Here is a 115,343-nt window from a genome sequence, read left to right as displayed (position 1 = left end):
GTTCCACCACCTGGCCGCGAACGGCGACCACGCGCTTTTCCCAGTCGGCCGGCAACTGCCGCGCCAGCACCATGCCGGCCACCAGTGCCAGCCAGCCGGCGCCGATCGCGAACGCCCCCAGCCAGCGCCAGCGCGGCGCCGCCACATACAGGGACGCCCCGGCGAGCAGGACCACCAAGGCCAGCGACCAGGGCGGCAGGCGCGGCAGCCACAGCGCGGCCAGCACGCCGGCGGCGAGGCTGGCGGCGACCGCGGGACCGAACGGCGTCACTGCCGGCCACCGCTTAGCGTCGGCGGCGGCGATGCCTCGACGCGGGACGTCCTCGGCAGACGGTTGCATGTGCTTGCCCTCCTTGGCATCGATGGGTCCGAAGCAGCGCCACGTCGCCGCGCTACGCATCGCGCAACACCATCGCGATCGCAAAGTCAGCGTCGCATCGCCTCTCGGCGCAGGCCATCGGTCTACGCCGGGACACCACGTCAGAATTTGCCTAACGCCCGAGCGCGCGCCGCGTCACAGTACGGCACAGTTCGCCGCGGCTTCATCGCCAGGCGCCTATGGTGCAGTGCCCAACGTCGTAAGGAGTGCGCGCATGCGCAAGGGCATCGCACTGATCGTCGGAGTCACTGGCATCTCCGGCTACAACCTCGCCAACGTGCTGGTCGCCGAGGGCTGGACGGTCTATGGGCTGGCGCGTCGCCCGGTGCCGCAGGACGGCGTGATCCCGGTGGCGGCCGATCTGCTCGACCGCGACGCCACCGTGGCCGCGCTGCGCGGGCTGCCGATCACCCACGTGTTCTTCTGCACCTGGACGCGACGCAACACCGAGAAGGAGAACGTTGCCGCCAACGGCGCGATGCTGCGGCACCTGTGCGAAGGCCTCGACGGCGCGGCGCTGCAGCACATGGCGCTGGTCACCGGTACCAAGCATTACCTGGGCTCGTTCGAACACTACGGCAGCGGCAAGGCGGAGACGCCGTTCCGCGAGAGCGAACCACGGCAACCGGGCGAGAATTTCTACTACACGCTGGAAGACCTGCTGTTCGACGCCGCCGCGCGCCACGGCTTCGGCTGGAGCGTGCATCGCTCGCACACCATGATCGGCCAGGCCAACGGCAGCAATGCGATGAACATGGGCGTGACCCTGGCGGTGTATGCGACGCTGTGCAAGCACAGCGGGCAGCCATTCGTGTTCCCGGGCTCGCGTGCGCAGTGGGACAGCCTCACCGACCTCACCGATGCCGGCCTGCTCGGCCGCCAGTTGGCCTGGGCCGCGACCAGTCCGGCCGCACGCAACCAGGCCTTCAACACAGTCAACGGCGACGTGTTCCGCTGGCGCTGGATGTGGGGCGAGATCGCCGCGTTCTTCGGCCTGGAACCTGCTCCCTATCCGGATGCGCCGATGCCGCTGCAGCCGCGCCTGCAGGACACCGCGCCGGCCCTGTGGCGCGAGATCGCCGAGCAGCATGGACTGGTCCAGGCGGATGTGAACCAGCTCGCGTCGTGGTGGCATACCGATGCCGATCTGGGCCGCGAGATCGAATGCGTCAACGACATGACCAAGAGCCGCGATCTGGGTTTCCTCGGCTACTACGACAGCCGCGCCTCGTTCCTGGAGCTGTTCACGCGGTTGCGCGCGCAACGGGTGATTCCCTGAGGAACCTTACCTGCCAGGGCCATCGCTGCAGCACGAAAGCGGCAATGCGGGAGGGTTGCCGCTGAGGGGCGTTGCGATGCGTTTGCAGGGTGGCGCCTTTGTTCGTCATGCTGCAGAAGGTTTTTCTGGTGCTGCGGGAGCAGCTTCGCTGCCGACAGCAACCCGAGGCGGCCATGTGTTCGGCTGCGTTGGTCGCGGCTGAAGCCGCTCCTACAGTGCAATCTCTCGCGGGAGCGGCTCAGCCGCGGCTTGCTTTCTCGGTGACGCCCCGTCGCGGCTGAAGCCGCTCCTGCGACAGATGGGGATGCACCGCTGGATGACGCGATCGTCATGCCTTTCCAAATGCAGCAACGCCGCGCCGCGCCACACCCTGTGGGAGGGGCTTGAGCCCCGACGCGTTGTTGTCTGAAGCGTCGGGACTGAAGTCCCTCCCACAACGATCCTGGTTGGCAGGATGGCAGTGCCAGCACGGTTCGCATCACTCGCGGACTGCGAATGCCGCGTTGTCGGCGAACCAGCGGGGCAGGAACGACGCAAGCCCCACTGTAGGAGCGGCTTCAGCCGCGACAGGCTCTACCGGGAATGCCCGTCGCGGCTGAGGCCGCTCCTACGAGGGTAACGGCATGTACGGCTGCGCCGCGGCAACGCGAATTAGCGTAGGTCCCTTCCGTCGCGAGGTCGACTGCATCGGTAGGCAGCACGGCCCTGTCGTCGCGATTGCAGGCGCTGCCCCAGGAAGCGTCGCTGCCGCGCCTGGACGCCGTCACACCTGGACTCCGCGCAACAGGCTTCAGCCACTCACGGCCGTTAGGCCGCGGCATGCCCGGCATCATGCGGTGCGGTGGCGCCGCGCTACGGCGGCGCCCACCGCCCGCGTTCAAACGTCCGCAGGCGCCAGTTCGCGCAGCTTGCCCTGGTGCAGTTCCAGCACGCGGTCGAGCTTGCGCGCCAGGCTGCGGTCGTGGGTGACCAGGACCAGGCTGGTGCGCTGCGCGCGGTTGAGCTCGAGCATCAGCGCGAACACATTGGCCGCGGTCTTGTCGTCGAGATTGCCGGTCGGCTCGTCGCCGAGCACACAAGCGGGACGATTGACCAGCGCACGCGCCACCGCGGCGCGCTGGCGCTCGCCGCCGGACAGTTCGCCCGGCTTGTGCTCCAGGCGATGGGCCAGGCCCACCGATTCCAGCAGCGCACGTGCGCGCGCATCGGCGTCCTGCATCGGCGCGCCGCCGAGCAGCACCGGCATCATCACGTTCTCCAGCGCGGTGAACTCGGGCAGCAGGTGATGGAACTGGTAGACGAACCCCAGCGAGCGGTTGCGCAACTGCCCGCGCGCCGCATCGGTCAACGCCGACATGCGCTGCCCGGCCACGTAGACCTCGCCGAAGGTCGGCACGTCGAGGCCGCCGAGCAGGTGCAGCAAGGTGCTCTTGCCGGCACCGGAGGCGCCGACGATGGCCACGGTCTCGCCCGCCGCCACGCTCAGCTCCAGGCCGTCGAACACCGGCGTGCGCATCTTGCCCTCGGCGTAGGTCTTGGCCAGGCCTTCGGCGCGGATCGCCGCCTGCTGCGTCGCTGCGTTCTGCACGTTCGATTCCCGCTTGCCGATTCCCAACTCCCTGCCCTCATTCATAGCGCAGCGCCTCCGCCGGCTGCGTGCGCGCCGCGCGCCAGGCCGGGTACAGCGTGGCCAGGAAGCTCATCAGCAAGGCCACGATGGTGATCACCATGACGTCGTGCGGCTGCATGTCGGTGGGCAGGCCGGTGATGTAGTAGACGTCCTCCGGCAGCAGCTTGATGTTGAACACCGCCTCGATGCCGGCCAGGATCCGCTCCAGGTTAAGCGTCAGCACGATGCCGCCGATCACGCCGGCGACGGTACCGATCACGCCGATCAGCGTGCCCTGCACCATGAACACCTGCATCACCCCGCCCGGGCTCAGCCCCAGCGTGCGCAGGATGGCGATGTCGGCCTGCTTGTCGGTCACCAGCATCACCTGCGAGGACACCAGGTTGAACGCGCCCATCGCGATGATCAGCGACAGCAGGATGCCCATCACCGTCTTTTCCATCTTCAGCGACTGATACAGGTTGGCGTTCTCGCGGGTCCAGTCGCTGACCATGTACGGGCCATGCAGGTTCAGCGCCAGGTCGCGCGCCACGTTCCAGGCTTGGTCCATGTCGTGCAGCCTCAGGCGCACGCCGGTGACGCCGTCGCCCATGCGCAGCACCCGCTGCAGGTCGGGCATGCTGGTCACCGCCAGGCCGCGGTCGATCTCGTTGTAGCCGGCCTCGAAGATGCCGCTGACGGTGAAGCGCTTGTAGCGCGGCACCATGCCCATCGGGCTGGCCTGCGGCTCGCCGAGCATCACCACGACCTTGTCGCCGACGCCCACGCCCAGCCACAGCGCCAGCTCCTGGCCGAGCAGGATGTTGTAGGAGCCCGGGGTCAGGCTGTCGACCGAGCCCTGCTTCATCTTCTGCGCCAGCACCGAGACCTTGGCTTCTTCCTTGGGCAGGATGCCGCGGACGATCGCCGGCTGGTTGCGCTGGCCGGTGAGCAGCGCCTCTTCCTCGACATAGGGCGCGGCGCCGGCAACGCGCTTGTCGCGCATGGCCACGTCCACCGCGTGCTGCCAGTCCTCCATCGGCGCGCCCTGCGCGCTGACCGTGGCGTGCGCGGCCATCTGCAGCAGGCGGTCGCGGATCTCCTTCTGGAAGCCGCTCATCACCGCCAGGGTGGTGATCAGCACGGTCACGCCCAGGGCGATGCCGAGGATCGAGGCCATGGAGATGAAGGAGATGAAATTGTTGCGGCGCTTGGCGCGCAGATAGCGCAGGCCGATGGCCACGGGTAAGGGTTTGAACATGCGCAGCCACCATCCAGGGAGCGCTATGGTGCCATTTGCGGCGGCGCAGACGAAGCGGCATGGGCCGAAGCGGCCAGACGCAGTTCACGTCGTGCCGCGGGCGGCAGCGTGTCCGGCCACCACGCCAGGCGCTGCGTGCGCCCCTGCGCGTCGCGCCAGCGCACGAACGCCAGCGGTCCGCGCCAGGCGACCTGCAGCTCGCTCGCCGCCGCGCCGTCGACGCTGGGCGCACCGGCGCCGGCGGGAAGCACCAGCGTGCGCGGCGCGCGCCTGGCCTCGCGGCGCAGCAGCCACGCCGCGTACAGCAGCGCCAGCAAGGCCGCTGGCCAGGCCAGGTGTGGCGGCAGGTCGGAACCGAGCAGCGACAGCGGCGCCAGCGCGCCGAGCAGGATCAGCGCGGCCAGCAGCCAGCGCGAGGGGCGCCAGTCAAGCCGGCATGGCGCGGATGGAGGCGATGAGATCGGCGGCGCGTGCATCGGGACAAGCCTCGTAGCCCATGAACCAGCGCCACAACTTATCGTCCTCGCAATCGAGCAGGTATAGGAAAACCCCGCGCTCGTCCTCGGAAGCCGCTCCCCAACGCCGGTCCAGGTAGCGGCCGAACAGTTGGTCCAGTTCGCGCATGCCGCGCCGGCAGCGCCAGCGCAGCTTCTTCAGTTCGGTGGTGTCGTCCATCGCATGCACCCTTTCCTGGGGGCGGCGCCGCACGGCAGCCGCCGAAAACGAACGCGGCACCGAACCCGAAAGCCGGTGCCGCGCGATCGGCAGGCAGGCCCGCCGCTTGGAACGTACGCCGCTGCGATCAGGCGCGGCGCGCCATCATCAGCTTCTTGATCTCGGCGATCGCCAGCGCCGGGTTCAGCCCCTTCGGGCAGGTCCGCGCGCAGTTCATGATGGTGTGGCAGCGGTACAGCTTGAACGGATCTTCCAGATCGTCCAGGCGCGCACCGGTGTCCTCGTCGCGCGAGTCGATGATCCAGCGGTAGGCCTGCAGCAGGATCGCCGGGCCCAGGTAACGCTCGCCGTTCCACCAGTAGCTCGGGCAACTGGTCGAGCAGCACGCGCACAGGATGCACTCGTACAGACCGTCGAGCTTCTTGCGGTCTTCCGGCGACTGCAGCCGCTCGCGGTCCGGCGGCGGCGGAGTCTGGGTGCGGATCCACGGCTTGATCGAGGCGTACTGCGCGTAGAAGTGGGTCAGGTCCGGCACCAGATCCTTGACCACGCTCATGTGCGGCAGCGGGTAGATCGGCACTTCCTTCTTGCCGCAATCGGCGATCGCCTTGGTGCAGGCCAGCGTGTTGGTGCCGTCGATGTTCATCGCGCACGACCCGCAGATGCCCTCGCGGCACGAACGGCGGAAGGTCAGGGTCGGGTCGATCTCGTTCTTGATCTTGATCAGCGCGTCCAGAACCATCGGACCGCACGCGTCCAGATCCACCTCGTAGGTGTCGGTCCGCGGGTTGCTGTCGTCGTCCGGATTCCACCGGTAGACCTTGAAGGTCCGCACGTTCTTCGCGCCCTTGGCGGGAAAGTGCTTGCCCTTGCCGATCTTGGAATTCTTGGGGAGGGTGAACTCTGCCATGGCTTTTAAATCCGGGATTGGGGATTAGGGATTGGAGATTTGGGCGAGAGCAGGAAACGAAGCGTTGTCGAATCCCGAATCACCACTCCCCAATCCCGGCTTTGGTCAGTAAACGCGCGGCTTCGGCGGCACCACGTCCACGTCCTTGCTGAGCGTGTACATGTGCACCGGGCGGTAGTCGAAGCTGCACTGGCCCTTGTCGTCGACGGTGACCAGCGTGTGCTTCTGCCAGTTGACGTCGTCGCGGTCGGGGAAATCCTCGTGGGCGTGCGCGCCGCGGCTTTCCTTGCGCTGCTCGGCCGAGTTGATCGTCGCCACCGCATTGAGCAACAGGTTGTTCAACTCGTAGGTCTCGATCAGGTCGGAATTCCACACCAGCGAGCGGTCGGACACCTTCACGTCCTCGAAGCTGGCGAAGATGTCGGCCATCTTGTCCACGCCTTCCTTCAGCGTCTTGCTGGTGCGGAACACCGCCGCGTCGGACTGCATGGTGCGCTGCATCTTGTCGCGGATCACCGAGGTCGGGGTGCCGCCGTTGGCGTTGCGCAGCTTGTCCAGCAGGCCCAGCGCCTTGTCGCAGGCGTCGCCCGGCAGGCCCTTGTGCGGGGCGCCGGTCTTGATCGTCTCGGCGCAGCGGTTGGCCACTGCGCGGCCGAACACCACCAGGTCGAGCAGCGAGTTGGAGCCCAGGCGGTTGGCGCCGTGCACCGACACGCAGGCGGCCTCGCCGATGGCGTACAGGCCCGGCACCACCGCATCGGGGTTGTCGCCGTCCTTGCGCACCACTTCGCCGTGGTAGTTGGTGGGGATGCCGCCCATGTTGTAGTGCACGGTCGGGATCACCGGGATCGGCTGCTTGTGCACGTCGACGCCGGCGAAGATGCGCGCGCTCTCGGCGATGCCGGGCAGCTTGTCGTCGATCACGCCCGGGCCGAGGTGGGTCAGGTCGAGCAGGATGTGGTCCTTGTGCTCGCCGACGCCGCGGCCTTCGCGGATCTCGATGGTCATCGAACGCGACACCACGTCGCGCGAGGCCAGGTCCTTGTAGTGCGGTGCGTAGCGCTCCATGAAGCGCTCGCCGCTGCTGTTGCGCAGGATGCCGCCTTCGCCGCGCACGCCCTCGGTGATCAGGCAGCCGGCGCCGTAGATGCCGGTCGGGTGGAACTGCACGAACTCCATGTCCTGCATCGGCAGGCCGGCGCGCATCACCAGGCCGCCGCCGTCGCCGGTGCAGGTGTGCGCCGAGGTGGCGCTGAAGTAGGCGCGGCCGTAGCCGCCGGTGGCCAGCACCACGCCGTGGGCGCGGAACAGGTGCAGCGAGCCTTCGGCCATGTCCAGGGCGAGCACGCCGCGGCAGGCGCCTTCCTCGTCGAAGATCAGGTCGAGCGCGAAGTACTCGATCATGAAGCGCGCGTTGTGCGCCAGCGACTGCTGGTACAGCGTGTGCAGCATGGCGTGGCCGGTGCGGTCGGCGGCGGCGCAGGTGCGCTGCGCGGACGGGCCTTCGCCGTACTTGGTGGTCATGCCGCCGAACGGACGCTGGTAGATCTTGCCGTCCTCGGTGCGGCTGAACGGTACGCCGTAGTGCTCCAGCTCGATGATCGCGGGGATCGCCTCGCGGCACATGTACTCGATGGCGTCCTGGTCGCCCAGCCAGTCCGAACCCTTGATGGTGTCGTAGAAGTGGTAGCGCCAGTCGTCCTCGCCCATGTTGCCGAGCGCGGCGGAGATGCCGCCCTGCGCGGCCACGGTGTGCGAACGAGTCGGGAAGACCTTGGTCAGGCAGACCGTCTGCAGGCCCTTCTGGGCCAGGCCGAAGGTCGCGCGCAGGCCGGCGCCGCCGGCGCCGATCACGACCATGTCGTACTTGTGTTCGGTGATCTTGTAAGCGGACATCGAAATGTGGTTCCTAGAGGGGGCGCCGTTGGATCAGGCGATGCCCAGCGCGATGCGCGCCACGGCGAAGATGCTGACGATGGCGCCGAGCACGGCGACGAAGCGCACGATGGTCTGCGCGGCCAGGGCCAGCAGCGAGGTGTGCACGTAGTCTTCCAGCACCACCTGCATGCCGAGCTGGGCGTGCCAGAACGCGGCGATCAGGAAGCCGACCAGCAGGATCGCGTTCCACGGCTTGGCCACGGCCTCGGTGGCAGCGACGTAGTCCGAACCGAGCAGGCTCAGCACGAAGATCAGGAACCAGATCGACAGCGGCACCAATGCGGTGGCGGTCAGCCGCTGCACCACGAAATGCTCGGTGCCGGTCTTGGCCGCGCCCAGGCCGCGGACGTTCTTCAACGGGGTGCGATAGCGGCTCATGCATTGGCTCCCAGCAGGACGTAGGCCCACACGGCGGCGGTCAGCACGAAGCTGAGCACGACCGACAGCCAGCCAATGGTGACGAAGGCGCGGACCGCGTAGCCCTGGCCGAAATCCTGCAGGATGTGGCGCAGGCCGCCGAACAGGTGGAAGGCGAAGCACCAGGTCCAGCCGAACAGGAACACCTGGCCGTACCAGGCCCCGGCGATGTCGCGGAAGCAGTTCCAGGAGGCGGGGCCGAGCATCAGTGCCAACAGGCCGGCGGCGATGATCAGGGCACCGATCGACAGCACGATGCCGGTGGCTCGATTCAGGATCGAGGTCACCATCTGGATCTGCCAGCGATAGACCTGCAGATGCGGGGAAAGAGGACGTTCGCGCGTAGCCATTCGCTGGGCTCGTTGTCTCGGCTGGGCGGCGTGCTTAAGGCCGCGTTGGCTCAAAGCTGCTCAAAAATCGATGCAGCGTCCGTTTTTCTCCCAGTCGCCGTAGCGCGTCGGCTCGAGGCCGCCGCGTCCGCCGATCTCCCGCGGCGCAGGCTCGGCCTGCGGAGGGGTGTCCTCGGCGGGCCGCTGCGTTTCGGGATCGGACTCGGGTGTGGGGGTTGGTTGGCCTATCATGCGGGTCTCACAACTCGTCAATTTTAGTCCTCCCCTCTCGTGCCTGACAACCTGAATCTGGAATCCGGCGGTTTTTCCGCCTTGCCACACCTGCAATACGTCGCCTTGCGCGGCCCGGATGCGGTGGCCTTCGCGCATGCGCAGTTCGCCAACGACGTGCAGGCGCTGGCCGTGGGCCAGTGGCAGTGGAACGCCTGGCTCACCGCCAAGGGCCGGGTGATCGCGGTGTTCGCGCTGCTGCGCCAGGCCGACGACGCCTTGCTGGCGCTGCTGCCCGACGGCGGCGCCGAGGACCTGGCGACGGCGCTGGGCCGCTTCGTGTTCCGGCGCAAGCTGCGCATCACCATCGAGGACACGCTGCTTGCCTTGGGTCGCATGAGCCTACCGGAGCAGGCACGGGGCGCGACGTCGGCGCACGATGAGGCCGGCGTGATCGAACTGGACATGGGCGGCGACGGCCTGCCGCGCACGCTGCGCCTGGTGCCGGCACCGCAGGCGGATGCGCCGGCGACCGACCCGGCGCTGGCGCAGGCCTGGCGCGCGACCGACCTGCGCCTGGGCCTGGCCCGGCTTGCGCCGAGCCAGCGCGAACAGTGGACGCCGCAGCAACTGGGCCTGGACCGGCTGCACGCCTTCAGCGTCAAGAAGGGCTGCTACCCCGGCCAGGAAATCGTCGCCCGCACGCACTTTCTGGGCAAGGCCAAGCGCGCCGTGCAGTTGCTGGAACTGGATACGACCGTCGCGATCGACGCACCGGTGCAGCGCGACGGCCAGCCGTTCGGCAGCGTGGTCAGCGTCGCTGGCACCCTGGCATTGGCGGTGCTGCCGCTGGACGAGACGCCACCGGCCGGGCTCAACGTCGACGGCCACCCCGCACGCTGGCAGCCATTGGTCGACGGCCTGGCACGCTGAGCGCGCCAACCGCCGCACTCGCCGTCGCTTACGGCTGTTGCGGGCCCCGGGACCCGGGCCCCGGGTCCCGGCTTTCCAGTCTCTCCCCGCTCTCGGCATCGAAGAAGTGCAGCGCGTCGCCGCGCACCGCCACCCGCAGGCGTTCGCCCAGGCCCGGCAGCGCGCGCGGCGCCACCCGCATCACCAGCGGCTGCGCGCCGTGGCTGAGATTGACGAAGATCTCGTTGCCGACCGGCTCGATCACCTCGATGGTGGCCTCGAAGCCGCCCTGCGCATCGTCGCTGGGCTGCAGGTGCTCCGGCCGCACGCCGATCGCCAGTTCCCGGCCCAGCCACTGCGGCGCGATCTGCGCCCCCGGCAGCGGCACCCGCCCGCCGTCCTGCAACTGCAGCTGCAGGCCGCCCTCTTCCACCAGCCGTCCGCGCAGCACGTTCATCGCCGGGCTGCCGAGGAAGCCGGCCACGAACAGGTTGGCCGGGCGGTCGTACAGCGCCATCGGCGTGTCGATCTGCTGGATCAGCCCATCCTTGAGCACGACGATGCGCTGGCCCAGGGTCATCGCCTCGACCTGGTCGTGGGTGACGTAGATCATGGTGGTGCCGAGCTTGCGGTGCAGTTGCGCGATCTCGGTGCGCACCGAATGGCGCAGCTTGGCGTCCAGGTTGGACAACGGCTCGTCGAGCAGGAACACCGCCGGCTCGCGCACCAGCGCGCGCCCCAGCGCCACGCGCTGGCGCTGGCCGCCGGACATGGCGCGCGGCAGCTTGTCCAGCATCGGGGTCAGGCCCAGGGTGTCGGCGGCGGCGGCCACGCGCTGGCGGATGACCTCCTTGCTCTCGCCGCGCAGCTTGAGCCCGAACGCCAGGTTCTCGGCGACGGTCATGTGCGGGTACAGCGCATAGCTCTGGAACACCATGGCGATGTCGCGATCCTTCGGCGCCACCTCGTTGACCACGCGCTCGCCGATGCGCAGCTCGCCGCCGCTGATCTCTTCCAGGCCGGCGATCATCCGCAGCAGCGTGGACTTGCCGCAGCCCGACGGCCCGACCAGCACCATCAGTTCGCCGTCGGCCACTTCGAAGCTGGCCCCGTGCACGGCGACCTGGCCGTTGTCGTAGACCTTGCGGATGTTGTCCAGTTGTACTTTCGCCATGGTGCGGTATCCGGTTTCCGGCAGGAGGAACGGGCTGCCGCCGGTCCCTCCCGAAGGCAGTGCATACGAATGCGGGTCGCATCGTGCCCGCGCGCAGGCAACAATGCATCGCGATGCGGTATTCTGCCATGTAACCGTTTTCACGGGGCAACATCGAGCCTGGGAGGGCACGCAATGCGATCCGCCAGCCGCCGATCCGGCGCGCCGTCGTCACCCTGCCGGATGAAGTCCGGCCTGCAGCATGAGGCATGGGAGAGGTATGCTCAGAGGTCTGGCAGTCGTATTCATCTCCTGGATCGTGCGTCTCCGCTTGGCGGCCCTCCCGCGTCACGCCTTCGCCCGAACCGGCCGGATACAGGCCGTTCCCGCCGTTCGCTTTCCCACGCCACGTCACTCCTAGCCCCCAGGTGATCGACACCATGTCACCCGAAACCGAAACCCGGTCGATGCACGATACCTTCCTGTTGTTCGGCGCCACCGGCGATCTGGCCCAGCGCTATCTGTTCCCCTCGGTGCTGCGCATGCTCGACGACGGCTTCCTGCCGGAAGACTTCCGCATCCGCGCGCTGGCACTGTCGCCGCACGACACCGCCAAGTTCCACGAGATCCTCAAGCCGCGCCTGCAGGCGGCGATGCCACAGATCGGCGAATCGATCGTGCAGGCGCTGCTGGCGCGCATCGACTACCGCTCGGTGGACCTGCGCGATGCCGAATCGGTGGCCGCCGCGGTGCGCGACCTGACCGCGCGCCGCTGCGTGAGCTACCTGGCGATCCCGCCGGGGCTGTACATCAGCACCTGCCAGGGCCTGGCCCTGGGCGGCGCATTGGCTGCGCCGCACCGGCTGATGCTGGAGAAGCCGATCGGCCACGACTCGGACAGCGCCCGCGAAATCGTGCAGGCGATCGGCGCGCTGATCGACGAGGACCGCGTGTTCCGCCTGGACCACTACCTGGGCAAGGCCGCGGTACAGAACCTGATCGCGCTGCGCTTCGGCAACACCCTGCTGGAAGCGGTGTGGAACCGCAACTACATCGAGTCGGTGGACATCCTGGTCGCCGAGAGCGAGGGCGTGGACGGCCGCGATGCCTACTACGCGCGCTCCGGCGCGCTGCGCGACATGGTGCAGAGCCATATCCTGCAGTTGCTGTGCCTGGTGGCGATGGAGCCGCCGGCGTCGCTGGAAGCCGACCGCATCCGCGACGAGAAGGTCAAGGTGCTGCGCGCGCTGCGGCCGCTGAGCGCAGAGCATGCCGCCCGCGACAGCGTGCGCGGGCGCTACACCGCCGGCACCATCAACGGCCAGCCGGCGCAGGCCTACCAGCCGCCGGAAGGCAGCGACGTGGAGACCTTCGCCGCGGTCACCGCCTACATCGACAACTGGCGCTGGGCCGGCGTGCCGTTCCGGCTGTGCACCGGCAAGCGCCTGGCCGAGCGCTCCACCCGCGTGGTGGTCACGCTCAAGCCGGTCACCCACTGGCTGTTCGAGCGCCCGGCGGCGCAGCAGGTGGCGCCGAACCGGCTGACCTTCCAGCTGCAGCCGCAGGAGAACATCGAACTGGGGCTGATGAGCAGCCTGGCCGGCCCGGAATGGGGTGCGCTGGAACTGCAGCCGCTGGAACTGGAACTGTCGGTGCCCACCGGCCTGCACCGGCGCATCGCCTACGAGCGGCTGATGCTCGACGCGCTCAACGGCAACCACGCGCTGTTCGTGCGCGACGACGAGGTGCGCGCCGCCTGGGCCTGGATCGACAGCGTCAGCGCCGCCTGGGCGCAGGCGCAACTGCCGCTGCAGCCCTACCCCGCCGGCAGCTGGGGGCCGGAGGAAGCGCAGGCTTACGTCTCCTGCGACCAGACCGGCGCCGCGCCGAAGGTCACGCCGTGAGCGCGCCGCAGCGCCCGGTACTGGTCGCCGACATCGGCGGCACCAATGCCCGTTTCGCCCTCGCCGATCTCGACGCCTCGGTGCCGCTGCTCGACGACAGCACCCAGACCTACTCGGTGGTGGAGTTCCCGTCGCTGGGCGACGCCGCCCGCCACTACCTGGAACAGACCGGGGTAGACGCGCGCAGCGGCACCTTCGCGGTCGCCGGCCGCGTCGACGGCGACGAGGCGCGCATCACCAACCATCCGTGGGTGATCTCGCGGGCGCGCACCCGCGCCATGCTCGGCTTCGACGAACTGCACCTGATCAACGACTTCGCTGCGCAGGCGATGGCGATCAGCCTGCTGCGGCCGCAGGACGTGGTCCAGGTCGGCGGCGCCAGTTGGACGCCGTCGCCGATCGAGGTGCCGCGCAACTACGGCGTGATCGGCCCCGGCACCGGCCTGGGCGTGGGCGGCCTGCTGATGCGCGGCGGGCGCTGCTTTCCGCTGGAGACCGAGGGCGGCCACGTCAGCTTCCCGCCGGGCACGCCGGAGGAGATCCGCATCCTGGAACTGCTGTCGCAGCAGTTCGGCCGCGTCTCCAACGAACGCCTGATCTGTGGCCCCGGCCTGGTCAACATCCACCGCGCGCTCAGCGAGATGGCCGGCGACGACCCGGGTCCGCTGCAGCCGGAGGACATCACCGCGCGCGCCGCGCAGGGCGACTATCGGGCGATGCGCACCGTGGACGTGTTCTGCGCCGTGTTCGGCGCCATCGCCGGCGACCTGGTGCTGATGCAGGGCGCCTGGGATGGCGTGTTCCTGACCGGCGGGCTGGTGCCGAAGATGCTCGACGCGATCCAGCATTCCGGGTTCCGCCAGCGCTTCGAGCACAAGGGCCGGTTTTCGTCGATCATGGCGCGGGTGCCGTCGCTGGCGGTGATCCATCCCCGTCCCGGCCTGCTCGGCGCCGCCGCCTACGCGGTGGACGCCGCGCGGCAATCCCCAGGAGCCATTGCATGAGCCCCACGCTGTCCGACCGTATCACGCTGATCCGCTACGACGATCCGGACGAATGGATCGACGCGGCGGCAGCCGAGATCGGCACCGCGCTGCGCGAGGAGATCCGGCGCCGCGGCGGCGCGCGCCTGCTGCTGTCCGGCGGCACCACCCCGGCGCCGGTGTACCAGGCGCTGGCCGAGCTGCCGCTGGACTGGTCCAAGCTGGAGGTCGGCCTGGTCGACGAGCGCTGGCTGTCGCCGCAGGACAGCGACAGCAACGCCTACCTGATCCGGCACAGCCTGCTCGACCGGACCGAGGATGCGCGCTTCGAGCCGCTGGTGCGCGTCGGCAAGCCGCTGCAGGACTGCGTGCACGCGGCCAACCTGCACGCGCAGCACGCCCCGGCCGCGTGCATGGCGGTGCTGGGCATGGGCGGCGACGGCCACACCGCCTCGCTGTTCCCCGGCGCCACCGATTTGAACAAGGCGCTGACCAACCCGCTGCCCTATGCCGCGCTCGACGCCACCGGCTGCCCCGGCGCCAACACCTGGCCGCTGCGCATCACCCTGACCCCGGCCGGCCTGGCGCCGATCGGCCAGCGCATGCTGCTGTTGCGCGGCAAGCAGAAGCTGGAGGTGCTGGAGCGCGCGCTGGCCGGCACCGACCAGCACGAGTACCCGATCCGCGTCGCCTTCGATACGCCTGGTGCGCGCCTGCGCGTGCATTGGTGCGAGTGAGGCCGGGACCCGGGACCCCGGGCCCGGGACCCGGAACAGCCGCACCGCCGCCTTTGCTTTTCCGGGTCCCCGGTCCCGGGCCCCGGGTCCCGCCCCCCACACTTCATAGCCATTTCCGCCAATGAGCCTGCATCCGACCCTCCACGCGATCACCGAACGCATCCGCCAGCGCAGTGCGCCGTCGCGGCGCGCCTATTTGGCCGGCATCGACGCCGCATTACGCGACGGCCCGTTCCGCAGCCGCCTGAGCTGCGGCAACCTCGCCCACGGCTTCGCCGCCTGCGGCCCCACCGACAAGAGCCGGCTGGAAGGCGGGATCACTCCCAACCTGGGCATCATCACCGCCTACAACGACATGCTCTCGGCGCACCAGCCGTTCGAGCACTACCCGGAGATCATCCGCAGCACCGCGCGCGCGCTCGGCGCCACCGCACAGGTGGCCGGCGGCGTGCCGGCGATGTGCGACGGCGTGACCCAGGGCCGGCCGGGCATGGAGTTGTCGCTGTTCTCGCGCGACGTGATCGCCCAGGCCACCGCCATCGGCCTGAGCCACGACATGTTCGACACCAGCCTGTACCTGGGCGTGTGCGACAAGATCGTGCCCGGCCTGCTGATCGGCGCGCTGGCCTTCGGCCATTTGCCGGCGGTGTTCGTGCCGGCCGGGCCGATGACCCCGGGCATCCCCAACAAGCAGAAGGCCGAGGTGCGCGAGCGCTACGCCGCCGGCCAGGCCACCCGCGAGGAACTGCTGGCCGCCGAATCGGCGTCCTATCACGCGCCCGGCACCTGCACCTTCTACGGCACCGCCAATTCCAACCAGGTGCTGCTGGAAGCGATGGGCGTGCAGTTGCCTGGCGCCTCCTTCGTCAATCCCGGCACCGCGCTGCGCGAGGCGCTGACCCAGCAGGCGACCGAGCGCGCGCTGCGCATCACCGCGCTGGGCAGCGACTTCCGCCCGCTCGGCCGCTTGATCGACGAGCGCGCCATCGTCAACGCCGTGGTCGCGCTGATGGCCACCGGCGGCTCCACCAACCACACCATCCACTGGCTGGCGGTGGCGCGCGCGGCCGGCATCGTGCTGACCTGGGACGACCTGGACGCGCTGTCGCAGTTGGTGCCGCTGCTGGCGCGGGTGTACCCGAACGGCGAGGCAGACGTGAACCACTTCGCTGCCGCCGGCGGCATCGGCTTCGTGTTCCGCGAACTGATGGACGCCGGGCTGATGCACGACGACCTGGCCACCATCGTGCCCGGCGGCATGCGCGCCTACGGCGACGAGCCGTGCGTGCAGGACGGCAAGCTGGCCTACGTGCCGAGTCCGGCCAAGAGCGCCGACGAGGCGGTGGTGCGCCCTGCATCCAACCCGTTCGAGGCGCAGGGCGGCCTGCGCCTGCTGCGCGGCAACCTCGGCCGCTCGCTGATCAAGCTGTCGGCGGTGAAGCCGCAGTTCCGCACCATCGAAGCGCCGGCCGTGGTGATCGACGCGCCGCAGGCGCTGAACAAGCTGCACGCCGCCGGCGCGCTGCCGCACGACTTCGTGGTGGTGCTGCGCTACCAGGGCCCGCAGGCCAACGGCATGCCGGAACTGCATTCGCTGGCGCCGCTGCTGGGCCTGCTGCAGAACCAGGGCCGGCGCGTGGCGCTGGTCACCGACGGGCGCCTGTCCGGCGCCTCCGGCAAGTTCCCCGCGGCCATCCACGTGACCCCGGAAGCGGCGCGCGGCGGCCCCCTGGCACGGGTGCGCGAAGGCGACATGGTGCGCCTGGACGGCGAGGCCGGCACCCTGGAAGTGCTGGTGGATGCCGCCGAATGGGCAGCGCGGCCGCTGGCGCCGAACACCGCGCCGGCCGCGCACGACATGGGCCGCAACCTGTTCGGACTCAACCGCCGCATGGTCGGCCCCGCTGACCAGGGCGCGCTGTCGATCTCCTGCGGCCCGCCGGCCGCCGATGGCGACCTGTGGAACTACGACGCCGAGTACGACCTGGGCCGCGATGCCGAGGCCGCCACCGCGCCGCACGAATCCAAGGACGCCTGACCGGCCGCGCTACCGCCACGCGCCTACCCTGCCCTGGCCGTGCGCGGCCCGGGCCTCGCCCCCTTCGCAACCGAGACGCTCATGACCATCGCCGAACACCAGACCAAGGCCGAACAACTGCTGCGCGCGGCCGGCATCCTGCCCGTCGTCACCGTCCACAGCCTGGAAGAGGCGCGCCGCGTGTCGGCGGCGCTGCTCGAAGGCGGCCTGCCGGCGATCGAACTGACCCTGCGCACGCCGGTGGCGATGGAAGCGCTGGCGATGCTCAAGCGCGAGTTGCCGGACATCGTGATCGGCGCCGGCACCGTGCTCAACGCCACCCAGTTGCAGCAGTCGATCGACGCCGGCGCCGACTTCATCGTCACCCCCGGCACCACCCCGACCTTGGCCGACGCACTGGCGCACGCGCCGCTGCCGGTGGTACCGGGCGCGGCCACCCCGAGCGAACTGTTGGCGCTGATGGAACGCGGCTTCCGCGTCTGCAAGCTGTTCCCCGCCTCCGCTGTCGGCGGCCTGGCGATGCTCAAGGGCCTGGGCGGCCCCCTGGCCGAGCTCAAGCTGTGCCCCACCGGCGGCATCGGCGAAAGCACCGCCGCCGAGTACCTGGCGCAACCGAATGTGGTCTGCATCGGCGGCTCGTGGATGGTGCCCAAGGACTGGCTGGCCAACGGCGAATGGGACAAGGTGCGGGAGAGTTCGGCGAAGGCGGCGGCGATAGTGGCCGGGATCCGGTAAAGCCGAAAAGCCTAGTAGCCGGGACCCGGGACCCGGGACCCGGGACTCGCAACAGCAAAAACAAAAAGCGCCGGCATGCCGGCGCTTTTTTCATTCCCGAACCGGATCACGGCTTCACGGCTTTCGCTCGGCTCTTGCTTTTCCGGGTCCCGGGTCCCGGGTCCCGGTCCCGGCTCTACCGCATTTCGATCTGCACATCCGCCGGCAACGCATGGATGCGCAGTTCGCCGTGCTCCCACTGCGCCGTTTCGCCGTTGACCAGGGTGCGGCCGGGTTCGCCCGGGTATGGCCACGCCAGCACCAGGCCGCCGCTGGGCATGCGCAGGCCCTCGGGGATGTTCAGCAGCAAGCGGTTCTTCTGCCGGCGCAGTTGGTAGCTCAGCGGCCCCTGCGGGGTGCGCAGTTGCTCGATCGCCACGCCCTTGCCGTCGAACCAGTCGGTGGGAAGGCCCGCTGCCAGCACCAGGCTGTCGTCGACGTCGCGGGCGTAGGCGAACATGTCCAGCACCGAGCGCACGAAATCCGAGGCGACCCAGGCATGCGGCAGGTCGCCGAGGAAGAACGGCTTGCGCGGCGTGCGCGAGACCACTTCGGCCCACTGGTTCCAGGGCTGCGGCGTGCGGTCCTTGAAGAAGAACTGCGTCGCCTCCCAGGCGCGCTCGCGCCAGCCCAGGCGCACGAACGCGGACACGTTGCGCCACTCGTACGGGGTGTAGTCCTTCCACTCGCGGGTGCCGTCGCGGCGGCCGACGAACTCGCCCCAGTAACGCTCGAAGGTGTTGTCGAGCAAGGCCTGCGGCAACCGGCCCTGCTCGCCGCCCGGCGCCAGTGCGATGGTGGTCGAGGTCGGATCGAAATCGCCCAGCTCCGCCGAGCCCGGCAGGAAGTCGATGTGGTGCTGCTGGGTGGCCGCGTCCAGCGAGGCGTACAGGTCCTGGCGGAACTGGTCGCGCGAGGTGGCGAAGCGCGCGGCATCGTCGATGCGGCCCAGCTCGGCGGCGATGCTCACCGCGTCCTTGTAGCCGCGCAGCGCCCAGAAGTTGTCCCAGTACGAGTGCATCGGCTTGGCCGAATAGCCCTCGTGGCTGATCGACACCGGCATCATCCCGTAGAAGGCCGCGTTGCGCGCCCGATTCTCCTCGGTGCGCTCGCTCAGCCGCAACTGCTCCATGTAGGTGTAGGCGCCGAGTACGTGCGGCCACATCTGCTCCAGGAACGCACGGTCGCCGCTGTAGCGGTAGTAGTCGGCGACGCTGTAGATCAACTCGCCGTGGCTGTCGTTCTCCGGCACCGGGTCGCTGCCGCGGTCGTCCACGCAGCACGGCACCATGCCATTGGCGAACTGGTACGGCGCGTACCACTCCACGTATTCGCGGACCACGTCGGCGCGGCCCAGCCGCAGCAGGCCTTCGGAGATCATCGCACCGTCACGGATCCAGCTGCGCGAGTACGAGCGCGTGCCGGGCTGCAGGCGCGGCCCGATCCGCGAGATCAGCATGTGCGCCAGCGCGGTGCGCAGCGTGTCGGTGACCGCCTTGCCTTGCGCCGGCACGTGCAACTGCACGCGGTCCAGCTTTTCGTGCCACTGCGCGGCGACCTGCTGCTGCGCACGCGCGGCGTCGAAGCCCGCCGGCAGCGCGGCGTTGCCGGTCTGCGGAATCACCAGCGCCACCTCGCGCACCTCGCCCGGGGCCAGACGCCCGCGGTACAGCAGCGCGCCGGAGGCCAGGCCGTCGGGATCCTGCGCCTGCTGCGGCAGGCCGCTGGCGTCGGGGCCGAGCCGTTCGACGTCGATGCCGGCGTCGAACGCGCTGGCATAGGCCGCATCCGGCTTCTGCACCGCGAACACCCGTGGCTGGCCATTGACCTGCACCTGCGTCCCGGCGAAGGCCAGCGAGCGGATCGGGCTGACCCCGCCAACGGTGTTGAGGAACTGGCTGGGCGGGTTGACCTGGAACGGACGCACCGCCAGCGCCAGGGTGTAGTCGTGCGGCTGCTTGCTCGGATTGCTGAGCCGGTAGCGCGCCACCAGTTGCGCCTGCTCCGGCTCGCCCTGCACGAACGCGGTGACGCGCAGCGCGGCGTTGTCGTGGGTCCAGTCCACGCTGGGAATCGGCAGGTAGTCGTCCTGCAGGCTCTGCGCGCTCTTGACGTCGGCCCAGCTCAGGCGCTTGCCGTCCAGCAGCAGGAACGGCTCGATGCTGAAGCCGCCCTTGCCCACCTCGATCGCGCCATCCTCGCCGACCAGGCCCTGCTCGCGGCCGCCGTCCAGGCCGACGATGGTCCAGTACGATTGCTCGCCGCTGAAGCCGCGCGGGAACCAGCCGCGGGTGGACTGCGCCGCCACCGACTTGATGAAGTCGTTCTGGGTCGCGGCGAAGGCCAGCGGCTGCAGCGCGATATCGGCGATACCGTAGCGGAAGCTGGGGCCGTCCTGCAGGTCGAAGCGCACATAGCGCGCCTCGGTCTCCGGCAGCGCCAGCCAGTCGGTGCCGCCGTTGCCGGCGGTCACTTGGCGCAACTCGCGCCAACTGCGCCCGTCGGCCGAGCCCTGCACGGTATAGCGCGAGGCGTACACCCCTGGCGCCCACTGCACCTTGGCGCCGCCGAACTCGCGCACCTTGCCCAGGTCCAGCATGATCGTCTGGTTCTTGGCGTTGCCGCTGTACCAGACCGTGTCCGGCTTGCCGTCGGCGATGCGCTGCTCCAGCGCCGGGGCGGTATCGGTGCTGACCTTCATCGTCAGCGGCGAGGTGTCCTGCGGCGGCAGCGGGGTCAGGGTCAGCTGGTCGAAGCATACCGTGCCGGCGCCGCCGACCTGGTTGTAGATGGTGAACTCGATCTGCGCGCTGCGGGTGAGTTCCTTCTCCGGACTGGGTCCCCAGGCCTTGTCGATCTGCCGCTTCTTGAAGGTGACCGTGCTCCACTGCTTCGGAAAATCGTAACGCGGGCGGTTGACCCACCACACGTTGTCGCCACTGGCGTCGACCAGCTTGAACTGCAGGTCGTTGCTCGGCGAATCGCCGCGCAGCTGGAACGCGAACTGGTAGTTGTCCGGATAGTCGATCGGCAGCGTGCGGCGGATCCCGGCATAGCCGGACACGCCATTGAAGTCGTAGTCCAGGCACAGCGCCTTGGCGCGGCCGCCGCTGGGCGCCTGCACCAGCCGGGTCGAGGCGGTGACCTGGTTGGAGACGACGATCTGCCACTTGTCCAGATCGTTGAAGCTGTCCAGCGTCACCGTGGAGGTCGGTGGCGCCGCAACGGCGTGTGCCGCCGCCAGTCCCAGCATCGCCAGCAGCGCGCGTGCGCACGTCGTCGCCATCCCGTCCCTCATCGTGTTCCCCGTTCGTTGCGTTGCGTGTCTGCTGTTTTCGGAGGGGCGGTCGGCCCCGATGCCATTTCTCGGTCTGCTGTCGCGGCTGAAGCCGCTCCTACACGTCCTGCCCGACCATCCATGGCCGGGCGTTCGGCGCAACGCGCGCCAGTGGCGCTCGGTGTTCCGCATCGCCGTTGCCATCCATGGCGCAAAAATCCCACACCAGAACGTCCTGCCCGGCCATCCATGGCCGGGCGTTCGGCGCAACGCGCGCCAGTGGCGCTCGGTGTTCCGCATCGCCGCTGCCATCCATGGCGCAAAAATCCCACACCAGATCGTCCGGCCTGGCCATCCATGGCCAGGCGTTCGCGAACGCGCGAGCCAGTGGCTCGCAAGCGCGTTCGCTCACCCCTTCACGCTGCCGAGCAGCAGGCCCTGGATGTAGTAGCGCTGCAACGCCAGGAACAGCGCCAGTACCGGGATGACGGTGACCACGGCGCCGGCCATCATCATCTCCACGTCCATGATGTGCTCGCGCGACAGCGCCGCCAGTGCCACCGGCAAGGTGTAGTGCTCCTGGTCGGTCAGCACGATCAGCGGCCACATGAAGTCGTTCCACGCCGCCATGAAGGTGAAGATGGTCAGCGTCACCAGCACCGGCTTGAGCATCGGCAGCACGATCTGGAAGAAGATCCGCAGTTCGCCGGCGCCGTCGATGCGGGCGGCCTCCAGCAGTTCATCCGGGATCGAACGCGCGTACTGGCGCACCAGGAAGATGCCGAACACCGTCGCCAACGCCGGCACGACCACGCCGCCGAAGTTGTTGACCAGATGCAGCTGCTTCATCAACAGGAACAGCGGCAGCATCGCCACCTGCGCCGGGATCACCAGCGCCGCCAGCAGGATCTGGAAGATCCGTTCCTTGCCGACGAAGCGCAGCTTGGCGAAGGCATAGCCGGCCATGGTGTTGATCAGCAGCGAGCCGAAGGTGATCGCGCAGGACACCAGCAGGCTGTTGGCGAAGTTGCGGGCCATGCCGGTGCGCGAGAACAGCTCGCCGTAATTGGCCAGGGTGGCCCCGGTGGGCAACATCGGCGGCGGGAAGCGGCTGGCCTGCCCCGCCGGCATGAACGACACCGACACCATCCACAACAGCGGCGCCAGGCTGATCACGGCGAGCAGCAGCAGCCCGCCGTTGACCAGCAGCGTGTTCCAGCGCGAGGCGCCGATCTCCCGGCTCATACCAGGTCCCTCTTGCGGCCGAAGCGCAGCATCACCGTCGTCACTCCCAGGATGATCAGGAACAGCAGGAACGCCACCGCCGAGGCGCGGCCGAGGTTCCACCACTTGAAGCCTTCCTCGAACATGTAATACAGCACGCTGACCGTGCTCTGCAGGGGGTCGCCGCGGGTCATCACATAGGGTTCGGCGAACAGTTGGAAATAGCCGGACACAGTGATCACCCCGACCACCAGCAACACCGGCCCCAGCATCGGCAAGGTGATGTGCAGGAACTGCCGCCACTTCGAGGCGCCGTCGATGCGCGCCGCCTCGTACAGGTCCTGCGGGATCGCCTGCAGGCCGGCGAGGAAGATCACCATGTTGTAGCCGAAGTTCTTCCACACCGCGAACAGCATGATGGTCGGCATCGCCCAGTGCGGGTCGCCCAGCCAGTCGATCGGGCCGATGCCCAAGTGCGCCAGGCCATAGTTGACCAGGCCGTAGCTGGTGTGGAACAGATAGCGCCAGATCACCGCCACCGCCACCAGGGTGGTCACCACCGGCGCGAACAGCGCGGTGCGGAACAGCGCCTTGAACCGCGCCACCGGCGCGTTCAGCAGCAGCGCCGCGCCCAGCGAGGCGCCGATGGACAGCGGCACGCCGACGATCACGAAGTACGTGGTGTTCCACAGCGACTTCCAGAACATCGGCGTCTGCAGCAACTCGAGGTAGTTGCCGAAGCCGACGAAGCGCAGGTTGTGGCGGTCGGCCAGCGAATACAGGTCGAAGTCGGTGACGCTCAGCGCCAGCGCCGACAGCACCGGCAGGCCGAAGAACACACCGATCACGATCAATGCCGGGCCGGCGAACAGCCAGCCGATCAGGGAACCGCGCTTCATGGCGCCGCTCCCGCGGCCGGCGCCGCCGTCCCTTCGCGATGCTGCTGATGGATCCAGCGGCGCTTCTCCAGGATCTCGTCGACCCGCTTGTCCAGTTCCCGCATCGCCTTCTCCTGCGGTTCGCCGCCGCGCACCACCCGCTCGGTGGCCAGCCGCATCTCCTGCACGATGCGCTCCCACTCCAGGACCTTCGGTGCCGGCTTGACCCGCTCCAACTGATCGCGGAACGCATGTGCCAGCGGATCGTCGGCCAGCGACGGATACGCCCAGGTGCTGCGCCGCGGCGGCATGTCGCCGATCAGCGCGTGGAAGCGCGCCTGGATCTGCGGCCGCGACAGGAACTCGATCAGCTTCCAGGCCGCATCCTTGTGCTCGGACTTGCGAAAGATCACCAGGCTGGTGCCGCCGGCGATGCCGGCACCGGGACCGTCCGGACCGGGCAGCGGCATGGTGCCCCATTGGTCCTTCAGTGCCGGCGGCTGCACTTTGCGGAACTCGCGGATGTTCCACGGGCCGGAGATGTAGAACGCATAGAAGCCATTGAAGAACTCGTCCCAGACGTTGGAGATCTGCGTCTCCGACATCTTCGGCGCCCAGCCCTGGTCGAACATGTTGGCGTAGAACGCCAGCGCCTTGCGGAAGCCGGGGCTTTCGAAGTTGCCGTAGTTGTCGTGGTCGCGCAGCAGCGGATCGGGCATCTGCAGGCCCAGCGACAGCTGCTGCTCGAACTCGTTGAGCGGCATCAGGATCGCGTAGCGCTTGGGCCCGACGTGCTTCTTCACCGCCGCCATCGCCTGCTCCCACTCGGCCCAGGTCTGCGGCAGCTTGGTCACCCCGGCGTCGCGCAGCATGTCCTTGCGGTAGAACAGCAGGCGCGTGTCCACGTACCAGGGGATGCCGTAGAGATGGCCATCGATGACGCTGGTGTCCCAGATGCCGGGGAAGTAGTCCTTCGGGTCGACCACCTTGGAGCGGTCGACATAGGGCTGCAGCGGCTGCAGCGTACCCAGTTCAGCGAATTCCGGAATCCAGGTGTTGCCCAGCTGGCACACGTCCGGCAGGCCGTCGGCGGCGAAGGCGGTGAGCAGCTTCTCGTGCGCGGCGGTCCACGGGATGTTCTGGATGTCCACGTGGATGCCGGGATTCTCCTTTTCGAACTGCGGGATCAGTTCGGCCACCACCTCGGCCTCGCGGCCCATCGCCCAGAACCGCACCACCTCGCCCTGCGGCGCGCGTGCGCAGCCGCACACCGCCACGACCAACAGGCCCAACGACAACCAACGACCGATCATGCGTGCTGTGCTCATTCCGGCTGCTGCGGCTGGCGCTGGGCGGGGTTGGGCTGCGCCTCGGCGGCGGCGGCGCGCGACTCGGCGATGCCCAGCGCACGCGCATTGGCCGCCTGCTCGTCCTTCTTCGGCAACGGCTGGGCCTCGCCCTCCGGGGTCAGCCAGCCGCCAGTGAAGCCGGCGCGCTCCAGCCCGGTGCGCAGGTACTTGTTCTTCTTCATCACGTTCCAGACGAACTCGTTGCGGTAGTTGGCGATCATGGTGACGATCGCACCCTGATCGATGCCGATGTAGTCACCGGCCACCCAGCCGCGGTTGGGGATCATGCGGCCGGTTTTGAGCGGAATATCGTAGTTGAAGCTGGGGTTGAACGAATCCAGGAAGCCGTAGCTCGAATACACGAAATCGCCGAAGCGCTTGTGCATTTCCTGGGTCGCCGGGATCACCACCTCCGGCGCGAACACGATCGAGGACACCGCCGCGGTCGGCGCGATGGTGCCGTCGTCGAAGGCCTCGAACAGGCCGGCGCCGCGCGTGCGGTAGTGGAAGAACTGGCGCTGCTCGCCGCGGTACTCCTGGGTGGTGTTCTGCGGACCGTCGCTGGCGGTCAGGCCCCACACGTTCTCGCCGTACTCCTTCCACTTCATCGGATTGTCGATGGCGTACTCGCGCTGCGCCAGCGTGGCGCGGCGGCTGTTGAGGAAGTAGTCGATGCCGTGCTCGCGCATGTACTGGTCCTGGATGTCGCGGAAGTCGATCCAGACGTGGTTGTACTGGTGCGCGAACAGCGGGCCGAACGCCAGGTATTCCTGGCCGTAGTACACGCCCCAGTCCTTGTTGTAGGTGCGCGTCCATTCCTGCCACGCGTCCGGCTCGATCGGATGCGTGGGCGAACCCAACGCCAGCAGATACACCATCATGCCTTCGTTGTAGCCCATCCAGTCGTGCTGGATGAAGCCGCGCTCGGGGTACCAGCCCATCGTGATCAGCGGCTTGCGCTGCTGCATCCACGGCCAGTCCACGCGCCGATACAGGGTATCGGCGATCTGGCGGATCTCCTTTTCGTCGGCGGTGTCGCCTTCGTAGTAGGACTGGGCGAACAGCACCCCCATCATCAACAGCGCGGTGTCGATGGTCGACAATTCCACCCACTGGTCGTAGCGCAGCCCCTTCTGCATGTCCAGAAAGTGGTAGTAGAAGCCCTTGTAGCCGGCGCGGCCGGTGCGCTGCGGGCCGACCGGCACGTCGCGCAGGAAGCGCAGCGTGGTCAGGGTGCGCTGCACCGCCTGCTCGCGGCTGATCCAGCCGTTTTCGTAACCGATCGGATAGACGGTAAGGGCGAAGCCGATCGAGGCGATGGACGCGAAGGGCCGCGACGGATAGCGGTCCACCGCCATGCCGTTCTGTTCGTTGGTGGTGTCCCAGAAGAACTGGAAGGTGCGGCGTTCGATGTCCTCGAACAGGGGCGGCAATTCCGGCTTCGACAGTTTCGGCGGCAACTCGGCCTCGACCAGGATCACCTTGACCGGCTTCTTCTCCACCGCCTTCGGCTCCTCGTCGGTCTTCTTGCACGCCGTCAGCAGCACCCCTGCCGCCATCACCATCAACGAAAACCTGATGAAACTGCCCTGCTTCTTCATCGTGCCCCCCGTGAAATCGTTTACATGCACGCAAAAAATAACCCACTTCCGCATCGCCGCGGCGCCCGGTGCACGGGCGCCGCAGCGGCCTTGCTTACCAGTTCAAGCCGAACGACAGCTTGAACGTCCGCATCGGCGAGGCGAGCACGCCGTTCGGCGTGCCGAACGCCGTGTTCAGGTCGGCGTAGGTGCCGGTCGCGGTGTTGTAGTCCGCATAGTTGGTCCAGTTGAACAGGTTGATGACATCGGCGCGCACGTTGAACTTGATGCCCGACCCGGTATCCCATTCCTTGTTCGCCGCCAGGCTGAATTCCTTGTAGCCCAGCGTGGAATCCGGCTTGTACTGAATGATATAGCACTGGTCGTTGCCCGCCAGGCAGTTGGTGCCGTAACGCGGGGTCTGGCTGGCCAGCGACAGCTTGGCCGACAGGGTGATGGCGTACGGCAGATCGTAGATGCCGGTGACCACCAGGCGGTTCTTCGGGATGCCGCCGGCCTCACGCCAGCCATAGCCGGCCATCGACGGCTGGTCCAGCGCGTAGTGCTCGCCGTACTGCCGGTTCTCCTTGGCATCGGAGAAGGTGTACGCCACGGTCAGGCCCCAGCCGGACTCCTTGTCGTAGGGCTTGTCCAGCTTCAGCGCCAGCTGGTTGTTGCGCGTCTTCAGGCCATTGGTGCCGAGCACGATCGCGCTGTAGCCGTTGGGCGAGTCGGTCGGCACGCCGGAGGTGGTGCCGGGCAGGAAGAACGAACCGTCGGCACGGCGATTGCCGCGCAGGAACACGAAGCCGTCCTCGCTGACGATGCGGCTCAGGGTCACGTCCGTGTACCAGTCGTTGCCCCAGAAATGCACCATGTTGCGCATGCCCAGGCTGAACTGGTCGGAGTACGGCACCTTGATGTTGTTGTCGATCAGGTAGACCTCGCGGCCACCGCCGGCGCCGCCGGTGTTGGACGCCGCCAGCCCGTTCAGGCCGGCCTGGGTCGCATAGTTCGGATCCCACGCGACGCACGGCTGGCCCAGGCACGGCGTGTTGGCGCTGCTGAAGTAGTAGCTGTAGGAGCGGAAGTTGTTGTTGAGCTGCTCCAGCGCCAGGTAGTCGAACAGGTTGCGGTCGTAGGCACGGCCGGCACCGCCGTAGATCACGTGCGCCTGGTCGCCGAACAGGTCGTAGGAGAAGCCCAGGCGCGGCTGCCAGGCGTCCTTGAACGCCTTGCGATTGTTGCCGGTGCTGATGTAGTTGGCGATGTCGTAGTTGGCGTTGTCCAGGTTGCGCCAGTTCAGCAGCGCGCTGGCGACGTCGGCCGGGGTGACGAAGTCGAGGAACGACGGGGTCTTCTCGTAGTCGTAGCGCACGCCCAGGTTCAGGGTCAGGTGCTCGTTGACCTCCCAGTCGTCCTGCAGGTAGATGCCGTACTGCTTGTTCTGCGATTGCACCGAACCGCCGTCGCCGGTGTCGCCGAAGCGCACCCGGTACGGCGTGCCGACATCGCTGAGGATGTTGTAGTAGTACTGCGGATTGGCCGGATTGATCTGGGTCGAATCGAGCTGGATGTCCTTGTACTTCACACCCATCTTGATGGTGTGGCTGCCGTGCCACTCGAGGCTGTTGAGGGTCAGGTCGTCCTGCAGGGTCCAGCCCTTCTGCCCCTTGTTCTGGAAGCTGCTGCCGGCGCCGGCGCTGAGGATGGTGGTCTCGTTGCCGGCCTGCGGCACGTAGGACAGCACATAGCCGCTGCCATCGGTGAGCGGGGTCTGGGTCCAGAACGCGCTCTCGTAGCTCAGGTTCAGATCGTTGAGGAAGGCCTCGCCGCTGTACTGCCAACGCAGGTTGGCGCGCTTTTCCTTCTGCCCGTTGCTGCTGCCGTGCTGGTAGGTGGTGGTGTCGCCGATGTCCGACAGCTCGTCTTCCTTGCGGTACTTGCCGGTCAGCTCGAACAGGTTGTTGTCGCCCAGGGTCCAGTCGATCTTGCCGAAGTACAGGTCTTCCTTGAACGGCGTGCTGTAGGTGGCCACCAGCGGCTGCAGCTGCGCCGGCAACTGGTCGACGCGGTCGGCGTAGATGCCGCCCGGGATCACCGTGTTCGGCGTAGTGTATTCCTTGGCCTCGTAGGCCACGAAGAAGTGCGCGCGGTCCTTGAGGATCGGGCCACTGAAGGTGGCGCCGTACTGGGTCTCTGAGAAGTCGTCGCGCTGGCCGGCCTTGCGCTCCAGCGGGCTTTCGGCGCGCCAGTCGTCGTTGGTCGTATCCCAGAAGAAGCTGCCGTGGAAATCGTTGGTGCCGGACTTGGTCGAGGCGACGATCGCCGCGCTGCTGACCTGGTCGAACTCGGCCTTGTAGTTGGAGGTGATGACCTTGTACTCGCCGATCGCCGACTGCGGGAACGGGTTGCCACGGCTGGAATCCTGGCCGCTGACGCCGCCGGTCAGCACATAGTTCTTCTGGCTGATACCGTCGATGTAGACATTGGTGCCGTTGGCCGAGGTCGCGCCGGAGCGCACCGTGGTGTTGCCCTTGGCGTCGCGCTGGAACTGCACGCTCGGCACGCTGTCGGCCAGCTCCAGGAAGTTGCGCGTGGCCTGCGGCAGCTTCTCGATCTGCACGTTGGAAATGTAGGTGGCGTTCTCCGAGGTGCGGGTTTCCACCAGCACCGGCGGCGCCTGCACCTGTACCGCGTCGAGCGTGGTCGCGCCCTGCCCGCTGGCGGTGGCCGCTTCGCCGCCCACACCCAGGTCCAGGGTCGCGGTCTGGCCGACCTGCACGGTGACGTTCTGCGAGGTGGTCTTGCCGTCGGCGTTGACGTCGATGCGGTAGGAACCCGGCGGCAAGCCGCCGACCGAATAGGTGCCGTTGCTGGTCTGCACGCTGCGGGTCAGACCGGTGGCCAGGTTGGTGGCGGTGACCTGCGCGGACGCGGCCGGCGCCGAATCGACCTTGACCTGGCCGCGAATGGTGGCGCCGGTGCTCTGCGCGAATGCCGGCGCGGCGCCCAGCAGCAGGCAACTGGCGAGAGCGCAGCTCAACAGCTTGCGCGTGGGCCGGGTGGAGTGCGGGGTGTGTTGCATGTGGGGTTTCCCTCCAGGAAAGACGTGGTGCTCGTTATGGGTGGTGCGTGGTGCTTCGATGGTCGAAGTGGAACAAGCGATGCGGCGCGAACGTTCGCGTCGCATCAGGAACGGGCCGTGCTGGAATCGCGCACGACCAACGTAGGAACCAGGGTCTGCCGCTGCCGGTCGTCCGCGTCGGGCCGATCGATCAGGTGCAGGAGGCGATGCATCGCCTGCTCACCAAGCCCGGCGATGCTGACGCGCATGGTGGTGAGGGATGGGTGAACGAAACGCGCCAGCGGAATGTCGTCGAAGCCGGCGAGCGCGACGTCGTCGGGCACGCGCACATCGCGTTGAGTGAAGGCGTACAGGCAACCGAGCGCGGTCATGTCGTTGGCGGCGAACACCGCATCGGGCAGCGCGCCGGCCTGCAGCATCGCCTGTCCGGCGCGATAGCCGGAAGCTTCGTCGAAGTCGCCCGGAAACTCCTCGCCGTACGCTTGCCCGGGATGGCGCGCGATGGCGTCGCGGAAGCCACGCAGCCGTTCGCGCGCGTCGAAGTTCAATTCCGGGCCGCCGATGAAGGCGATGCGGCGATGCCCCATCGCCAGCAGGTGCTCGGTCATCGCCATCGCGCCGGCATGGTCGTCGATGCTCAGCACCGGGTATTCGGTGCCCGGCAGATGGGTGTTGATCAACACCGTCGGCAGCGCCTGCGGCAGGTTGTCGGTGAGGAAGCCGGGGCGCTCGGCATACGGCGACAGCACCAGCAGGCCGTCGACGCGGCCGCGCATCGCCCGCAGCGCCCGTCCCTGCTCTTCCGGGTCGCCGTGGTAGCTGGACACCAGCAGGTGCTGGCGGCGCGCGCGGGCGGCGCCGTCGATGCCGCGGATCAGTTCGGAGAAGAATTCGCCGTACAGGTCCGGCAGCACCACGCCCAGAGTCTGGGTGCGGCGGCTGCTGAGGCTGCGCGCCGCCGCATGCGGGCTGTAGCGCAGGCGCTCGGCCACTTCCAGGACCAGGGTCCGCACCGGCGCGGCCACGTTCTCGTGGCCGTTGAGCGCACGCGACACGGTGGCCACGGAGACCCGGGCCTCGCGTGCGACGTCTTTGATGGTGACCGCGCTCTTCGCCATCGTGCCGCCCTCCGCGGCAGAGACCTTGAGAAACTGGCGCGGACTGTAATCGTTTTCAGCGCGAGGCAGAAGCCTTTTGTTATTTTTCCAATAAAAGTCTTGTTTTTCAGTCGCTTGAATAATGCGAAACCGGTCGGAATCGTACCGCAGCGCAACATAATTCAGGTGCGGATTCCGGTTTCCCGCGGGGTGCGCACCCCGTTTCCGGGCCAGCGGCACCCCTTCCTGCCGCAGGCATCAGCCGCCCGTGCCCGGCACCTCGGCGCGGATCGACAACGCATGGATGTCGGTCTGCATCATCTCGCCCAGCGCCGCGTAGACGGCGCGATGCCGGGCCAGCGGCGCCATCCCGGCGAAGGCCGCACTGACCACCCGGACATTGAAATGCCCGCGGCCATCGCGCGCGCCGGCGTGGCCGGCATGACGGTGGCTGTCGTCCTCCACCTCCAGCGCCTGCGGCGCGAACGCCGCTTCCAGCGCGGCGCGGATCCGCGCCACCCGCTCGGCGCCGACCTGGCTCATGGCAGCACCTTGCGGAACGGCCGCACCTCGACCCGGGCGTAGACGCCGGCGTCGACATAAGGGTCGGCCTCGGCCCAGGCCCGCGCCTCGGCCAGCGAGTCGAACGCGGCCACCACCAGGCTGCCGCTGAAGCCGGCCGGGCCCGGATCCTCGGCGTCGATCGCCGGGCACGGCCCGGCCAGCAACAGCCGTCCGGCCTCCTGCAACTGGGTCAGCCGCTGCAGATGCGCCGGCCGCGCCGCCGCCCGCCGCGGCAGCGCATCGGCCACGTCGTACCCCTCGATCACGTACCACATCGCGTCTTCGCCCTCATTGCTCATCTCTGGACATGTCATTGTAGGACCTGGCCCGGCGCGACGGCGCTGGACACCGACCCCGCCGGCGCATTACCCTTGGTTCCATTGCACGCGGCCGGATGCAGCGGCCCGTCGGTGATCGGCGACCCCAAGCCCCTTCCGACGACCGATTCGCTGCCTGACACCGCCCGCGCAGACGTCCTCCTCTGCAGTTCCCGCCGCCACGACACGCGTGGCGTGCGTCGTGTGTCTTGTTGAAGTACCGAGCGCGTTGCGGGGACGACGCGCCATTGAACCGCAGCACTGCCGGCAAGGAGCCGCGCCGGGTCGCGCCTGCCCGGCCCTTCGCTACCGCAACACCGATGTCCAACCGATGACCTCCGAACTCGCGCTCGACGCGAACCCGCCAATCCAGACGACCTCGCCACAGCAGCAGGAAATGCCGCTGGCGGTCGTGCATGGGCAGCCGGTGCTGCAGATCCCGCAGGATCTGTACATCCCGCCGGACGCGCTGGAAGTGATCCTGGACGCGTTCGAAGGCCCGCTGGACCTGCTGCTGTACCTGATCCGCCGGCAGAACCTGGACATCCTGGACATCCCCGTCGCCGAGATCACCCGGCAGTACGTGGACTACATCAACGTGATGCAGGAGCTGCGCTTCGAACTGGCGGCCGAATACCTGGTGATGGCCGCGATCCTGGCCGAGATCAAGTCGCGGATGCTGCTGCCGCGGCCGCCGGCCGAAGACGGCGAGGAAACGGACCCGCGCGCCGAACTGGTCCGCCGCTTGCAGGAGTACGAACGCTTCAAGCAGGCGGCCGAGGACATCGACGCGCTGCCGCGTCAGGACCGCGACACCACCCCGGTACACGCCCACGTGCCGGACCGTGCCGCGGTCAAGCTGCCGCCGCCGGTGGAGTTGAAGGAAATGCTGCTGGCGCTGTACGACGTGCTCAAGCGCGCCGAACTGTTCAGCGGCCACGCGATCAAGCGCGAGGCGCTGAGCGTGCGCCAGCGCATGGGCGACGTGCTGGGCCGTCTGGACGACGGCAAGTTCCACCGTTTCGAATCGCTGTTCAGTGCCGAGGAAGGCAAGCTCGGTGTGCTGGTCACCTTCCTGGCGCTGCTGGAACTGGCCAAGGAGCAGTTGCTGGACATCGTTCAGGAGCCGCTGGCGCACGTCCCCGCCGATGCCACCGACCGTCCACCGCTGCCGCCGATCTACGTCAAGTCGCTGGCATTGGGCAACACCAACGCGCCGCTGCAGTTCAACAGCGAATTCGACGACAGCGATGCCGCCGACGCCACCACCTGAGTCCACCGAGAACCCGCCCCCGCATGGATCAAGCGCTGATCAACCGCATCGTCGAGGCCGCCCTGCTCGCCGCCAACCAGCCGTTGCCGCTGGCGCAGTTGCACGGCCTGTTCCCGGAGGAGGAACCCGCGCCGCCGGGCAGCATCGAACGCGCGCTGGAACTGCTGCGCGAGGCCTGCGAGGGCCGCGGCGTGGAACTGGTCGAAGTCGCCTCCGGGTTCCGCTACCAGGTGCGCAGCGACGTGCACGCCTGGGTGGCGCGGCTGTGGACCGAGCGCAAGACCCGCTACACCCGCGCCACGCTGGAGACCCTGGCGCTGATCGCCTACCGGCAGCCGATCACCCGCGGCGAGATCGAGCAGGTACGCGGCGTGGCGGTCAGCAGCAACATCATCCAGGCGCTGGAAGAACGCGAATGGATCCGCGTGGTCGGACACCGCGACGTGCCGGGCAAGCCGGCGCTGTTCGGCACCACCAAGACCTTCCTGGACTATTTCGGGCTCAAGCGCCTGGACGAACTGCCGCCGCTGTCCGAACTCAAGGACATCGGCGAACTGGAACCGCAGCTGCCGCTGGAGCGCGACGCGCTGCCGGTCGGCGACATGGCCCAGGCCGACGCCGCCCCGGGTGATGACGCCGACCAGAGCAAGCAAGGCGCCCAGGGCGACACCATGGCGCAGGCCGCGGCCACCGACGAATCCGCCGAGCCCCGCGCGACGGCGCAGGCAGACGCGGCCGATGCCGCAGACGCCGATGCCGATGCCGATGCAGCAGACGCAAGCGACACCGCAGCACCGCACACCCCCGCGACCGACGACGCCGATGCGTCGACGGCCACGGATCCCACAACCGCCCCGACGGGCGAACCCGAAGCCGCGCCGGGAGAGCGCGCGGCGGATGCGAACGAAGCCGAAGACAACGCCGTCGCGACGACGACCGTGGCTGTTGACGATGCCGATTCCGAACCACAGGCCGACGCGCAACGCGCCGGCCGGAGCCAAGTAAATGAGTGACACCTCCCGCAAGCTGTCGTTGAACAAGCTCTCGCTCAAGCGCGACGCCGCTGCCGCCGAGCAGCCGAAACTGGAAGAACGCCTGCACAAGGTCCTGGCCCAGGCCGGGCTGGGGTCGCGCCGGGCGCTGGAACAGCGCATCGCCGACGGCCTGGTCAAGGTCAACGGCGAGGTCGCGAAGACCGGCATGTCGATCCGCAGCGGCGACAAGATCGAGCTGGACGGCCGCAGCTTCGTCGCCAGCGCGCTGACCGAGCCCTCGCGCGTGCTGATCTACAACAAGCCCGAAGGCGAAGTGACCACGCGCGAAGATCCCGAAGGCCGCCCGACCATCTTCGAGGCGCTGCCGGCGCTGAAGGGCGCGCGCTGGATCGCGATCGGCCGCCTGGATATCAACACCACCGGCCTGCTGCTGCTCACCACCGACGGCGAGCTTGCCAACGCGATGATGCACCCCTCCTACGAGATCGAGCGCGAGTACGTGGTGCGCGTGCGCGCCCCGGAAGGCGAAGAGACCGTGCCCGACAGCATGATCGAGCGGCTCTCGCGCGGCGTGCTACTGGAGGACGGCGGCGCCAAGTTCGACGAGATCGAACGCATCGGCGGCACCGACTCGCACGACTGGTTCCGGGTGGTGGTCAAGGAAGGCCGCAACCGCGAAGTGCGGCGCCTGTGGGAATCGCAGGGCTGCCAGGTCAGCCGGCTCAAGCGCACCCGCTACGGCAAGATCGCGCTGCCGCGCGAACTGCTGCGCGGGCACTCGATGGAACTGGCGCAGGACAAGGTCGAGGCGCTGCGCGCCGAGCTGAAGCTGGAGGAAGGCACCCCGTCGGCGCTGACCCTGCAGCCGGTGATCGGCCAGCGCAAGGCGGCCAAGGCCACCGTGCAGGTCGGCCGCGGCGGCAACGCCTACGTCAACGGCCACAACACCGCCGACGAAGGCCGCGAACTGCGTCGCTTCGACACGTTCCGCGAAGACCGTGGCCGCGGCCGCGGCGGCAAGAAGCCGCACGGCGGCCTGACCGTGAGCGGCGAAATGGCCGCCAAGCAGGCGCAGAAGCCGTTCAAGCAGCGCACGCCGAAGGGCCCCAAGCCGCTGCCGGACGGCAACCCCGCCGCGTTCCGCACCTGGTACGTGCCCGACGGTGTCAGCACCGGCCCGACCGGCCACCGCAACGCCGGTCCCGGCGGCCGCGGCCAGGGTCAAGGCCAGGGGCGTCCTTACGCCAAGCCGCGTCCGGCCGGTGCCGGCGCGGGTGCAGGTGCCGGCCAGGGCCGCGGTCCTGGCCAGGGCCAGGGCCAGGGGCAGCGCAAGGCGCACCCGTACGGACATCCGGCCAATGCGCCGAGCTTCCCGTCCGATCACGCCACCCCCGGCTTCAATCCCTACGGCGCCGCGCCGCGCGCAGCGCGCCCGGCCGGCGGCCAGAAGCGCGGCCCGGGTCCGGGCGGGCGCCCCGGCGGCGGCAACCGCCCGGCCGGCGGTCGTCCTCCGGGCGGCGGCGGCCGCCCCGGTGGCGGCGGCAACCGTGGCGGTTCGCGCGGCGGCTGAGTGACGGCGCCGACGCGGCGTGCGTCGGCCAGCCCCGCTCCCGACAAGGGCGTCTGCAAAAGCGGCGCCCTTTTTCGTGGGGCGCTACCGCCAGCGGGACTGCAACTGGCCGCTGGACGCCAGCGTCCGCGCCATGTACGTGAGGCGGTCCGCATCGCGGCCGCCCGCTCGCTCACGCATCGACAGGATCGTTCCTGCAGTCCGCAAACCCCGCGGGGATCTGCCTGGCGGTCCAGTTGCCATGGGAGGATTTCGCGACGAGCAGCGCCGAGGTTGCGTTGTAGCTCGGGGCGCTCGTGTCGCCGGGCCGGGCCAGCCCGCTGTCATGAAAACACAGGCGCACCGACGTGGGATCGGCGGACAGCACCTCGAAGCGCATCACCCAGCCCTTGTCGGCCTGGAGCAGGCGGGCGCCATCGGCGGTTCTCGTGACGTCCACGAAGCCATAGTCCGCGAACGTCGTCTTTCCCGGCATGCGACGGGGACCGACCGAGTTGGGGAACGAGGCCAGGTCCAGGTGCTGGATGACCGCATCCGTGACGCCTGCCTCGTGCGAGGCGGCCAGGGACGACGCACTCATGCCAAGCGCGACAAGGCCAACCAGCATTCCGGCATTCATGAGGACGATCTCGCGCGCAGTGGGAGGATCGCGATGATATGCAGCGCCAAGGTCCGCGCTCAATGGCGATGACCGTGGCGGCTGGCGCCCAAGCGGCGCCGGATGCGTCTGCGCTGTTGAACGACATGCGTGTGGCGACACCAGCGCGCCCGGCCCCGGCCGTTCGCCCTGAGCGGACGAAGCCGATATCCTGGCGTATCCGGCCGCCGCTGCTGGCGGTCGCCCTCACCGACCAGGAATCCCGATGACACGGAAGATGAAGATCGCCCTGCCGCTGCTGATCGCCGGCGTGCTGAGCCTCGGCGCCTGCCAGAAGGCGCAGCAGAAGGCCCAGGAAGAGATCGCCGCGGCGCAGAACCCCTACCCGGCCAGTTCGCCGCTGCATGCGCCGTTCGATCGCATGCTGCGCAAGCTGGCCAACGATCCGCGCTACGTGGCGCTGCTCAAGCAGAGCGGCCCGCAGGCGCAGCAGGCCGGCTTCCAACTGGCGCAGAACGGCATCGCGCGCCTGGACCACGCCACGCTGGAACAGCGCCTGCAGATCCTGTCGCAGGTCAGCGACAAGGTCGACGTGCCGCAGTGCGCCGTGCTGGCCCGTGGCGGCAATCCCAACGATGCGCAAGCGCTGAGCGCGGCGATGCTGTCGGGACTGGAAAAGCTGCCGCAGGCGCAGATCGACCGCTGGTTCGATGTCTCGCTGAAGGCCACCGACGCGGAATTGAACAAGACCCCGGCGCAGCCGGTGACCCATGAGCAGATCCAGGCAGCGATGGGCACCCTGGTCAAGTCGCTGCCCGCCGACCAGCAGCAACGCCTGATGCGGGTGTTGCCGCAGATCGCCACGGCCAACGACGAGGATGCCTGCTGGACCGCACGCACGCTGTACCGCCAGGCACTGGCGACCCCGGAGCCGGTGCGCGGCCAGTTGGCCTGGGTGTTCGCGCAGCAGTGATCGCGTTTGTGGCGCAGCAGGCGGCCTTCCGGCTGCTGCGCTGCGACGGATGCGTGCCACGCTGCCGACATGGCGCCCTGTCGCTAAGGCGTGTCCGGCCACGCCACACGTCGGTGTTCACCTGGCCGCATCACGTTCGAGTACCAGGCCGCGGGAAAGCTGTGCGTGGCTGCGGTCGTGCAGTCGTCGTCCTGCAACACCCGCGCGGCGCCCAGGTTCGCACCTCGGCCCAACAACGTGCGCGGTAGCGCCAGCAGCACGAAACGGCCGTCTTGCAGCACGCTCAGGACCAGGCCGTAGCGCTCCAGGTTGCCGCGAGCACCGGGAAGCTCATCGGCCAGGCGCAGGAAAGGGCCGCGTTGCCTCAGTTCTTTCTCGCTCAGCGTGCGCAGATAGTAGTGACGGCCGTGTAGCCAATAACCGTTCCAATGCGTATTCCACCGCGAGCCTGCCACCGCCAGTTGCTCACGGATGTCCCCGCGCAGGCAGGCGATGCGCAGGTGCAACTGATTCTGTGAACGCACCGTCTGCGCATCCACCACGATGGCCACCGCGCTATCCGGAACCGGCGCACCCAGCAAATCGGAGAGCACGCCACGGGCCTGCCACGCCAACCAGAAATAATTCGGTGTGTCGTGCCGCTGCAACGCGGGGCTGGCGGCTCCCGTAATGCGGCGCGTCGGTACCAGCCAGGCATGGGCTCGACCGCGCTTGTCCTGCACAAGGGCATAGCCCTGCACAAGGTTCAAGGCCCGGCACGGCATCGGCGGCTGGGAGCGCGACGCATTGACCTCGCAGTGTCGATGGACAAGATGCCACAAGGCAGTAGCGTGATGGCGATACATCACCAGGATGGCCGCCAGCCACATCAATGCGAACGCCACGATGCCGAAGGCACGGTATCCGGAACTGTTCATCTTCGACCTTACTCTCCCGGCCGCGTCCGCAGCCGACAACAAAAAAGCGCGCCCTTGGACGCGCTTGTGAAAGGGAGGCGCCGGCCAGCGACAAATGCCGCCGACCGGTGCCAGTACGGCTTACCAGACCATCCCCGCGCCCACCGCGACGCCGGCGTCGCCACGCGTGGTGGCACTGGCATTGACCTTGAACAGATAACGGCCGCTTTCGCTGATCGTCGACACGCCTAGAGCGATCGCCTGTTCGCCGCGGAAGGAGCTCAACGACACGCCAGCCGCACTCTGATCGGGCTGGTAGGCCTGCGGCAGGCTGGACATCGCCATCGCTGCCGCAACGCCCGCACTGGCGCGGCGATCCATCTGACCCACACGGCTATCGGTGTAGTTGCGCGACCAGTCCGCCACACCGTTCAAGCCATCGTTCAATTGCCCGAGGTTGACCGCGTCGGTGCGTTCCGTGCCCGCGGCGACATTGGTGATCTGGCGCTGGTTGCTCGCCGAACCGACCGAGACGCTGTTGGCACGGTCGGCGACCGAACCCTGACCCAAGGCCACGCTATTGGACTCGGTGGCCTTGGCGCCCTTGCCCACGGCCACGCTGCCGACACCGGACGCGACCGCATCTGCGCCCACCGCGGTCGCGTTCATGCCACTGGCCAGGGTGTTGTTGCCCACTGCCGTGGTGCTGGTATTGCTGGCCGACGCCGTCGGTCCGACTGCCACCGACGTGCCGTTGTTGCTGACGACCACCGGAACCGCCGGCGTGATCTGCGAGGCGCCGGACGTATCCCCGGAAACGTTGCCATTGCCGTTGCCATTGCCGTTGCTGCTGGGGCTGGGCGTTCCATGAATACCGCCGCTGACCGTCTGCTCCAACGTGGTCAGCGAGCTCTGCAGCGTGGAGATCGAGCCAGAGTTCTCCTGCACCTTCTGGTTGGTGGCGTGCAGCTGCGAGCCGTTCACCGCATCGGTACTGGTGGCGCTCAGACGGCCGGCAGCCACGTTCTGGATCTGCCGCTCCGCTCCCACCGCGCCGACGCTGAACGCACCGGCCGGCGTGCTGCCCGCGAAGGTATAGCTGGAGCCACCGAGCGTGGTGGACTCAACCGCTGTCGTCGCAGCGGTGCGCGTCCCCGCACCGATCGCCACGTCCTTCGCATTGCCAGCCACCGCGTCCGGCCCGATCGCGACACTATCGGTGCCGCTGGCGACGCTGTCGTCCCCGCTCGAGTTGACGCGCATGTACTTCACGCCGTCGCCGCCCTGAATGCCCTTCACCGCATCGTCGAGCTTGGTCAATTCGGTGTTGGTCGCGTGCAACTGCGAACCGTTGACCGCGTCGGTGCTGGTCTCGGACAGACGGCCTGCTGCGACGTTGGTGACAGTGCGCTCGCTGCCTTCGCTGCCGACACTGACGGTGCTGGTCGGCGCAGTACCGGCGAAGGAATAGCTGCGCCCATTCAACATGACGCCTTGGGTGGCGACAGCCGAACTGGTGGTGCTGCCGCTACCCAGGGCGACATCGCCGCTATAGCTGGCCACCGAGTCTCTGCCGATGGCAATCGCGTTCTTGGCCTCGGCGTTCGCGGTCTGGCCGATCGCGATCGAGGCCGCGCCACTGGCTTTCGCGGACGCACCCTGGGCAACGCTGTAGCCGCCAGACGCTGATGCATCGCTACCCTGCGCCACCGCCTGCAGACCCGACGCGGCGGCATTGTTGCCCTGCGCCACCGACTTGCCGCCGAGCGCACTGGCGCCATTGCCGATGGCCATCGCGCCGTCCCCGGCCGCATTGGCGGCCACGCCGATGGCGGTGCTGTCGGTGCCAGTCGCCACGCTGTCGGCACCGGTGGAGTTGGTGTTGATGTACTTCACGCCCTTGCCGTCCTTCAACTTCTCCACGACCTTGTTGATCTCGGTCACCTTGCCGCCGACCGAGGTCACTTCGGTGTTGGTCGCATACAGCTGCGAACCGTTCACCGCATCGGTGCTGGTCGCCGACACGCGGCCGGCCGCCACGTTGGTCACGGTGCGCTCGTTGCCGGCACTGCCTACGCTCACGGTGCTCACCGGCGCGGTGCCGGCGTAGGTGTAGGCGGTGTCGTTGATGGTGGCACCGGTGGTGGCCACCGCCGCGGCCGTGCTGCTGCCACTGCCCAACGCCACTGCGCCCGCCTGATCGGCCGCGGCGCCCGCGCCCAGCGCAAGGCTGTTGCCGCCAGTGGCCTTGGCCGCCTTGCCCAGCGCCACATCGTTGACGATGGTCGAGGCGTTGTCCGGCTTGTCGGTGGTATTGGCTTGGCCGGCGACCGCACTGTCGCCCAGCGCCAGGGCGCTCTTGCCGTAGGCCGTCGCAGACACACCCACCGCCGTGCTGTCCGTTCCGCTGGCCACGCTGTCGGCACCGGTGGAGTTGGTGTTGACGTACTTCACGCCCTTGCCGTCCTTCAGCTTCTCCACGACCTTGTTGATCTCGGTCACCTTGCCGCCGACCGAGGTCACTTCGGTGTTGGTCGCATACAGCTGCGAACCGTTCACCGCATCGGTGCTGGTCGCCGACACGCGGCCGGCCGCCACGTTGGTCACGGTGCGCTCGTTGCCGGCGCTGCCCACGCTCACGGTGCTCACCGGCGCGGTGCCGGCGTAGGTGTAGGCGGTGTCGTTGATGGTGGCACCGGTGGTGGCCACCGCCGCGGCCGTGCTGCTGCCGCTGCCCAACGCCACTGCGCCCGCCTGATCGGCCGCGGCGCCCGCGCCCAGCGCAAGGCTGTTGCCGCCAGTGGCCTTGGCCGCCTTGCCCAGCGCCACATCGTTGACGATGGTCGAGGCGTTGTCCGGCTTGTCGGTGGTATTGGCCTGGCCGGCGACCGCACTGTCGCCCAGCGCCAGGGCACTCTTGCCGTAGGCCGTCGCAGACACGCCCACCGCCGTGCTGTCCGTTCCGCTGGCCACGCTGTCGGCACCGGTGGAGTTGGTGTTGACGTACTTCACACCCTTGCCGTCCTTCAGCTTCTCCACGACCTTGTTGATCTCGGTCACCTTGCCGCCGACCGAGGTCACTTCGGTGTTGGTCGCGTACAGCTGCGAACCGTTCACCGCATCGGTGCTGGTCGCCGACACACGGCCGGCCGCCACGTTGGTCACGGTGCGTTCGTTGCCGGCGCTGCCCACGCTCACGGTGCTCACCGGCGCGGTGCCGGCGTAGGTGTAGGCGGTGTCGTTGATGGTGGCACCAGTGGTGGCCACCGCCGCGGCCGTGCTGCTGCCGCTGCCCAGCGCCACTGCACCCGCCTGATCGGCCGCGGCGCCCGCGCCCAGCGCAAGGCTGTTGCCGCCGGTGGCCTTGGCCGCCTTGCCCAGCGCCACATCGTTGACGATGGTCGAGGCGTTGTCCGGCTTGTCGGTGGTATTGGCCTGGCCGGCGACCGCACTGTCGCCCAGCGCCAGGGCGCTCTTGCCGTAGGCCGTCGCAGACACGCCCACCGCCGTGCTGTCCGTTCCGCTGGCCACGCTGTCGGCACCGGTGGAGTTGGTGTTGACGTACTTCACACCCTTGCCGTCCTTCAGCTTCTCCACGACCTTGTTGATCTCGGTCACCTTGCCGCCGACCGAGGTCACCTCGGTGTTGGTCGCATACAGCTGCGAACCGTTCACCGCATCGGTGCTGGTCGCCGACACACGGCCGGCCGCCACGTTGGTCACGGTGCGCTCGTTGCCCGTTGCGCCCACGCTCAGCGTGCTGCCCGGCGCGCTACCGGCATAGCTGTAGGTGGTGTCGTTGATCTTGCCGCCGCTGGTCGCCACCGCCGCCTGCACCTTGCTGTTGTTGCCCAGCGCCACCGATCCGGCCTGGTCGGCCGTCGCGCTGGAACCAATGGCGACACTGTAGTTGCCACTTGCTACCGCACTCACACCCTGCGCAAATGCACTAGTACCGGATGCCGTAGCCAGCGAACCCAGCGCCACGGCCGCTTGGCCGCTGCTGTTGGCCCCATTGCCCATGGAGATCGCATCTTGGCCGGAGGCCTTGTTGCTGGCATTCCAGCCGGAGCGGCTGCCGATCGCAATGGCGCCGACGCCACTGGCCTCAACCGAATCGCCGACGGCAATCGCGCCTTGCGCCTTCGCATTGGCATTGCTGCCGAGCGCGGTCGCCGACTGCGCCGACGCCGAAGCGCCGTAGCCTGTCGCCGTCGCGTAATCGCCAGACGCCAGCGACGCCTTGCCTACCGCGACCGACGAAGAGCCTGAAGCCGAGGCATTGTTGCCGAGCGCAGTGGAATACATCCCCGAAGCGGTCGCCCAAGGGCCGAACACCGACGACGCATAGCCGCTCGCCTTGGCACCGGAACCCACCGCAGTGGCAATTTCGGCCGATGCCTGCGACGCCTTGCCTACCGCCACCGACGAAGAGCCTGAAGCCGAGGCATTGTTGCCGAGCGCAGTGGAATACATCCCCGAAGCGGTCGCCCAAGGCCCGAACACCGACGACGCATAGCCGCTCGCGTTGGCACCGGAACCCACCGCAGTGGCAATTTCGGCCGATGCCTGCGACGCCTTGCCTACCGCCACCGATGAACTGCTTGAAGCCGACGCCTTCGAGCCTTGCGCGACTGCACCGTTACCGGAGGCCTTGGCACCGCTGCCCATGGCCACACTCTCGATGCCGCTGGCGACACTGGAGGTTCCCAGCGCGATCGCATCGGTGGACGACGCTTCGTTCTGGCCGCCCAACGCCAACGCACCTTGCCCCGAAGCCTGGGCGCCCTTGCCCTGCGCAATGGCACCGGCCCCAGAGGCCAGCGCGCCGTTGCCTACCGCGATCGAACTGGCGCCGCCTGCATTGGTGCTGCCCATGCCGATGGCGATGCCATCGGATCCGCTCGCGGCACCCGAACCCTGCGTACTGTTGACGGAGAAGTACGGCACCTTGACATCGCCGGTCAAGGTCAGGTTCTTGATCGTCGCGTTGGTGATCGTTGCATTGCTCAGATAGGCGGCGGTGTTGACGTAGAACTTGCCGCCGACCGTCATGTTGACGACACTGGAATTGTCGTTGTTCGCCCAGGCCAGAATACGGTTCTGCTGTGTCGCGGCATCGGCAGGAGAGCAGATATTTGCGATTCCGTTCCTTGCAAAATAACTATAGTCTTTACCGCCAGTAATTCCATTTCCATCAAACGCGGCATACGGCAGATTATTTTGCTGCCACACCCCGCCGCAGGCGGGACTAGAGCCTTGTGAGCCATACCCGAAGGTTTGCAGGATTCCTGTGTTGAATTCATGTGCCACATCTGCCTGGGATTGCGCATAAGCGCTGCCTGGCATTCCCATAAATGCACCAAGCAGAGCCAGCCCTGTGCTGGGGAGAGATGCCAGCCTGAGAAGGCCGCGGCTCGCGCCCTTCCCCTTGGCGGTGGCCAATTCGGAAACCACGACCCACGCCCCCATTGCGCGGTTCCACACGATCTTGAATGCCTTGTTCATTTCCATGCTCCCGTTGAAGATTGCATGGAAATGTAGATTTGCCTCGATATAACGACGATGGGGACGCACCCAATCAGGGCATGGGCGAACGCCTAAAATTCGTGAAGCGCACTACAGTTCCAGTCTAGAAAATGCACCATGTATCATCTCCTGGCATCCCCAGCGCTGAGCAACGGCGACCCTGCCGTATGCTTTTCTGGAAGCATGCGAGCGGCCACCTCCCACAGGATCAAACGATGGACAGGATCAGAGTCGGCATCGCCGACGACCACCCGATCGTGCTGCTCGGTGTGACCAGCGTGCTGAAAGACAATCCGGGTATCGAGGTCGTGTTCAGTTGCGACGCCATCGACCAGTTGCTGCGCGCACTCGCCGAGCAGCCGGTGGATGTCCTGTTGTGCGACTACGAATTCGAAAGCGATCCGCAGGCCGACGGACTGCATCTGCTGCAGCGATTGCGCCGGCTTGCCCCCGAGATGCGGCTCCTGGTGCTCAGCGCACACACCGCGCCCTCGATCGTCTCGGCCGTGCTGCAACTCGGCGCTTCCGGCTTCATCGGCAAGAGCCGTGCCGATTTCGGCAATCTGGCCGCGGCGGTGCATGACGTCGCCGCCGGCCGCCTCTATGTGCCTGGCTCGCTGTCGGCAGCGCTGCTGAGCACGCGCTACCGCAAGAGCGGCGCTATCGGGGTGGACGCGCTCTCCACAAAAGAAGCGGCAGTGGCGCGAATGACCGCCGATGGCCTGTCGTTGAGCGAAATCGCCGACAGGCTCAAGCGCAGTCCCAAGACCATCAGCAACCAGAAGATCGCGGCGATGAAGAAGCTCGGCGCCAAGAACGACGTCGAACTGGCTGCATTGCTGCGCGAACTCGACGACCACGGCGCTTAGCCGGCATCAGGCCGGCCGCACCGCTGGCCGTTTCAACCCAGTGATGCCTGCACGTGCAGCAACAACTGGCGGCAACGTTCGGCCAGCATCGTCCATTCCGCGCTCGGGTAAAGCTGTTGCAAGGCTTGCAGTTCCGCCACGAGATCGTCCGCGCCCAGCGCCATCAAGGCACCCTGCAAGCGGTGCACGCGCCGACGCAGCGACTCCAGATCCTGCACGGCCAATGCCTGTTCGATCAATTGCCGCTCCGACTCCCATTCGGACCGAAACGCCTGCCACAGCAAGGCGTCCAGTTCGTCAGAGCGCGGCTCCTGGGCGGCGGTTGGACCGGTGGAGGCGCTGCGCGCGAGAATGGCATTCCTCAAGACACGGCGCAGGTCGCTCAACAGCACCGGTTTTTGCAGAAGATCGGAAAATTGCTCGGCGTCGGCGCTGATCTCCGCCGCAGCCGAGGCGGAAGTCGCCACGACCCTCGCGTTCGGATCGAATTCACGCAACTTGCGCAGCAGACCAACGCCGTCCAGGTGCGGCATGCCCAGATCGGTGATGACCAGATCCGCGTGGTGCTCGAGCCACAGTTTCAGTGCCTCCATTCCATCGACGGCGACCCGTACACGGCGGCACCCCAAGGCCGCGAGCTGATGCTTGATCAGTGTCCGGTTCACCGCATCGTCTTCGGCCACCAGGATGTCAAGATCCTGCTCGATGGTCTCCACCGCATCGCCCCGATCGCGCCGTTCGGCGTGATGCGGCGTGGTGCCGGTCAAGAGGGTCATGGCATCCAGCAATCCTTCGTAGCTCAGTGAACTGACGTCGACCTGCTTTTCGTGGCGATGCGGCGTCAACGGCCCCTTGGCGGTCACGAACACCGTCCCCAGCGTCGGCACCGCACTCAGATCCGCCGCATCCCATGCCCGGCCATCGGCCTCCACGAGCACCCGAATGTGCAACGCCGCGGGCTGTGCGGCCGCGACGTGCAGGGTCGCGCCCCAGCGGCGCAACCGCTCGGCCAGCATGCTCCGCCATAGGGGCTGCGGGCAAACCAGATCCACCGAAACGCCCTCCAGCGGACGTGGGTCGGCGGGAAGCGCGCGTACGTTGCGTTTGAACGGCAGGTCGACCCGGAACACGCTGCCTTTCCCCGGTTCGCTGCTGACACTGATGCGCCCGCCCATCAGCCGCGAAAGATTGCGGCACAGAAACAAGCCCAGGCCGGTACCGCCGAAGCGGCGACTGATGCTGTCATCGGCTTGTGCCAGCGGGTTGAAGATCGCCGACTGCATCGAGGCGGGAATGCCAATGCCGGTATCTGCGACCTCGAAACGCGCCCATACCGTATCGCCTTGCTGCCTGAGACAGCGCGAGGAGATCATGATCGAGCCACGCTCGGTGAATTTGACCGCATTGCCGAGCAAGTTCTGCAGGATCTGCGCCAAGCGCTGATCGTCGCCCTCCACGACCGCGTCCAGCTCCGGATCGGTCATGCAGTAGAACGCGACGCCGCCCTGCAGGATCGACGCGCCGAAACTGCGCGCGCAGCGCTCCGCCACTTCGTTGGGCGACATCGGCATCGGGTTGATCTTCAAGGCGTTAGCCTCGAGCTTGGTCGAGTCGAGCAGATCGTTGACAAGGTTCAACAAGGCATCGAACGAGCGCCGGATCATGTCCACCCACTCCACCTGCTCGAATCCCAGCGGACTGCGTGACAGCAGTTCAAGGTGGCCCATCGCACCATGCAACGGCGTACGGATCTCATGGCTGACGATTGCCAGAAACATCGACTTGGCCCGATTCGCTTCGTCGGCGGTTTGCTTGGCTTGTATCAACAGCATTTCGTTGGCTTTGCGCTCATTGATGTCGACCAGCCCCAACAGCATCACCGGGCGCCCGCCGAACCGCGTTTGCGAAGACGCCACGCCGATGTAGCTGCTCTGCCCCTCGGCGATGTCCCATTGCACCTCGATGAACGAGTGGTGCGTGCCCGGGACCGCCTCGGCAGTGCGCTCGCGCATGACATGGCGATAGAAGTCCGCGCTGCCGTGGCCGTTGCAGAGCATGCGCTTGGCCACGCCGTTCTCCAACACCACCGACTCGGTCTCCGGAGCGTAGATCCCAATGCCGACCGGCAAGGTGTCGATGATGGCCTTACTGAAGTGTTCGGCCTCGATCAACTTCTCGGCGCTGTTGAGCAGCGGCTTGGTCACCCGCAGATCGAAATAGACGGCAGTTGCCCACATCAGGCTCAATGCGAGCAGACATACCAGCGCGCCGGTCACGAACTCGTGCTGCAGATTGCCCAGCACGTCGCCCCAACTATAGGCATAAACCGCGATCCAGTCCGGCCCGCTGATGCGCTGGACCACGAGAAAGATACCGTTGCGGTACAGGGTGACGGGTTCACTGCCGACCTGATCGAACTGCACCGCATACGCGCGTACCTTGGCCAGCAAGCCGGCTTCGTCGGCATCGCGTGGTGGATCGCCAAGATTTTCGCTTCCGTCCTGGCTGAGCAGGAAGAACCCGGGCCGCCGGGTTTCCTTGCGCAGGAAAAAGCGCATGAACTGACGATCGGGCAGTGACAGCGCAATGGTAAATATGCGCCTGTCGTCATGAAACATCGGCACGATGAGCTGCGAGATGGACGCCTGACCGTCGCTCACGTCGGCTGGGCGCCACAACAGCCGGTCCTTGCGCAGTGTCTGCGGCGGAATGGCCGCGATTAGGTGCTCCACCCCGGCGATGCGCTTGCGGATGAAGTTTTCCACGCCATGATCACGCGCCGCGCGCAGTGCGGCCATCCCCATGACCGGAGAGGCGGCCATGAAACTGCCATCAGGCGTATACAGGAATCCCTGCAGGGTCACCCCGGTCTTCCTGGCATCGATCGACGGTGCAGCAGAGATGTCGCGCACCACGCGCAGCGCCGTCGCCAGCCGCTCGGTGTCGACGGAACCACTCAACGAACTGGCCAGCGTGAAAGGCGTGGCGGTCAAGTCGTCCTCGGTGACGGTGACGCCCTGCCCTTCGGCCAACTTGCGCGCGTAACGCTGCACTGGCACCACATCGTTCTGCCGCAGATTCCACACGCCCTCGTAGACGTCGGCGAATTGAATCAGCCGCGCAGAGAGCTCGTCCACCTGCGTCTGCACTTCCTCGCTGTTCTTGACGAACTGTGCGACCTGCTTGTCGCGGTACTGATCGAGGATGCCGCTGCAGAACAGCACGGCAGCGGTGACGATAGACAGCGAGAGCGCAGCCGCCGACCCGTAGAGGATGCGCCGATAGTATCGCCCCGTTCTGGCAAGTAGTTTTTGCGGCATCTCGGTTCTCGGCAAACGCGCTGCGACGCCGCAGGCAAGCGAATAGCCGCAGGATAGCCCAGCGCCAACACGCTCGCCAGCGGAGCAAAAAGCCGGCTTCTTCGCGCTTCTCCGCTCGCACTCGGGCACCGCCGCACGCTCAGACACGCGCGCATGCCTTTGGGCGACCGCCCATCATCGATTGGGGCATGCGCCATCGCCGCAGCCGCGATCGATCGCCAAGCTGATCGCATCGGCAACGGCGGGATTCAGGCATTGCCGCCCGCGTGCCATCGGTGAGGCCATCATGAACAACAGCGCACATATCCCATTCGTCAACATCCAGAACGCCTTGATCGCGTACGACAGCGAACTGCAAAGTTCTTACGTCGGCAAGCTGCTGCAGCGCTTGGGCGTGCCCAACATCCACAGCGCAATCGACAGCGACCAGCTGCTCGAGCACATGCGCGCCATGCCGATCGACCTGGTCGTGACGTCGGCACGCTTGCAGGGCGCATCATCCCTGCAACTGATCGACACCCTGGCCAATAGCCATTACCGCGGGCATGTCATCGTCGGCGGCGTGACGGACATGCGCATCCAGAGCGCCATCCACGAATATGCGCAACAACGCGATGGCGGGCTCATGCAGTTGATCTTCGCTGGAGAACCGCTGCGGCTGTTCGATTTCACCGACATGCTGTACCGCGCCACCACGCCGGCGACCATCGACACCGATGGCCAGCTGATCGAGGATCTGACCCAACGCATCACCGCCGACGATGTCTATGCCGCCTATCGCGCTGGAGAAATTTCGGCATTCCTGCAACCGAGCTATTGCCTCACCACCGGCGCCATGGTGGGCGCGGAAGCGTTGGTGCGATGGCAGCACCCGACGCTGGGGGTGCTCGGCCCGGCCCACTTCCTCTCCCTGCTCGAGGGAGGTGAGTGCGATTTGGGTGAGGAACTGATCGACCAATTGGTCGACACCGTTGCCAGCGTCAGCCGCTCGCTGAGCACACCAGCACCGCTGAAGCTGTCGATCAACGTGTCCGCCAACCGGCTCGTCTCGGCGAGTTGGGCTGACGGCATCGTCCAACGCTTGATTCATTCAGGCGGCGCCACCCGTCATTTCGCCATCGAGGTGACCGAGGACGGAATGGACAACCGGGATGGCAATATCGCAGGCGCAGTGGCCCACTGGCGGCTCAATGGCATCGATTGTGCGATCGACGACTTCGGCACCGGCGCCTCGTCGATCAATCGCCTGTGCATGGCGCCTTTCAACATCTTGAAGATTGATCGCCAGATGGTCTGGCGCTCGCGGCTGACCACACATGTCTTCGAAATGCTGGAAGGCATCGTCCATCTGGCGCACGGCCTAGGCATGCGCGTGATCGCCGAGGGCATCGAGACCGAAGAAGATCTGCTGCGCATGCGCAGCATCAAGTGCGACGTTGGGCAAGGCTACTATTTCAGCCGGCCATTGCCGGTAGCGGAATTCCTGGCCCTGACATCCTCGCAGAACGTGTTCGGACGTCGCATCCAACGCGCGCCCGTTGCAGCCGCCTGACGCTTTTCCTCTCCTCTCCGACCGCGCTTTACTCGGCCCGAGACCCACCCAGCTTCCTACCGCAGGCCCCCCCACATGTCGCGCAAAAACCTCCTGCTGCTCACTCTCGCCCTGGTCAACCTCGCATCGATCGTCCTCGCTGCCTAGGCGGCTGCATGCCCCGCCCGCCGTTGCGCAGGCGGGGCGATCGAAGCCAGGCTAAACCAGGCCCACGGCGCCTGTGTCCGAAGGGTTCGCGGCAGGTCCGCCCTGACCTGCTAGACGCTTTCAGGCCGAAAAGCAACGCTTACTTGCGGCGCTCGATCACGAAATTGCCGACATTGACGCCCAGATCGACGCCCTCGCCGGTACCCGCCAGGGCCAGCGAGATGTCGCCCTTGGTGACCACCTGCGCGGTACTGGACTTCACCACGCCGGCGTGCGCTTCGGCCGCGGCATAGGTGCCGAACAGGTCGTTGAGGCTGTAGGCGCCAGTGAAGGTGCCGCGGCCGCCGACGATCTTGGACTTGCCGAGGGTCAGGCCACCGCCCTTGCTACTGATCTTGACCGGGATCACCGCGCCGTCGTTGCAGGTGATGGTGCCGGTGCCCTTGGCGGTCTTGTAGAACACCGACCAGCCGGACAGGTTGAAAGAGAGCTTGCAATCGATGTTGCCGGCGGCCTGGGCCTGCGGCGCCAGGGCGGCCGCGCCCAGCAGTGCGAGCAGAGAAAGCGACTTGATCATGTGGGTATTCCGGGTGGGTGGACAAGGCGCGAGGGTAGCAATGGGGTTGTCGCGGCCGCGACAAGGTTGCGGAGGCGTCGCGCGCGCGTTCAGCAGGCATTTCCACTTGCGGCGGGCTGGTCCCTGCCTGGCCGGGCACATGCAGTACGCGACGCCGGCGCCAAGCATCGCTGAAACGCGTTTTCGGCGGCTTGGCCTGACTGCTCGTTGCGTTTGCAGGAGTCAACTGTCATGCAGCGGCGACGCGCAAAGCGGCGTGCTTTCCGATGGCGCAATGCGTCGGGACTGAAGTCCCTCCCACAGTGCACCCGCCAAGCTCGCCGCACGATCCTGTGGAAGGGCTCTTGTTCCCTTGTCGGAATCAACCGCGACAGGTGTTAACGGGAAAGCCCGTCGCGGCTGAAGCCGCTCTTACAAGGGGAGCCCTCCGGACACAGAGTGAGCCTTCTGGATTAATGGGAGGCGCGGGCTAGTCGTCCAGGCTGAAGGCGTCCGCATCGAGCATGGCCGGGAAACGCGCGCGATGCGCAGTCAGCGCAGCGGCGGAGATGGTGGTGGTGGCCACCTGTTCGCGCTCGTGGATCTCCAACTGCGGCTGGCCGAGGAAATCGATCACCGCGCTGTCGCCGGCATAGTGCAATTCGTTGCCGTCCACGCCGACCCGGTTGACCGCGGCCACGAAGCACAGGTTCTCGATCGCGCGCGCGCGCAGTAGCGTGCGCCAGGCGTAGGCGCGTGCCGAGGGCCAGTTGGCGACGAACAGTTGCAGGTCGAAGTCCAACTGGCCGGGGCGCTCGACGTCGTAGCGGTTGCGGCAGAACACCGGGAAGCGCAGGTCGTAGCAGATCTGCGGATTGATCCGCCAGCCCTTCCACTCCACGCACAGGCGTTCTCGCCCGGCGGCGTAGCGCAGGTGTTCGTTGCCGTAGCGGAACAGGTGGCGCTTGTCGTAGTGCTGCAGCGCGCCGTCCGGCGTGGCCCACAGCAGGCGGTTGAACACCTTGGCCTCGCCATCGGCGCCCGGCACGCGCAACTGCACGCTGCCGGTCACCGCCGCACCCAGCCGCGCTGCCTGCTCGCGGATCCACGCTACCGTCGGCCCGTCCATGTCCTCGGCCTGCGCCAGCGCGTCGTTGGAGAAACCGCTGGTGAAGGTCTCCGGCAGGATCACCAGGTCGGTGACGCCGGCCAGCGGCGCCAGCAGTTCGGCGTAGTGCGCGCGGTTGCCGGCCGGATCGTGCCAGCGGGTATCGCCCTGGACCAATGAGATCCTCAGATCCTGTGCCACCTGTGTCATCCCCAACGTACTCCGATGCAGATCGTGCCGACCAGGCACAGCAGGCCCAGTGTAGGCGTTACCCATGGCAGATGGCGGACCAGGCGGTTGCCAGCGTGCCCCGCTCCTTCGGCGTCAGCAGGCCGAGATAGCGGTCCACGTAGGCCTGGCGCCGGAACGGCACCACGCTGAAATCCATCCCGACCCGCTGGCCGCGATCGGCCAATCCCGTCAGCACATGCCCGTAGAACAGCGCCCCGTCGACCACCGCGCAGACCGCGGCCAGCCCAAACGTAACGCCGAAATAGATCCCCCCGACCGACATGCCCGCCCCGCACCAGGAAACCCGCTTCTACCATTCCCCATTCCCGAATCCCCAATCCCGGCGTCTACGCGCGCTACAGCGCGCGTAGACGCTCGATCGCCGCATCCAGCGTCGCCTCGTTCTTGGCGAAGCACAGCCGCGCCAGGCGTTGACCCTGCGGCGGGTCCTGGTAGAACGGCGACAGCGGGATCGCCGCCACGCCCTTCTCGATGGTCAGCCACTTCACGAACTCGGTGTCGGGCAGGTCGCTCACCGCCGAATAATCCACCAACTGGAAATAGCCGCCCGGCACCGGCAGCGGCTTCAGTCGCGTGCCCAGCAACTGTTCGCGGAAGCGGTCGCGCTTGGCCTGATAGAACGCGCCGAGCTGCTCGTCGTGCTCGGGCTCCTCGCGGATCATCGCGGCGAAGGCGTGCTGGGCCGGGCCGAAGCTGGCGAAGGTGTTGTACTGGTGGACCTTGCGGAACTCGGCGCTGAGCGCCGGCGGCGCGATCGCGTAGCCGATCTTCCAGCCTGTGCAGTGGTAGGTCTTGCCGAAGCTGGAGACGACGAAGGCGCGCTCGCGCAACTCCGGCCAGCGCAGCACCGATTCGTGGCGGCGGCCGTCGAACACGATGTGTTCGTAGACCTCGTCGGAGATCAGGAAAATGTCGCTGCCGCGCAACAGCTCGGCCACGGCCTGCAGGTCGTCGGCGCCGAACATCGCCCCGGACGGGTTGTGCGGGCTGTTGAGCATCAGCAGGCGGGTGCGCGGGGTGATCGCCGCACGCACGCGCTCCCAGTCCACCGCGAACGTGTGCGGGTCCAGCGGCACGTGCACCGCACGCGCGCCGGCCAGGTCGATCGCCGGCTCGTAGCTGTCGTAGGCCGGATCCAGCACGATCACTTCCTCGCCCGGGCGCACCACGGCGTGGATGGCGTTGAACAGCGCCTCGGTGGCGCCGCTGGTGACGGTGACCTCGGTGTCGGCATCGACCTGGGCGCCATAGCAGCGCAGCGCCTTCTCGGCGATCGCCTGGCGCAGCGCCGGCACGCCGGTCATCGGCGGGTACTGGTTGTGGCCGTCGCGCATGGCGCGGTCCAGCGCCTCGATCAGCCGCGGCGGCACCGGGAAGTCGGGAAAGCCCTGACCCAGGTTGACCGCGCCGTGCTCGGCGGCCAGTTGCGACATCACGGTAAAGATGGTGGTGCCCACCTTGGGCAGCTTGGTCTGCGGATGCATGCGGGGGATCTGCGGGCAGCGGGAAAACGCCGAGTGTACGCAAAGCCGCTTGCCGGCGATGCGCCATAGCGCCGCCGCTCCGCTGGCGCAGCGCCGCGTGTGGCCGCCGCCGGCATCCGCCGGACGCCCGCATGCCGATACAATGCGCGCCTTCCCTTGCCGCCCGCCGCCGCGCCATCCGCCGCGGCCTTCGCCGATGACCGATCCGCTGTACACCCCGCCGCCGCTGCTGGCCGCGCACGGGCTCACGTTCGCCCGCGACGACGCCGCGGTGTTCGGTCCACTGGACTTCCACCTGGATGCCGGCGAAGCGCTGCTGGTGCAGGGCGACAACGGCGCCGGCAAGACCACCCTGCTGCGGGTGCTGGTCGGCCTGCTGCGCGCCGAGGCCGGGCGCATCGAGATCGACGGCCACCCGGTGCGTCGCGGCGACCGCGCCCGCTTCATGGCCTACCTGGGCCACCTGGGCGCGCTGAAGGCCGACCTGAGCACCCTGGAGAACCTGCACTACCTGTGCGGCCTGCAGGGGCGCCGCGCCAAGCAGATGCCCGGCAGCGCGCTGGCCATCGTCGGCCTGGCCGGCTACGAGGACACCCTGGTGCGGCAGTTGTCGGCCGGGCAGAAGAAGCGCCTGGCGCTGGCGCGGATGTGGCTGTCGCCGGCGCCGCTGTGGCTGCTTGACGAGCCCTACGCCAACCTCGACCTGGACGGCATCACCCTGGTCAACCGGATGATCGCCGCGCACCTGCGCAGCGGCGGCGCGGCCCTGGTCACCACCCATGGCGCCTATGCCGCGCCACCGGTGCGCACCCGCATGCTGACCTTGAGCGGAGTCGCCGCATGAGCCTGGCCACGCCCGTTCCTTCCCTCTGGCAAGCCACCCGCGCACTGCTGGTGCGCGACCTGCGCCTGCTGTGGCGGCGTCGCGGCGACGCGCTGCAGCCGGCGCTGTTCGCCCTGCTGATCGTGGCCCTGTTCGCGCTGGCGCTGGGCAACCAGCCGCGCCTGCTCGGCGAGGTGGCCGGCGCCGCGCTGTGGCTGGCGGTGCTGCTGGCCGGCCTGCTGGCGCTGGACAGCCTGTTCCGCAGCGACGCCGAGGACGGCTCGCTGGAGCAATGGCTGCTGGCGCCGGTGCCGCTGGCCTGGCTGGTCCTGGTGCGGGTGCTGCTGCACTGGGTCACCACCGCGTTGCCGCTGATCGTGGCCGCGCCGCTGCTCGGCGAATTGCTGCACCTGCCGCATGACCGCATGCCGGTGCTGCTGGCATCGTTGGCGCTGGGGACGCCGCTGCTGAGCCTGCTCGGCGCGGTGGTCGCGGCGCTGACGGTGGGCATGAAGCGCGCCGGCATCCTGGTCGCGCTGCTGGCCTTGCCGCTGTACGTACCGGTGCTGGTGTTCGGCGCGGGCAGCGTGGCGGCGGCGGCACAGGGCCTGGATCCGGCCGGCGGCCTGCTGTTGCTGGCCGCCGGCCTGGTCGCGGGCCTGGTGCTGGCGCCGTTGGCGGCGGCCGCGGCGATCCGCATCTCGCTGAGCTGAGCCTTTGGCGCAGCACCGGCGCGGCGGCGGCCGTACCATGCAAGCGCAGTGCTCCATCGCCGTTCCGTCGTTGTCGCATCGAATGTTGTCGCATCGAAGCCCGCCTCCCGCCAGCTAGAATCGTCCGCATGGCCTCTCTCGTCCGCTGGTTCCACCAACTCGGTTCGCCGCCGACCTTCGACCGCTTCGCGGCGCGCTGGACGCCGTGGTGCTACCTGGCCGCGTTGCTGCTGGCCGGCGTGGGCATCTGGCAGGCGCTGTTCGTGGTGCCGGCCGACCGCCTGCAGAGCGATGCCTTCCGCATCCTCTACATCCATGTGCCCAGTGCCTGGATGAGCCTGTTCGTGTTCGGCCTGATGGCCGTGTACGCGGCCATCGCCCAGGTGTGGCGGATCAAGCTGTGCGAGATCCTGGCAATGGCCTGCGCGCCGATCGGCGCCGCCTTCACCCTGATCACCCTGCTGACCGGCAGCATCTGGGGCAAGCCGATGTGGGGCGCCTGGTGGGACTGGGACCCGCGCCTGACCACCGAACTGATCCTGCTGTTCCTGTACATCGGCGTGATGGGCCTGTACCTGGCCATCGAGGACCGGCGCACCGCGGCGCGCGCGGCCGGGCTGCTGGCCATCGTCGGCGTGGTGCTGCTGCCGGTGATCCGCTATTCGGTGGTGTGGTGGAACTCGCTGCACCAGGGCCAGACCATCCGCCTGTTCGGCCAGTCCAGCATGGACCCGAGCATGTTGCCGCCGCTGTGGCTGATGGTGGCCGCGACCAAGTTCTGGTTCGCCGGCTCGCTGCTGGCGCGCGCGCGCGCCGACAACCTGCGCCGCGAGGCCGGCAAGGACTGGGTGACGCAGCTGGCGGAGGCGCGCGGATGAACTACCTGCCGTATGTGGTCGGCGCCTATGCGGTGTTCGCCGGCGTGCTGCTGGCCGATTTCGTGCTGGCGCGGCTGCAGGTGCGCGCTGCGCTGCGGGCGGCGCGGCTGCGCGCGCAACGCAAGCGCCAGGCCAAGGCCGAACCGGCGCCGCCGCTGGAGCTGAGCCGATGAATCCGCAGCGCAAGCGCCGCCTGCTGTGGCTGATGCTGCTGGTGCTGGCCGCCGGCCTGACCACCACCCTGGTGGCGATGGCCCTGCAGCGCAATACCGCCTACCTGTACACCCCGGCCGAGGTGCTGGCCGGCAAGACCGGCGCGCACGCGCGCTTCCGCCTCGGCGGCATGGTCGAGAAGGGCTCGTTCCAGCGCGCCCCTGGCGCGCTGCAGTCGCACTTCCGGGTCACCGACGGCGATGCGCAGCTCACCGTGCAGTACGACCGGATCCTGCCCGACCTGTTTCGCGAGGGCCAGGCGGTGGTGGCCACCGGCCGCATGCGCGACGGCGTGTTCGTCGCCGAGGACGTGCTAGCCAAGCACGACGAGACCTACATGCCGAAGGAACTGGCGGACAAGATGGGCAGCGCGCATCGCAAGCATGATGTGGGGGTGGCGCAGTGATGGCACGGACGGCGCGGGACCCGAACAGCCGGGACTCGGGACCCGGGGCCCGGGACCTGGAAAAGCGGTTGCACCGCGTCTGCGACGTTGTTGCGCATCCACTCATCGGAACTGGCACCGTCCGTTCTTGCTTCGCACGTATCCCGTCGCACCGCTCCCCGACCAACCAACAGACCTCGCATCTACGCTCTTCCGGGTCCCGGGTCCCGGGTCCCGGGTCCCGGCCGTATGCTTCCTGAGGTCGGCCAACTCCTGCTGATCCTCGCCCTGCTGACCGCCGTGCTGCAGGCGCTGCTGCCGCTCGCCGGCGCGCAGCGCGGCGATGCGCGCTGGATGGGCGTGGCGCGGCCGGCCGCGTTCGCGCAACTGGCCTTGGTGGCCGGCGCCTTCGCGATCCTCACCCATGCGTTCGTGACCCAGGACTTCTCGGTGGCCTACGTGGCCGAGAACTCCAATTCGCTGCTGCCGCTGATATACCGCTACTCGGCGGTGTGGGGCGCGCACGAGGGCTCGCTGCTGCTGTGGACGCTGATCCTGGCGCTGTGGACCGGCGCGGTCGCGCTGTACTCGCGGCGCCTGCCGGCCCCAGTGGTGGCGCGGGTGATCGGCACCCTGGCGCTGGTCAGCATCGGCTTCCTGGCGTTCCTGCTGTTCACCTCCAACCCGTTCGCGCGGCTGCTGCCGGCGCCGCTGGAAGGGCGCGATCTCAACCCGCTGCTGCAGGATCCCGGCCTGGTGATCCATCCGCCGCTGCTGTACGCCGGCTACGTCGGCTTCGCGGTGCCGTTCGCGTTCGCCATTGCCGCGCTGCTGGACGGCCAGGTGGACGCGCGCTGGCTGCGCTGGACGCGGCCGTGGACCAATGTGGCCTGGGGCTTCCTGACCATCGGTATCGCCCTCGGCAGCTGGTGGGCGTACTACGAACTGGGCTGGGGCGGCTGGTGGTTCTGGGACCCGGTGGAAAACGCCAGCTTCATGCCGTGGCTGGCCGGCGCGGCGCTGCTGCATTCGCAGGCGGTCACCGAGAAGCGCGGCAGCTTCGGCGCCTGGACCCTGTTGCTGGCGATCGCCGCATTCTCGTTGTCGCTGCTGGGCACCTTCCTGGTGCGCTCGGGCGTGCTGACCAGCGTGCACTCGTTCGCCGCCGATCCCGCCCGCGGCCTGTTCATCCTGGTGTTCCTGAGCCTGCTGTGCGGCGGCGCGCTGCTGCTGTACGCGCTGCGCGGCGGCCGCGTGGCGGCGGCGGCCGACGAGGCGCGGCAACGCTTCGCGCCGGCGTCGCGCGAGACCCTGCTGCTGGCCAACAACCTGCTGCTGACCTGCGCCTGCGCGATGGTGCTGCTGGGCACGTTGTATCCGCTGCTGGCCGATGCGCTGGACCTGGGCAAGCTGTCGGTGGGGCCGCCCTACTTCGGCACCTTGTTCATCGTGCTGATGGCGCCGCTGGTGGCGCTGCTGCCGTTCGGGCCGCTGACCCGCTGGCAGCGCGAACAGGCATCGCGGCCGCTGGCGCTGCTGGCGCCGTGGGCCGGCCTGGCGCTGCTGGCCGGCGCGATCGGCTTCTTCCTGGCACCGCAGGGCGCATGGAAGACCGCCGCCGGCGTCGCTGCCGCAACCTGGGTACTGCTGGGCACCGCGCGTTTCGTATGGAGCCGGCGCCGGCTCAAGGGCAGCCGCTTCACCGCCGAGATGCTGGGCATGACCCTGGCCCACACCGGCATCGCGGTGTTCCTGGCCGGTGCGCTGCTGGTCGAGGCCCTGGAGCAGCAGCGCGAAGTGGCGCTGGCGCCCGGACAGCACCTGGACCTGGGCCGCTACCGCTTCGAGCTGCAGGGGCTGGACCAGCGCAAGGGTCCCAACTACGTGGCCGAGCGTGCGCACGTGCAGGTGCTGCGCGACGATCGCCCGCTGGCGCTACTGCACCCGGAAAAGCGCCTGTACGCCAGCGGCGGCCAGAACATGACCGAGGCCGGCATCCACCCCGGCCTGTTCGGCGATGTCTACGTCGCCCTCGGCGAGCCGCTGGGCGGCAATGCCTGGGCGATGCGCGTCCACGTCAAACCCTTCGTGCGCTGGATCTGGCTTGGCGCGGCGCTGATGGCGCTGGGCGGTTTCGTCACCGCCGCCGACCGGCGCTTCCGTCGTTCCCCGGAGACCCCCTGATGTCCGCTCCCGCTCCACGTCGCCTGCCGCTGCCCGCCATCCTGCTGGGCGCCCTGTTCTTCCTCGGCCTGCTGGCGTTGATGGTGTATGCGGTGCAGCGCTCCGGCAGCGTCGATCGCGACGCGCTGCCCTCGGCACTGATCGGCAAGCCGGCGCCGGCGTTCGAACTGCCGCTGCTGCACGACGCCTCGATCCGCGTGCGCAGCAGCGAGTTGCTGGGCGCGCCGTACGTGCTCAACGTGTGGGGCAGCTGGTGCCCGGCCTGCCGCGAGGAACACCCGGTGCTGACCCGCTTCGCGCTGAGCAAGCGTGTGCGGGTGATCGGCTACGACTGGAAGGACAGCCGCGAGGACGCACTGCGCTGGCTGGAACAGCTCGGCAATCCGTTCCTGGCGGTGCTGTTCGATCCCGACGGGCGCACCGCGATCGACTGGGGCGTGGCCGCGGCGCCGGAGACCTTCCTGGTCGATGCGCGCGGCGTGGTGCGCTGGAAGCATGCCGGCCCGCTGACCGACCAGATCATCCGCGACGAACTGCTGCCGGCCTTGCAGCAGGCCGAGCGCGACGCCCCGCCGACCCGGGCGCAAGGCAAGGCCACGCCATGAGCCACGGCCGGCGTGCGCTGCGGCTGGGCCTGCTGGCGTTGCTGGCGTGGCCCACGCTGGCCGGTGCCGAACCGGTGTCCGATCCGACGCCGCTGGCCTACCGCTCCGCCGCCGAGGAAGCGCGCTTCCATGCGCTGACCGCCGAACTGCGCTGCGTGCAATGCCAGAACCAGTCGCTGGCCGATTCGCACGCGCAGATCGCCATGGACCTGCGCCGCGAAGTGCTGGAGCTCATACACCAGGGCAAGTCGGATGCGCAGATCAAGCAGTTCCTGGTCGATCGCTACGGCGAGTTCGTGCTGTACCGGCCGCAGCTGGAAGCACGGACCTGGCTGCTGTGGTTCGGCCCCTTGCTGCTGTTGGCCGGTGGCGCGGTGGTACTGATCCGGATGGTGCGCCAGCGCGCGCCAGCGACGACCGCGCTGCCGCTGCAGGACGAACAGGAATGGTGAGGCGATGCTGAGTTGGGGCATGTCGGCCGCGGCGGTGGCGCTGGCGGCGCTGGTCTTCGCGGTGGTGCTGTGGCCGCTGCGCGGCGGCGGGCGCAAGGGCGCGGTGCTGGCGGTGGCGGTACTGGCGCTGGGCGTGGCGACCGCAGCGCTGTACGCCCTGGTCGGCACGCCGCGTGCCTTGCAGGCGCAGAACCGCGAGGCGCCGCGCTCGCTGGAAGACGGCGTCAAGCAACTGCAGGCGGCACTGGCCAAGGATCCGAACCGGGCCGACGGCTGGGCCCTGCTCGGCCGCAGCCAGCTGTCGTTGGGGCACGCCAGCGAGGCCGCGGCCGCGTTCGAGCGTGCAGTGCGCCTGGCGCCGGAACAGGCGCCGTTGCTGATCGAAGCGGCCGAGGCGCGTGCGCTGGCCAACCCGCAACGGCAGTTCGACGACCAGGCGCTGGCGTGGCTGCAGCACGCCCTGCAACTGGCACCGGGCAGCGAACGCGGCGCCTGGTTCCTGGGCATCGCCCAGCGCCAGCGCGGCCAGGACGCGGCCGCGGCCGCCACCTGGGAAGCCCTGTTGCCACGCGTGGACACGGCCACCGCCGCGGCGCTGCGGCCGCAGATCGACGCGGCGCGCAGCGCGGCCGGCCTGCCCGCGCTGCCCGCTACCGGCACCGCGGCCGCCACGGCGCAGCCTGACAAGGCGCCGGCGAGCGCCGGCCTGACCGTGGCGGTGTCGCTGGATCCGGCGTTCGCCGCACGCGTACGCCTGCGCGGCGACGCCAGCGTGTTCGTGATCGCGCGCGTGCCGGGCGGCCCACCGATGCCGGTGGCGGTGCAGAAACATCCGCTGCAGGCACTGCCGCTGCGGGTGACGCTGAGCGATGCGGACAGCCCGATGCCGACGCAGAAACTCTCGCAGCTCCAGCAAGTGCAGGTCGTGGCGCGGCTGTCGGCCAGCGGCAACGCGATGCGCCAGGAGGGCGACCTGGAATCGGCGCCGGTGACGGTGACCCTGCCGGCGACCGCGCCGGTGGAGCTGGTGATCGGCAAGCCTTAGTCGCTCCGACATGAGTGCAGGAGGGGCGCTTGTCTTTGAGCCTTGCCGCGCGAGCCCGGTCTCGGGCAGAGCGGGCCTGTGACAACGACGAGAGGCCTACGCGTAGAAGCGGCTCTTGTCTCCTTCGGAATCAGCATGAGCTGAAATGCCGGTCGCGACTGAAGGGCACTTCTAATCCCTAGGAGAGCCCCAGCTTCAGCCGCGACAGGTATTGCCGGTAAAGCCCGTCGCGGCTGAAGCCGCTCCTACGAGGCGACACCTTATCGAGCGTGACCTTATCGCGCGTGGTCATGGCGAACGCGGATGATGAGAGCCGGCACTGCGCAGCTGGCGGATTCCATCGCCATCGACACGCTGCATCTCGCACCACGCATACGCGGATGCGCAATGGCGCGGCTAGAATCGGCGCATGACCGAATTCATCCCGCCCGGCAGCCGCTTCCTCGCCCTGCCCTCGCCGTTCCCGATGAAGCGCGGCGGCCAGCTGCATGGCGCGCGGGTCGCCTACGAAACCTGGGGCATGCTGTCGGCCGCACGCGACAATGCGATCCTGATCGTCACCGGGCTGTCGCCCGATGCGCATGCCGCGGCCAACGCCGACGATCCCACGCCCGGCTGGTGGGAAGGCATGCTCGGCCCGGGCAAGCCGATCGACACGCAGCGCTGGTTCGTGATCTGCGTGAACTCGCTGGGCAGTTGCAAGGGCTCGACGGGGCCCGCCTCGCCGCACCCGGACGACGGCCAACCGTATCGCCTGCACTTCCCCGAGCTGTCAATCGAGGATGGCGCCGATGCCGCTGCGCAGGTGGTGCGGGCATTGGGCATCGCGCAGTTGGCCTGCGTGATCGGCAACTCCATGGGCGGCATGACCGCGCTGGCGCTGCTGCACCGGCATCCCGGCCTGGCGGGCAGCCACATCAACATTTCCGGCAGCGCGCAGGCACTGCCGTTCTCGATCGCGATCCGCTCGCTGCAGCGCGAGGCGATCCGGCTGGACCCGAACTGGAACGGTGGCGACTACGACGAAGCGACCTATCCCGAGTCGGGCATGCGCATGGCGCGCAAGCTCGGCGTGATCACCTATCGCTCGGCGCTGGAATGGGACGGCCGCTTCGGCCGCGTCCGCCTGGATTCGGACCAGACCGACGACGATCCGTTCGGCCTGGAGTTCCAGGTCGAAAGCTACCTGGAAGGCCACGCCCGCCGCTTCGTGCGCCGTTTCGACCCGAACTGCTATCTGTACCTGAGCCGCTCGATGGACTGGTTCGACCTGGCCGAGCCCGCCGGCGGCGACGTGCTCGCCGGTCTCGCCACGATCCGCGTCGAGCGCGCGCTCGCGATCGGCGCCAACACCGACATCCTGTTTCCGGTGCAGCAGCAGCAACAGATCGCCGACGGCCTGCGCGCTGGTGGCGCACAGGCGCAGTTCCTGGGTCTGGATTCGCCACAAGGGCACGACGCGTTCCTGGTCGATTTCGCGCGGTTCGGGCCGGCGGTGCGGGAGTTTCTGGACGCGTTGTGAGTGGTACGGCGTGCTGGCCGCACCACCCCCTCATGCGGTGCCTTGCGATGCCGTCATCGTCATCGGTCGAGATGGGCCTACCCGGAGACGCATCCCATTCGGTGAGTTGAGCTCATTCCGAACACCATCCCAACTTGCAGATCGCTCGCGAGTAGGCAATACCGCGGCCGTACGCGCTGACCATCCGAATGCCGGCGACAGACGAGCTGCCACCGGCAAGAGCGGGAGCACGGCAAATTCTTTGCCGTGCTCCCGCCGATCGTTGCAGCAGAACGCCGGCAACGACGAATCAGTTGAACCTTGCCATGTCTGCCAACGCCGTGTTCTGAATCAGCGTCTCGCCATCGAACTCGAAGTAGCGGCCATAGGCGGTGATCACCTCATGCCGGTTGTTCTTGAGCTCGCGGGTGTCGAACTTGCATGCCTCGCCTGCCGGCCCGTACCAGCAGATCTGCTGGTAGCGCGCCACGCTCTGCAACGGGCCTGAAGCAAGCAGCTTGCCGTTCGCATCCCACATCCAGTACTGCCCGTAGGCGTTTACCGACTCGACCAGCCCGCCCCACTCCGGAAACACGACCAAGGAACGGGTGTCGAACACGCAGAGATTCTTCCCCTTGCAGGGGCCAGCAGCATACCGTGGGACGTCTTTCAGCTCACCGCCCTGCGGACCGAATGGCTGTCCGTTGGCATCGAAATTCCAATAGCGGCCGTAAGCGGTGATTGACTCCAGATAACCAACGCCCGGGTAATTGACCTCAGTGCGGGTTTCGAATTTACACACATCCTGAATATTAACAAATTCCGTACAAGGACCGGCTGCAGCGACATAACGCGGCACGCTGCTCAATGGCGTTGGCCTGGCCGCGAGTTGCCCCTGTGCGTCGAACTTCCACAGATTACCGTAGGCAGTGACGGACACGGCACCATCGGGTGCTTCAGCCATGCTGTCCAACGTACATTCCGTGATTTGGAGCGAATCGCCACCAAAATTGTATAAGCACGGGCCAGGAACTTTGCCACTGCCTACTATCGAACGCGCCCAATTGACTGCAGCCTCCGCGTTAAGCAGACCTGCCCCACATCGATTGCCTTCGCACACCATTGGCGTCGCAGTGCGCTGCAGAATGTCCCTGATCTGATCGGGCGTCAGACTAGGATTCACAGACAGCATCAGTCCGATCACTCCACTGACGTGTGGTGCCGACATGGACGTACCCGAAAGATAACGATAACACGAAGTCAATCCATTGCCATTATTCATCGCCCAAGCAGAAAGCACACCAACTCTCGTTGTGCTGTTTCCCTGCGAAATCCGATTAACTATTACTGGACAATCCCCCACCCCAGCGCCATAGACCCCTTCATCACGGGTAGCGCCACCACCGGGCGCCATCAACGTCAAGGAAACCCCGCCATTCGTGTAAGGAGCCTCAAGATTCATCTGGTCGGTTGCGCCGACAGAGATAACTCCAGGACAAGAGGCTGGCCGCACTTTGTCTACATCCACCCAGGAGGCGGAAGCACCTTGGTCGTAAGTTATTCCTGGCGCGTTATGGTTGCCAGCCGACGCAACAATCGAGACGCCTGCAGCATGTGCTTGGGCAATGGCGAGATTGGTATAATTATAGTTACCACAGGTCATGTTAGCTTCCGCCAGACTTAGATTGATGACTCTGGCACCGGACTGGACAGCTTGTTTGATTGCAGCAGCGAGAGCATCGTCCGATAAGGGCGAATTGACTTTTCTAGACAGGATTTCGCATTGCGGGCATACCCCAGCAATTCCTTGGCCATTCTGCGTTTTTGCAGCAATGATGCCCGCAACATGAGAGCCGTGTGAGAACTCCCCATCCTCTCTCCCTTGGTTCCTATCACTGGACCAAGAAAAGTACAGATCCTTTCCATTCCCGTCCTTGGCCCAATTGATATCCTGATGTCCCGAGTACCCAGAATCGATCACAGCGACGCGAATCCTCTGGCCATTCGCCGGTGCCAATGCCCAGGCTTGCGGTGCGCGAATCGCGGACAGATTCCACTGCTGCGCAGAAAGCGGATCGTTGGTGGGCGCCTGTGCATGCACTGCACCACTCAATATCAGCCCTGCCATCACCCCCAAGCGCACCAGGGCCGACAGACATTTGTTTACGAACATTGTTCCAGGCATAAGTGAAACTCCTTTTCTCCGATGGGCAACCCCCTGTCGCCCGGCAATCCGGAAAAACTGACAACCGCTTCGTGGTGTTCGTTCCGCATCACCGACCGTCGCGGAATTCTAGAGCGGCGACGTCTCACAGGCCGACACTGACGGCGCGTTGTATACCATCAGAGAATCTCGTCTCAGTTGCCATCGTTCTGCAACACATATGCTTGAGGATTGCCGCCATGCGTGGCAGGTGTGCGCCGCGCTTCACCAGTCACGCTGCGCGTGTCTCACACCGTGTCATCGCCCGACACCTCGACGCTGCGCACGAGCCGCCCCTCCTGCAACCGATAGCGCACATGCACCACGCCGGCGGGCAGCGCATCGTGGCTGATCAGCAGCAGGCTGCGCTGGCCCAATGTCTGGGCTAGGTCGCGCAGCAGCGCCTGCGCGGTGTCCACGTCCAGGCCTTCGGTGGGTTCGTCCAGCACCAGCAGCGGCGCCTCGCGCAACAGGGCGCGAGCCAGGGCCAGGCGCCGCGCCTGGCCGGCGGACATGGTGGCGCCGTTCTCGCCGAGCCAGGCGTCGAGGCCGCCGACTTCGTGCAGCCAGACGTCGAGCCGCACGTCGGCCAACACGCGCTGTAGCCGCGCATCGTCGGCCGTGGGATCGCCCAGGCGCAGGTTGTCGCGCACACTGCCGGCGAACACCGGGGCGCCCTGCGGCAACCAGGCGATGCGACGGTGCCACTGTGGCTCGGCGACCTCGCGCAGGTCCACGCCGGCATAGCGGACGCTGCCCTGTTGCGGATCCCACAGCCGCAGCAGCAACGCCGACAAGGTGGTCTTGCCGCTGCCGCTGTCGCCGGAGATGGCGATGCGCTCGCCCGGGGCGATGCGCAGGGTCGCGCCATCGAGCACGCGCCGGGTCTCGCCCGGCCAGGCGAACACCACGTTGTCGAACTGCACCTCACCCGTGGCCGGCAGCGCCTGCGGTTGCGCCGGATCGAGCACCGGCGGGGCCTGCCCGGCGATCGCCTGCAAGCGCCGCGCGGCGACGCGGCCGGACTGCAGCGCCTGCCAGGCCAGGCCGGCCCCGGCCCACACCTCGAGCAGGGCCACGGTCAGAAATACCAGGCCGGCGGCCTGTTCGGCGCCGATCGCGTCGGTGCGGGCCGCACCCAGCGCCACCCACAGCATCGCCAGCAGGCCCAGCGCCGCGCACAGCGCGTGCAAGGCGTTGCCGCCGATCAGCCGCTGCCGCTGGCGCCGGTCCTCGGCGCGCAGTGCCTGTGCGCTGGCGTCCACGCGCGCGATCCAGGCGGCCTGCGCCTCGAGCGCGGCCAGGTCGGCGGCGCCCTCCAGGCCTTCGTAGGCCAGCGTGCGCAAGGCTTCGCGCTGCTGCGCGCGTGCGTGTTCGCGCGCTTCGCCGCCGCGCGCCACTACCCACGGCACGCCAAGCCCGATCGCCAAGGCCAGCGCGGCCAGCACCAGCGCTGCAGGCCAGTGGATCGCGGCGGCCGCGGCGATGCCGATCGCGCCGACCCCGAGCAGGGCCGCCAGTGGCGCCAGCGCACGCACCACTAGGCCATCGACCTCGCCGATGTCCGACATCAGCCGCGCCAGCAATTCGCCGGTGCGGCTGGCGCCGAGCCGTGCCGGCGCCAGCGGCAGCGCGCGGCGGAAGAACCACACGCGCAGGTCGCGGGCGATGCGCAGGGTGGCGTCGTGCCCCACCAGCTTTTCGCCGTAGCGCGAGGCGATGCGCGCGAAGGTCAGTGCGCGGATGCCGGCCGACGGCGAGAAGAAGTTGAAACCGCTGCCCATGCCGACCGCGCCGGCCAGCGCCGCGGCGGTGAGGAAGCCGCCGGAGAGGCCGAGCAGCCCGACCCCGGCCAGCATCGTGCACAGCACCAGCAGCGCGGTCAGCAGCAACCGGCCGAGATGGCGGCCGAACACGCCGCGCAAGGTATTGCGCTTGGTACCGCTCATGACCGCGCTCCCTGCGCCGTGGTGGATGCGTCGCGTGCCGGCAGCCGCAGCACGGTGTCGGCCCAGCGCATCGCCGCCTCGCTGTGGGTGGCGACGATCACGCTGCGGCCGTGGGCGAAGACCGCCAGGGTGCGCAGCAATTCCGCTTCGGTTTCCGCATCCAGGAACGCAGTCGGCTCGTCCAGCAACAGCAGCTCGGGATCGCGCAGCAGTAGCCGCGCCAGGCCGATGCGCCGCGCCTCGCCGCCGGACAGGCCGAAGCCGCGCTCGCCGATCGGCGTATCCAGTCCCTGTGGCAGGCGTGCGGCGAAACGCAGCACCTGCGCCGCCTCGGCCGCCGCGCGCACCTGCGCATCGCTGGCCTGCGGATTGGCCAGGCGCAGGTTGTCGGCGATGCTGCCGTGGAACAGATACGGGCGCTGCCCGGCGTAGCCGATGCGCAGGCCCGCGCGCACCTGCAGGCTGCCGGCACGCGGCGGCAGCCACCCGGCCAAGGCTTCCAGCAGGGTGCTCTTGCCGCTGCCGCTGGGCCCGACCAGGGCCAGGCGCTGGCCGGCATGCAGCTCGAAATGCAGTTCCTGCACCGCATCGCAGCGCGCACCCAGCGGCCGCAGGTGCAGCGCGCGCGCCTGCAGCAGTGGTGCCGCGCGCGACGGGACGACGGCGGGCGCGGCATCGATAGCGGCATCAGCATGGTTCGACGTGGCGGCGTCCTCCGCACGCGCTACCGGCGCATCCGTGGCCTGCGGCAGGCCTTCCAGCAGGCGCTCCACCTCCGCCGCCGCGGCCAGCGCATTGGCGCGGTCGTGGTAATGCGCGGCCAGGCGCCGCAGCGGCGCGTAGAACTCCGGCGCCAGCAGCAGGCAGAACACGCCGGTGCCCAGGGTCGGCACGCTGCCGTGCAGGGCGATCATGCCGAGATAGCTCAGGCCCAGGTACAGCGCGACGATGGCGACACTGACCGAGGCGAAGAACTCCAGCACGGTGGACGACAGGAACGCGATGCGCAGCACTTTCAGCGTGCGCTCGCGCACACCCTCGGCGGCAGCGGCGATCCCGCGCAGTTCGTCGTCGCCGCGCCCGTACAGGCGCAACAGGCCCAGGCCCTTGAGCCGATCGGCGAAGTGCCCGCCCATCCGCGCCAGCTCGCGCAACTGACGGCGGCCGGCGGCTTCGGCGCCCCAGCCCACCAGCATCATGAAGATCGGCACCAACGGCGCGGTGAACAGCAGGATCAGGCCGACCACCCAGTCGCTCCACGCCACCGCCATCACGATCAACAGCGGCACCACGCTCACTTCCCAGCGGGCCGGCCGGTAGCCGGCGTAGTAGCCGTCCAGCGCATCGCCATGCGCCAGCAGCAGCTCGCCCAGTTCGCCGTTGCGCTGCCCGCGCAACCACAGCGCCCCGCGCTGCAGCAGCTGCCGGTACACGCGCCGGCGCAGCTCGAGTTTCGCCGCATCGGCGACGTCGCCGGCGGCGCGCTGCGCTGCGGCGCCGAGCCCGGCGCGCAGCGCCAACACCAGCGCCAGCAGGCCGAAGGCCGGTAGCGCCTGCACCAGTTCGCGGCGATCCACCAGCAGCGCCTGCACCAGCCAGGCGATGGCGCCGGCCTGCACGATCAGCAGCGCGCCGGACACGCTGATGGCCGCCGCGGCCAGGCGCTGGCGGCCGCGCGCCGCCGCGGCCAGGGCATCCAGCCAACGCATGCGCTGCTGCCGCTGTTGCGGCGTGTCGGCGGGCGGTGCGGCGGACGGCTCGGCGGCGGTCAAAACGGGCTCGGCACGGCGAACGAAGCCGCCAGTTTAGCGGGGAAGGCGCTTCCGGGCTGGAACCGCCGTGGCCGCCACGATGCCGGGCACCCCGGTTCCGCACATTGATCTGAATCAAGGTCGAGCGCGCCGGCGCGGCGGAAGATCGCCTCCAATCTCCCGCCCACTCGGCCACCCAGATGCACATCTTCCATGAGGTAGCACAGCCATGATCGACACCACTGTCGTAGAGCTGTCGCGGCTGCAGTTCGCCATGACCGCGATGTACCATTTCCTGTTCGTCCCGCTCACCCTGGGCCTGTCCTTCATGATCGCGATCATGGAGAGCGTGTACGTCATGACCCGCAAGGACGTATGGCGGCGCATGACCCTGTTCTGGGGCGTGCTGTTCGGCATCAACTTCGCGATGGGCGTGGCCACCGGCATCGTCATGGAGTTCCAGTTCGGCATGAACTGGTCCTACTACAGCCACTACGTCGGCGACATCTTCGGTGCGCCGCTGGCGATCGAAGGGCTGATGGCGTTCTTCCTGGAAGCGACCTTCATCGGCCTGTTCTTCTTCGGCTGGAGCAAGCTCACGCCGGTCAAGCACCTGATGGTGACCTGGCTGATGGCGCTGGGCACCAACCTGTCGGCGGTGTGGATCCTGATCGCCAACGGCTGGATGCAGAACCCGACCGGCGCGGTGTTCAACCCGGACACCATGCGCATGGAAGTGGTCGACTTCATGGCGGTGGTGTTCAACCCGGTAGCGCAGGCCAAGTTCGTGCACACGGTCAGCGCCGGCTACGTGACCGGCGCGGTGTTCGTGATGTCGATCAGCGCGCTGTACCTGCTGCGCGGCAAACACCGCGACATCGCCCGGCGCTCGTTCGCGGTGGCCGCCGCGTTCGGTCTGGCCTCCTCGCTGTCGGTGGTGGTGCTGGGCGACGAGAGCGGCTACGCCGCCAACGAACACCAGAAGATGAAGCTGGCGGCGATCGAAGCGATGTGGGAGACCGAGCAGGCGCCGGCCGACTTCACCGCCTTCGGCATCCCCAACCAGGCTACCGGCAGGAACGACTACGCGATCAAGGTGCCGTACCTGATGGGCCTGATCGCCACGCGCTCGTTGAACACGCCGGTGCCGGGCATCCTGGAGCTGGTCAAGCGCGCCGAGCATCGCGTGCGCGGCGGACAAATCGCCTATGGCGCGCTGCAGCGGCTCAAGGCCAACCGCAACGACGCCGAGGCGCGGGCGGTGTTCGACAAGCACTGGCAGGACCTGGGCCACGGCCTGCTGCTCAAGCGCTACCGCGAGGACATCCTCAACGCCACGCCAGAAGAGATCGCCAAGGCCGCGCTGGACACGGTGCCGCGGGTGCTGCCGCTGTTCTGGACGTTCCGGGTGATGGCCGGGCTGGGCTTCTACCTGATCGCCTTCTTCGCCGCCGCGCTGTGGTTCTCGTGCAAGCACAACTTCGAGGACAAGCACTGGTTCCTGAGGCTGGCGGTGTGGACCCTGCCGGCGCCGTGGATCGCGATCGAATGCGGCTGGTTCGTCGCCGAGTACGGCCGCCAGCCGTGGGCGGTGGAAGGCGTGCTGCCGACCTTCTATGCCGCCTCCGGCCTGGCCCTGCACGACATCCTGATCACCCTTGGCGGCTTCGTGGCGATCTACACCACGCTGCTGATCATCGAGATCAAGCTGATGCTCAAGACGATCCGCAAGGGACCGGACGCCCCGCCCGCCCTGCTGCAGCCCACCCCGCGTCCCGTTACCCCGATCGCCGCACCTGCGGCCGCCGGCCACCTCTGACCCCGGCAGGAGACACACCATGGACTTCATTGCATTGGACTACACCACGCTGCGCGTGATCTGGTGGCTGCTGCTGGGCATCCTGCTGATCGGCTTCGCAGTGATGGACGGATTCGACCTGGGCGTCGGCGCGCTGCTGCCGTTCGTGGCCAGGAGCGACGCCGAACGCCGACTGGTGGTGAACACCATCGGCCCGGTCTGGGAAGGCAACCAGGTCTGGCTGGTGCTCGGCGGCGGCGCGATCTTCGCCGCCTGGCCGCCGCTGTACGCGGTCAGCTTCTCCGGCTTCTACCTGGCCATGTTCGTGATCCTGTTCGCGCTGATCCTGCGTCCGGTCGGGTTCAAGTTCCGCGGCAAGCTGCCCAGCCAGCGCTGGCGCACCAGTTGGGATTGGGCGCTGTTCGTCGGCGGCTTCATCCCGGCGCTGATCATGGGCGTGGCGGTGGGCAACGTCGTGCTGGGCGTGCCGTTCCACTTCGACGACACCCTGCGGGTGTTCTACACCGGCAGCTTCTTCGGCCTGCTGATGCCGTTCGCCCTGCTCGCCGGCCTGCTCAGCGTGAGCATGCTGGTGGCGCACGGCGCGGCGATGCTGGTGCTGAAGACCGACGGCCCGGTGGCCGAGCGCGCGGCGCGCTACGGCAGCGTCGCCGCCCTAGTGGCCTGTGCGCTGTTCGCCGGCGCCGGGGTGTGGGTGGCCACCGGCCTGCCCGGCTACGCGGTCACCTCGCAGGTAGTCACCGACGGCGCCACCAACCCGCTGCTGAAGACCGCCGTGCTGGGCGAGGTCGGCGGCTGGATGCACAACTACCAAAGCATGCCCCTGACTGCCCTGGCCCCGGCCGCCGGCCTGCTCGGCCTGCTGCTCAGCGCAGTGCTGCTGCGCAAGCGCCGCGGCGGCCTGGCGTTCATCGCCTCCGGTGCGGCCATCGCCGGCATCATCCTGACCGTGGGCTTTGCGCTCTTCCCGTTCCTGCTGCCGTCCTCCAGCCAACCGGGCTCCAGCTTGACCGTGTGGGACGCCTCCAGCAGCCACCTGACCCTGTGGATCATGCTGCTGGCCACCGTGGTGTTCCTGCCGATCATCCTCGGCTACACCACCTGGGTATACCGCGTGCTGAAGGGCAAGGTCACCGCCGCTTCCCTGGACGACAACCCCAACGCGTACTGACGCGCCCGCAAGGAGAAACGATCATGTGGTACTTCGCCTGGATTCTCGGTGTCGGCCTGGCCTCCACCGCCGCCATCCTCAACGGCATGTGGTTCGAGGCCCGCGAGCGCAACGCCGCGGATGCCGCCACCGACGCGGCCGACGCAACGGACTGAAATTTTTTTGCAAAGGCGCTTGCCGAATGCGGAAGACCTCCGTATCATGTGCGGCTCCTTCGGGGTGTAGCTCAGTCTGGTAGAGCGCTACGTTCGGGACGTAGAGGTCGCAGGTTCGAATCCTGTCTCCCCGACCAGTTTCAAGGTCACAAGAAGCCTGGAAAACCACAGTTTTCCGGGTTTTTTTGTGCCTGCGATCCGGCACCGGCCACGCGACGCGGCAACTGCCGCTCGCCGCCCCCTCTTGGGCAGCAGACCTTGACGACCGGGCCTGGCGTCTCGCCACAATGGCCACGGGGAACCGGCGCATTCATCACGACCTGCGTCTTCGGCGACGTGCCGAGCCGAGGCCGCGGGCATGTCCGTTTCGACACTCACGACTCGGACAAACGGACACAAGACACCATGAAACTGCACGCGGCACTCTGCCTCTCACTGATCGCTTTTTACTGCGCGCCGGCGGCCGCGGTGACCGAAACCGACAAGCTGGTGGATCGGATCGGCGTTCAAGGCAGCACCGTCTACTTCAGCCTCAAGGACGCGCTGTCGGTCAGCTGCAAGTTCGACATCGTCTCTCAGCCTCAGCGACGATTTCGGCAAAGCCGCCTATGCAAACATCCTGGCTGCACAGACCGCGGGCAAGAAGCTTTCGCGCCTGGAATACGCGCAATCCGCCCCGGGCGAAGTCTGCACGCTCTCGCTGGTGGAATCGCGCAGCTGACCTGTGCCGACCGCGGCCGCGCTCAGCGCAGCCGCGCCTTCAGCAGCGGCCGCAACAGGTAGTTGAGCACGCTGCGTTTGCCGGTGAGGATGTCGACCTCGGCGACCATGCCGGGGATGATCGGCAGCGCTTCGCCGCCGCGCTGCAACTGACTGCCGTCGGTCCGGATCAGCACCTGGTAGAACGATTCCTTGCCTTGCGGCGTCTGCTCCTCGATGGTGTCGGCGCTGATCTGCTCGACCGTGCCGCTGAGCTCGCCGTAGATGGTGTAGTCGTAGGCAGTGATCTTGACCCGCGCGTTCATGCCCGGCACCAGGAAGGCCACGTCGCGCGGCTTGATCCTGGCCTCCACCAACAACCGCTCCTCCACCGGAATGATCTCCATGATCGGTTCGCCCGGCGGGATCACGCCGCCGCGGGTATTGATCAGCACGGTGTTCACCCGCCCACGCACCGGCGACAGGATCTCGGTCCGGCGCAACTGGTCGTGGCGCTGGCGCACGATCGGCTCCAGTGCGCTCAGATCGGCCTTGCGCTGCGCCAGTTCGGTGTAGGCCTCCTGGAAATAGGTGTTGCGCAACTCGCCGAGGCGGCCCTGCAAGGTAGCGATGTCCTGGCTGAGCTTGAGCGCTTCGACTTGGCTGACCGCGCCGCGGGCCACCAGCGGCCGCACGATGTTCAACTGGTCCTGGGCCAGGCGGATCTGCCGCTGGATCGCCTGGCTGCCTTCGGCCAGCTTGCTGCGGCGCGACTCGAACAGGTCGCGCTCGGAACGCTGCAAGGCCTAATTGTCGGCGACCTGCGCCGGAAACGCGATGCTGGGCTTACCCAGCACCTCGGCTTCCAGTCGCGCGATCGCCGCATGCAGCACCTGCTCCTGGTTGACCGACTCCTGGTAGTTGGACAGGAAGTGGGTGCGCTCCAGCCGCACGAGCGGCTGTCCCGGCTTGACCAGTTCGCCCTCCTGCACCAGCAAGCGATCCAGGATCCCGCCTTCCAGGCTCTGGATCTTCTGCATGCGGCTGTAGGGCACCACGCGGCCGTCGCCGCGGGTGACTTCATCCAGTTCGGCCCAGGCCGCCCATCCCAGGAAGATGGCCACCGTGGCCAGCACGGTCCACAACAAGGGCCGATACAGCGGATGGGTGGAGGCCAGCAGCGGATCGGACAGGCGCCGCCGCAGTGCGATCGAGCTGCGCTCAGCCATGGCCGCCCGCCAATGCCGTTGCCGGCGCATGGACCCGGTTGCCCTGCAGCACCTGCTCCACCGGCCCGTCCACCACCACCCGCCCCTGCCGCAACACCACCGCGCGCTGGGTCAGTTCGAGCATGCTGCGCTTGTGCGTGCTCAGCACCAGCGTGCGCGTGCCGAGCCAGCGCTGCAGGTAGGCGATGACCAGTTGCTCGCTGTGCTGGTCGAAGGCCGCGGTGGGTTCGTCGAGCAGCACTACGCTGGGGTCCTGCAGCAGCAACCGCGCCAGGCCCAGCGCCTGCCGCTGTCCGCCGGAAAGACTGGTGTTGCCCTGGATCGGCAGGTCCAGGCCGAACGGATGCGCGCGCACGAACGTGCCCAGCCCCACCCCGTCCAGCGCCGCGTACAGTTCCTCGTCGCCCAGCGCCGCGCCGTGCAGGTTGAGGTTGTCGCGCAGGCTGCCGTGGAACAGTGCCACGTCCTGCGGCAGGTAGCCGATGTTGCGCATGCGGTCGGCCGGGTCGATCTGCGCGATCGCCACGTCATCGAGCAGCAGCCGGCCTGATTGCGCATCGAGCAGGCCGGCCAGCAGCCGCAACAGGGTGGACTTGCCGGCGCCGTTGCCGCCGAGCACAGCCACGCGCTCGCCGGCGCCGATCCGCAGTGCCTGTACCTCCAGCGCCGGCGGTTGCTCGCCATGGCGCAGCGTCACCGCGTCCAACCGGTAGTCGCCCTGCAGCCGCAGCTTGTGCACGAAGCGCTTGCCGGGCGGACGCTCCTGCGCCGCACCCAGCAACTGGTCCAGGCCTTCCATCGCCACGCGGGTGTGCTGCCAGCGCCCAAGCACTGCGGCCGCCTGCCCCAGCGGCGCGATCGCGCGTGCGGCCAGCAGCGAGCAGGCCACCAGGGCGCCGACAGTCATCTGCCCCTGCTGGATGCGATAGACGCCGAACACCACCACGCCGACGTAGGCCAGTTGCTGCACCACCGAAGCGGCGTAGCTGAGCGCGGTGGTCAGCGAATGGGTCTTCATCGCCGAGGCCGCCAGTTGCGCGGTCAGGCCTTCCCACAAGCCCTGGCAGCGGCCCTCCGCACGCGCGGCCTTGATCGACTCCAGATGTTCGAACGCCTCCAGCAACAGGCCGTTCTTCATCGCGCCCTCGCGCAGGTTCTGCCGCGACAGCTCGCCAAGCAGGCGCTGCGCCAGCAGCCCGGGCAGCACCATCAGCACGCAGGCGACCAGGGGCACCCACACCACGTGGCCGCCGATCAAGGCGATGATGGCCAGGAAGATCGCCACGAACGGCAGGTCGCTGATCAGCGCCGCGCTGGAAGTGGTGTAGAACTCGCGCACCGACTCGAACTCGCGCACCTGGGTGCTGAACGCGCCCATCGACCCCGGCTTGGCCGCCATGCGCATGGCCAGCACGCGCGAGAACAGCAGCGTGGACAACTGCAGGTCCAGGCGTTTGCCCAGCACCGCCAGCAACTGCCCGCGCAGGGTGCGCAACATGCCTTCCAGCACGATCGCCAGGACCACGCCGCTGGCCAGGATCCACAAGGTGTCGAAGGCCGCGTTGGGCACCACGCGGTCGTACACCTGCATCGCGAACAGGGCCGTGGCGATCGCCAGCAGGTTGGCGACCATCGCCGCCGTCGCCACTTCGGCATAGGAGCGCCACAGTTTCTTCAGCGGACCGTAGAACCAGTGTTCCGAGCCACTGCCGGCGTAGCCGCCGATGCGTCCATCGTCGCGAAAGCGCGGTTTGGCGAACACGGCAGAGCCGCTATACAGCCGCTCCAGTTCGGACAGCGGCATGGCCTGCTCGCCACCACTGGCATGCGGCAGCAGCACCCGCGCCTGCTCCGACGCGATCGCCTCCAGCAGCAAGGTGCGGCCATCGTGCAGCAACAGTAGCGCCGGCAACAGATAGCCGTCCATGCCCGATAGTGGGTAGTCCAGCACGTCGGCATTGAGATCGGCCCGGCGCAAGGCGCGGGGGACCAGATGCAGCGGCAGCCGTCCCTGCTCCAACGCAATGCCGTCCACCAGTTCGGCATCGGTCAATGGCCGTCCCAGGCGTTGGCACAACAACACCAATCCGGGCCGCAACCCGTCCACCGCCGCAGCCGCGTGCGGCGCCCCGATGGGCACCACCGAATCGCCGTCAGCCTGCATGCGCACCCTCCCGAAACATGGCCCGCAATGCGCCCACCTGCGCCGCGGCGCGGAAGCGCAGGCGCTTGCGCTCGATCCGCAGCGCGATCAACTGACGTTCGGCCTCCAGGCGCTCGCGCTGCACGTTGAGCAGTTCGATCACCTCGCGCCGGCCCACGCTCAACTGTTCGCGGTACAGCTCGGCCACCTCCACCGCCTGTTGCGCCTGTTGCAGCAGCGCCTGCTCGCGTCCGTGCAGCGCCTCGCCGGCATCGGCCAGGGTCTGCACCATCCGAAGGACCTCGCGGCGTGCGGCATCCAGGTTCCACTGCGCCGCTTCCAGGCGCTGCCGCGCGGCCTGCGGGCGCAGGAACGTGGACATCCCCTGGAACACGTCCATGCTCAGGCGCAACGAAATCGTCGAATCGTTCTGCAGTCGCCCGCCGACGTCGCGGCGCAGCGCCCCGGCTTCCAGATTCAATTGCGGTTTCAACGCCGCGCGTGCCTCGCGCACCTCCGCCTCGGCGGCACGGACTTGCTCGTTGGCCTTGCGCAGCAGCGGCGAGGCGTCCACCGTGCGCGGCAACTGCGCCGGTGCCAGTTGCGGCAGCTCCGGCAGTTCCGGTTCGAGCAGATCCTCGGCCTCGGTGCCGACCAGCAGACGGAACTGGTTCCGCACCTCCTGCAGCGTGCCCTGCTCGGACGCCAACTGGTCCTGGCCGCGCGCCAGCTCCAGGCGCGTGCGTTCCAGTTCGCTGCGATCGGCGTAGCCGCCGCTGCGCGCTTCGCTGAGTTCGGCGATGGCCTGCAGGCGGTGCAGGTGCTCCTGCACCGCCTGCAACCGCCGCTGCGCCAGCAGCACATCCAGATACACCTCCACGATCGCCAGCGCGGCATCGTCGGCAGCGACCTCCACCGCCGCGTCCTCTCCATGCTGGCGCGCGCGCGCCGCCGCCACCCGGCTCGACACCCGCCCCCAGTCGTACAGCATCTGCGAGAGACTGACGTCGTAGACCACCTCGCTCGGATCCATCGCCTTGGGTCCGGCGCCCACCGACAACGCCGGGTAGTAGCCGCTGCGCGCGATGCGCACGTCGGTGGCCGCGCGTGCCGCCTCAGCCATCGCCGCGCGCAGTTGCGGCTCGCTGCTCAACCCCTGCTGCACCGCCTGGGTCAGCGACATGGCCCAGGCGCCGGGCGACAACGCAAGCAGCAGCCAGGCGCCGACGATCGCCATCCGGCGTGGCCGGCGCATGCGCCGGCCGTGCGTGCAGGACTCCGCCATCAGGCCGTCACCACCGCGAGCGTGTTGTCCTCCACCAGCAACGTGGCGGTGCCGAAGCTGTAGACGTGGTAGCTGATGCCGTCGATCGCCTGGGTGGTGCCGCTGTCGATGGCACCGAAGATGTTGAGCACATCCGCGCTGTCGCCGGTGATCTGCAGCGTGTCGTTGCTGTCGGTGATCGCCAACACCTCCGACGCGGTCAGTGTCAGGGTGCTGCCGGAATCGCCCTTGCCCAGATCGATGCGCTCGATGTTGGAGAGCGTGCCCACGCCCGCCGCGTTGTAGTCCAGGTCGATGCCGTTGGCGAACAGCACGGTATCGAACCCGGCGCCACCGTCGATGCTGGCGAAGTTGGTCGCGGTGATCTGGATGGTGTCGTCGCCATTGCCGGCCAGCACCTGATCGCCACTGCCGACGTTGAAGATCAGGTCGCTGCCGTCGCCGGCGAGGATGCGTTCGCTGCTGCCGTCGGCGCCGGACAGAATATCGATGCCGCCGGTGCCGTTCACGCTGATCGTGCCGATGCCCAGGGCCACGCCACTACCGGACAGGCTGATGCCATAGCGCGCACTGTCGTTGCCGAGCGTGTCGGTGGCGACCACTTCGAAGGCGACCTGCGCGCCGAGGTTGAGCAGGCCCGTGGCGGTGAGACCGAGCTGGCTCAACACGTTGGGGGCGAGCAGGTTCAAGGCGAAGTCGCCGTTGGCATCGGCCTGGATCGGCAGCAGTTCGACGTTGAGCGCCGGCGTGATGACACGGATCGCCAGGCTGGCGTTGGGGTCGGTATTGCCGCTGAGGCCGAAGGTGGCCGGCAGCAGCGCGAAGTCCAGGCCGAAGTCACCCAGGGTCAGCGGCTGCGCGATGTTGGCGCCGACGCCCAGCGAGGCGACCGAACTGGTGTTGCCGGCCGGATCGGCGCCGACCACCGAGACCTGCGCGCTCAACAACTGCGACCAGCTCAGGCCGATATCCAGACCGGTGAGCAGGTCCAGCGAGGCCAGGCCGCTGTTGTCGGCGTTCAGCGTGGCCGTGGCCTGTACCCCGCCGACGTTGACGTTGACCGTCAACGCGGTGCCCGGCTCGCTGGAAATCGTCAACAGGTTGCCGACCAGCGACAACACCGGCGTGGCCGGCGGGATCGTGTCGATGGTGAAGCCGACCGCGGACGAGGCCGGGCCGCCGTTGAGATCGGCGGTGACCGTCGCTGCGCCCTGCGGCAACGCGGCGCCGCCACTGGGCGGCAGCACCGATACGATCACATTGCCGGCCGCGAGGTCGGCGCTGGTGAGCGTGTGCGGGACATCCACGACGTAGCCGTTCTGGCCGGCGAAGTGCACGGTGACCACCTGCCCGACCAGCATGTTCGGCCGCAGTTGCACCACCACCTGGATGCCGTCGCCGATTTCCGCAGCATTGATCCAGGTATCGCCTGCCTCGGGCACGCTGAGAAGCGGCGGCGACAGGTCCGGGGCGGTGAGCAGTGCGGGCGGGCTGACGTTGCCGGCGGCATCCACCGCCACCACCGACAACGCCTGCCCGATCACCAGCGCCGGCACCAGCGGCAGGCTGAAGGCGCCGTTGCCATCGGCCTGGACCAGCAGCGGGTTGGCGGTATCGCCGTTCACGACCACGCGCAGTTGCGCGTTGGCTTCGGCGGTACCGGTGAGCAGGCTGCCATCCAGGCTGATCGTGACCAGCGGCGCTGCCGGCGCCGAAGCATCCACCGTGGTGGTCGCCGGCGGACTGACGTTGCCGGCCGCATCGGTGGCCACGGCGTTGACCACGGTGCCGTCCGGCAGCGCGGCGCCTGGCGTCACGCTCCAGTTGCCCGCGCCATCGGCAGTGGTTTGTCCGATCAGGGTGCCGTTGCCGTCGGTCACCGTCACCGTCGCACCCGCTTCCGCGGTGCCGACGATCGCCGTGCCATTGCTCGGCTGCAGCACCGGCGCCGCCGGTGCCAGCGCGTCCACCGTGGTGGAGGCCGGCGGGCTGGCATTGCCGGCCGCATCGGTGGCCACGGCGTTCACCACCGTGCCGTTCGGCAACGCGGTACCCGGCGTCACGCTCCAGTTGCCCGCGCCATCGGCGGTGGCCTGGCCGATCAGCGTGCCATTGCCATCGGTGACCGTGACCGTCGTGCCCGCTTCTGCAGTGCCGACGATGGCCGTGCCGTTGCTCGGCTGCAGCACCGGCGCCGACGGTGCCAATGCGTCGACCGTGGTGGACGCCGGCGGGCTGGCATTGCCCGCCGCATCGGTCGCCACCGCGTTGACGACGGTGCCGTTCGGCAACGCGGTGCCCGGGGTCACGCTCCAGTTGCCCGCGCCATCGGCACTGGTCTGGCCGATCAGCGTGCCATTGCCGTCGGTGACGGTGACCGTCGCTCCCGCCTCGGCGGTCCCGACGATCGCCGTGCCGTTGCTCGGCTGCAGCACTGGCGCTGCCGGTGCCAGCGCGTCGACCGTGGTGGACGCCGGCGGGCTGGCATTGCCGGCCGCATCGGTGGCCACGGCGTTGACCACGGTGCCGTCCGGCAGGGCGGCGCCCGGGGTCACGCTCCAGTTGCCCGCACCATCGGCGGTGGTCTGCCCGATCAGCGTGCCGTTGCCATCCGTCACCGTCACCGTCGCGCCTGCTTCCGCGGTACCGACGATCGCCGTGCCGTTGCTCGGCTGCAGCACCGGCGCCGCCGGTGCCAGCGCGTCGACCGTGGTGGAGGCCGGCGGGCTGGCATTGCCGGCCGCATCGGTGGCGATCGCGTTGATGACGGTGCCGTCCGGCAACGCGGCACCCGGGGTCACGCTCCAGTTGCCGGCACCATCGGCGGTGGTCTGCCCGATCAGCGTGCCGTTGCCGTCGGTGACGGTGACCGTCGCACCCGCTTCGGCGGTCCCGACGATGGCCGTGCCATTACTCGGCTGCAGGACTGGCGCCGCCGGTGCCAGGGCATCCACGGTGAGCGATGCGGGCGGGCTGACGTTGCCGGCTGCGTCGGTGGCAACGGCATTCACGACGGTGCCGTCCGGCAACGCCGCGCCTGGGGTCACGCTCCAGTTGCCCGCGCCATCGGCGACGGTCTGACCGATCAGCGTGCCGTTGCCGTCGGTGACCGTCACCGTCGCACCCGCTTCGGCGGTCCCGAGGATCGCCGTGCCGTTGCTCGGCTGCAGCACCGGCGCCGCCGGTGCCAGCGCATCCACGGTGAGCGACGCGGGCGGGCTGACGTTGCCGGCCGCGTCGGTGGCCACAGCGTTCACGACCGTGCCGTCCGGCAACGCCGCGCCCGGGGTCACGCTCCAGTTGCCCGCGCCATCGGCGGTGGTCTGGCCGATCACCGTGCCGTTGCCGTCGGTGACGGTGACGGTCGCGCCGGCCTCCGCCGTGCCGACGATCGCGCTGCCATCGCTCGGCTGCAGGACTGGCGCGGCCGGGGCCAGCGCATCCACGGTGGTCGTCGCCGGCGGGCTGGCGTTGCCGGCGGCGTCGGTGGTGACGGCGGTGATGAGCGTACCGTCGGGCAGCGGACTGGCGGGAACGAGGCTCCAGTTGCCGGACGCATCGACCGCGGCCTGCCCGATCACGGCGCCATTGCCGTCGGTGACGGTCACCGTCGCCCCGGCTTCGGCCGTGCCACTGATCTCACTGCCGTTGCTCGGCTGCAGCACCGGCGCCGCCGGCGCCACCGCATCCACCGTGGTGGTGGCCGGCGGACTGACCGTGCCGGCCGCATTGCTGGCCACCGCCGTGATCACCGTGCCATCCGGCAACGGCGTGGCCGGGGTGAAGCTCCAGTTGCCGGATGCATCGACGGTGGTCTGCCCGATCGGCGCGCCGTTGCCATCGGTCAGGGTGATGGTGGCACCCGCTTCCGAGGTACCGGCGATGACACTGCCGTTGCTGGCGTCGATGACCGGCGCCGCCAGCAGATCCGGCGCCTGCACGCTGGCCGGCGGACTGGTGTTGCCGCCCGGATCGGTCACCACCACGGTCAGCGTCTCGCCATCGGTCAGCGGCGGCTGCAAGGGCACGGTGAAGGTGCCATCGCTACCCACCACCGCCGTGAAATCGGGCACGCCATCGCCGTTGGTATCCACGCCCACCGTCGCGCCCGCCTCAGCGGTGCCGCTGAGGCTGCCGCCATCGGCCGACACCTGCAGATTGTCCGCGGCGGCCGGCGGCGTGGTGTCGGGCGCGTTGACGCTGGCGCCGGGGCCGGTGTTCCCGGCGGTATCGGTCACCACCACGGTGACGGTCTCGCCGTTGGTCAGCGGCGGCTGCAAAGGCACGGTGAATGTGCCGTCGCTGCCGACCACGGCGGTCACGTCCGGCACCCCATCGCCATTGGTGTCCACGCCCACGGTTGCGCCCGCCTCCGCGGTGCCGGTGAGGGTGCCGCCGTCGGGCGACACCTGCAGGTTGCCGGCCGCACCGGGCGGGGTGACGTCCGGCGCCTGCACCATCGCCGGTGGGCTGTTGGCGCCCACCTGGTCGATCACCACCACCGCCACCGTTTCGCCATCGAGTAGCGGAGCCGGCATCGTCACGGTGAAGCTACCGTCGTTGCCGACCATCACCACGTGCTCTGCCTGGCCGTCGCCATTGGCATCCACATGCACCCAGGCACCGGGCTGGGCGTTGCCGGAGAGTTGCATGCCGTCCTCGGAAATCTGCAGATTGCTCGCCGCCGCGGGCGGTGCAGACGCCGTGGGTGGCGACGAGGCCGGTGGCGGCACGATCAGGCTGCTGTCATCCCCTTTGCCCATGCTGCCAAGCGCAGCGGCGCCCGCGGCCACGCCGCCGCCCAGCAGCAGCGGCCCGAGCAGACCGCCTGAGGAGGCACCCATGCCGGCCGCGGTCAAGGATTCGAACCCGGCCTCGCCCGCCGCCGGCACATAGCTGGCCAGCAACGCGCCCTCGTCGCTGGTGCTCGCGAACTGCACCGCCACCAAACGCTCGTCCTGGGTCAGGAACAACTGGCTCGGCTCCGACGCGGCATCGAAGAAGTGCGCGATGCGAACCGTCTCGCCGTTCTTCATCCGCACCAGCAGATCGTCGCCCTCACGCGTGTAGCCGGCGACGTTGTCCGGCGTCACGTCCAGCACCACCTGGCTGGCCTGGGCGAGGTTCACCACGCCGTCCACCGGCAGCGGCTGGGCCTTGGCACGTGCGGGATCGGCGCCTTGCGGGACAACCTTGACCTGAATATTCATGACGAACACTCCTTTCGCGAGATTGGGCGGAAACCTGCGGGCGCGAGCCGAGGGCATGCGGCGGTCGGCGCGGCTGGACGCCGTGTCGGCCGGTGCGCAGGCAATACCTCACCTGCGCGGCCCTGTTGGTCCACGACACGCATTGGATCGGTGATCGAACAACGCAGCGCGCAAACGCCGCGCGCCGCGTCCTGGTGAACGCAGCTACGGCTGGCGTCGGTGTCGTTGCAAAGGGGGAACCCAGGGGTGAGGCGGGCGGCGGCGATGCGCAGCGTGGCTGGGCGAACGAGGCGAACGGGCGGTGTCCAATGACATCACGGGCACTCCTGATGAAAGCTGAAACAGGTCGAACGGCAAGACGGCAAAACCATGTGCAGATGACGCTGCGCCGACATGCCTCGCCTGCCTCGCGAGGTGCCCACCCTCAGGTCCGGATCGATCGTGCCGCGTATTCGCCAATGAACTGGCACTACGCGGTCCCCCCTTTCCGTTTGCACGCGCCGATATTTGCCAACAACGACACACAGAGGCAATAAATCGGCACAAATGCGTAACGCAATTGTGTTTCGCACCACACTACAGCGACGCTTTTTTCACAAAGCCCGCTGCGGGTTTTTCCAGGGTGTTGCGCAACGCAATAAAAAAATGACGCTCACCTGCACGAGTGTGGAGCGCGAGGCGGCCGCGGATGTCGAAGCGCTCCCATGCACGGTTGCCTCTTCGGTTACGGACCACGCGGTTGCGGCGAACGCATCGCTGCCGCCCCGCCTGCTCATGGCGATCGGCTCTTCGAACCTGGACGGTCGGCAGCGTGGCGCTTGCAGCGTCGCAGTGCCGGGGCGCGACGCTGCCTGGCTCAGTACACCGGCAGGCTGATGAAGCTGGCCTGCTGCGGCGTGTGCCAGATCCGCTGCGTCGCCTTCTGGTAATCGCCGGGCTTGGCGAAGTAGATGTTGGGCACGTAGGTCTGCGGATTGCGGTCGTACAGCGGGAACAGGCTCGACTGCACCTGCACCATCACCCGGTGGCCGCGCTCGAAGGTGTGGTTGGCCGTCGGCAGGCCGAAGCGGTAGGCCAGCGGCTGGTTCGGGGTCAGCGGCGCCGGATGCTCGAAGCTCTCGCGGTAGCGGCCGCGGAAGATCGCCAGCGACACCGGCAGCTCGTAGCCGCCCAGCTTCGGATCGGACGCCATCTGGTCCGGGTACACGTCGATCAGCTTCACCACCCAGTCGCTGTCGCTGCCGCTGGTGGAGGCCTGCAGGTTCACCTGCGGCGCGCCGGCGATGCGCAGCGGCGCCTGCAGCGGTTCGCTGACGAACGTCAGCACGTCCGGGCGGCCATCGACGAAGCGCTGGTCGTGCACCAGCCAGGTGGTCCACATGTCGCGGTCGCCGAACACCACCGGACGCGGCACGAACGGCACCGGCTTGGCCGGGTCGGACACGTACTCGGTGTACTCGCCCTGCCCGGCCTTGGGCGCCTCGAACGAGACGCGGCCACCGGCCTCCAGGTACAGCGGCTTGCTTTGCGCCGGGCAGCCCTGCGCGCAACTCAGCGGCCAGCGTTGCAGGCGGTCCCAGTGGTTGGCGCCGGTGTCGTAGATCAACACCGGCGGCGTGTCGGCCTTGGGCGCGCCATCGACCAGGTACTGGTCGAAGAACGGCTTCAGCACGTCGCGGCGGAACTGCAGCGCGGTGTCGCCGTCGAACTGCAGCGCACCCAGCGAGGCGCCCTCGTAGTTGACCTGGCTGTGCCGCCACGGCCCCATCACCAGGTAGTTCTTGTCGTTGCCGGTGTCGCGCGGCTCCATCGCCTCGTAGCTGTGGATCGCGCCCCACATGTCTTCCTGGTCCCACAGGCCCTGCAGCCACATCGTCGGCACCTTCAGCGGGGTGCGCGCCATCACCTTGTCCAGCGCCTGCTCCTGCCAGAACGCATCGTAGGCCGGGTGCTCGGTGAGCTTGCGCCACCACGGCAACTGCTCCAGCCCGGCGGCCTTGGCGTAGTCGCCGGCCGAGCCGGCGCGCAGGAAGTTGCTGTAGTCGTCGTAGCCCTGGCGCGGGATGCCCTCGCCCTTGCCGCGCCGGGTCATCTGCCCGGTGAAGTAGTCCAGGTTGACCTGGCGGAAGGCGCCGTAGTTGAGCCAGTCGTCGCCCATCCAGCCGTCGATCATCGGGCTTTCCGGCGCGGCCACCTTCAGCGCCGGATGCGGATCGGCCAGCGCCATCACCACGGTGAAGCCCTCGTAGGACGAACCGATCATGCCGACCTTGCCGTTGGATTCGGGCACGTGCTTGACCAGCCAGTCGATGGTGTCCCAGGCGTCGGTGGCGTGATCGACCTTGGTCGGGTTGAGCGGCCCGCGTAGCGGCCGGGTCACCACGTAGTCGCCCTCGGAGCCGTACTTGCCGCGGATGTCCTGGAACACACGGATGTAGCCGCCGTCGACGAACACTTCGTCCCCCTGCGGCAGCAGATCGCGCATGTGCGGCGAGGCCAGCCGGCTGGCGCGACCGCTGGCGTCGTAGGGCGTGCGGGTCAGCAGGATCGGCGCGCCGTGCGCGCCCTTGGGCAGCACGATCACCGTGTGCAGCTTGACCCCGTCGCGCATCGGAATCATCACCTCGCGCTTGACGTAGTCGTTGGCCGCGGTCGGCACGACGAACGGCTTGCCGGTGATGTCCGGGGTCATCGGCGCGGTCTGGGCGAACGCGGTGCCGGCGGTGGCGAGGGCGACGGCAGCGGCGAGCAGGCAGGGAGCGAGGCGGCGCATGGGCGTTGGATCCCGAGAGGAGGCGAATCCGCGACGCTAGGCGACGGCGCCTCGCTCGGCAAGTGACAAAGGCTGGGTCGCCGGCCGCGCTGGACCGCCGCCGCGACATGCAGGGCGCCGCGCGCCTCGGCCCAGGCCGATCAACCCAGGCCGGTGCCTGGTCCCATCACCGCCACGAACAGGACGCTGGCCACAACCCCAGCCACGCACCACGCATGCCCCAGTTGCAGGCGCCTCGGAGCAGCCGCGGGCGCCGCCGGCACCGCGACGCGCAGCATGCCCGCCATCGCCAGAAAGCCGGTCGCCACGCCCGAGGCCAGTACCAGCATCCACCCAACCGGATTGGACACGGCGCCGAGGACCAGTACGCCGGCGAATCCGAGATACGACAGACGGCAGGCACGCAGCGCAGCCTGGTCATCCAGCAGGCCATCGGCGCACAGCGTCGCCAGCGTGGCGTCGACCGCGTGCACGGCGGCCATATACCCCATCGCGCCGATGAGTCCCAAGGGCACGCGCCAGGCCGCGACCGAGGGAACGCCGGCGAACACCGTCGCCCAGTCGCCGCTTCTCAACACCGCCGAATACACCGGAGACGCAAGCGCGTCGAACAGGTTGAAACTGCCGAACACCCACGCGAAATACCGCCATGCCGGCGACAGCGCGCGCCAGCGTGCGGCCACCAGCGTCAGGGCCGCGCACAGATTGAACGCAGGGCCGGCCAGGGCGATCCATGGCGAGCTGCCGAGCGTGCTCAAGCCGACCGTCGACAGCCGCAGCAGCTTCACCCCAGGTGTGACGGCGGCGACAGCCGTATGCGCCAGTTCGTGCCCGACGTCGCCGAGCACCGCCGCCAGTGCCGCCACCGCCAGCAGCGTCACGCCGCTGCTGGCCTCGCGACCACCCGCCATGTCAATGCCGCACTTGGCCTTCGCCGCGCACCACGAAGCGCTCCACGGTCAGCGCTTCCAGGCCCATCGGGCCGTAGGCGTGCAGGCGCGTGGTGGAGATGCCGATCTCCGCGCCCAGGCCGAGTTCACCGCCGTCGGAGAAGCGCGAGGACGCATTGACCATCACCACCGCCGCGCGCAGCGCCTGCACGAACGCTTCGGCATTGGCCGCGTCCGCGGTGGCGATGACCTCGGTATGGTCCGAGCCGTAGCGGCGGATGTGCGCGATCGCCGCATCCAGGTCCGGCACCACCGCGATCGCCAGGATCAGATCCAGGTATTCGGCGGCGTAGTCGTCATCGCTGGCGCTGTCGATGTCCGGCAACAGGGCGCGGGTGGCGGCGTCGCCGCGCAGGGCGACGCCGCGCTCGTGCAACGCCTGCGCCGCCAGCGGCAGGAAGCGTGCGGCGACGTCGACATGCACCAGCAGCGTCTCCAGGGAATTGCAGGCGGCCGGTCGCGTGGTCTTGCCGTCGACCAGCAGTTTCACCGCTAGGTCCAGGTCCGCCGAGGCATCGACGAACAGATGGCAAACGCCCTTGTAGTGCTTGATCACCGGCACCCGCGCGTGTTCGGCGACGAAGCGGATCAGCCCCTCGCCGCCGCGCGGGATCGCCAGGTCGACGATGTCGTGGAGCTGCAGCAGCTCCAGCATGGTCTCGCGGCGCAGATCCTCGACCAGGGTCAGCGCGGCCTCGCCGATGCCGGCCTCGCGCAGCGCCCGGCGCAGCGCCGCAGCGATGGCGGTGTTGGAGTGGATCGCCTCGGAACCGCCGCGCAGGATCACGCCGTTGCCGGCCTTGATGCAAAGGGCCGCAGCGTCGGCGGTGACGTTGGGCCGCGCCTCGTAGATCATTGCCACCACGCCCAGCGGCACGCGGATCTTCTGCACGCGGATGCCGTTGGGGCGCACGTCGTCGCGGGTGACCTGCCCCACCGGATCGGGCAGGGCCGCCACCTCGCGCAGCGCCGCGGCGATGCCGTCCAGGCGCTTGCGGTCCAGCGCCAGCCGATCGAGCATCGCGCTGCCGACGTCCTTGGCCCGCGCCGCGTCCAGATCGCGCGCATTGGCGGCGAGGATCGCCTCGGCATCCGCTTCCAGCGCTGCCGCCATCGCCTCCAGCAGCGCCTGTTTGGCCGGCGGCGACAACTGCGCCAGCGCTTGCGCGGCATCGCGGCATTGCAGGGCCTGGGTGCGGATGGAGGTCGTCATGGGGTGAGTTCCAAGTAAGTGGGTGGTTTTGGGACGGGACCCGGGACCCGGGACCCGGGACCCGGGACCCGTAAGGCTGGGCGTCTGCCGAATGCCGTCAAGCCAACGCGTCGCAAAAAGCAAGCCAGCGCGACAACAGCGCCCTGCCGCTATGCCGCCGTCCCGGGTCCCGGGTCCCGGGCCCCGAGTCCCGGCTTCTCCAGCACCACCAGATCGTCCCGATGGATCACGTTCTCGCCGTAGTTGTAGCCCAGGATCGCCTCGATGTCGCGCGAGTGGCGGCCGGCGATACGGCGGATGTCCACCGCCGCGTACTGGCTGACCCCGCGCGCCAGGCAGCGCTCGCCGGCTGCGTCGCGCAAGCGCACCTCGACCATGTCGCCGCGGCGGAACTCGCCCACGGCGCCGGCCACGCCGCCCGGCAACAGCGAGGCGCCCTTGTCGAGCAGCGCCGTTGCGGCACCGGCGTCGACCAGGATCGCCCCAGGCTCCACCGGCACGTGGTGCAGCCAGTACTTGCGTGCGGCGATGCGGGTGCGTGCGGCATGGATGCGGGTGCCGCGCAGGCGGTCCTGGGCCAGGCCGCGCACCACCTCGGCGCTGCGGCCGTTGAACAGATAGGTTTCGATGCCGGCGGCGCCGGCCTTGGCCGCGGCCTCCAGCTTGGTACGCATGCCGCCGGTGCCCACGCCGCTGCCACTGCCGCCGGCCATGGCCAGCACCGCCGCGCTCAGCTCCTGCACTTCGTGCAGCGGCTGTGCCTGCGGATCCCGGCGCGGGTCGGCGGTGTACAGACCATCGATGTCCGTAGCGATGAACAGCGCATCGGCGTCGACCAGCGCGGCGACGATCGCGGCGAGGTTGTCGTTGTCGCCGAGCTTGAGTTCGTCCACCGACACAGTGTCGTTCTCGTTGACCACCGGCAGTGCGCCCAGCCGCAACAACTCGCCCAGGGTGGCGCGTGCGTTGAGGTAGCGGCGTCGGTTGCGCAGGTCATCGTGGGTCAACAGCACCTGCGCCACCGGCCGTTCGAAGAAGCGCTGCCACAGCGCGATCAACTGCGCCTGGCCGAGCGCGGCCAGCGCCTGTCGTGCCGCCAGCGCCGCACCGGCCTCGGCAGCCTTGGGCACGATGGCGCGGCCAGCGGCCACCGCGCCGGAGGAGACGATCACCAGTTCGCGGCCGGCCGCCAGATTGGCCGAGACGAACTGCGCCAGGCCCAGCGCGAAGCGCGGGGTCAGCCCGCCGCCGTCGGCGGCCAACAGGCTGCTGCCGACCTTGAGCACCGCGCGCCGCCAGGACGGCAGCGGTTGCTCGGGGAACGGCGACGCAGCGGTGGCGACGTGCGGAGTCATCCAGGCGGCCTCAGCGGACGTTCCATTCGTGCACGGTCAGGTCGGACACCTGCATCGTCACCAACGGATCGGTGGCAACGATGGCCTGTGCCTCGGCCAGGCTCGCGACGTTGCACAGCAGGTAGGCGCCGCCGCTGCCGTCGGCGAATCCGCCGGTCAGCTGCAGCCGGCCCTGCGCGCGCAGCGCATCGAGGAAGGCAAGATGCGGCTGCACTGCGGCAGCGTCAAAATCGGGCCGGCGCATCGCCAGCACCAGGTAGAGCGTGGTCATTGCGAAGCCTCCAACGCAGCGGGTTCCCGGTCGCCGTGGCTGTGCGGTGCCGACACCACCAGGAAGCGGACATCGGCGTTCGAGGCATTGCGCATCCGGTGCGTAGCGCCCGGCGGCACGTGCAGGCCGTCGCCGGCATGCAGCACGTGCACGACGCCTTCCAGCTCCAGCGCCGCCTCGCCGTCCAGCACCCGGAAGAACTGGCGCGCGCGCAGGTGGCGGTGGCGCACCTCGGCCGAGCCGGGCGGCATGCGCTCTTCGAGCACGCTCAGGTCCGGCACGTCCAGCAGATGCCAGCCATCGCAGCTGCCGCCCCAGGTGTAGTGACGGGCCGAGGCGATGTTGACCGCGCTCATCCGGCCAGCGCCTGCCAGCGCGCGCGCAGCTCGTCCAGGCGCAGATCGGCGGCGGCGCCGGGCGAGACCCGCGCCGCCAGGCTGCCTTCCGGCGTACGCCCCTGCCCCGCGCTGTCGGCGGACGCCGCGGCGGCCTGGTAGGCCTCGCGGAACGGCACGCCGGCCACCGCGGCTTCCACCGCCACGTCGGTGGCGTACATGCCCGAATCGATCGCCGCGCGCAGCCTGTCCTCACGCCACTCCAGGTTGGCCAGCAGCGCCGGCAGCAGCTCCAGCGCCGCCAGGCCGCGGCCGAAGCCATGGAAGATCGCGCCCTTGCTGCTCTGCAGGTCGCGGTGATAGCCCGACGGCAGCGACAGCAACTGTTCGATCTCGGTGCGCGCGGCGGCCACGCTGGCGTGGGTGGCGCGCATCAGTTCGATCACGTCGGGGTTGCGCTTGTTGGGCATGATCGAACTGCCGGTGGTGTACTGCGCCGGCAGCGCCACGAAACCGAATTCGCCGCTGGTGAACAGCGACAGGTCCCAGGCCAGGCGGCGCAGATCCAGGGTGGCGCTGCCCAGCGCTTCCAGCGCGGCCATCTCGAACTTGCCGCGCGAGAGCTGCGCGTAGATCGGGCTGACCTGCAGCCGCGCGAAGCCCAGCGCGGCGGTGGTGTGGGCGCGGTCCAGCGGCAGGTTGACGCCGTAGCCGGCGGCGGTGCCGAGCGGATTGCAGTCGACCAGGCGCAGGGTGTCGCGGGCGCGGATCGCGTCGTCGATGAAGGCCTCGGCCCAGCCCGCCCACCACATGCCGGCCGAGGACACCACGGCGCGCTGGATGTGGGTGTAGCCGGGCACCGGCAGATCGCGCTCGGCCTGCGCGCGGTCCAGGGCCACCTTGGCGATCTCCGCGCTCAGTTGCGCCAGGCGCGCCAGCTTGTCCTTCAGCCACAGCCGGGTGGCGACCAGGATCTGGTCGTTGCGGCTGCGCCCGGTGTGGATCTTGCGCCCGGCATCGCCCAGGCGCTCGGTCAGCCGCGCCTCAATTGCCGAGTGGCCGTCCTCGAAGCGCGCATCCAGCACGAACGCGCCGCTGCGAAAATCCTCGGCCAGCACCGCCAGTTCGCGCCGCAGCCCGGCCAGTTCGTCGGCGGACAGGATGCCGATGCGCTGCAGGCCTTCGGCGTGCGCGCCGCTGGCGGCGATGTCGTGCAGGAAGAACTCGCGGTCCAGGAGCACGTCGTCGCCGGCCAGGAACGCCTGGATCTGCGTGTCGACGGCGACGCCGGGTTTTTGCCAAAGCAGATTGGTCATTTGGGGTCCTTTTTTTTCCGGGACCCGGGACCCGGGACTCGGGACCCGGAAAAGCAAAAGCATCGGCTCTTGCTTCTCCGGGTCCCGGGTCCCCGGTCCCGGGTCCCGACGATTTCAAACGGGAATCGACGTCAGCTCGTCCACGCCCAGCGCCAGGTTGAGGTTCTGCATCGCCTGCGTCGCGGCGCCCTTGAGCAGGTTGTCCAGGGTCGCCACCAGCACCAGCCGCTTGTTGCCCGGGGCCAGGGTGAAGCCGCCGAGCTGCACGCCGTGGCGGCCGGCGATACGGCTGACCCACGGCGCCTCGTCGATCACCTCGATCAGCGGCTCGCCGGCATAACGGGCGCGATACAGCTGCTGCACCGCCTCCAGCTTCAACGGCTGCTGCAGCCATAGGTTCACGGTCATGGTGATGCCGCGGAAATGCGGCGCCACGTGCGGCATGAACTCCACCGGCAGGCCGAGCTGCGCGGACACCTCGCGCTCGTGCATGTGGTCGGTCAGCGCGTACGGCATCAGGTTGTCGTGCAGCAGCGCCGGGTTGTTCTTGTCCGACGGGGTGGTGCCGGCACCGGAATAGCCCGACACGCCGAAACACTGCGGCGGGCCGGCGAGCTGCTCGCGCAGCGGCGCGATCGCCAGCTGCATCGCGGTGGCGTAGCAGCCCGGGTTGCTGATGCGGCGCTGCCCGGCATAGCGCGTGCGGGTCAGTTCCGGCAGGCCGTAGTACCAGGCCGGGTCGAAGCGGTAGTCGGCGGACAGATCGACCACGATTGGATCGGCCGCACCGGCGGCGACCGCCGCGTCCAGCGCCGCCACGTAGGGCGCGGCCTTGCCGTTGGGCAGCGCCAGCACCACCACGTCGGCGCGCTTGGCGACCACCGCCTCGGGATCGAGGTTCTCGTAGCGCAGCTCGCCTTGGTAGGTGGCGTGGTGCGCATCGACGCGCTGCCCGTCCAGTTCGCGCGAGGACAGGAACGCCAGGCGCAACTGCGGGTGCGCGCAGATCAGGCGAATCAGTTCGGCGCCGGTGTGGCCGCGGGCGCCGACGATGCCGATGGAATGGATGGGTGACGTGCTCATGCGTGCGAATCCAGGCGGAACTGCAGGTGGCGTTTCACCCCGGCCCATTCCGTATCGATGATGGAGAAGATGACGGTGTCGCGCGGGGTGCCGTCGGCGTGGCGCTTGTGGTTGCGCAGCACGCCGTCCTGCTTGGCTCCCAGCCGCGCGATCGCGGTGCGCGAGGCGTGGTTGAACCAACTGGTCTCGAACACCACGCTGAGGCAGCCAAGGGTGTCGAAGGCGTGGCCGAGCAACAGCAGCTTGGCCTCGGTGTTCAGGCCGCTGCGCTGCACCCGTGGCGCATACCAGGTGTAGCCGATCGACAGCGTCGGCACCTGCGGATCCAGGCCGTAGAAGCGCGTGCTGCCGACGATCTCGCCCTGCGCATCGCGCACCACGAACGGCAGCACCCGGCCCAGCGCCTGCACCTCCAGCGCCGCGGCGACATAAGCCTCCACCCGTTCCGGCGCCGGCACATTGGTATACCACAGCGCGTCCAGGCCGCTGCCGCGCACGGCATCACGCAAACCCTCGGCATGCGCCGCCTGCAGCGGTTCCAGGCTGACGTGGCGCCCGCGCAGCGTCGGCACGTGGCGCCAAGCCTCGGGAAGGACGGGATCGATGCTGGAGATGGGGACGGTCATGATGGCGGTGCCGCTCAGCCCTGCAGGGTCGGCGTGCGCGTGGCGCAATGCGCCACGCAGTGCTGGATCTGCTCGAAGCTCTCCAGCCCGTACCAGAACACCTTCCACTTCTCCTGCTTGAAGCAGCCGTCGGACTCGGCGTAGTAGAAGATATTGACCTGATTGTTGTGGCGCGAGCGCCAGAACAGCTGCGGCGTCTCCTCGCGCATCACGTTCCACACCGCGCGCCCCAGGCCCTCGCCCTGCGCATCGTCGAGCACGGCGAACTTGTCCAGGTAGGTGTAGCCGCCCTCGTCGGTGAGGATCACCGCGGTGCGGTAGTTCTCGCTGACGTAGGCGCGCAGCAGCGTGGTGGTATCGAAATAGTCCGGCACCAGGGTGCGGCCGAAGCTGGATTCGATCAGGGTCTTCAGCCGCGGCAGGTCCAGCTCACCCCACGTCGTGGCGCGCAGTACCTTCTCGCCACGCCGCACCAGGGTACCCGAGCCCTTGTGGGTGAACAGCTCCTTGGCCAGGTCGGCCGGGCGCGTGATCGACACCGACGACTCCAGCGGCAGCCGGTCCAGCAGGTCCTTGATCTGTTCGATCTTCACCTTCATGCCGCCATGGATCCACGGCTGCGCGATCAGGTGGTCGTACTCGGTGGACAGGTTGATCGAATCGATCACCGTGCCGTGCTCGTCGAGCAGGCCGCCGGTGCCGGTGAGGAAGATGATCTTGTACGGCTGCAGTTCCTGCACCAGTTCGTTGGCGGCGAAATCAGCGTTGATGTTGAGGATCTGCCCGCTGGGGGTCTCGCCCAGGCTGGTGATGACCGGGATCGAACCGGCCTGCAGGCTGGCCTCGATCGGCGCCAGGTTCACCGCGGTGACCTCGCCGACCAGTCCGTAGATGTCGCGGTCCAGGTACTGCGCCTCGAACACGCCGCCGGTGATCGAAGTGGCGCGCGCACCGTTCTGCTGCAGCGCCTCGACCAGCTTGAGGTTGGAGGCCTGGAACACCCGGCGCACGATCGCCAGCGCTTCCGGCGAGGTCACCCGCAGGCCATTGACGGTCCGCTTGTCGATGCCGGCGGCGGACAGTTCTGCATCCAACTGCGGACCGGCGCCGTGCAGCACGATCGGGGTCAAGCCCACTTCCTGCAGGAACGACAGCGAGGAGGTCAGCGCCTCCAGGTCATCGCGCAACACCGCGCCGCCGACCTTGACCACAGCGAAGCGCTTGGCGTCCAGTTGCGAGAAGCGCTTGAGGTACTGGCTGATCTCCTTGGCGCTGGCCATGCTCGAGAGCAGGCGCACGATGGTCTGGCGGGTTTGGCGGTTGGCGTGCATGGCGTGGGGCGATGTCCGAAGGAATCCAGGGTGGAGCCGATCGCGGGATCGGTCCGGGGGGAGTGGGAAGGCGTGCGGCTCAGTGCGCGCCGTTGATGATGCGGTGCACCGCGTCGGCGTAGCGCTGCAGTTGCTCCAGCGTCACGAACTCATCGGCGGTGTGCGCCTGGGCGATGTCGCCCGGGCCGTAGACCAGCGCGGTGTAGCCGCCGGCGGAGAACAGCGAGGCTTCGGTCCAGAAGTCCACCGCGTTGCCGATCGGCAGCTCCAGCGCATCGGCGACGTCGCGCGCGGCCAGGCGCTTGTCCTCGGCGCGCGCGATGTCGCCAGAGGGCAGGCTCGGCCCGCGGAAGGTCTCCTCGAAGTGCGCCGCGGCCGGCTCGGCGAAGCCGGCGAAGGTCGCCAGCAAGGCGTCCACGTCCATCGACGGCAGCGGCCGGAAGCCGAAGCGCAGCTCCGCCGCCGGCGCGATCATGTTGGCCTTGATCCCGCCCTCGACCCGGCCGATGTTGAAACGCAGCCCGGTCAGCCCGCCGAAGCGCGCGTGCGCCAGCGACTCCACGTGGTCCAACGCACGGCCGCCCCAGCGCATCGCCTGGTGCAGCGCGCTGGCCGCGGCGTCCTGCTTGCCCGAGGCATGCCCGGCATGACCGGCGAAGCGCATCAGCACCGAACTGATGCCGCGGTGCGCCAGCACCGCCTCGCTCATGGTCGGCTCTGCCACCAGCACCGCCTCGTAGGCGATGCCGCGGGCCAGGAAGGCGGCGATGCAGCGCGGGTCGTTGGCTTCCTCGTCGCTGGAGAACAGGAACGCGGCATCGCCGTCGCCGGCATTGGCCGCGGCCAGCAGCGCCGCCGCCGCGCCCTTGATGTCGCACACGCCCAGGCCGACCACGCGATCGTCCAGGCACCGCATCGTGTGCGGATCGGCGCTCCAGTGCGGCGAATCTGGCACCGTGTCCAGGTGCACGTTGAACAGGTACCTGGGCGTGCCGCGTACCGCGTACAGGCTGACCGCGCCGGCGCCATGATCGATCACCTCCACCGCGAAGCCGGGCAGCTGCGCGCGGAGGTAGTCGAAGATGCCATCGGTGCCGATCGCCCGCGGCGGATTGCGGGTGTCGAAGGACACCAGCTGCTGCAGGTGATCGAGCGTGGAGGTGAGCAGATCGGTCATGGTCAGTCGGGCAGCCGTGGTGCGTCAGATGAATCCTTCTCCCTTCGGGAGAAGGTGCCCCCGAAGGGGGCGGATGAGGGTCCGAGCGAAGCCTCGTGCAGAGAAATATCGCGCGCGCTTCGCGCCCGTACCCTCACCCCAACCCCTCTCCCGACGGGAGAGGGGCTTTGCTCTTTCAGCGATTCACCTGCGCGTACAGCGTCGAACTCATCCCGAACAGCTTGATGAAGCCCTCGGCTTCGGCCACGCCCCAGTCCGCCGACTGCGCGTACGTCGCGCCCTTGGCGTTGAGCAGGTGCGGCGACTTCACCGCCACCGCGTCGACGCGGCCGCCGCGGGTTTCCAGCGTCACTTCGCCGTTGACCATCGCCTGCGACGACTTCAGGAAGGCTTCCAGGTCGGTCTTTAGCGGATCGTGGTAGAAGCCTTCGTAGACCAGCTCCACCCACTTGCGCGACACGTCCGGCTTGAAGCGGTTCTGCTGCTTGGTCAGCACCGCGTCCTCCAGCGCGCGATGCGCGGCCAGCAGCGCCACCAGGCCCGGCGCCTCGAACACGATGCGGCCCTTCAGGCCGATCACGGTGTCGCCGGTATACACGCCGCGGCCCACGCCGTAGGGCGCGAACAGCTTGTTGAGCTTGGCCAGGATCTGTTCGCCCGGCAGCGCCTTGCCGTCGAGCTCGACCGCCTCGCCCTGCACGAACTTCAGCTTCACCGTCAGCGGCTCGCTCGGCCACGCGCTGCGCGGCGCGCACCAGCCGCGGGCGCCCTCGCCCGGCGCTTCCCAGCGGTCGATCTCGCCGCCGGACATGGTCAGGCCGAGCAGGTTCTCGTTGATGGTGTAGGCCTGCTGCTTGGCGCGCACGCCGAAGCCGCGCTCTTCCAGGTATTTCTGCTCGTAGGCGCGGGTCTGGGTGTGTTCCTTCTGGATTTCGCGGATCGGCGCGACGATCTCGTAGTCCCCCAGCGCCTTGACCGCCAGGTCGAAGCGCACCTGGTCGTTGCCCATGCCGGTGCAGCCGTGGGCGATGACCTTGGTGCCCAGCTCCTCGGCGCGCTTGAGCGCGGCATCGACGATCAGGTAACGGTCGGAAACCAGCAGCGGGTACTGGCCCTGGTAGCCCTCGCCGGCCCACACGAACGGCTTGACGAAGCCGGCCCAGATCGCCGGGCCGCCGTCGACGGTGACGTGGCTGGCCGCGCCCAGTTCCGCGGCGCGCTTCTCGATGAAGTCGCGCTCCTCGGCATCCACGCCGCCGGTATCGGCGAACACGGTGTGCACGGCATAGCCCTTGGCCTGCAGGTAGGGAATGCAGAAGCTGGTGTCGAGGCCGCCGGAGAAGGCGAGGACGATGTCCTTGAGGCCGGGATTCGGGAGTGGGGAGTCGGGATTCGTGGAAGCGGTTTGCTGCGACATGGGGGCGTCTCTCTGCGGTTGACTAAGTTAGGAGCGGAAGGGCAGTCGCTGCTGCGACTCCCCAATCCCGAATCACGAATCCCGGCGGCCCTGGCCGGCAAGCGCCGCCATGATCGCCTTCTGCACATGCAGGCGGTTCTCGGCCTCGTCGATGGCGATGCAGTTGGGCGAATCCATCACCGCGTCGGTGGCCTTGACGTTGCGGCGCAGCGGCAGGCAGTGCGAGAACACGCCGTTGTTGGTCAGCGCCATCTTGCGTTCGTCGACGATGAAGTGCTGGTACTGGTCGCGGATCGGCTTCTCCGGGCCCCAGTTGCCGAAGAACGGCAGCGCGCCCCAGCTCTTGGCGTAGACCACGTCGGCGCCGGCGTAGGCGCTGTCGATGTCGTGGCTGACGGTCAGCGAGCCGCCGCTCTCCTGCACGTTCTGTGCGGCCCAGCCCATGTAGCGCTCGTCGAGCACGTAGTCCGGGGTCGGGCACAGCAGGGTCACGTCCATGCCCAGGCGGGTGGCGATGGTCAGTGCGGAATTGGCCACCGCGGTGTTCAACGGCTTGGGATGGTAGGTCCAGGTCAGCACGTACTTCTTGCCGCGCAGGTCGCGGGTGCCGAAGTGCTCCTGCAGCGCCAGCGCATGCGCCAGCTCCTGGCACGGATGGGTGATGGTCTCCATGTTGATCACCGGCACCGGCGAGTACTTGGCGAAGCTCTTCAGCACCAGGTCCTCGCGGTCCTTGGCCCAGTCGACGAACTTCGGGAAGGCGCGCACGCCGATCAGGTCGACGTAGCGGCCCAGCACTCGCGCCACCTCGGCGATGTGCTCTTCGGTGTCGCCGTCCATCACCGTGCCCAGGTCGAACTCGATCGGCCACGCGTCCTTGCCCGGCTGCAGCACCACCGCGTGGCCGCCGAGTTGGAACGCGCCCAGCTCGAAGCTGGTGCGGGTGCGCATGGACGGGTTGAAGAACACCAGTGCGATCGACTTGCCCTTCAGCTCGCTGCCGAGGCGGTTGCGCTTGAACAGCGCCGCCTGGGTCAGCAGCGCGTCGAGCTCGGCGCGGCTCCAGTCCTGGGTGTTCAAGAAGTGCTTCAGAGACATCGATCGATCCTTTGCAGCGGTGGGGACGCGGGACGCGCGGGAGGTTCCATGCGTTGTTCTTTACGGGTGAAACTTTTCCGGCCGATGAAAACGAAAAAACCCAGCCTCGGGCTGGGTTTTCAGAACGAACGGCACGACGCTCCGGTTACCCAGCGAGAATGTGGGATTCCGGTCGACGCGCGCGCGACGTCATGCCCGAGGCCATGCGTGCGGCGCTGAGATCGTGCTGGGGCAGGTTCGCTTTCATCGGCGCGCATCCTCGCACGCGCACGCCACAGGCGCAAGCGCGCGCGGCGCTCAGCGCGGCGGCACCACGACCGCGTCGGGCACGTACGGCGCCACCGAGACGCGGATGCGCAGCCGGTTGCCCGGATCCTCGGGCAGCCGCGAGCGGTACTTGGTGCCCTTGTAGACATAGTCCACGTCATAGGCGATGGGCCGGCGGAATTCGCGGCCGACTTCGACCATCCGGCAGTTGCGCCCGCCCGCCGGTGCCGCGGCCGGCGCGGCCGCCTGCTGTGCCGGCTCCTCGTGGCGGCGACTGAAAATGTCCTTCACCGAATCCATCAGCCGGTTGAAGCGGCTGTCGTCCTCGGCCGGCTTGGGCGCCGGCGCGGCCGGTGCAGGCGCAGGGGCCGGATCGCATTGCTGCTCGGTGCGGGTGGCGCGCAAGGTCTGGTAGACCGGCTCCACGTTCAGCACCTGGGCGTAGTCCAGCTTGACGTTCTCGATCACCACCACCCGGTTGCGCGCCTCGGAGTCCTGCGCCCAGGCCGGCGCGACGGCGCAGGCAAGGATGCCGACCAGCGGCAACAACGGGATCGGACGCATCGGCAGCAGGCTTCGCAAGGGCGGACCAGTGAGTGTAGGCATGGCGGCTTGCGTCGGGCTGAACGCGAGCCGACGGCCGCGCTCCTCGCCGGCACAGGGCGTGCCCTCCATCCCCGCGTACGCCGCGCCGGCCAGGCCCAACCCGAAGGGCCACGGGTGTGTGCGCCCGCCGCTGCGTCATCCAAATCCTCGCTCTTCCTTGCCATAGGCACGCGCAACTGCGGCGCGGCACGCGCGGGGACCGATGACCCGCCCCGGGGCCGCTGCCGGTAGAATCGGGCGGTTTCCCCACCGCCGATGCCGATGAGCCTGCGCCTGCACAACAACCTGACCCGCCGGGTCGACGTCTTCGAACCGCTCGATCCGGTGGCCGGCCCGACGCTCTACGTCTGCGGCCCCACCGTCTACAACTTCGCGCACATCGGCAACGCCCGCGGCCCGGTGGTGTTCGACGTGCTGGCGGCGCTGCTGCGGCGCCGCTACGGCAAGCTGCGCTACGCCCGCAACATCACCGACGTGGACGACAAGATCAACGCCGCCGCGCAGGCGCAGGGCGTGCCGATCTCCACCATCACCGACCGCTTCGCCGCCATCTACCGCCAGGACATGGCCGCGCTGGGCGTGACCCCGCCGGACATCGAGCCGGCAGCCACCGCGCACATTCCGCACATCGTGGCGATGATCGAGCGGCTGATCGCCGGCGGCCATGCCTATGCCGCCGAGGGCCACGTGCTGTTCGCGGTGGCCAGCTTCGCCGGCTACGGCAAGCTGTCGCGGCGCGACCCGGAGGAGATGCTGGCCGGCGCCCGCGTCGAGGTGGCCCCGTACAAGCGCGACCCGGGCGACTTCGTGCTGTGGAAACCCTCCAGCGACGACCTGCCGGGCTGGGACTCGCCATGGGGCTGCGGCCGTCCCGGCTGGCACATCGAGTGCTCGGCGATGGCCGCCGCGCACCTGGGCGAGACCATCGACATCCACGCCGGCGGCGTCGACCTGCAGTTCCCGCACCACGAGAACGAGATCGCACAGAGCGAATGCGCCCACGGCGGCGCCACGTTCGCCCGCGTGTGGCTGCACAACGGCATGCTGACCTTCAGCGGCGCCAAGATGAGCAAGTCGCTGGGCAACATCGAGACGGTGCACGACCTGATCGCCCGGCACCGGCCCGAAGCGCTGCGCTGCGCCCTGCTGAGCGCGCACTACCGGCAGCCGCTGGACTGGTCCGACGCCCTGATCCAGGCCCAGGTCGCCCGGCTCGACGGCCTGTACGGGACGCTGCGCGACCTGCAGGCCATCGACGCCGAGGCGGTCATTCCGGCCGAGATCGAGCAGGCCCTCGACGACGACCTCAATACGCCGCTGGCGCTGTCGGTGCTGTCGAGCCTGGCGACACGGGCGCGGCAGGCGCTGCGCGAGGCGGCGCCGGCCGGCGGCCCCGATCCCGCCGATGGCGAGCAACGTGCGGACGCGCTGCGCCAGGCCAAGGGCCGCCTGCTCGGCGCCGGCCTGGCCCTGGGCCTGCTGCAGCAGGACCCCGAGGTCTGGTTCCAGGGCGCCGGCAGCGACGACGACGCCCGCATCCAGTCGCTGATCGACGCCCGCAGCGACGCCAAGAAGGCCCGCGACTTCGCCCGCGCCGACGCCATCCGCCAGGAACTGGCCGAGGCCGGCATTGTCCTGGAGGACACGCCGCAGGGCGTACGCTGGAAGCGCGGGTAGAAACATCCCTTTTGTAAAGGAAGGCAAGGCTGTTCCCTTCTCCCACCGGGAGAAGGTGCCCCGCAGGGGCGGATGAGGGTACGGTGCGAAGCGACTCGCATAGACAATTCGCGAGGCTGCGCCCGTCCCCTCACCCCAACCCCTCTCCCGGAGGGAGAGGGGCTTACAAGGCGCCCCTCAGGGGCCGGATGGGGGTACGGCGCGAAGCGACTCGCATAGACAGTCCGCGAGGCTGCGCCCGAACCCTCACCCCAACCCCTCTCCCGGGGGGAGAGGGGCTTTATACCGCTTGATCTTGGATTCCCGATGACCGACACCGACTTTCCGCTCGAACCCACGCCCGCCGACGCGCAGGCCGCCATCGCCGAGGAATTCGGCTTCTTCGGCGACTGGTCCGAGCGCTACCAGTACCTGATCGACCTGGGCCGCAAGCTGCCCGCCTTTCCCGAGCACTGGAAGACCGAGGAGCATCGCCTGCACGGCTGCCAGTCGATGGTGTGGATCGTGCCCGAGGGCAATGCCGAGCGCCTGGTGTTCCATGCGATCAGCGACTCGGCGATCGTCTCCGGCCTGATCTACCTGGCCCTGCGGGTCTATTCCGGGCGCAGCGCCGCGGACATCCTCGCCACCGCGCCGGACTTCGTCGCGGCCATTGGCCTGGGCAAGCATCTGTCGCCGACCCGCAGCAACGGCCTGGCCGCGCTACTGGCCTTCATCCAGGACACCGCGCGCGCCCAGCAGGCATGAGCGCGCCCCTGCCCACCCCGCAGACCCTGCGCACGCTGCTGGCGCACCCCGGCTTCGCCCTGGTGCTGGCCTACCGCATCCTGGCGATGCTGTCCTACCAGATCGTCGCGGTCACGGTCGGCTGGCACATCTACGAGATCACCCGCGATCCGTTCTCGCTGGGCCTGATCGGGCTGGCCGAGATCCTGCCGTTCTTCTGCATCGCCCCGTTCGCCGGCTACCTGGTCGACCACCTGCCGCGGCGCTATCTCGGCATGCTCGCCAGCGTCGGCCTGATCGCGACCGCGGCGGTGCTGCTGGCGGTGAGCCGCGGCTGGCTGTCCGCGCACGGGGTGTGGCCGATCTACGCGGCGATCGCGCTGACCGGCGCCGCGCGCGCGTTCCTGTCGCCGGTGTACAACGCGCTGTTCGCCCGCGTCCTGCCCCGCGAGGCCTATGCACGCGGCGCCAGCGTCGGCAGCGTGGCGTTCCAGGCCGGCATGGTGATCGGCCCGGCGCTGGGGGGCCTGCTGGTCGGCTGGGGCGGCAAGAGCCTGGCCTACGGCACCGCCATCGGTGCCTCGACCGCGGCGCTGCTGGCGCTGTGGCTGCTACGCGTGGCCGAGCCGGTCCACGACGGCCCTCGCGCGCCGATCTTCCGCAGCATCGCCGAAGGCGCGCAGTTCGTGTTCTCCAACCAGATCATGCTCGGCGCGATGGCGCTGGACATGTTCTCGGTGCTGCTGGGCGGCGCGGTGTCGATGCTGCCGGCCTTCATCCACGACATCCTGCACTACGGCCCCGAGGGCCTGGGCATCCTGCGCGGCGCGCCGGCGCTGGGCTCGATCCTGGTCGGCGTGTGGCTGGCGCGGCACCCGCTGCAGCGCAATGCCGGACGCGTACTGCTGCTGGCGGTGGCCGGCTTCGGCCTGTGCACCATCGCCTTCGGCCTGTCGCGGCACTTCTGGCTGTCGGCGGCGATCCTGCTGGCCTACGGTATGTGCGATGGCGTCTCGGTGATCGTGCGCTCGACCATCCTGCAGCTGGCCACCCCGGACGCGATGCGCGGCCGCGTCTCCTCGATCAACGGCATCTTCATCGGCTCGTCGAACGAGCTGGGCGCGTTCTACGATGGTGTGATGGCGCGGCTGATCCACTTGGTACCGGCAGTCGTGCTGGGCGGCTGCGTGACCCTGGGCGTGGTCGGCATCACCGCGTGGAAAGCGCCCAAGCTGCGCAATCTGGATCTGCGCGACCTGCAGTAGGTCCGGTGGACGGCGCGCCTGCGTCGTCGCAACGCGTGCGCGGTCAGGGCATGGCCTCGCCGTGCATCATGCGCAGCGACACCGTTGCCTGCGCGCCGCGCAACATCCTTCCGTACGCGGTGACGACTGCGCTCACCGCGCGGCCGCCACTGCATGCGCCTGCGCCTCGTCGTCGGCCCAGGCATGCGCGCAATCCGGCACGCCGGCCGGCTGCGTCAAGCCGCCCCGCCCCGCCAGGAACCGGCAGGTGGCGGCGAACACCGCCGGCACCGCGCGCGAGCGGATCGGCGAGGCCAGCACGTGATTGTCCGCCCCGGGGAAGTCCACCGCCTGGCGCAAGCCCGGCGGCGTTCCCAGTTGCTTGAACATCGCCTGCAGCGCCGCGACCGACACCGTGCGGTCCTGGTGCTGCGGATCGCGGTAGTAGTAGCCGAGGAACACCGGCACATGGATGCGCGCATAAGTCGCCGGCTGCATGCCGCCGCGGGTCAGCGCCGCCAGCGCGCGATAGCCGTCCAGGTGGGTGGCGTCGGCCCAGTAGGCGCTGTCGATCGGATAGCGCAGGATCGGATCGCCACCGTTGTGCGTCCAGGCCAACAATTGCGCGCCCCACGGCCACAGCATCGGCTGCAACTGGTCGCCGTACTCGCGCACCAGCGGCGACCACAGCACCAGCGCCTGCACCTGCCGCGGATTCGCCGCCACCGCCTGCAGCGCCAGCGCGCCGCCCATCGAATTGCCGATCACCACCACGCGGTCGCCCAGTACCCGGGTCACCGCCAGCGCCTCGGCCGCGCCGGCGAGCAGGCGCCCGGCATCGACGCCGCGCAGCGCATCGGCCGCGACCAGCCCATGCCCGGGCAGGCGCGGCAGATACAGATTGCAGCCGAAGCTGCGCGCCAGCCGCACATGCGTGGGTGCGCCCTCGCCCTGGCTGGCGGTGAAACCATGCACATAGACCATGGCGCACGCGCGTCGCCCCGGATGCGCCGGATCGGCCCAGACGATCCGCGCCTGGTTGTCCGGACGCACCCCAGGCGTGGCGCGCTCGCGCGCATCGATCCAGGCCTGCAGCGCCAGCGGATCCTGCGGTACCGCCGGCGCCGCCACCTGCGGCAGGGCCACGCTGACCCGCGGCCCCAGCGCAACGACCGCCAGCAATGACAGAGCGATCAGGATCGGCAAGCGCCAACGACGGCGGCGTTTGCGCACGTGAGGCGCGGACAAATCGGCATTTTGGCTCAAGGGCGGCGCTCCGTTATCGATGCAGCCCCGGATACATAATGGAAACAATTTTCAAGCAATGACATGGATTGTCAGCACCGACATGGCGATATACCACGCCCGTCATTATGCGACACGGTCATGACAGGCACATTTAAACCCGCTCGAAAGCGACCCAAGATACTGAAATTCCAAGCATAAACATCGGAATTACCTGGTTAATTTCGCCACCAATCACCATCGCGAGAACGCATTTCGTAGACAAGATGGAAAGCCCGCAAATATAGAAAGGAAGACGAAAGAAGTCCTCGAAATTATCTCCCACGAATTAAGTTTCAACCCGCTTTTCGAAAATGGACGCGCACCGAGACGCGCGGCTCCCATATGAAACACGGATGGAATCAGCCGAATGGAACATTCGCTTTTCCGTGACGAGGCAGTGGACGCCCGAAGCCAGGCATGGCTGGGGACGGTGCGACTGGCAACGCCACTTTCGACCCGGGCCTGGACCGTCGTCGCCCTCGGCATGGCCGCCGCCATTGTGCTGTGGCTGTTCTTTGGCCACTACACCCAGCGCGTTCATGTCACCGGGCTCCTGGTCCCGCGCGCCGGCTTGATCAGCCTGACCGCCAATACGCTCGGCGTGATCGATCACGTCGGCGTCGCCGAAGGCGATCGGGTCGCGAGCGGACAGGTCCTGGTCTCGCTGTCGGGCGAGCACACCAGCAAGGCGCTCGGGAACACGGCGGCCAGCGTCAGCGCGCAGTTGCAACGCCAGGCCGGCAGCCTGCGCCAGGACATCGGCGATACCCAGCAGTTGCAGGACAAGCAGGCAGAGGACAATCGCACGCAACAATCCGCACTCAAGGAGCAGTTGGTCCAAATCGATGCGCAGATCGCGATCGAGAAGAAGCAGATGCAGCTGGTGCAGGAGTTGGTGAACAAATGGTCGGGCCTGGTCGCCGGCGGCTACATCCCGGCATTGCAGGTCGAGCAGGAGCAATCGGCGTTGCTCGCCGACGAATCGCAGCTGCGCTCGTTGCAGCAGCAACGCGCCAGTACGCAGCAGCAACTGAGCGTGCTCAACGATCAGCTGACCCAGTTGCCGCTGGCGGTGTCTGCCAAGCTCAACGACTTGCGCCGGCAACTGGCGCAGGTCGAGCAGACCCTGGCGCAGAACGAAGCGGCACGCGCCAGCGAACTGCGTGCGCCGGCCAGCGGCACCGTCTCCACCTTGCTGGTCAAACCCGGCGCCTCGGTCGCACTGGGGCAACCGCTGCTCGCCATCGTCCCGGACGGCTCGGCCCTGCAGGCGCAGATCCTGGTTCCCAGCCAGGCGGTCGGCTTCGTCCATCCGGGCATCCAGGTCACCCTGCACTACCAGGCATTCCCCTACCAGAAATTCGGTCTGCACCACGGCGTGGTGAGCAGCGTCTCGCGCAGCGCGCTGACGCCTGGCGAAGTCACGCTGCTGCTCGGTGGCGGTAACCCGCCCTCCTCCGATCCGCTCTACCTGGCCCGCGTGGACCTGGCGGATCAGAACGTCGAGGCGTACGGGCGCAAGGAGCCACTGCGCCCAGGCATGGCGCTGGACGCGGACATGTTGCTGGACCGGCGCCGGATCGTCGAATGGATCTTCGAACCGCTGTACGGCATGGGCCACCGCTGGAGCAGCGGCGCGTGAGCCGGGCATCCGTGGATCACGGCGCGCCGGCACAGGCCGCAAGCGCCCAGGACGGGCGTGTCGGACGCCTGCGCTTCTGGCGCACGCGCGCGCTGCCGAATGTGCTGCAGGCCGAAGCCGCGGAGTGCGGCCTGGCCTGCATCGCGATGATCGCCGGCTATCACGGTCACCATACCGATCTGCCCGCACTGCGGCGCCGTTTCAGTCTGTCGCTGAAAGGCATGACCGCACGACGCCTGATCGAGATCGCGCATGCGCTGGGACTGCAATGCCGACCGCTTCGGCTGGACCTGGAAGAGCTCGGCCAACTGCAGACCCCCTGCGTGCTGCACTGGGACATGGACCACTTCGTGGTGCTGCGCAGCGTCGGCAAGCACGGGATCGTCGTGCACGATCCCGCAGTGGGCGTGCGCAACCTGAGCATGGCCGACGTCGGCAGGCACTTCACCGGCGTGGCGATCGAGTTTTCCAGAGGGCCGACCTTCCAGCGCCAGCGCGAGACACCGCCGGTGTCGCTGCGCGCGCTCGCCGGCTCGGTGCAGGGCCTGGGCCGCGGACTGGCGCAGATCTTCGGGCTGGCACTGGTCCTGGAAGTCTTCGCGCTCCTGGCCCCCTTGTTCATGCAACTCGTCGTGGATCAGGTGATCGCCGACGGCGACCACGACCTGCTGACCTTTCTCGGCCTGAGCTTCGCATTGCTGATCGTGCTCGAGACCCTGGTCTCGGCCTTGCGCAGTTGGACGGTGATGTGGCTCAGCACGCACTTCAACCTCGGCTGGACCGGCAACGTGTTCCAGCATCTGATGCGCCTGCCGCAGTCCTACTTCGGCACGCGCCATCTCGGCGACATCGTGTCCCGCTTCGGTGCGATCGACACGATCCAGCAGACGCTCACCACCCGCTTCGTCGAGATCCTGCTCGACGGGCTGCTCGCCAGCATCACCCTGGTCGTGCTGTTCGTCTACAGCCCCTTGCTGTCGGCCATCGTTCTCGGTGCCGTCGCCGTGTATGCGGCGCTCCGGCTGCTGTACTTCCGCGTCTACCGCGAGGCCAACCTCAGCCAGATCACCGTCACCGCCAAGCAGCACAGCCGATTCCTGGAGGCGGTGCGCGGCGTGCAGACGATCCGCCTGAACAACCAGGAGGCCGAACAGACCGCGCGTTACCTCAACGCCGCGACCGACACGCTGAACACCTCCATCGCGGTGCAGCGCCTGGACATGCTGTTCACCGCATTGCAGAACCTGGCGGCAGGCGCGCAGCGGCTGGGCGTGCTCTGGCTGGGCGCGTGGCTGGGGCTGAAAGGCCAGTTCACCGTGGGCATGTTGACCGCCTTCGTGGCCTACGGAGACCAGTTCAGCAGCCGCGTGGCCAGCCTGGTCGACTATGCGATCGAACTTCGCATGCTGCGCCTGCAGGCCGAGAGACTGGCCGACATCGTCCTGACCCCGCCCGAGGCGCACGCCACCAGCGAGCATGCGGGTCCGCTGCCGCAGCCCAGCATCACCTTCAACAAGGTCAGCTTCCGCTATGCCGAAGGCGAGCCCTGGATCCTGCGCGAGTGCAGCTTTGCGGTGCACGCGGGCGAATCGGTCGCCATCGTCGGCCCATCGGGGTGCGGCAAGAGCACGCTGGTGAGAGTGCTGCTCGGCCTGCTCGATCCGCAGCAAGGCGCGATCGAGATCGGCGGCCTCGATCTGCGCCGACTCGGCAAGTCCCGCTACCGCGCGATCACCGGCAGCGTGATGCAGGACGACCACCTGTTCACCGGCACGATCGCCGAAAACATCAGCATGTTCGACGCACTCGCCACCCCGCAGGACATCGAGGAAGCCGCCTGCCTGGCCGGTATACACGAGGACATCATGGCCATGCCGATGGGCTACCACAGCCTGGTCGGCGACATGGGGTCCTCCCTCTCCGGCGGCCAGCAACAACGCCTGTTCCTGGCACGTGCGCTGTACCGGCGCCCGCACATCCTGGTGCTGGACGAGGCAACCAGCCACCTGGATCTCGCGCTGGAGCGCCAACTCAACCAGGCGATCAAGAGGCTGAACATCACCCGCATCGTCATTGCGCACCGCCCTGAAACGATCGCGCATGCCGACCGCGTCATCGAGTTGCACGAAGGCGCCATCCGCACGCGCCAACCTGCGACGCATGCGCCACCCGCCCCCGTCACCTCCTAGCTCGCCACCGGCGCGACGACCAGTTCGCCGCGCCGCCTCGTCCCATCCCGTATCGCCAACGTGAGGTCGCCATCGTGTCAGCGTCGGAAGCGTCGTCCCTGCAAGTCGTCAACAATTTCGTGGAAGTCCAGCATCTGCCGGAACTGCTGCGCGGTCGCGGCGGCTGGTCCTACGGCCTCTATCCAGGACTGCTCGGCGACGCCGCGCCGTCCTGGCATATCCATCTGTGCGGCAGCCGCAAAGCGCACGAGCGCGCGATCCACGACGACGTCCTCGCGGCGACCCCGGGCATGGAACCGCTCCATGAGCTCTGGACGCAGATCAAGGACAACCTGGCGCAGGACTACGGCCTGGTCCGCGCCTACGTCACCGGCCATACGCATGGACAGGATGGCGCCGCGCACCACTACGCCAAGCCGTCGGACCAGGAGCGTGTCGCCTTGCTCTACGCCAGCACCGAATGGAAGGACGATTGGGCAGGCGAAACCGTGTTCTACGACACCGCGCGCGAGTGCATCTCGATCCGTCCGCGTCCTGGTCGGCTGGTGGTGTTCGATGGCGCCGTCACCCGTGCCTCGCGCGCTCCGGCACGGGAGTGCCCGACGCTGTGCTCGACGATCACCTTTCATATGCGGCGCGTCCGTCGCTGATATCGAGGCAGCAGGGAACTCCACCATGCCATCGGCTTGCCTGCGCTACCTGTTGATCGCAACCGTACTGCTGCTCTGTGGCGTGGCGCCCCGCATCGCCTCGGCGAGCGGCTTCGGCGGCCCCCATGCCGACCTCGGCGAGCCGCTGCAGATCCCCATCACCGATCCCGACGGACACCCCTGGACCTTGCAGGGACGGCTGTGCCGCCCCGCCGGTGTGCGCCGCCCGCGCGTGGTGGTCATCGCACACGGCTCACCGGCGAAGGCAGCCGACCGACCTGGCATGACCCTCGAGACCTGCGACGGCGAGTCGGCACGCTGGTTCCTGCGGCGCCACTATGCCGTGGCATTGGTCCTGCGCCTCGGCTACGGCGCCACCGGCGGTCCTTGGAGCGAGGGCTACGACGGCTGCGATCGCGCCGATTACGTCAAGGCCGGATTGGAAACCGCGCGCCAACTCAAGCGCATCGTGGACGTCCTGACCGCACTGCCCGACTACAGCCCGACCGGCGCCATCGTGGTCGGACAGTCGGCCGGCGGCTGGGGCACGTTGGCGTACGACAGCCTGCCGCACCCAAATGTCAGCGCGTTCGTCAACATGGCAGGCGGTCGCGGCGGCCATTTCCACGACCGGCCCAACAGCAACTGCCATCCTGACCGGTTGATCGCGGCGGCCTCCACGTTCGGCCAACAGGCCACCACGCCGATGCTGTGGATCTATACGGCCAACGACAGCTTCTTCGGACCTGAACTCGCCACCTCGCTGCATCGCGCCTTCACCGAGGCGGGCGGCCATGCCGTTCTGGTGACGCCGGCCGCCTTCGGCGACGACGGTCACCATCTGTTCTTCGGCCACGGGGGTTCCGCGATCTGGGGACCGGCCGTGGACCGCTATCTCGGCTCGATGGACGCGCCCGCGGCCCCTTGATCCCCAACCCACATCCTCCCATTCCCAGCAGGGCTGCACGATGACCATGCAATCGCTTCGGGACCTGATCCAGACCGTCGGCCTGCACACCAGCGCCGAGAACATCCCGCTCATCACCAAGAAGGGCGGCTCCTATCTCTGGCTGTTCGATCTGCGCCGGGTCTTCATGCGACGCGCTGCGCTCGAGCAGATCGCCGAAGCGTTCTGGGAGCGCAACGCCACGCGTCCGCCCTTCCAACTCGGCGGCCTGGAAACCGCGGCGATCCCGCTGCTCACCGCCCTGCTGTTGACCGCCCCGAAAGAACGCGGGCCGGTCAACGGCTTCATCATTCGCAAGGATCGCAAGACCACCGGCATGGGCAACGCCATCGAGGGCGACGTGCTCGACCTGCCCATCGTGCTGGTCGACGATTCGCTCAATTCCGGCAACAGCGTCGAGAAGGCGCGCGCGGTCATCGGAGCGGCCGGACACACGCTCGGCGAGGTGTTCGTGGTGGTCGATTTCCTGTCCAAGGCCGGCATGAAGTGGCGCAAGACGCACGCGATCTCGGTGCAATCGCTGTTCACTCTCAAGGACTTCGACCTGCCGCCGGAACAAAGCGCGCCGCATCCCACCCAGGCGTACCGCGAACTCTGGCGGACGGCGACGCCGGGAGGCTTCGCCTTCCACGTGGTCCCCAAGTCCGCGCCGCTGCTGGTCGGCGACATGATCTACCGCGGCTGCGACGCCGCCAAGATGCAGGCGTTCTCCGCCGAGACCGGCGGGCTGGTCTGGGAATACCCGGTGACCGGCGCGGCGTACACCAAGAAGGGCATCTGGTCGTGCCCGGCCTACCATGACGGGCGCCTGTATTTCGGCGCGTACAACGGCACCGTCTATTGCCTGGATGCGGCCAACGGCGAAGAGATCTGGACGCATCCGGACGGCGACTGGGTCGGCGCTTCGCCGCTGCTGGTGCCGCGCCACAAGCTGATGTACGTGGGCATCGAGTATGTCCGCCCATGGGCGCAAGGCAGTCTCGCCGCCTATGCGATGGACACCGGCGAGAAGATCTGGGAGCACCAGGTGCAAAAGCTGCAGCACGGATCGCCCGGGTACTGGGAAGGCGGCGACCTGGTGATCTGGGGCAGCGCGGACCATGAGACGCTCGCGCTCGACGCCAGGACAGGACGCATCGCCTGGCGCTTCAAGACGCGGCGCTCGGTGAAGTACGCGCCCGCAGTGGACGAGCGTCGCGGGTTGACCGCCTTTGCCTCGTTCGACAAGTCGATCTATGTGCTGGATGTCGCCACCGGCGAAAAGCGCGGCGAATGGCAGACAGACGAAATCTGCTACACCACGCCGCTGTTCGCCGGCAACAAGCTGTTCTGCGGATCGGGCGACCGCCATCTGTACGTGATCGACATCGACACGATGCAGTTGATCAAGAAGATCAACCTGCGTTCGCGTGTGTACGCCTCGCCCAAGCGGATCGGCAACCGGGTGATCGTCGGCAGCAACGGCGGCCGCGTCGTCGAGATCGACATCGACACGCTCGAAACCGTCGGCGTGCTGCAGCTGCCGGACGCAGTGACCAACGGTGTCGCGGTCTCGCCCGACGAACGGCGCATCTACGTTTCCACCTACATGAACCATCTCTATGCGTTCGAGCGCCTGAGCGACGCGCACGCACAACCCGCGCGCCCCGCCCTCGCCGCATCCTGACGCGCGGCGCGCGCGACCGGGATCGTTCCACGCAGGCGACCCCTTCGTCGCATGCGCGGATCAGCCGAAGCGAGGACGGCCTTTTCCCCGCATACCTGTTCGAGGATCACCATGAGAACGCTCGATATCATCGAAATCGATCTGGTCGCAGGCGGGACGCGCACATCGATCGGCGCACACCCGCTGTCCAGTTCGATCCACCATGCCAAGGCGCACAACAAGACCCACCACGCCAAGGCCAAGCTCCATCACCACCACGCCGCGGTGCACAAGTCCGCGACGATGCAGATGGCACGAATGGAAGAGGTCGAACCGATCGGCGAAGGTGGCGAAGGTGGCGAGGGAGGAGAAGGCGGTGAAGGCGGTGAAGGTGGCGAAGGTGGCGAAGGTGGCGAGGGCGGTGAAGGCGGTGAAGGTGGCGAGGGGGGAGAGGGTGGCGAAGGGGGTGAGGGAGGAGAAGGCGACGGCAGCGGCGGTTACGACGACGGCAACGATGCCGACGGCAATGGCCCGGCCGACACCTCGATAGGCAGCAGCCATACCACGTCCGATGGCAGGACGGTCTCGATCACGTACCAGAACACCCAGGACGGCTCGAGCAGCAACAACCCGGTCACCTCCAAGATGGCCTCGACCCTGGGCTCGGTGCTCGACGGCGACCAGAGCGTCGACAGCATCGACATCTCGGCCACGACCAACGGCAGCCACAACCCCAATTCCGCCCACTACACGGGCAACGCCGTCGACATCAACATCATCAACGACGTGCATGTCGGGACGACCGGCGAAGGCCTGCAGAACGCCCAGGCGCTGGAGAATGCGGCGATGGCCAATCCCAACGTGAGCTACGTGGAAGGCCCCGCGGGCAATTTCATCCGCTCCAGCCCCACCGCGGACTGGACCGCCGCCAGCCGCGAGACCGGCGACACCACCCACGTCCATATCAGCGTCTTCAAGTAATCCGCATTTCGCGACCTCCCGGGCCGGCGTCCGCCGACCCGGGAGACGACTGCCTCTCGGAGCTCGTTATGAAATCCTTCTGGTTACCGCGCATCTGCATGGCCTTGGCGCTGGCCCTCGCCGTGCAAGGAGCGTCGCAGGCGAAGCAAGCCCCTTCCCACGCTGGCGGAGAACAGGCGATCGCCTACGTGTTGAAGAACGACATCGTCCTGTCGAGGCTGTTCGGGACCTGTCCTGCATTGAAATTTTCCCGCACCGGCGCCGAAGGGAGCAACGCCTTCCTGATCGACGGCGACTGCGACATCAAGAACAACCCGGAGGAAGACGCGGACTGCCCCGCCTACCACGTCCGTGCGGCCGGAACGGTCGACACGCCATCGCATTGGACGGTCCGTCGCCTGGACCTGACCTTGGTGTGCTCCAGCGAGGGGGCGACGACGATGCAGCGGATGTAACCACCCGATCGGGGGCTTTTGCCGTCGGTGAAGACGCAGTGGCAAGGATGGCGCGACACCGGCAGGCGCTCCCAGCGGGCCGCAGTGCCGGTTCGCGGCCAGGGTGCGCGCTGCAATCCACGGACATCGTGGTGCCATGCGTCGCACGTCGCATCGGCACGCCCAATTTCTTGCGTTCGAGCGCGCAGGCGCAGGAACGGGCCCATGCCCCCTGCTCATGTCCTGACGCAACGCACGCAGCATGAACCGATCCGATCGTCGGCCACGCCGCACGCACCGGATCAGCCGAAGCGGGGACGGCGCTTTTCCCGCACCTCTGTTCAAGGATCAACATGAGAACGCTCGATATCATCGAAATCGATATGGTTGCAGGTGGCACGCGCACATCCATCGGCGTGCATCCGTTGTCCAGTTCGATTCACCACGCCAAGGCGCACAAGAAAACGCACCACGCAAAAGCCAAGACCCATCACCATCACCACATGGCGATGCACAAGACCGCTTCGGCTCAGATGGCCACCAACGACGAGATCGCACCGGTCGAATCGGAGGGCGGTGGCGAGGGCGGCGAGGGCGGCGAAGGCGGTGAAGGAGGCGAAGGTGGTGAGGGAGGAGAAGGTGGCGAAGGTGGTGAGGGAGGCGAAGGCGGTGAAGGCGGTGAAGGCGACGGTGGCGACGGTGATGGCGGCGACGGCGACGGCGATGGTGGCGACGGCGATGGCAGCGATGGCGACGGCGCCGGCAGCAACGACAAGCCCGCGACGTCGGCGTCGGCCAGCGGTACCACGGTGACCTATACCGCAGCCGATGGCACCACGCAGGACATCAGCGGCACGCACCCCAACCGCGACAACAACCCGCTCGACATCCGTTCGGGCACTTTTGCGGACAATCACGGCTCGCTCGGCAACGATCGCGGTTTCGCGATCTTCTCCAGCCCTCAGGCCGGATTGGACGCCGCGGCCTCCAACATGGACCGCCTCAACAACAACGCCGGCGGTAACGCCACGCTGAGCGACCTCATCACCGCCTGGTCGCCGCCGAGCGAGAATCCGACTTCGGAGATGATCACCACCATCACCACCAATTCGGGCCTGAGTCCGTCCGCTCAATGGGGTTCATTGAGCAGCGACCAGCGCGACGCGTTCATCACCGCCTACGGGCATCGCGAAGGCTGGCACGGCAACTAACTCCCCCTGTGGCGAGGACGGGAGCGCTCCCGTCCTCGCCACACATGACCCGTTACGGAGATTTCTCATGACACCCCGGTTTCTTTCGCTGTTCGGCCTGCTCGCTCTCGGCCTAGCCTGCTCGCAGGCCCATGCCGCCGGCAGCGATGCGACGGCCTGCACGCACGCGCTGCACCAGGCCTTTGCAGGCACCAGCAGCGCCGCCACCCTGCCCCCCGCATGCACACGTCTTGGCCCGGTCGCACTCGGCATGCGCAGGCAACAGGTCCTGGCCGCGCTGGGCCAGCCGGACATCACCCGCCGCGATGCGGCGCATCCGGACACGCTCAGTGTGGTGTATCTGTATCCGCGCGGGTTCAATGCGCAGCTGGCACAGCAACCGCGGCCAGCCGCCGCCCTCGCCTACAGCCAGCTGGCGGTGCGTTTTCGCCACGACCGGGTCACCAACCTGATCGCCTCCGCCAATCCCGGCGTGCCATTGCCGTTCGATCTGCTCGGCCAGCCGGCCGGCACGCACGTCGATCGCGTGCTGCAGGCGATCGGCGGCCAGCCGCAATGGAACGCCAGCCGCGACTACGTGCAGTTCGCGGCAATGCCGCTGGGCCTGGAGGTCGATCCGGACACCTCGGCCTTCGTCGGGCTGGACCTCGCCGCCACCAAGCAGGACCTGGACAGCTTCTCCCTGCCCGGCTTGCAACTGAGCAAGGACACGCAAAGCGGTCTGGTCAACGGCGTGCGCTGAGGGGCGCCGTCGTCCACGCCACGGATACGCGACGCGCCGTCCATGCAGCCGCAGGTGGCTCTCGCGCAGGACCGGTCCACGGCCGCGCATCGTGCGCCGACGCCGCGAGGGCCGGTTTGCCGAGGCCGCATCGCCTCCGCGGCATGCGGCACAGCCGACAGGCCAATGCCTGGGCCGGCTGTGATGTGACCAAAAAGCGAAGCCCCGCGCGAGCGGGGCCTTGCCTCGACACAGCGACGACGGTGAGGACTCAGTCGCCCTGCTGCTTCTGCAGGTGCTCCCAACGCTCCTGCGCGTCGATGGTGCGCTCGGCGGTGAGGCGCGCTTCCAGACGCTCCAGGCCGATCTCTTCGCCGGTGTCCACGCAGTAACCGTAGTCGCCGGCGTCCAGGCGCTTGAGCGTGCTGTCGATCTTGCCGATCAGCTTGCGGTAGCGGTCGCGGGTGCGCAGTTCCAGCGAGTTCTCGGTCTCGCGGGTGGCACGCTCGGCCTCGTCGCCGATGTCGCGGACTTCGTCGCGCAGGTTCTCGATGGTCTGCTTGGATTCCTCGACCAGATCGGCGCGCCAGGTGAGCAGGCGCTGGCGGAAATACTCCTGCTGCAGTGCGCTCATGTACTCCTCGTCCGCCGCCGGCTTGTAGCCCTTGGGCAGGATCGGACGGCCGGTGGCCTCGTCGGTCTTGTACTCGACCACCTTGTACTTGGCCGGCTTGGCCGGGGTGTTGGACTTGGCGGTCACGGCCACGGCGACCTTGCCGGTGGGCTTGGCGACCGGCGCCTTCGGGGTGGATTCGGACTTGGTGGGGGTTTTCGCGGAGGATTTCGAAACGGACACGGGATTCTTTTGTGGCGGGGTCGACGGCGCGGCGGACTTGGCGGCAGCGGGCTTGGGAGCCGGTGCTGCGGCAGGCGCGACGGGCTTGACCGGGACAGGCTTGGCCGTAGCCGGCTTGGGTGCCGACTTCGGTACGGAGGTGGTCACCGCAGGTGCGACGGACGCGGTGGCCGGTTTGGATTTGGCAGGAGCGACCCCAGCCTTGGCGACCTTGGCGCCAGGCTTGGCCGCGGGCGTCTTCGCTGCCGGCTTGGCGGCGGGCACAGGCTTGGTCGCGGCCTTGGCCGGTGCGACCGGCTTGGCAGGTGCCTGCTTGACCGGGGCCTTCTTGGCGGGAGCGGACTTGGCCGGCGTAGCCGCGGCCGGTTTGGCCGCCGGCTTCTTGGCCACGACCTTGCTGGCCGATTTGGCCGGCGCGGCCTTGGCTGCCGACTTCGCAGGCGCGGCTTTCTTCAGCGGTTTGCTGGCGGCGGACACCGGCGCTTTCTTGGCGACGGGCTTGGCAGGCTTCTTGGCGGCCTGGACGGCCTTCTTTGCAGGTTTTTTAGCAGCCACGAACGCTCTTCCTTGGTCTTCCCGGGGCCCGGGAAAGCGGGCCTTTATAGCCTACCCTACCCCCCGCGGCAACAACGCGGCGTATACGCCGAGCGACCCGCCTAGTCCAGCACAGTGGCATATCATGGTGGCGTGATCGCCCGCGCTCTCATCGCCTTGCTGCGCCTGTACCAGCGCTTCATCAGCCCGCTGCTGGGGCCGCGCTGCCGTTTCGTGCCCAGTTGCTCGGCGTACGCGGTGACCGCCATCGCCCGTTTCGGCGCAGTGCGCGGTGGCTGGATGGCCGCCCGTCGCATCGGCCGCTGCCATCCCTTCCATCCTGGCGGGTTCGACCCGGTGCCCGACCCCACGGCGCCGCCACCCTGCCGCTGCCAAGGAAAACACTGATGTCCGCTTCCACACTGATCGTCAACGCGCGCCTGGTCAACGAGGGCCGCGAAACCCAGGGCGACCTGCGCATCGCCGACGGCCGCATCGCCGCGATCGCCCCGCAGCTGGCCGCGCGCGAGGGCGAGACCGTGGTCGACGCCGCCGGGCGCTGGCTGCTGCCCGGCATGATCGACGACCAGGTACACTTCCGCGAGCCCGGCCTGACCCACAAGGGCGACATCGCCACCGAATCGGCCGCGGCGGTGGCCGGCGGCCTGACCAGCTTCATGGACATGCCCAACACCAACCCGCCCACGCTCGACGCCGCCGCGCTGCAGGCCAAGTACGACGCCGCGCAGGGCCGCGCCTGGGGCAACTACGGCTTCTACCTCGGCGCCAGCAACGACAATCTGGCCGCGATCCAGACCCTGGACCCGAAGACCGCGCCGGGCATCAAGGTGTTCATGGGCGCCTCCACCGGCAACATGCTGGTCGACAACCCGGACACGCTGGACGCGATCTTCCGCGACGCGCCGACGCCGATCATCACCCATTGCGAAGACACCCCGACCATCGACGCGACCCTGGCCGCGTTCAAGGAAAAGTATGGCGAGGCGCTGACCCCGGACATGCACCCGGACATCCGCTCGCGCGAGGCCTGCCTGAAGTCCTCGCAGCTGGCGGTGTCGCTGGCGAAGAAGCACGGCACCCGCCTGCATGTGCTGCACATCTCCACCGCCGACGAGCTGGCGCTGTTCACGCCCGGCCCGATCCAGGGCAAGCGCATCACCGCCGAGACCTGCATCCACTTCCTGCGCTTCGACCGCGCCGACTACGCCACGCTCGGCAACCTGATCAAATGCAACCCGGCGATCAAGGACGCCAGCGACCGCGAAGCGCTGATCCGCGCGATCGCCGAGGACGTGATCGACGTGCTCGCCACCGACCACGCCCCGCACACCTGGGAAGAGAAGAGCAAGCCGTATGCGCAGGCGCCGTCCGGCCTGCCGCTGGTGCAGTACGCGCTGGTCGCGGCGCTGGAGCTGGTCCACGAGGGCCGGCTCAGCGTGGCCCAGGTGGTGCACAAGTTCGCGCACGCGCCGGCGCTGCTGTTCGACGTGCACGAACGCGGCTTCCTGCGCGAGGGCTACCACGCCGACCTGGTACTGATCGACGACACCGCCTTCACCGTGCGCCGCGAGGACGTGCTGTCCAAGTGCGGCTGGTCGCCGTTCGAGGGCCGCAGCTTCCGCTCGAAAATCGCCGCGACCTGGGTCAACGGCGTGCTGGCCTGGGACGGCACCCGTCTGGTCGGCAGCCCCAACGGCCAGCGCCTGGCGTTCGACCGCTGATGCGCGGCGCCCTGGTGTCCGGCGCCGCGCTGGCGCTGATGCTGCTGGCCGCACCGCTCGCCCCGGTGCTGCATGCGCAGACGCCGGCCGCGGCCGGCGCCGAGGCGCGCAGCGTGTTCCCGCGCAGCGCCTCGCAGGGCGCGCTGGTGATCGGCAAGGTGGCGCCGGGCAGCCGCGTGCAGTACGCCGGCCGCACCCTGCGGGTCAGCGACTACGGCAGCGTGGTGTTCGGCATCGGCCGCGACGAGCGCGGCCCGTTGCGCATCGCCATCCAGCGCCCCGACGGCGGCAGCGAGACCGTCGAGATCGCGGTGACGCCGCGCGACTGGCCGCTGGAACAGGTCAACGGGGTGCCGCCGAAGACGGTGAACCCGCCGCCGGCGATCGCCGAGCGGATCAAGCGCGAACAGGCCCAGGTCACCGCCGCGCGCGACCGCGACGACCCGCGCACCGATTTCGCCGCGCCCTTCCTCTGGCCGGTGCAGGGCCGCATCAGCGGCCGCTTCGGCAACGCCCGGGTCTACAACGGCCAGCCCGGCGCCGGGCATTCGGGCATGGACATCGCCGTACCCACCGGCACC

At 68.3% G+C, this 115,343-nt stretch carries 95 protein-coding genes and 1 tRNA gene (2 of these 96 running past the window's edge); 43 read left to right on the top strand and 53 right to left on the bottom strand.

Features of this window, described 5'->3' with window-relative positions:
- Positions 1-340: the start of a DNA internalization-related competence protein ComEC/Rec2 gene (locus tag GGR71_RS08230; RefSeq protein WP_160959016.1), read on the bottom strand. 2,213 nt of this gene lie to the left of the window's left edge; 340 of the gene's 2,553 nt are visible here — the first part of the coding sequence; its start codon is at positions 338-340; its stop codon lies off the left edge, out of view.
- A gap of 253 nt (positions 341-593) precedes the next feature.
- Between GGR71_RS08230 and GGR71_RS08225 the strand changes: the two genes are divergently transcribed.
- Positions 594-1,658: an SDR family oxidoreductase gene (locus tag GGR71_RS08225; RefSeq protein ID WP_160959019.1), complete on the top strand. Its 1,065-nt coding sequence runs from the start codon at positions 594-596 to the stop codon at positions 1,656-1,658.
- An 877-nt stretch (positions 1,659-2,535) separates the two neighbouring features.
- Here the strand turns inward: GGR71_RS08225 and lolD are convergent.
- The 9 genes from lolD to GGR71_RS08180 all read right to left on the bottom strand — a co-directional run bounded on the left by lolD (position 2,536) and on the right by GGR71_RS08180 (position 9,049).
- Positions 2,536-3,291 (bottom strand): lipoprotein-releasing ABC transporter ATP-binding protein LolD, encoded by a 756-nt coding sequence (lolD, locus tag GGR71_RS08220; RefSeq protein WP_255490352.1) that lies wholly within the window; start codon positions 3,289-3,291, stop codon positions 2,536-2,538.
- Positions 3,284-4,528 (bottom strand): lipoprotein-releasing ABC transporter permease subunit, encoded by a 1,245-nt coding sequence (locus GGR71_RS08215; RefSeq protein WP_048488914.1) that lies wholly within the window; start codon positions 4,526-4,528, stop codon positions 3,284-3,286. Before GGR71_RS08215 ends, lolD begins: the two co-directional genes overlap by 8 nt.
- Before the next feature lie 23 nt (positions 4,529-4,551).
- Entirely contained in the window at positions 4,552-5,004 is a 453-nt protein-coding gene (locus tag GGR71_RS08210) for a hypothetical protein (RefSeq protein WP_160959022.1), read from the bottom strand.
- The gene (locus GGR71_RS08205) at positions 4,955-5,203 is read right to left on the bottom strand and encodes an FAD assembly factor SdhE (protein ID WP_160959025.1); all 249 of its coding nucleotides are present in this window, start codon (positions 5,201-5,203) and stop codon (positions 4,955-4,957) included. The genes GGR71_RS08210 and GGR71_RS08205 overlap by 50 nt, the downstream gene beginning before the upstream one ends.
- A 127-nt stretch (positions 5,204-5,330) precedes the next feature.
- Positions 5,331-6,113, bottom strand: a complete 783-nt coding sequence (locus tag GGR71_RS08200; RefSeq protein WP_010342653.1) for a succinate dehydrogenase iron-sulfur subunit — start codon at positions 6,111-6,113, stop codon at positions 5,331-5,333.
- A gap of 105 nt (positions 6,114-6,218) precedes the next feature.
- Positions 6,219-8,009: a succinate dehydrogenase flavoprotein subunit gene (gene sdhA / locus GGR71_RS08195; RefSeq protein WP_160959027.1), complete on the bottom strand. Its 1,791-nt coding sequence runs from the start codon at positions 8,007-8,009 to the stop codon at positions 6,219-6,221.
- A 33-nt stretch (positions 8,010-8,042) separates the two neighbouring features.
- Positions 8,043-8,429 carry a succinate dehydrogenase, hydrophobic membrane anchor protein gene (gene sdhD / locus GGR71_RS08190; protein ID WP_048488910.1) on the bottom strand — a complete coding sequence of 129 codons (387 nt, stop codon included), beginning with the start codon at positions 8,427-8,429 and terminating at the stop codon, positions 8,043-8,045.
- Positions 8,426-8,818, bottom strand: a complete 393-nt coding sequence (gene sdhC / locus GGR71_RS08185) for a succinate dehydrogenase, cytochrome b556 subunit (protein ID WP_048488909.1) — start codon at positions 8,816-8,818, stop codon at positions 8,426-8,428. Before sdhC ends, sdhD begins: the two co-directional genes overlap by 4 nt.
- 60 nt (positions 8,819-8,878) lie before the next feature.
- On the bottom strand, positions 8,879-9,049 hold the full coding sequence (locus GGR71_RS08180; protein WP_152240018.1) for a DUF1674 domain-containing protein: 171 nt from the start codon (positions 9,047-9,049) through the stop codon (positions 8,879-8,881).
- Positions 9,050-9,088: 39 nt separating this feature from the next.
- Here GGR71_RS08180 and ygfZ point away from each other — a divergent pair, with 39 nt between their 5' ends.
- Positions 9,089-9,961 carry a CAF17-like 4Fe-4S cluster assembly/insertion protein YgfZ gene (gene ygfZ, locus GGR71_RS08175; protein ID WP_160959030.1) on the top strand — a complete coding sequence of 291 codons (873 nt, stop codon included), beginning with the start codon at positions 9,089-9,091 and terminating at the stop codon, positions 9,959-9,961.
- Between the two features lie 28 nt (positions 9,962-9,989).
- Here ygfZ and GGR71_RS08170 read toward each other — a convergent pair whose 3' ends face one another.
- Positions 9,990-11,114: an ABC transporter ATP-binding protein gene (locus GGR71_RS08170; RefSeq protein ID WP_160959032.1), complete on the bottom strand. Its 1,125-nt coding sequence runs from the start codon at positions 11,112-11,114 to the stop codon at positions 9,990-9,992.
- 446 nt (positions 11,115-11,560) lie between these two features.
- On the opposite strand from GGR71_RS08170, the gene zwf reads away from it, so the two are divergent.
- The 5 genes from zwf to GGR71_RS08145 all read left to right on the top strand — a co-directional run bounded on the left by zwf (position 11,561) and on the right by GGR71_RS08145 (position 17,490).
- The gene (gene zwf / locus GGR71_RS08165; RefSeq protein WP_160959035.1) at positions 11,561-12,997 is read left to right on the top strand and encodes a glucose-6-phosphate dehydrogenase; all 1,437 of its coding nucleotides are present in this window, start codon (positions 11,561-11,563) and stop codon (positions 12,995-12,997) included.
- On the top strand, positions 12,994-14,001 hold the full coding sequence (gene glk, locus GGR71_RS08160) for a glucokinase (RefSeq protein ID WP_160959037.1): 1,008 nt from the start codon (positions 12,994-12,996) through the stop codon (positions 13,999-14,001). The genes zwf and glk overlap by 4 nt, the downstream gene beginning before the upstream one ends.
- Positions 13,998-14,717: a 6-phosphogluconolactonase gene (pgl, locus tag GGR71_RS08155; protein WP_160959040.1), complete on the top strand. Its 720-nt coding sequence runs from the start codon at positions 13,998-14,000 to the stop codon at positions 14,715-14,717. The genes glk and pgl overlap by 4 nt, the downstream gene beginning before the upstream one ends.
- Positions 14,718-14,838: 121 nt before the next feature.
- A complete protein-coding gene (gene edd, locus GGR71_RS08150; protein ID WP_184451797.1) occupies positions 14,839-16,755 on the top strand; it encodes a phosphogluconate dehydratase in 1,917 nt (638 codons plus the stop codon).
- A gap of 81 nt (positions 16,756-16,836) precedes the next feature.
- Entirely contained in the window at positions 16,837-17,490 is a 654-nt protein-coding gene (locus GGR71_RS08145) for a bifunctional 4-hydroxy-2-oxoglutarate aldolase/2-dehydro-3-deoxy-phosphogluconate aldolase (protein ID WP_160959046.1), read from the top strand.
- A gap of 175 nt (positions 17,491-17,665) precedes the next feature.
- Here GGR71_RS08145 and GGR71_RS08140 read toward each other — a convergent pair whose 3' ends face one another.
- The 10 genes from GGR71_RS08140 to GGR71_RS08095 form a co-directional block, all read right to left on the bottom strand.
- Positions 17,666-20,782 (bottom strand): discoidin domain-containing protein, encoded by a 3,117-nt coding sequence (locus GGR71_RS08140; protein ID WP_184451862.1) that lies wholly within the window; start codon positions 20,780-20,782, stop codon positions 17,666-17,668.
- Between the two features lie 142 nt (positions 20,783-20,924).
- Positions 20,925-21,218: a hypothetical protein gene (locus GGR71_RS08135; RefSeq protein ID WP_160959048.1), complete on the bottom strand. Its 294-nt coding sequence runs from the start codon at positions 21,216-21,218 to the stop codon at positions 20,925-20,927.
- Positions 21,215-22,051: a carbohydrate ABC transporter permease gene (locus GGR71_RS08130; RefSeq protein ID WP_010342667.1), complete on the bottom strand. Its 837-nt coding sequence runs from the start codon at positions 22,049-22,051 to the stop codon at positions 21,215-21,217. The genes GGR71_RS08135 and GGR71_RS08130 overlap by 4 nt, the downstream gene beginning before the upstream one ends.
- The gene (locus GGR71_RS08125) at positions 22,048-22,929 is read right to left on the bottom strand and encodes a carbohydrate ABC transporter permease (RefSeq protein ID WP_048488901.1); all 882 of its coding nucleotides are present in this window, start codon (positions 22,927-22,929) and stop codon (positions 22,048-22,050) included. The genes GGR71_RS08130 and GGR71_RS08125 overlap by 4 nt, the downstream gene beginning before the upstream one ends.
- The gene (locus GGR71_RS08120) at positions 22,926-24,221 is read right to left on the bottom strand and encodes a sugar ABC transporter substrate-binding protein (RefSeq protein ID WP_048488900.1); all 1,296 of its coding nucleotides are present in this window, start codon (positions 24,219-24,221) and stop codon (positions 22,926-22,928) included. The genes GGR71_RS08125 and GGR71_RS08120 overlap by 4 nt, the downstream gene beginning before the upstream one ends.
- A gap of 11 nt (positions 24,222-24,232) precedes the next feature.
- Positions 24,233-25,822: a glucoamylase family protein gene (locus GGR71_RS08115; RefSeq protein WP_456362601.1), complete on the bottom strand. Its 1,590-nt coding sequence runs from the start codon at positions 25,820-25,822 to the stop codon at positions 24,233-24,235.
- A gap of 130 nt (positions 25,823-25,952) precedes the next feature.
- A complete protein-coding gene (locus GGR71_RS08110) occupies positions 25,953-28,925 on the bottom strand; it encodes a TonB-dependent receptor (protein WP_160959051.1) in 2,973 nt (990 codons plus the stop codon).
- A 104-nt stretch (positions 28,926-29,029) separates the two neighbouring features.
- A complete protein-coding gene (locus GGR71_RS08105; RefSeq protein WP_160959104.1) occupies positions 29,030-30,043 on the bottom strand; it encodes a LacI family DNA-binding transcriptional regulator in 1,014 nt (337 codons plus the stop codon).
- Between the two features lie 237 nt (positions 30,044-30,280).
- Entirely contained in the window at positions 30,281-30,565 is a 285-nt protein-coding gene (locus GGR71_RS08100; RefSeq protein WP_152182034.1) for a BolA family protein, read from the bottom strand.
- On the bottom strand, positions 30,562-30,861 hold the full coding sequence (locus GGR71_RS08095; RefSeq protein WP_152182035.1) for a YciI family protein: 300 nt from the start codon (positions 30,859-30,861) through the stop codon (positions 30,562-30,564). The genes GGR71_RS08100 and GGR71_RS08095 overlap by 4 nt, the downstream gene beginning before the upstream one ends.
- A gap of 373 nt (positions 30,862-31,234) precedes the next feature.
- Between GGR71_RS08095 and GGR71_RS08090 the strand changes: the two genes are divergently transcribed.
- The 3 genes from GGR71_RS08090 to GGR71_RS08080 are packed head-to-tail and all read left to right on the top strand — an operon-like array spanning position 31,235 to position 34,741.
- Complete coding sequence (locus GGR71_RS08090) at positions 31,235-32,176, top strand: segregation and condensation protein A (RefSeq protein WP_160959053.1); 942 nt, start codon at positions 31,235-31,237, stop codon at positions 32,174-32,176.
- Positions 32,177-32,199: 23 nt separating this feature from the next.
- Entirely contained in the window at positions 32,200-33,189 is a 990-nt protein-coding gene (gene scpB, locus GGR71_RS08085) for an SMC-Scp complex subunit ScpB (RefSeq protein WP_160959056.1), read from the top strand.
- Positions 33,182-34,741: a pseudouridine synthase gene (locus tag GGR71_RS08080; RefSeq protein ID WP_160959058.1), complete on the top strand. Its 1,560-nt coding sequence runs from the start codon at positions 33,182-33,184 to the stop codon at positions 34,739-34,741. Before scpB ends, GGR71_RS08080 begins: the two co-directional genes overlap by 8 nt.
- Positions 34,742-34,913: 172 nt before the next feature.
- Here GGR71_RS08080 and GGR71_RS08075 read toward each other — a convergent pair whose 3' ends face one another.
- Positions 34,914-35,360, bottom strand: coding sequence for a pesticin immunity protein (locus tag GGR71_RS08075; RefSeq protein ID WP_160959061.1), 447 nt, complete (start codon positions 35,358-35,360; stop codon positions 34,914-34,916).
- Between the two features lie 244 nt (positions 35,361-35,604).
- Between GGR71_RS08075 and GGR71_RS08070 the strand changes: the two genes are divergently transcribed.
- Positions 35,605-36,312, top strand: a complete 708-nt coding sequence (locus tag GGR71_RS08070) for a hypothetical protein (RefSeq protein ID WP_237474311.1) — start codon at positions 35,605-35,607, stop codon at positions 36,310-36,312.
- An 83-nt stretch (positions 36,313-36,395) separates the two neighbouring features.
- Here GGR71_RS08070 and GGR71_RS08065 read toward each other — a convergent pair whose 3' ends face one another.
- Together GGR71_RS08065 and GGR71_RS08060 are read right to left on the bottom strand one after the other, a co-directional pair.
- Positions 36,396-37,229, bottom strand: coding sequence for a CDP-diacylglycerol diphosphatase (locus GGR71_RS08065; RefSeq protein ID WP_237474312.1), 834 nt, complete (start codon positions 37,227-37,229; stop codon positions 36,396-36,398).
- Positions 37,230-37,349: 120 nt separating this feature from the next.
- Positions 37,350-42,716, bottom strand: a complete 5,367-nt coding sequence (locus tag GGR71_RS08060; RefSeq protein ID WP_184451795.1) for an ESPR-type extended signal peptide-containing protein — start codon at positions 42,714-42,716, stop codon at positions 37,350-37,352.
- A gap of 188 nt (positions 42,717-42,904) precedes the next feature.
- Here GGR71_RS08060 and GGR71_RS08055 point away from each other — a divergent pair, with 188 nt between their 5' ends.
- Complete coding sequence (locus tag GGR71_RS08055) at positions 42,905-43,606, top strand: response regulator transcription factor (RefSeq protein ID WP_237474484.1); 702 nt, start codon at positions 42,905-42,907, stop codon at positions 43,604-43,606.
- Between the two features lie 32 nt (positions 43,607-43,638).
- On the opposite strand, the gene GGR71_RS08050 is transcribed toward GGR71_RS08055, so the two are convergent.
- Positions 43,639-46,926: an ATP-binding protein gene (locus GGR71_RS08050; protein WP_160962304.1), complete on the bottom strand. Its 3,288-nt coding sequence runs from the start codon at positions 46,924-46,926 to the stop codon at positions 43,639-43,641.
- 286 nt (positions 46,927-47,212) lie between these two features.
- On the opposite strand from GGR71_RS08050, the gene GGR71_RS08045 reads away from it, so the two are divergent.
- Positions 47,213-48,478: an EAL domain-containing response regulator gene (locus tag GGR71_RS08045; protein ID WP_160962302.1), complete on the top strand. Its 1,266-nt coding sequence runs from the start codon at positions 47,213-47,215 to the stop codon at positions 48,476-48,478.
- Positions 48,479-48,764: 286 nt separating this feature from the next.
- Here GGR71_RS08045 and GGR71_RS08040 read toward each other — a convergent pair whose 3' ends face one another.
- From GGR71_RS08040 to GGR71_RS08025, 4 genes are all read right to left on the bottom strand, one after another.
- Positions 48,765-49,202, bottom strand: a complete 438-nt coding sequence (locus GGR71_RS08040) for a hypothetical protein (RefSeq protein WP_160962300.1) — start codon at positions 49,200-49,202, stop codon at positions 48,765-48,767.
- Positions 49,203-49,671: 469 nt separating this feature from the next.
- A complete protein-coding gene (locus GGR71_RS08035) occupies positions 49,672-50,499 on the bottom strand; it encodes an amidohydrolase (RefSeq protein ID WP_160962298.1) in 828 nt (275 codons plus the stop codon).
- Between the two features lie 58 nt (positions 50,500-50,557).
- Positions 50,558-50,803: a hypothetical protein gene (locus GGR71_RS08030; protein WP_456362596.1), complete on the bottom strand. Its 246-nt coding sequence runs from the start codon at positions 50,801-50,803 to the stop codon at positions 50,558-50,560.
- 73 nt (positions 50,804-50,876) lie between these two features.
- Complete coding sequence (locus GGR71_RS08025; RefSeq protein ID WP_160962296.1) at positions 50,877-52,025, bottom strand: pyridoxal phosphate-dependent aminotransferase; 1,149 nt, start codon at positions 52,023-52,025, stop codon at positions 50,877-50,879.
- A gap of 196 nt (positions 52,026-52,221) precedes the next feature.
- Here GGR71_RS08025 and ccmA point away from each other — a divergent pair, with 196 nt between their 5' ends.
- From ccmA to metX, 10 genes are all read left to right on the top strand, one after another.
- The gene (ccmA, locus tag GGR71_RS08020; protein WP_010343781.1) at positions 52,222-52,869 is read left to right on the top strand and encodes a heme ABC exporter ATP-binding protein CcmA; all 648 of its coding nucleotides are present in this window, start codon (positions 52,222-52,224) and stop codon (positions 52,867-52,869) included.
- Positions 52,866-53,561 carry a heme exporter protein CcmB gene (gene ccmB, locus GGR71_RS08015; protein ID WP_048488885.1) on the top strand — a complete coding sequence of 232 codons (696 nt, stop codon included), beginning with the start codon at positions 52,866-52,868 and terminating at the stop codon, positions 53,559-53,561. The genes ccmA and ccmB overlap by 4 nt, the downstream gene beginning before the upstream one ends.
- A gap of 128 nt (positions 53,562-53,689) precedes the next feature.
- Positions 53,690-54,439: a heme ABC transporter permease CcmC gene (ccmC, locus tag GGR71_RS08010; protein ID WP_010343777.1), complete on the top strand. Its 750-nt coding sequence runs from the start codon at positions 53,690-53,692 to the stop codon at positions 54,437-54,439.
- Positions 54,436-54,612 (top strand): heme exporter protein CcmD, encoded by a 177-nt coding sequence (gene ccmD, locus GGR71_RS08005; protein WP_017915657.1) that lies wholly within the window; start codon positions 54,436-54,438, stop codon positions 54,610-54,612. The genes ccmC and ccmD overlap by 4 nt, the downstream gene beginning before the upstream one ends.
- The gene (ccmE, locus tag GGR71_RS08000; protein ID WP_160962294.1) at positions 54,609-55,058 is read left to right on the top strand and encodes a cytochrome c maturation protein CcmE; all 450 of its coding nucleotides are present in this window, start codon (positions 54,609-54,611) and stop codon (positions 55,056-55,058) included. The genes ccmD and ccmE overlap by 4 nt, the downstream gene beginning before the upstream one ends.
- A gap of 228 nt (positions 55,059-55,286) precedes the next feature.
- Positions 55,287-57,221, top strand: coding sequence for a heme lyase CcmF/NrfE family subunit (locus GGR71_RS07995; protein ID WP_160962292.1), 1,935 nt, complete (start codon positions 55,287-55,289; stop codon positions 57,219-57,221).
- Positions 57,221-57,826 carry a DsbE family thiol:disulfide interchange protein gene (locus GGR71_RS07990; protein WP_160962290.1) on the top strand — a complete coding sequence of 202 codons (606 nt, stop codon included), beginning with the start codon at positions 57,221-57,223 and terminating at the stop codon, positions 57,824-57,826. Before GGR71_RS07995 ends, GGR71_RS07990 begins: the two co-directional genes overlap by 1 nt.
- Complete coding sequence (locus tag GGR71_RS07985) at positions 57,823-58,278, top strand: cytochrome c-type biogenesis protein (RefSeq protein WP_160962288.1); 456 nt, start codon at positions 57,823-57,825, stop codon at positions 58,276-58,278. Before GGR71_RS07990 ends, GGR71_RS07985 begins: the two co-directional genes overlap by 4 nt.
- A 4-nt stretch (positions 58,279-58,282) precedes the next feature.
- A complete protein-coding gene (locus tag GGR71_RS07980; protein ID WP_160962286.1) occupies positions 58,283-59,323 on the top strand; it encodes a tetratricopeptide repeat protein in 1,041 nt (346 codons plus the stop codon).
- Positions 59,324-59,732: 409 nt separating this feature from the next.
- Positions 59,733-60,845 (top strand): homoserine O-acetyltransferase MetX, encoded by a 1,113-nt coding sequence (gene metX, locus GGR71_RS07975; RefSeq protein ID WP_160962284.1) that lies wholly within the window; start codon positions 59,733-59,735, stop codon positions 60,843-60,845.
- A 289-nt stretch (positions 60,846-61,134) separates the two neighbouring features.
- Here metX and GGR71_RS07970 read toward each other — a convergent pair whose 3' ends face one another.
- From GGR71_RS07970 to cydD, 3 genes are all read right to left on the bottom strand, one after another.
- Positions 61,135-62,997: a S8 family peptidase gene (locus tag GGR71_RS07970; RefSeq protein WP_160962282.1), complete on the bottom strand. Its 1,863-nt coding sequence runs from the start codon at positions 62,995-62,997 to the stop codon at positions 61,135-61,137.
- Between the two features lie 278 nt (positions 62,998-63,275).
- Positions 63,276-64,976 (bottom strand): thiol reductant ABC exporter subunit CydC, encoded by a 1,701-nt coding sequence (cydC, locus tag GGR71_RS07965; protein ID WP_184451793.1) that lies wholly within the window; start codon positions 64,974-64,976, stop codon positions 63,276-63,278.
- Positions 64,973-66,748 (bottom strand): thiol reductant ABC exporter subunit CydD, encoded by a 1,776-nt coding sequence (cydD, locus tag GGR71_RS07960; protein WP_160962278.1) that lies wholly within the window; start codon positions 66,746-66,748, stop codon positions 64,973-64,975. The genes cydC and cydD overlap by 4 nt, the downstream gene beginning before the upstream one ends.
- Positions 66,749-66,956: 208 nt before the next feature.
- Here cydD and GGR71_RS07955 point away from each other — a divergent pair, with 208 nt between their 5' ends.
- The 5 genes from GGR71_RS07955 to GGR71_RS07935 all read left to right on the top strand — a co-directional run bounded on the left by GGR71_RS07955 (position 66,957) and on the right by GGR71_RS07935 (position 70,655).
- The gene (locus GGR71_RS07955; RefSeq protein ID WP_160962276.1) at positions 66,957-68,546 is read left to right on the top strand and encodes a cytochrome ubiquinol oxidase subunit I; all 1,590 of its coding nucleotides are present in this window, start codon (positions 66,957-66,959) and stop codon (positions 68,544-68,546) included.
- 19 nt (positions 68,547-68,565) lie between these two features.
- Positions 68,566-69,717 carry a cytochrome d ubiquinol oxidase subunit II gene (cydB, locus tag GGR71_RS07950; RefSeq protein WP_160962274.1) on the top strand — a complete coding sequence of 384 codons (1,152 nt, stop codon included), beginning with the start codon at positions 68,566-68,568 and terminating at the stop codon, positions 69,715-69,717.
- A gap of 23 nt (positions 69,718-69,740) precedes the next feature.
- Positions 69,741-69,872 (top strand): cytochrome bd-I oxidase subunit CydX, encoded by a 132-nt coding sequence (gene cydX / locus GGR71_RS07945; RefSeq protein ID WP_160962272.1) that lies wholly within the window; start codon positions 69,741-69,743, stop codon positions 69,870-69,872.
- Between the two features lie 60 nt (positions 69,873-69,932).
- Positions 69,933-70,009 (top strand) — tRNA-Pro (locus GGR71_RS07940).
- A gap of 268 nt (positions 70,010-70,277) precedes the next feature.
- A complete protein-coding gene (locus GGR71_RS07935) occupies positions 70,278-70,655 on the top strand; it encodes a hypothetical protein (RefSeq protein ID WP_237474479.1) in 378 nt (125 codons plus the stop codon).
- Here the strand turns inward: GGR71_RS07935 and GGR71_RS07930 are convergent.
- The 19 genes from GGR71_RS07930 to GGR71_RS07845 all read right to left on the bottom strand — a co-directional run bounded on the left by GGR71_RS07930 (position 70,616) and on the right by GGR71_RS07845 (position 96,214).
- Positions 70,616-71,374 (bottom strand): HlyD family efflux transporter periplasmic adaptor subunit, encoded by a 759-nt coding sequence (locus GGR71_RS07930; protein WP_237474477.1) that lies wholly within the window; start codon positions 71,372-71,374, stop codon positions 70,616-70,618. The genes GGR71_RS07935 and GGR71_RS07930 overlap by 40 nt on opposite strands.
- 3 nt (positions 71,375-71,377) lie before the next feature.
- Positions 71,378-71,800 carry a putative HlyD family type I secretion protein gene (locus GGR71_RS21025; RefSeq protein ID WP_237474476.1) on the bottom strand — a complete coding sequence of 141 codons (423 nt, stop codon included), beginning with the start codon at positions 71,798-71,800 and terminating at the stop codon, positions 71,378-71,380.
- A complete protein-coding gene (locus GGR71_RS07925) occupies positions 71,793-73,964 on the bottom strand; it encodes a type I secretion system permease/ATPase (RefSeq protein WP_160962270.1) in 2,172 nt (723 codons plus the stop codon). Before GGR71_RS07925 ends, GGR71_RS21025 begins: the two co-directional genes overlap by 8 nt.
- Positions 73,954-75,198 carry a TolC family protein gene (locus tag GGR71_RS07920; RefSeq protein WP_237474475.1) on the bottom strand — a complete coding sequence of 415 codons (1,245 nt, stop codon included), beginning with the start codon at positions 75,196-75,198 and terminating at the stop codon, positions 73,954-73,956. The genes GGR71_RS07925 and GGR71_RS07920 overlap by 11 nt, the downstream gene beginning before the upstream one ends.
- 29 nt (positions 75,199-75,227) lie before the next feature.
- A complete protein-coding gene (locus GGR71_RS07915; protein WP_184451791.1) occupies positions 75,228-80,438 on the bottom strand; it encodes an Ig-like domain-containing protein in 5,211 nt (1,736 codons plus the stop codon).
- 856 nt (positions 80,439-81,294) lie between these two features.
- The gene (locus GGR71_RS07910; RefSeq protein ID WP_160962264.1) at positions 81,295-83,211 is read right to left on the bottom strand and encodes a CocE/NonD family hydrolase; all 1,917 of its coding nucleotides are present in this window, start codon (positions 83,209-83,211) and stop codon (positions 81,295-81,297) included.
- A gap of 140 nt (positions 83,212-83,351) precedes the next feature.
- Positions 83,352-84,092, bottom strand: coding sequence for a hypothetical protein (locus GGR71_RS07905; protein WP_184451789.1), 741 nt, complete (start codon positions 84,090-84,092; stop codon positions 83,352-83,354).
- A gap of 31 nt (positions 84,093-84,123) precedes the next feature.
- Positions 84,124-85,374 carry a glutamate-5-semialdehyde dehydrogenase gene (locus GGR71_RS07900; RefSeq protein WP_160962260.1) on the bottom strand — a complete coding sequence of 417 codons (1,251 nt, stop codon included), beginning with the start codon at positions 85,372-85,374 and terminating at the stop codon, positions 84,124-84,126.
- Positions 85,375-85,523: 149 nt separating this feature from the next.
- On the bottom strand, positions 85,524-86,729 hold the full coding sequence (proB, locus tag GGR71_RS07895) for a glutamate 5-kinase (RefSeq protein WP_160962258.1): 1,206 nt from the start codon (positions 86,727-86,729) through the stop codon (positions 85,524-85,526).
- A gap of 10 nt (positions 86,730-86,739) precedes the next feature.
- Entirely contained in the window at positions 86,740-87,000 is a 261-nt protein-coding gene (locus GGR71_RS07890) for a YciI family protein (RefSeq protein WP_160962256.1), read from the bottom strand.
- Positions 86,997-87,356: a cupin domain-containing protein gene (locus GGR71_RS07885; protein WP_160962254.1), complete on the bottom strand. Its 360-nt coding sequence runs from the start codon at positions 87,354-87,356 to the stop codon at positions 86,997-86,999. The genes GGR71_RS07890 and GGR71_RS07885 overlap by 4 nt, the downstream gene beginning before the upstream one ends.
- Positions 87,353-88,651, bottom strand: a complete 1,299-nt coding sequence (gene argH, locus GGR71_RS07880; RefSeq protein ID WP_160962252.1) for an argininosuccinate lyase — start codon at positions 88,649-88,651, stop codon at positions 87,353-87,355. The genes GGR71_RS07885 and argH overlap by 4 nt, the downstream gene beginning before the upstream one ends.
- A gap of 114 nt (positions 88,652-88,765) precedes the next feature.
- Positions 88,766-89,734: an N-acetyl-gamma-glutamyl-phosphate reductase gene (gene argC, locus GGR71_RS07875; RefSeq protein WP_160962250.1), complete on the bottom strand. Its 969-nt coding sequence runs from the start codon at positions 89,732-89,734 to the stop codon at positions 88,766-88,768.
- A complete protein-coding gene (locus tag GGR71_RS07870) occupies positions 89,731-90,360 on the bottom strand; it encodes a GNAT family N-acetyltransferase (protein ID WP_184451787.1) in 630 nt (209 codons plus the stop codon). Before GGR71_RS07870 ends, argC begins: the two co-directional genes overlap by 4 nt.
- A 14-nt stretch (positions 90,361-90,374) precedes the next feature.
- Positions 90,375-91,691, bottom strand: coding sequence for an acetylglutamate kinase (locus tag GGR71_RS07865; RefSeq protein WP_160962248.1), 1,317 nt, complete (start codon positions 91,689-91,691; stop codon positions 90,375-90,377).
- 79 nt (positions 91,692-91,770) lie between these two features.
- Complete coding sequence (locus tag GGR71_RS07860; protein ID WP_160962246.1) at positions 91,771-92,868, bottom strand: acetylornithine deacetylase; 1,098 nt, start codon at positions 92,866-92,868, stop codon at positions 91,771-91,773.
- 175 nt (positions 92,869-93,043) lie between these two features.
- A complete protein-coding gene (locus GGR71_RS07855; protein ID WP_160962244.1) occupies positions 93,044-94,285 on the bottom strand; it encodes an argininosuccinate synthase in 1,242 nt (413 codons plus the stop codon).
- A 72-nt stretch (positions 94,286-94,357) separates the two neighbouring features.
- A complete protein-coding gene (locus tag GGR71_RS07850) occupies positions 94,358-95,383 on the bottom strand; it encodes an N-acetylornithine carbamoyltransferase (RefSeq protein ID WP_160962242.1) in 1,026 nt (341 codons plus the stop codon).
- Positions 95,384-95,680: 297 nt separating this feature from the next.
- The gene (locus GGR71_RS07845; RefSeq protein ID WP_048488857.1) at positions 95,681-96,214 is read right to left on the bottom strand and encodes a hypothetical protein; all 534 of its coding nucleotides are present in this window, start codon (positions 96,212-96,214) and stop codon (positions 95,681-95,683) included.
- Positions 96,215-96,517: 303 nt separating this feature from the next.
- On the opposite strand from GGR71_RS07845, the gene cysS reads away from it, so the two are divergent.
- The 3 genes from cysS (at position 96,518) to GGR71_RS07830 (ending at position 99,924) form a co-directional block, all read left to right on the top strand.
- Positions 96,518-97,933, top strand: coding sequence for a cysteine--tRNA ligase (gene cysS / locus GGR71_RS07840; protein ID WP_160962240.1), 1,416 nt, complete (start codon positions 96,518-96,520; stop codon positions 97,931-97,933).
- A 306-nt stretch (positions 97,934-98,239) separates the two neighbouring features.
- The gene (locus GGR71_RS07835; protein ID WP_017912501.1) at positions 98,240-98,680 is read left to right on the top strand and encodes a SufE family protein; all 441 of its coding nucleotides are present in this window, start codon (positions 98,240-98,242) and stop codon (positions 98,678-98,680) included.
- Positions 98,677-99,924, top strand: coding sequence for an MFS transporter (locus GGR71_RS07830; RefSeq protein ID WP_184451785.1), 1,248 nt, complete (start codon positions 98,677-98,679; stop codon positions 99,922-99,924). Before GGR71_RS07835 ends, GGR71_RS07830 begins: the two co-directional genes overlap by 4 nt.
- Before the next feature lie 132 nt (positions 99,925-100,056).
- On the opposite strand, the gene GGR71_RS07825 is transcribed toward GGR71_RS07830, so the two are convergent.
- The gene (locus GGR71_RS07825) at positions 100,057-101,109 is read right to left on the bottom strand and encodes an alpha/beta hydrolase (RefSeq protein WP_237474473.1); all 1,053 of its coding nucleotides are present in this window, start codon (positions 101,107-101,109) and stop codon (positions 100,057-100,059) included.
- 565 nt (positions 101,110-101,674) lie between these two features.
- Here GGR71_RS07825 and GGR71_RS07820 point away from each other — a divergent pair.
- The 9 genes from GGR71_RS07820 (at position 101,675) to GGR71_RS07780 (ending at position 111,651) form a co-directional block, all read left to right on the top strand.
- Positions 101,675-102,832 carry an HlyD family efflux transporter periplasmic adaptor subunit gene (locus GGR71_RS07820; protein ID WP_160962234.1) on the top strand — a complete coding sequence of 386 codons (1,158 nt, stop codon included), beginning with the start codon at positions 101,675-101,677 and terminating at the stop codon, positions 102,830-102,832.
- Positions 102,829-105,021, top strand: a complete 2,193-nt coding sequence (locus tag GGR71_RS07815) for an ABC transporter transmembrane domain-containing protein (protein WP_160962232.1) — start codon at positions 102,829-102,831, stop codon at positions 105,019-105,021. The genes GGR71_RS07820 and GGR71_RS07815 overlap by 4 nt, the downstream gene beginning before the upstream one ends.
- 119 nt (positions 105,022-105,140) lie before the next feature.
- Positions 105,141-105,671 (top strand): hypothetical protein, encoded by a 531-nt coding sequence (locus GGR71_RS07810; protein WP_456362595.1) that lies wholly within the window; start codon positions 105,141-105,143, stop codon positions 105,669-105,671.
- A gap of 25 nt (positions 105,672-105,696) precedes the next feature.
- The gene (locus tag GGR71_RS07805) at positions 105,697-106,599 is read left to right on the top strand and encodes a dienelactone hydrolase family protein (RefSeq protein WP_237474472.1); all 903 of its coding nucleotides are present in this window, start codon (positions 105,697-105,699) and stop codon (positions 106,597-106,599) included.
- Between the two features lie 40 nt (positions 106,600-106,639).
- Complete coding sequence (locus tag GGR71_RS07800; RefSeq protein ID WP_160962230.1) at positions 106,640-108,304, top strand: outer membrane protein assembly factor BamB family protein; 1,665 nt, start codon at positions 106,640-106,642, stop codon at positions 108,302-108,304.
- A gap of 111 nt (positions 108,305-108,415) precedes the next feature.
- The gene (locus tag GGR71_RS21020; RefSeq protein WP_456362594.1) at positions 108,416-109,264 is read left to right on the top strand and encodes a hypothetical protein; all 849 of its coding nucleotides are present in this window, start codon (positions 108,416-108,418) and stop codon (positions 109,262-109,264) included.
- 68 nt (positions 109,265-109,332) lie between these two features.
- Positions 109,333-109,719 carry a hypothetical protein gene (locus tag GGR71_RS07790; RefSeq protein WP_160962228.1) on the top strand — a complete coding sequence of 129 codons (387 nt, stop codon included), beginning with the start codon at positions 109,333-109,335 and terminating at the stop codon, positions 109,717-109,719.
- A 332-nt stretch (positions 109,720-110,051) separates the two neighbouring features.
- On the top strand, positions 110,052-110,909 hold the full coding sequence (locus tag GGR71_RS07785; RefSeq protein WP_160962226.1) for a hypothetical protein: 858 nt from the start codon (positions 110,052-110,054) through the stop codon (positions 110,907-110,909).
- 67 nt (positions 110,910-110,976) lie between these two features.
- Positions 110,977-111,651, top strand: coding sequence for an outer membrane protein assembly factor BamE (locus tag GGR71_RS07780; RefSeq protein ID WP_160962224.1), 675 nt, complete (start codon positions 110,977-110,979; stop codon positions 111,649-111,651).
- 250 nt (positions 111,652-111,901) lie between these two features.
- Here the strand turns inward: GGR71_RS07780 and dksA are convergent, their stop codons facing one another.
- A complete protein-coding gene (gene dksA / locus GGR71_RS07775) occupies positions 111,902-113,041 on the bottom strand; it encodes an RNA polymerase-binding protein DksA (protein ID WP_160962222.1) in 1,140 nt (379 codons plus the stop codon).
- Between the two features lie 114 nt (positions 113,042-113,155).
- Here dksA and yidD point away from each other — a divergent pair, with 114 nt between their 5' ends.
- The 3 genes in view from yidD to GGR71_RS07760 are tightly spaced (each overlapping or abutting the next) and all read left to right on the top strand, a layout consistent with a single transcriptional unit that may run on beyond the window.
- Positions 113,156-113,428: a membrane protein insertion efficiency factor YidD gene (yidD, locus tag GGR71_RS07770; protein ID WP_184451783.1), complete on the top strand. Its 273-nt coding sequence runs from the start codon at positions 113,156-113,158 to the stop codon at positions 113,426-113,428.
- Positions 113,428-114,762: a dihydroorotase gene (locus GGR71_RS07765; protein WP_160962218.1), complete on the top strand. Its 1,335-nt coding sequence runs from the start codon at positions 113,428-113,430 to the stop codon at positions 114,760-114,762. The genes yidD and GGR71_RS07765 overlap by 1 nt, the downstream gene beginning before the upstream one ends.
- Positions 114,762-115,343, top strand: the 5' portion of a protein-coding gene (locus tag GGR71_RS07760; RefSeq protein WP_160962216.1) for a M23 family metallopeptidase. Its footprint extends 282 nt past the window's final position; only the first 582 of its 864 coding nucleotides appear in the window; it begins with the start codon at positions 114,762-114,764; the stop codon falls past the right edge of the window. Before GGR71_RS07765 ends, GGR71_RS07760 begins: the two co-directional genes overlap by 1 nt.

It is taken from the genome of Xanthomonas sp. F1 (assembly GCF_014199855.1).
Note: the sequence above shows the minus strand (reverse complement) of the source record. Positions and strands in the feature narration are given on the sequence as shown.

Coding starts and splice junctions, on each gene's coding strand:
- pgl (WP_160959040.1), top strand. CDS start 13,998: ATGAGCCCCACGCTGTCCGACCGTATCACGCTGATCCGCTACGACGAT.
- cydX (WP_160962272.1), top strand. CDS start 69,741: ATGTGGTACTTCGCCTGGATTCTCGGTGTCGGCCTGGCCTCCACCGCC.
- GGR71_RS08180 (WP_152240018.1), bottom strand. CDS start 9,049: ATGATAGGCCAACCAACCCCCACACCCGAGTCCGATCCCGAAACGCAG.
- GGR71_RS08170 (WP_160959032.1), bottom strand. CDS start 11,114: ATGGCGAAAGTACAACTGGACAACATCCGCAAGGTCTACGACAACGGC.
- GGR71_RS07995 (WP_160962292.1), top strand. CDS start 55,287: ATGCTTCCTGAGGTCGGCCAACTCCTGCTGATCCTCGCCCTGCTGACC.
- sdhC (WP_048488909.1), bottom strand. CDS start 8,818: ATGGCTACGCGCGAACGTCCTCTTTCCCCGCATCTGCAGGTCTATCGC.
- GGR71_RS08035 (WP_160962298.1), bottom strand. CDS start 50,499: ATGACACAGGTGGCACAGGATCTGAGGATCTCATTGGTCCAGGGCGAT.
- zwf (WP_160959035.1), top strand. CDS start 11,561: ATGCACGATACCTTCCTGTTGTTCGGCGCCACCGGCGATCTGGCCCAG.
- GGR71_RS08130 (WP_010342667.1), bottom strand. CDS start 22,051: ATGAGCCGGGAGATCGGCGCCTCGCGCTGGAACACGCTGCTGGTCAAC.
- GGR71_RS07935 (WP_237474479.1), top strand. CDS start 70,278: ATGAAACTGCACGCGGCACTCTGCCTCTCACTGATCGCTTTTTACTGC.
- GGR71_RS08040 (WP_160962300.1), bottom strand. CDS start 49,202: ATGATCAAGTCGCTTTCTCTGCTCGCACTGCTGGGCGCGGCCGCCCTG.
- GGR71_RS08065 (WP_237474312.1), bottom strand. CDS start 37,229: ATGAACAGTTCCGGATACCGTGCCTTCGGCATCGTGGCGTTCGCATTG.
- sdhD (WP_048488910.1), bottom strand. CDS start 8,429: ATGAGCCGCTATCGCACCCCGTTGAAGAACGTCCGCGGCCTGGGCGCG.
- GGR71_RS07920 (WP_237474475.1), bottom strand. CDS start 75,198: ATGCGCCGGCCACGCCGGATGGCGATCGTCGGCGCCTGGCTGCTGCTT.
- GGR71_RS07985 (WP_160962288.1), top strand. CDS start 57,823: ATGAGCCACGGCCGGCGTGCGCTGCGGCTGGGCCTGCTGGCGTTGCTG.
- GGR71_RS07980 (WP_160962286.1), top strand. CDS start 58,283: ATGCTGAGTTGGGGCATGTCGGCCGCGGCGGTGGCGCTGGCGGCGCTG.
- GGR71_RS08120 (WP_048488900.1), bottom strand. CDS start 24,221: ATGATCGGTCGTTGGTTGTCGTTGGGCCTGTTGGTCGTGGCGGTGTGC.
- edd (WP_184451797.1), top strand. CDS start 14,839: ATGAGCCTGCATCCGACCCTCCACGCGATCACCGAACGCATCCGCCAG.
- GGR71_RS08145 (WP_160959046.1), top strand. CDS start 16,837: ATGACCATCGCCGAACACCAGACCAAGGCCGAACAACTGCTGCGCGCG.
- GGR71_RS07805 (WP_237474472.1), top strand. CDS start 105,697: ATGCCATCGGCTTGCCTGCGCTACCTGTTGATCGCAACCGTACTGCTG.
- GGR71_RS08215 (WP_048488914.1), bottom strand. CDS start 4,528: ATGTTCAAACCCTTACCCGTGGCCATCGGCCTGCGCTATCTGCGCGCC.
- GGR71_RS08090 (WP_160959053.1), top strand. CDS start 31,235: ATGACCTCCGAACTCGCGCTCGACGCGAACCCGCCAATCCAGACGACC.
- ccmC (WP_010343777.1), top strand. CDS start 53,690: ATGGCCTCTCTCGTCCGCTGGTTCCACCAACTCGGTTCGCCGCCGACC.
- GGR71_RS07865 (WP_160962248.1), bottom strand. CDS start 91,691: ATGCACGCCAACCGCCAAACCCGCCAGACCATCGTGCGCCTGCTCTCG.
- ccmD (WP_017915657.1), top strand. CDS start 54,436: ATGAACTACCTGCCGTATGTGGTCGGCGCCTATGCGGTGTTCGCCGGC.
- sdhA (WP_160959027.1), bottom strand. CDS start 8,009: ATGTCCGCTTACAAGATCACCGAACACAAGTACGACATGGTCGTGATC.
- GGR71_RS08050 (WP_160962304.1), bottom strand. CDS start 46,926: ATGCCGCAAAAACTACTTGCCAGAACGGGGCGATACTATCGGCGCATC.
- GGR71_RS08105 (WP_160959104.1), bottom strand. CDS start 30,043: ATGGCGAAGAGCGCGGTCACCATCAAAGACGTCGCACGCGAGGCCCGG.
- GGR71_RS07785 (WP_160962226.1), top strand. CDS start 110,052: ATGAGAACGCTCGATATCATCGAAATCGATATGGTTGCAGGTGGCACG.
- GGR71_RS21025 (WP_237474476.1), bottom strand. CDS start 71,800: ATGGCTGAGCGCAGCTCGATCGCACTGCGGCGGCGCCTGTCCGATCCG.
- GGR71_RS08025 (WP_160962296.1), bottom strand. CDS start 52,025: ATGCATCCGCAGACCAAGCTGCCCAAGGTGGGCACCACCATCTTTACC.
- GGR71_RS07855 (WP_160962244.1), bottom strand. CDS start 94,285: ATGTCGCAGCAAACCGCTTCCACGAATCCCGACTCCCCACTCCCGAAT.
- GGR71_RS08075 (WP_160959061.1), bottom strand. CDS start 35,360: ATGAATGCCGGAATGCTGGTTGGCCTTGTCGCGCTTGGCATGAGTGCG.
- GGR71_RS08200 (WP_010342653.1), bottom strand. CDS start 6,113: ATGGCAGAGTTCACCCTCCCCAAGAATTCCAAGATCGGCAAGGGCAAG.
- GGR71_RS08205 (WP_160959025.1), bottom strand. CDS start 5,203: ATGGACGACACCACCGAACTGAAGAAGCTGCGCTGGCGCTGCCGGCGC.
- lolD (WP_255490352.1), bottom strand. CDS start 3,291: ATGAATGAGGGCAGGGAGTTGGGAATCGGCAAGCGGGAATCGAACGTG.
- GGR71_RS07850 (WP_160962242.1), bottom strand. CDS start 95,383: ATGTCTCTGAAGCACTTCTTGAACACCCAGGACTGGAGCCGCGCCGAG.
- GGR71_RS07955 (WP_160962276.1), top strand. CDS start 66,957: ATGATCGACACCACTGTCGTAGAGCTGTCGCGGCTGCAGTTCGCCATG.
- ccmB (WP_048488885.1), top strand. CDS start 52,866: ATGAGCCTGGCCACGCCCGTTCCTTCCCTCTGGCAAGCCACCCGCGCA.
- GGR71_RS08080 (WP_160959058.1), top strand. CDS start 33,182: ATGAGTGACACCTCCCGCAAGCTGTCGTTGAACAAGCTCTCGCTCAAG.
- cydC (WP_184451793.1), bottom strand. CDS start 64,976: ATGAGCGGTACCAAGCGCAATACCTTGCGCGGCGTGTTCGGCCGCCAT.
- GGR71_RS07970 (WP_160962282.1), bottom strand. CDS start 62,997: ATGTTCGTAAACAAATGTCTGTCGGCCCTGGTGCGCTTGGGGGTGATG.
- GGR71_RS07885 (WP_160962254.1), bottom strand. CDS start 87,356: ATGAGCGCGGTCAACATCGCCTCGGCCCGTCACTACACCTGGGGCGGC.
- metX (WP_160962284.1), top strand. CDS start 59,733: ATGACCGAATTCATCCCGCCCGGCAGCCGCTTCCTCGCCCTGCCCTCG.
- GGR71_RS07780 (WP_160962224.1), top strand. CDS start 110,977: ATGACACCCCGGTTTCTTTCGCTGTTCGGCCTGCTCGCTCTCGGCCTA.
- GGR71_RS07830 (WP_184451785.1), top strand. CDS start 98,677: ATGAGCGCGCCCCTGCCCACCCCGCAGACCCTGCGCACGCTGCTGGCG.
- GGR71_RS07890 (WP_160962256.1), bottom strand. CDS start 87,000: ATGACCACGCTCTACCTGGTGCTGGCGATGCGCCGGCCCGATTTTGAC.
- GGR71_RS07900 (WP_160962260.1), bottom strand. CDS start 85,374: ATGACGACCTCCATCCGCACCCAGGCCCTGCAATGCCGCGATGCCGCG.
- argC (WP_160962250.1), bottom strand. CDS start 89,734: ATGAGCACGTCACCCATCCATTCCATCGGCATCGTCGGCGCCCGCGGC.
- GGR71_RS07790 (WP_160962228.1), top strand. CDS start 109,333: ATGAAATCCTTCTGGTTACCGCGCATCTGCATGGCCTTGGCGCTGGCC.
- proB (WP_160962258.1), bottom strand. CDS start 86,729: ATGACTCCGCACGTCGCCACCGCTGCGTCGCCGTTCCCCGAGCAACCG.
- GGR71_RS08225 (WP_160959019.1), top strand. CDS start 594: ATGCGCAAGGGCATCGCACTGATCGTCGGAGTCACTGGCATCTCCGGC.
- GGR71_RS07925 (WP_160962270.1), bottom strand. CDS start 73,964: ATGCAGGCTGACGGCGATTCGGTGGTGCCCATCGGGGCGCCGCACGCG.
- GGR71_RS08210 (WP_160959022.1), bottom strand. CDS start 5,004: ATGCACGCGCCGCCGATCTCATCGCCTCCATCCGCGCCATGCCGGCTT.
- argH (WP_160962252.1), bottom strand. CDS start 88,651: ATGACCAATCTGCTTTGGCAAAAACCCGGCGTCGCCGTCGACACGCAG.
- GGR71_RS08125 (WP_048488901.1), bottom strand. CDS start 22,929: ATGAAGCGCGGTTCCCTGATCGGCTGGCTGTTCGCCGGCCCGGCATTG.
- ccmE (WP_160962294.1), top strand. CDS start 54,609: ATGAATCCGCAGCGCAAGCGCCGCCTGCTGTGGCTGATGCTGCTGGTG.
- GGR71_RS08045 (WP_160962302.1), top strand. CDS start 47,213: ATGAACAACAGCGCACATATCCCATTCGTCAACATCCAGAACGCCTTG.
- GGR71_RS08060 (WP_184451795.1), bottom strand. CDS start 42,716: ATGAACAAGGCATTCAAGATCGTGTGGAACCGCGCAATGGGGGCGTGG.
- GGR71_RS07820 (WP_160962234.1), top strand. CDS start 101,675: ATGGCCGCCGCCATTGTGCTGTGGCTGTTCTTTGGCCACTACACCCAG.
- GGR71_RS07910 (WP_160962264.1), bottom strand. CDS start 83,211: ATGCGCCGCCTCGCTCCCTGCCTGCTCGCCGCTGCCGTCGCCCTCGCC.
- GGR71_RS07860 (WP_160962246.1), bottom strand. CDS start 92,868: ATGACCGATCTGCTCACCTCCACGCTCGATCACCTGCAGCAGCTGGTG.
- GGR71_RS08055 (WP_237474484.1), top strand. CDS start 42,905: ATGCTTTTCTGGAAGCATGCGAGCGGCCACCTCCCACAGGATCAAACG.
- GGR71_RS08095 (WP_152182035.1), bottom strand. CDS start 30,861: ATGTGGTACGTGATCGAGGGGTACGACGTGGCCGATGCGCTGCCGCGG.
- GGR71_RS07835 (WP_017912501.1), top strand. CDS start 98,240: ATGACCGACACCGACTTTCCGCTCGAACCCACGCCCGCCGACGCGCAG.
- GGR71_RS07845 (WP_048488857.1), bottom strand. CDS start 96,214: ATGCGTCCGATCCCGTTGTTGCCGCTGGTCGGCATCCTTGCCTGCGCC.
- GGR71_RS08030 (WP_456362596.1), bottom strand. CDS start 50,803: ATGTCGGTCGGGGGGATCTATTTCGGCGTTACGTTTGGGCTGGCCGCG.
- scpB (WP_160959056.1), top strand. CDS start 32,200: ATGGATCAAGCGCTGATCAACCGCATCGTCGAGGCCGCCCTGCTCGCC.
- GGR71_RS07765 (WP_160962218.1), top strand. CDS start 113,428: ATGTCCGCTTCCACACTGATCGTCAACGCGCGCCTGGTCAACGAGGGC.
- GGR71_RS08110 (WP_160959051.1), bottom strand. CDS start 28,925: ATGCAACACACCCCGCACTCCACCCGGCCCACGCGCAAGCTGTTGAGC.
- cydB (WP_160962274.1), top strand. CDS start 68,566: ATGGACTTCATTGCATTGGACTACACCACGCTGCGCGTGATCTGGTGG.
- GGR71_RS08115 (WP_456362601.1), bottom strand. CDS start 25,822: ATGGTGATGGCGGCAGGGGTGCTGCTGACGGCGTGCAAGAAGACCGAC.
- ccmA (WP_010343781.1), top strand. CDS start 52,222: ATGACCGATCCGCTGTACACCCCGCCGCCGCTGCTGGCCGCGCACGGG.
- GGR71_RS08100 (WP_152182034.1), bottom strand. CDS start 30,565: ATGAGCCAGGTCGGCGCCGAGCGGGTGGCGCGGATCCGCGCCGCGCTG.
- GGR71_RS07800 (WP_160962230.1), top strand. CDS start 106,640: ATGACCATGCAATCGCTTCGGGACCTGATCCAGACCGTCGGCCTGCAC.
- GGR71_RS08140 (WP_184451862.1), bottom strand. CDS start 20,782: ATGCTGGGACTGGCGGCGGCACACGCCGTTGCGGCGCCACCGACCTCC.
- cysS (WP_160962240.1), top strand. CDS start 96,518: ATGAGCCTGCGCCTGCACAACAACCTGACCCGCCGGGTCGACGTCTTC.
- GGR71_RS07990 (WP_160962290.1), top strand. CDS start 57,221: ATGTCCGCTCCCGCTCCACGTCGCCTGCCGCTGCCCGCCATCCTGCTG.
- GGR71_RS07870 (WP_184451787.1), bottom strand. CDS start 90,360: ATGACCGTCCCCATCTCCAGCATCGATCCCGTCCTTCCCGAGGCTTGG.
- GGR71_RS21020 (WP_456362594.1), top strand. CDS start 108,416: ATGAGAACGCTCGATATCATCGAAATCGATCTGGTCGCAGGCGGGACG.
- GGR71_RS08070 (WP_237474311.1), top strand. CDS start 35,605: ATGACACGGAAGATGAAGATCGCCCTGCCGCTGCTGATCGCCGGCGTG.
- GGR71_RS07915 (WP_184451791.1), bottom strand. CDS start 80,438: ATGAATATTCAGGTCAAGGTTGTCCCGCAAGGCGCCGATCCCGCACGT.